This window comes from Bacillus sp. FSL M8-0350 (assembly GCF_038593345.1).
GTDB classification, from domain to species: domain Bacteria; phylum Bacillota; class Bacilli; order Bacillales; family Bacillaceae; genus Bacillus; species Bacillus safensis.
Map to the genome: position 1 here is coordinate 2,758,966 of NZ_CP151985.1, position 115,343 is coordinate 2,874,308.

Consider the following 115,343-nt stretch of genomic DNA (forward strand, 5'->3'; position numbering starts at 1 on the left):
GTTGTTGAGCGTAAGATACAAGACGCTTAGTGATTTCTCCACCAACTGATCCGTTAGCGCGAGATGTAGTTTCTGCACCAAGGTTTACACCAAATTCAGAAGCGATTTCGTACTTCATTTGGTCGATAGCTTGTGCAGCGCCTGGTACTAGTAATTGGTTAGAACTGCTTTGTCTGTTTTGTTGAGCCATGTGTTCTCACCTCCTTGTGAATATAGAATGTGTAGAAACACATGACTTCATGCGATTGATTTTATGGTAATTATTATGAAATTATCGTTTTAGAATAAATCAGCGAATTCGTCTGCTGCTTTCTTTTCATTTGTCACAATAATTGTTTCAATTTGCTCTACTGCCTCGTCCAGCATCGGCTCGAAATCAGCAAAGCTTTCGTAGCGTTCTACCTTCTCAAGCTTTGGTTTTGTTTTAGGGGACGGCGGCGTAAAGATCGTACAGCAATCCTCGAAAGGCTGAATGCTTGTATCGTATGTGCCAATTCTTCTCGCTTCATCAATAATGTCATTTTTATCGACAGCAATGAGCGGGCGGATAATTGGTGTATTGGTCACATGGTTAATGGCATACATGCTTTCAAGTGTCTGACTTGCCACTTGACCAAGGCTTTCTCCGGTAATAATCGCAAGGGCATCGCACTTTTCTCTTATTTTGTCAGCTATTTTCAGCATCATTCTTCTTGTTGATGTCATCGTATAGTTTTCAGGTACTTGTTTGTGAATCAGCTCTTGAATTTTTGTAAAAGGTACGATGTGAAGCTTCACTTCGCCTCCATATGCTGCCAAGCATTCTGCAAGATCAATGACCTTTTGTTTGGCACGTTCACTTGTATACGGCGGACTAAAGAAATGCACAGCTTCAATTTCAATTCCGCGTTTCATTGCTTGATAGCCGGCAACCGGGCTGTCAAAGCCGCCGGAAAGCATGAGCATCGCTCTTCCGCTAGAACCGACCGGCAGGCCGCCTGCACCTTTAACATCTTTAAATGTAATGTACGTTGCGTTCTCTCTGATTTCTATGCGTAAATGCACATCCGGCTGTTTCACATTGACCGTTAAGTTTTCCGTATTCCTTAGAACATGTCCGCCAATTTCACGGTTCATTTCATTTGAATCAAGTTCAAATTGTTTATAAGAGCGTTTCGTTGAGACTTTAAATGTATTTCCTTGTTCATACACTTCCTGTACCGCTGTTAGTGCCGCTTCTTTAATCGCATCTAGATTCGTCTCACATTTAACCGCAAGACTAAAGCTCTGAATGCCAAATACACTTTTGAGCTGTTCTGAAATTGGTTCAGGGTCTTCTCCGTTCAGCATAATCGTGATGCGGTCTCTATCAGATGCAACCTTTAATGCTTCAAAATCCTTTAGGACGAATCGAATGTGCTGTCTTAGTTTTTCAATAAATTTCTTTCTATTCTTCCCTTTTGTTGAGATCTCACCAAAACGGACTAAAATATGATCATATTTCATGCTGTTATCTCATTCCTTTTAATTTTTTCACACTTTGTGCGATCGATGTGATGATTTGCGGCGTTAGCTCTGGTCCTTGTCCATACGTCAAGCTGATTCTCATACTGCTTTTGGCTACTTCCTCTGGTTTTCCCATTGCCAGCAGGACACGGCTTGGCTCTTTTTTCTTTGCTGAGCAGGCAGAGGTTGTAGAAACATATATGCCTTCTTTTTCAAGCATATGGAGGAGGACCTCAATTTGAATACCCGGCACTGAAAAATTCACAATGTGCGGCGCACTTTGCGCCCTCGGTGTATTCATCACAATACCTTCTACCTCTCCAAGCTGTTTTTGCAGCTGCGTTTTTAAGTTCAGCATCTCATTATGATACTTGTCAAGCTGTTCAAATGATTGTTTCATGGCTTTTGCTAAGCTGACAGCTCCAGCAGGGTTTTCAGTACCTGAACGAAGTCCTAATTCCTGCTCTCCCCCAGTAATGAAAGGGGCGAGAGTGACATCTTTCTTTAAAAAGAGTGCTCCAGTGCCTTTTAAACCATGAATTTTATGGCCTGACATCGTCAAAAGGTCTACATCCAGCTGTTTATTGAGTGCTACCTTGCACATTCCCTGCACCCCGTCGACATGAAAAAGTGCGTTTTCGGCATGCTCACGAATGATGCCAGCAGCCTCTTCAATCGGCTGGATGGCACCGGTTTCGTTATTGACGTGCATCATGCTGACAAGCACTGTATCAGGGCGAAGCACTTCTTTTAAATGAGTCATATCTGCATGGCCATGCTCATTTACTTGAATATAGGAGATGTCAAAGCCAAATAACGCCTTCAGCTGTTCAAACGATTCAATAACAGAAGGATGCTCAATTGCTGTGGTCACAATATGCTTGCCCCGGTTCATTTTGGCAAGTGCTGCCCCTTTAATGGCAATGTTATTCGCTTCTGTTGCACCAGAAGTAAAAATAATCTCATATTGTTTCAAGCCCGTGTAGTGAAGCATTTGTTTTCTCGTTTCATTTAACAGCCGGCTTGCATCAATTCCGAGCTGATGAAGCGAAGATGGATTTCCAAAATAACGTTCACTCACTTGCTGATATACTTGTAAAACCTCAGGGTACGGTTTTGTGGTTGCACTATTATCAAGATACATCATGGCGAAACTCCTTATCCTCTTGCGTTTAACTAATATGATCCGAATTCCCTTTTATTTCAATATAAAGCGGTATATTGACAACCTCATCAATTCACTATATCATGCATAGTGCCATTGTCATATTTTTTCCTAAATTGACAGAATATTTAAACATGGCGGAAAAATAAAATAATAGGGGGATAACCTTATGAATAATAAGTTAAGTCAAACAGACACATTAGCCATCGGCTTAATGTTGTTTGCACTCTTTTTCGGCGCAGGCAATATGATATTCCCTCCTGTACTTGGACAGTACGCAGGTGAAAACGTATGGCTTGCGATCGGTGGATTTTTACTGACAGGAGTTGGACTTCCGCTCTTAGGTGTCATCGCCGTTGCCCTGACAGGAACTGGTGCAAAAGGGCTTGCTGACAAAGCTCATCCTACATTCGGTACCATTTTCACCGTCATTTTATATTTATCCATTGGGCCTTTCTTTGCGATCCCTCGTACTGGAACGGTTTCTTATGAAATTGGGCTGGCGCCGTTTCTGTCTGAAGCGCAGTCTGAATCATGGATTCCATTATTCTTGTTTTCGATTGCTTTTTTCGGCATTACCTATGCTCTTGCTTTAAATCCATCGAAGCTTGTTGACCGAATCGGTAAAATTTTAACACCAATTTTACTCGCTGTCATTGCTTTAATTGTGATCAAAGCGATCGCGACACCAATGGGTGGAATTGGCAGTCCGCATCCAACCTATGAAGGAAGCCCGCTGTTTACCGGCTTTTTAGAAGGCTACAAAACGATGGATGCTCTTGCTTCAATCGTTTTCGGAATTGTCGTTGTCACGGCTGTGAAAGAGCGTGGTATGACAGAACGAAAATCGATTGCCGCAGCCTGTATTAAAGCAGGGCTTGTCGCAGCTGCTGGACTAGCTCTTGTGTACATATCACTCGCTTATGTCGGAGCGTCAAGTCCTGAGGCAACAGGTATGGTCGGGGCAAATGAAGGCGGAAAACTCCTTTCGCTTGCGGCGAACTTTTTATTTGGTTCTGCTGGTAATATTGTGCTAGGGGCTGCGATTTTATTTGCATGTTTGACCACAAGTATTGGACTTGTTTCATCCTGTGGGGAATATTTTTCTTCGCTATTTCCACGCTTTTCTTATCGCACAGTAGTTTTAGTTGTATCTTTATTCAGTACAGTTGTAGCAAACCTTGGACTAGCGCAAATTATTTCGCTCTCTGTTCCAGTTCTTGTTGCGATTTATCCGTTAGCCATCGTGATCATTCTCTTATCTTTTCTCGATCGCTGGATCAACGGAAGACGAATCATTTATATCGCTTCACTCATTTTTACAGGTATCTTTGCCGTAATCGACGGCTTAGTGGCAGCGAAGATTCCTCTTGGCGGATTAAATAAAATTTTAGAAGCTACTGTTCCTTTATACAAACTTGGGATAGGCTGGGCTATCCCTGCCGTACTTGGAGCCATTATCGGTCTTCTTATTTCTTTATTTACGAGTCCACCTAAACAGCCTGCTTAATCAAGCATCAAAACTAAAAACATCCCTTTCCATAAGAGAAAGGGATGTTTTTTTATGTTCTTCATATACTAAAATAGAAAAATTCATGACTTTTGTATGAAAACACATGTTGACATCAGGCGTACATCCTTTATAATTAGTGAATGTTAATGAAGAACCGTTTTAGCAGCTAATTAACAGAATATTTCAACATAATATTGGAGGCTTTATATTCAATGAAGGCAACATTGTCGACGAAAGATACGATTATTATAGGTTTTATGTTATTTGCTTTATTCTTCGGCGCCGGAAATATGATTTATCCACCAGAGCTTGGGCAATATGCCGGAACAAATGTATGGAAAGCAATGGGCGGATTTTTATTAACAGGTGTCGGTTTACCTCTACTCGGGATTATTGCAATTGCTTTAACAGGGCGTGATGCAAAAGGACTTGCAGATAAGGCTCACCCAGTGTTTGGAACAGCATTCACCGTCATTTTATATTTATCCATTGGACCGCTTTTCGCTATTCCGCGTACAGGAACAGTTTCGTATGAGATTGGGGCATTACCATTTTTATCAAGTGTACCAGCTTGGCTGTCCCTTCTTTTATTTACACTCGCCTTTTTCGGTATTACTTATTACCTTGCTTTAAATCCAACGAAAATCGTGGATCGTGTAGGGAAAATATTAACACCGATTAAATTTACGATCATTTTTATTATCATTGTTAAAGCCATTTTGACACCGATGGGCGTCATTGGTACACCAGATGTATCTTATAGCAACGGATCGTTTTTCAAAGGATTTTTAGAGGGCTATAAAACGATGGATGCTCTTGCTTCTATTGTATTTGGAATTGTTGTCATCAACGCGATTAAAGGGCGCGGTGTGACAAGTAAAAAGGCACTGGCTTCTGCTTGTATCAAAGCGGGTTTGATTGCAGCTGCTGGATTAACCTTCGTTTACCTGTCACTTGCGTATCTAGGCGCTTCTAGTACACATGCCATTGGATTCGTTGGAGATGGGAGCAAAATCTTGGCTCAGTCTTCTCAGTTCCTTTTCGGAAGTCTAGGAAATATTGTGTTAGGTGCTGCCATCACAGTCGCTTGTTTAACAACAAGTATCGGTCTTGTCACATCATGCGGAGAGTATTTCTCAAAGTTACTTCCTAAACTTTCTTATAAAATGGTCGTGACACTTGTTACATTATTTAGTTTCATCATTTCTAACTTTGGACTTGCTCATATTGTTGCTTTCTCTGTTCCAGTCTTAACAGCGATTTATCCGCTGGCGATTGTGATCATCGTTCTATCACTTGCTGATAAATGGCTTGGACATAGAAGACCTGTGTATGTCCTCTCGTTAATTTTAACAGGGTGCGTCAGCTTATTTGACGGCTTAGCAGCAGCAAAGCTTCCAATCGGTCCAGTAAAAGACATTTTCCAAACAGTGCTGCCTTTTTATGACCTTGGCATTGGCTGGCTTGTCCCTGCGATACTTGGGGTCGCCATTGGGTTCGTGATCTCACTTTTCACTTCTTCTGCTTCAGAAGAACGCCAGAAACAGGCATCATAATACAAAAAAAGCTGAAGTCCTATCAATGGACTTCAGCTTTTTTATTGATGCTGATATTCTTTTTCGTGCTGAGCTAATAGCTTCTGAACGGCTCCAGGTGATGCTTTTTCAACAGCTGCTGCTGCTACATCAAATGAACCATTATAATCGTACGCATAAAATCTTCGCTCTGCCTCTTTTAGTTGTTCTGAAAGAATATGATTTTGGCTTCTAAAACGATTGCCATATTGAATGATTCGTTCAATTTGATCCACTTTAGTGAGCATTTCTTCCGTCTCATTCACAACATGTCTCACTGTGTCGGAGGCTTCTTTTAATTGCCCATTCACAGCTGGCATGTTGAGCGGCAGGTTCTCCAGCTGCTCGTGCACTTGCTGAATCATCTCCTGCGCTTTTTCAGCCTGCTCTTTCATATCAGCAGGTATACCTGGAATATTGCTTTTTTGCAGCTGACGCACTGTATCTGTCAGCATCGTTTTGAGCTCAGCCAGTGTTTCTCTCGCTTGCAGCTCTTCTTTTCTTAATGATTGAAGATGATCCTTAAATGTATCATGCAATGCTTTTGCATCATCGATAAAGGTCTCAAGCTGATTGATTTCATTCATTAATAATGAATATGCGACATGGTCACGATCAAGCTTCTCGCGAATTTGTTTCATGAGCTTTTCAATTTCTTCTAAGCGTTTTTCGAACGCCTTCTGTTGATCAAGCTCTCCGGCTGTCAGCTTGTAGCTTTCTTTTACAAGAGCTGTTTCTGCCTTTGTTTGGGTGTGATCCTGCTCGAGCTTTTCAAATGCTTCCGTCAGCTCAGGCATTTTACTTTTGATTTCCTGACCTGCTTCTACTTCCGCTTCCAGCTGATCATACAGCGTCTGAATGGCATCATCAATCATTTGCAAAATGCTTGATGCTTCTTCCAGATTGAGTTCATCAATCAGTAGTTTTTCCGCACGGGTCAGCTGTTTGTTTAAGTTCTCAAGCTCTTTAGTGATCTGGATGTGCTCGAGCTTGTAGCCTTTGTCTGTCATTTCTTTATATCCGTCTTTCAGCTTCGTCAGCTGGCCTGGTACGGTTTGTTTGCAGTCTGCAATGAGCTTCGGTACATCATTGATATACAGCTGAAGCTGATCGAGTCTGCGGTCTTGCTCAAGCAAAATCTTTCTTGCTTTCATATAGTTGCCGTTTTCTGTCTCTTCTTCGTACTGCTTGATCCCTTCCCAAGCTTCATCTAAGTCCTGCTCCATTTTGTCATAAAGGGTGCCGTATAAATGGCTGTACGCAAGCAGATTTTTTCGAACTGTTTGATATTGTTCTTTGACCTTTTCAATGTCCTTGCGATTTTGCTCCTCGCTTGTGACAAGGTCTGCAATCTCTTTTAAAATGTCTTCAATGTTCGAATCAGCAGCACTCAGCAAGTCCTCAATGTGCGTAAGAACCTGCTTGGCTTTGGAGAATCGATATTTATCAGAATACTCTTCTGCATCATATAATAGCTCCTCTACCTTTGGAAGATGGGCTGTGACGATATCGTCCCACTCTGCACGCCATCTTTCAAAAAATTGCTCTGTTTCTCCGGTCATTTTTAAATGTTTGATCTTTGAAATTTCTTCTACAATTGATCTGTTTAAAATTTCAATTTTCCATGCTTCCAATCGGTCAATCTCTTTATATATATTTTTTCGCAGAAAATAACCGACTGAAAACAAAGCAAGCAAAATGACAATTAAACCGATGATTAACTCCATAATGAGCCCCCTTGTTGTGATCTAAGTGATGTCAGGGTAAAAGTGTCCCGAGTAGACCTGAGAACCCTTTCGTGTCCGCTTTGCATTTGTTTTTTTATAAGCAGGATCGTATGTTTTCCAATACCATCCATTCACGGTTTTATGTATGTTTTTTCAAGAAAGTATTTGTGCGCTTTCTATCATTTGATCACACGTATCAATGTGACCTGCTTTTATGTATGCGGAAGCTGTCGTTTTCATTGTTATTATGATACCATGTAACCAGCATTTTTGGTCATGATTTTTCATTATTTTCGCTGATAAACATCACGTTTTTCAAAATATCGACAAGAGGTGACGACATGCTGAAACAAGATGCACATCTACATACACCGTTTTGCCCGCACGGTTCGCTTGATTCTTTTCATTCTTATATTGAAAAAGCCATTAAAAAGGGATTTGATTCCATAACCTTTACCGAGCATGCCCCGCTGCCTCCATCGTTTCAAGATCCAACACCTGAGCAGGATAGTGCCATGAAGCTCCAAGACCTTGAAGCGTATATAACGAAACTGGCTCAGCTGAAACAAGAATACAAAGGACAATTAATAGTAAAAACTGGGCTTGAGGTTGACTTTATCAAAGAGTATGAAGAGGAAACAAGAACCTTTTTAGACTGCTACGGTCCGGAACTAGACGACGCCATTTTATCTGTTCACTTTCTTCCTGCTGGCGATGATTATATTTGCCTTGATTTTGACGAGCATGCCTTCCAGCAGCTAATAAGCATCTATGGCAGCATCGAACAGGTCTATCAAAGCTACTATGACCAAATTCATTCTTCTATTCTATCATCTTTAGGCCAATATAAGCCAAAGAGAATCGGTCATATCACCCTTGTCCAGAAATTCAAACAGCTTTTTCCATATGAAATGTCACCTGAACTTTGTCAAAAGGTCACCCTTTGCCTTGAAGAAACGGCAAAAAAAGGCATGTCCTTAGATTTTAATACATCAGGTCTTCGTAAAACATATGCCAGAAGTATCTATTTAGATCAATGGATGATAGACCTTGCAAAAAAGAAAAAAATTCCGCTCATATTCGGCTCTGATGCCCATCAAGCGGAAGATCTCGGATATGCGTATGATCAATTCGAGGACATCATGAGGTTCAGATGAGAATCTAGTGCCGGCTCTTTTGGTTCTAACAGATAATGAAGCGAGCGGCTCAGCTCCTTAAAGTACATTTGATAGAAATACGGCTCACTTGGGTTCAAATAAAGCACCTCTGTTAAATATTGCGGCTGTAAATATGGCATCATGAGAAGTGATTTAAGCTGAATCATAAAGGATGCGAGTGAAAGCTGCTCACAAATAACATGGGTGCTTTTTCCTTTTTCAATGATGAGCTGAAACAAATACTTTTCTTTTGTTAAATATGTCGACATGATTTCTCTGATGAGTGTCGAATCAATCGTCACCTCCCGATAAACGAAACGGGTTAATTGACGGTGCTTGTGCTGATAAGATAAAATATCAAAAACCACATGTAGTAAGCATTCTTTTGCATGACGGGTTTCCATGTGATGGAGATGTGATTCAATCATGTGAATGTAACCTTCATAAAAATCGGATACGAGCTGCTCAAGCAGCCCTCCTTTTCCTTGAAAGTAATAAGAAATGTGGGCAACGTTGACGTTTGCTTCCTTCGCAATCTCACGGACAGAGGTTCCAGAAAATCCTTTTTGGTTAAAAAGTCTGATGGCAGCATCCATAATACGGTCTTTTGTTTGCACGGTTGTTGATGTTTTCATCCGCTCACCCCTCTTCATGTGTACATACTTCAAGATGAAGGCGGAAGTTCCTTTTACAATTGCTCGACAAATCCCACATGCGAGACGCAAGTTATGTATTTTTAAGATAGAAAGTAGGAGATTTTCATGTTTCATGTCGAAAAACAGTCTGGCGATCCTTCAAAAGACTATCATTTGCTTGTCAAACAGGTAGAAGCCATTACAGATGGTGAACCTGATCTGATTGCCAACTTGGCAAATGCAGCTGCGCTGCTCTATCACTCACTTCCTGAAGTCAATTGGGCAGGGTTTTATTTAGCAAAGGGCGGCGAGCTTGTGCTTGGACCATTTAACGGACTGCCTGCATGTGTGCGCATCCCTTCTGGAAAAGGCGTTTGCGGTACAGCGTTTGCGACAGGTGAAGTGCAGCGTATCGCTGATGTCCATGCATTCCCTGGACATATTGCCTGTGACGCAGCATCGCAATCTGAAATAGTCATTCCGCTCAAGGTCAATGGACAGATCATTGGGGTGCTCGATATTGACAGCCCTGTGAAAGACCGCTTCAGTGAAGTAGATGAGTCCTACCTTATTCAATTTACAGAAATTCTCCAACAGGCGTTATCCGTCTCTACGGATGCGTAATCATGCAGAAAAAGCAGGCACATTGTCTGCTTTTTTATGTTTCTTTATATAATGGAGAACGTCACCTCTGTCTCTAAATAGGTTGACTTCTCCTACCCAGCGTCATATAATAGAGTTTGTGTGAAATATGGCAGCCTTTTTGTTCGGCTTTTTTGTATCATTTTGTTCCTTCTATATTATGAAGGTGTATCTTGTAACTCCCTGCTGCTGGAGCGAGGATGCATGAAAACATAATGACGAAAAAGAGGAAGAACAGACGGTTTTTATTTTTCACAAATAAAAACAATAAGGAGGAGTCACATTATGGCTCGCTATACAGGTCCAAGTTGGAAGATTTCCCGCCGTTTAGGCATTTCATTAAGCGGAACAGGTAAGGAACTTGAAAAACGCCCTTACGCTCCAGGCCCACATGGTCCAGGACAACGCAAAAAACTATCTGAATACGGTTTACAATTACAAGAGAAGCAAAAGCTTCGTCACATGTACGGTGTCAACGAACGTCAATTCCGTACACTATATGACAAAGCTGCTAAACTTCCTGGTAAACAAGGTGAAAACTTCATGATCCTTCTTGAAACTCGCCTTGACAACCTAGTATACCGTCTTGGCCTTGCTCGTACTCGCCGCCAAGCTCGTCAGCTAGTAAACCATGGTCACATCCTTGTTGATGGAAGCCGTGTAGACATCCCATCTTTCTCTGTGAAACCAGGTCAAACGATTGCTCTTCGTGAGAAATCTCAAAACCTTGCAGTAGTGAAAGAATCAGTTGAAGTAAACAACTTCGTTCCTGAATACCTTTCTTTCGATGCTGAAAAGCTTGAAGGAACTTTCACTCGTCTTCCAGAGCGTTCTGAATTAGCGCCTGAAATCAGCGAACAACTAATCGTTGAGTTCTACTCTCGTTAATTTCTTTACTTCTCTAAGAGAGAGCAAACAAACCCTAGATCCCTTGATTGTTCAAGGATTTCTAGGGTTTTTTGTATGTTCTCAATTATACATGAAATCATTTGAAGTCATCTTCCATTTTCAACACTTATTTTCCCCGGCTGCCTGCTCCATTCTTACTTCAATCAAACCTGTCTCTGTTTTTATATACAAATATAGGAAACATTTCATTGAAGTGCCTTTTTTCTATTGGTACAATCATGATAGATGACACATCAGTCGTATGGTCTTCTATAGTACTTAGATGGAGGAGTTCCATGTATAGTATCACGATTATTCTATTCTTACTTTTAACCTTATCAGTGATTGCCTATTCTCTTCTAAGAAAAAAACAGATTATCGATGAGCCGCCCAATAGATTTGCTGCAAGTCTGTTTATCTTTCTGCTCTTTTTTTCTATCTGCTTTGTGATCGCGGTTCCAAGTGTATTGCTATACATCACTGTTTTAGGCGTGAATTTTCTTTTTGGAGAAACCATCACGTATGATTCGTTTTTTTCTTTGATCTCTTTCTCTTTGTTCGTGAGTGTTATCGTCGTTTTTTGGTCACCTGTCCTTCTATTCATAGGAAAAGGACTGGCTTATCTCCTTAAACTTCCTATATGGCTCACTTATGCTTTGGAATGGGTGAGTTCTTGGATCGTTTTACATCTCTCTATCAAGTATGTCCTTTACTTAAACTTAATGAATGTATCGATAGAGGATTCCGGCGTATTGATTTTATCATTCTTTGTCAGTTTTTTATTTATTGAGATTGATCTCGTTTACTCACGTAAGAAACAACGAAAACAATCGCTGGACACATATACTTAGCATAAAAAAAGCTCCTAGATCTCTTCCTAGGAGCTTTCAAACGTTCATTCTGGACTTGTCCATTTTGCGATGAGCTGCTCTGTTGTCATGACAGTCGCAAATTCATCATGCAGGGTTGCAAGTGAGAGCCGGTGGATCGTTTCTGGGTCAAAATATGTACCATTTTGATCTATTAGTCCAAAGGCGGCTGTTGCATCTGAGATCAGATACGTATCAAAGCCAAGATTTCCGCTCATTCTTGTGGTCGTTGATACGCAGTGAGGGGTTGTTAATCCTGCGATCACGACCGTGTCAATCTGGTTTGATCTTAGATGTTCCTCTAAGTTAGTACCAATAAAGCTGCTGTTGACTTTCTTTTGTATCACCATTTCTTCCTCTAGCGGTTTAGCCATATCTTTGAAAAGGTGCCCTTCATTTGCTGGATGAAATACAGAGTCCGGATTGTCGGATGTATGCTGAACATGAATCACTTTCCAACCTTTCTCTCTCCAAAACGTTAATAGCCGGCTAATATTCTCCTCTGCCTCTAGGTTATTGCGTTCTCCCCATTTTTCATGCTCGAACGCTTTTTGTACATCGACAATGATCAAAGCCTTTTGATTCGTTTTCACAAACGCCCACCTCCGAATATTCACATTCACTACATGTAGTGTAAGGAATGGTGAACGTTTTGTACATGTTTTTATTCAGCTATGTACGATGGTCTGTTTGTGTATCATCGTTTTGCCACCCTTTTCAATATCTCTAGCTGCCATATGCCAGCTGACATCAAAAAAGACAGCATATGCCGCTGTCTTTTTTCGTTTTTTAATTCGTATTTTGTCCTCCGCCGTTCAGTCCTTCTTTAATATACCCTTTCACTTGGCTTGAGGTTAATAGACCGATATGACCAACGCCATGGATCAGGATGTTTCTTGCGCCAATTAAACGAGAGAGGCTGTTGACGACAATAAGATCTGCTGAGCTATAGACGGATGTGTAAAGAATTTTTTGATTTGGATCTGTGCCTGGTAATGCTCTGCTTGAAACGAGTCCGTTTGCTCCACCAATTGTGACAACGTTCTCAATTTTATCGCCGCCATCTAGATTCTTGATATAGTATAGCGTGTTCGCTCCACCCATACTATGAGCCACAATATCTACTTTTTTGGCACCCGTTTTGTCTAACACATCTTTGACGAATCTCGATAGACGCGGACCATTGTTGCGGTTATTTCCTGTTTTGTCTATGAAATCAATAGCATATAATTGGTTTCGATCCCAGCCTTGTGTGGCCAAATAACTTTTAATAGAAAAAAAGTTATAAGAGGCACCGCCAATGCCGTGCACCATCACAACCGGATTATGCTCAGCCGCCTTCGCCTCTTTCGGCTGGATAAACGCCATTGAACCAATCACCAATGCAAGCGCAATGAGAATTTGCAAACTCCTTTTCTTAACAAACATCACTTTCATTCCCCCTTATTCATCTTATACGACTCTATTTTATACAAGAAAAATATGTCAGAAAAGTGAACAAGGTAATGTTTATGAGATGATTTTACAAAAATATAAATAATCAAAAAGCACCTTGGACTTTTTTAAATTAAAACAAAAAGACTACGAGACCTTCTTTCTTTCATATATAATATCAATAGACTAAGAAGGTTCTACTAGATGCTATTCACTCAAACACCTGCACCACCCTACTACGCCGCGATTTTCACATCAAAACGAACAAATGTCGAGCAGAAAGAATACGCTGCTGCTGCTCAAAAAATGGAAGAATTAGCGAAAGATCTAGATGGGTTTCTTGGAATGGAAAGTGTACGAGATGAACATGGTGTTGGAATCACTGTCTCTTACTGGGATTCATTAGAATCCATCAAAGAATGGAAAGCACATACTGCACATGAGCGTGTTCAAAAAAAGGGGAAAAAAGATTGGTATGAATCCTATACAACCCGAATTTGTAAGGTAGAACATGCTTATACAAACAAAGATTCACTCCTTGAACAAGAAGCAGACGCATGAGCTGCTTCTACATAAAAAAGAAAAACACCTCAATGTATACGAACATTTGAGGTGCTTTTCCATGATGCTTACTGTTTCATACTTTATTTATACGTCACGAGGAAGTATTTCTTTTTCCCTCTTCTTAAAACGGTAAATTGGTTTTCAATTCGGTCGTCAGCGGAAAGAACATAATCTTTATCTGTTTGTCTCTCTCCGTTGATGGAGACAGCACCATTTGTAATATCTTCACGTGCTTGACGCTTTGATGGAGACAGCTTTGATTCCACAAGGATATCGACTAGTGTTAATTCTTCTGTGCTGCTTTTCTCCATTGATGGAACATCCTTAAAGCCTACTTTCACTTCTTCAGCTGTAAGAGATTTGATCTCACCTTTGAATAGCGCATTTGAGATGTTAACAGCCTGTTCTAGTGATTCACGGCCATGTACAAGTGTTGTCACTTCCTCTGCTAGACGGCGCTGCGCTTCACGCTTTTCAGGTGCTGTTTGTACTTTTTCTTCGTACGATGCGATCTCTTCTTTTGATAAGAACGTAAAGTATTTTAAATATTTCACGACATCACGGTCATCTGTGTTGATCCAGAATTGGTAGAACTCATATGGAGACGTTTTTTCTTTATCTAACCAGATGGCGCCGCCTTCTGTTTTACCAAACTTTGTGCCGTCTGCTTTTGTGACAAGCGGCATCGTCAGACCAAATGCTTTTGCCCCTTCTGCTTCAGACTTACGGATCAGCTCAAGTCCAGATGTGATATTTCCCCACTGGTCACTTCCGCCAATTTGCAGCTTACAATTTTCATTTCTGTAAAGGTTTAAGAAGTCTAAAGACTGCAGGATGACGTAGCTGAATTCTGTGTAAGAAATCCCTGTTTCGATACGTGAGCTCACGATATCTTTTGCCAGCATGAAGTTTACACCGAAGTTCTTTCCAATATCACGAAGGAACGTGATGACATTCATTTGGCTGATCCAGTCGTAGTTATTCACGATGACGGCTGGATTCTCGTCTGCTTCAAAATCAAGAAATTGAGACAGCTGTCCTTTGATTTTTTCTGACCACTGTTCGACGATTTCTGCTGGATTTAGTGAACGTTCCGCTTTTTTGAAGCTAGGGTCGCCGATTAGTCCAGTTGCGCCGCCAACAAGAGCAATCGGATGATGACCTGCTTCTTGGAATCTGCGTAATGTTAAAATTGGCAATAGATGACCAATGTGTAAGCTGTCAGCTGTCGGATCAAAGCCGGAGTATAGTTTGATTTTTTCTTCTGCTAATAATTTTGTTAAACCTTCTTCATCTGTTTGCTGCTGGATTAATCCTCTGAACGATAGCTCTTCCATCAATTGACTCATTTCCAAATCTCCTTTTTTTACAATTCAACAAAAAAACGCCCCTTCGAATGAACGAAGGGACGATATATATCGCGGTACCACCCTGCTTAAAAGACAAAAAATCTCGTCTTTTCACTTACACTGATAACGGACAGATCCGTTCTTTCACTAATCAGGGCATGCTCCTTTTCGTAAAAGCGGTTCGTGAGGGTAATTCGAATATCTCTTTGTACTGACTCGCACCAGCCGTCAGCTCTCTTCAACAGGGAAAGATCATTCTACTGAATCTCAGTCAAAACCTTTTCATATTCAACTAATGTCATTTTTAACACACTTTTGATATCAAGTCAACTGATGAAAAAATTTAATCTTCCATTGTCGAAAGGTCGCCAGCAGGTAAATTCAGCTCCCACGCCTTTAGCACACGTCTCATAATTTTTCCGCTTCTCGTTTTCGGCAGTTTGTCTTTAAACTCAATTTCTCGCGGTGCCGCATGTGCTGCGAGTCCTTTTTTCACAAATGTACGAATCTCTTCTTTCAGCTCATCTGTCGGCTCATATCCGCTTCTAAGCGCTATAAATGCTTTAATAATTTCACCGCGGACCGGATCTGGCTTTCCAATGACACCAGCCTCCGCAATAGCTGGATGTTCGACCAGTTTACTTTCCACCTCAAATGGACCGACCCGCTCTCCTGACGTCATGATGACATCATCGACACGTCCCTGGAACCAAAAGTATCCGTCTTCGTCCATATAAGCTGAATCTCCTGAAACATACCAATCTCCCGGCATAAAGTAAGATTCATATTTTTCAGGATTGTTCCAGATCGTATGCATCATAGAAGGCCAGCCTTTTTTAATCGCAAGGTTGCCCATCCGGTATGGCGGAAGTTCATTTCCTGCATTATCGACAATTGCCGCTTCTACGCCTGGAATCGGTTTTCCCATCGAGCCTGGCTTGATGTCCATGCATGGATAATTACAAATCAGCTGTGCACCCGTTTCTGTCATCCACCAAGTGTCGTGAATTCTCTTGCCAAAAACAGCATCTCCCCAGCGGATGACTTCTGGATTAAGCGGCTCTCCCACACTTAAGACATGGCGGAGCGAGCTGAGGTCATATTTTTGAATGAGATCATCCCCTGCCCCCATGAGCATTCTAAAGGCGGTCGGGGCACTGTACCAAACGGTTACACCGAGTGATTCAATGGTTTCATACCACGTATCAGGATTAAACCGGCCGCCTAAAATCACATTCGTCGCCCCATTTAACCACGGTGAAAAAATACCGTACACTGTGCCTGTAACCCAGCCTGGATCAGCTGTACACCAGTAAACGTCATCTTCTTTCAAGTCAAGCACCCATTTACCAGTCTGACCTTGCTGGACCATTGCACCATGGACATGAAGTACACCTTTTGGCGTACCAGTAGATCCTGATGTGTAATGAAGCAGGAAGCCGTCTTTTTCATCCATCCATTCAATCTCAAGCTCCTTTGCTGCCTCCTCAAACGCCTTTTCATAGTGAATTGTCCGCACGCCATCGACGTCTTCGTTTTCACCGCCGACAATGATGACAGATTCAAGCTTCGGAAGCTCTGCAAATGGAATTCGCTCAAGCAAATCTGGTGTTGTCACGATCACCTTTGCCTCACTATTTTCTAAACGGTCTTTGACGGCACCTTCCATAAATGCCTCAAATAATGGGCCAACGATCGCTCCAATTTTAACTGCACCAAGCAAAAGAAAATAGAGCTCAGGTGATCTTGGCATAAAGATAAACACGCGATCCCCTTTTTCTACATGTGCCTTTTCTCTGAATAGATTCCCCGCTTTGTTTGTGTTGATTTTCATATCCCTGAACGTATACTTTTCATCCCGCTGTGAATCTTTGTAGTGAAGCGCCACCTTGTTCTGACGAAACGAGTCCGCATGTCTGTCAATCGCTTCATAGGCTGCATTTATTTTTCCTGTTTCATACCAAGAGAAGTTTTTTCTAGCTTCCTCCCATGAAAAATCTTTGTATGCCTGCTCATAATCATTTAAATGATAATCCCCTTTTACTGATGGTAGCGTTTCCAATTTCATCAAACAGTCCCCCTTTGCATACGTTTACAATGACCATTATAGTATAGATGACTTTTTTTCTCAATTTTTAAAAAACTTCTGATGAAACCGTTTTAATTATTGCAAGTTTTGAGATAGAATAGAGACGACTCACTAGAATTAGGGGCGGTGGATACGTGGAGCATCCTAAAACTTATTATTCAAAAACCATTGAGCGAGAAACAGGTTCCATCCTGGTTGAAGGACCGGTACCTGCATCAGAGCTTGCGAACTATACGTTTCATGAAGGACTAACGGCATTTCGCACGCCTGAGGAACAGAAACAAGCACTTGTTGAAATAGCAGATCTTCCAGAAGGACGTATTATCATTGCAAGAGCGAATGATCTTGTCGTAGGCTATGTCACGTATTTGTATCCTGATCCACTTGAGCGTTGGTCAGAGGGCAAAATGGACAATTTAATTGAGCTTGGCGCGATTGAGGTCGCTCCTCCATTTAGAGGATGCTCACTTGGCAAGCATTTGCTTGATGTGAGCATGATGGATGAACAAATGGAGAATTACATCATCATTACAACTGAATATTACTGGCATTGGGATTTAAAGGGGACAAAGAAAAACGTTTGGGAGTACCGCAAAATGATGGAGAAAATGATGAACGCAGGCGGTCTTGTCTGGTTTGCAACAGACGAGCCAGAAATCAGCTCACATCCAGCCAATTGTTTAATGGCCAGAATTGGGAAACATGTGAGTCCTGATTCGATCGAGCGTTTCGATCGTCTTCGCTTCCATCAGCGCTTTATGTATTAACGTTCAATTCGTTTTTTTGGCAAAGGGGATTGGTAAACAATGATGATTGAACAAATTATGGAGCGTGATGTGATCACGCTGCGAAAAACCGATACGATTGAAGAAGCCATTCAAAAAATGAGTGCACACCACATCCGGCATATCCCGATCGTATCTGATCAAGGGTCTGTCATTGGGATGGTGACAGATCGGGATATTAAAAATGCCAGTCCAAGTATTTTTGAAACAGAGAAAAGGAAGCTTTTCATTCAGCGGCCAGTAGAAGAGATCATGGTATTAGAGACGATCACTGCTCACCCGCTTGATTTCGTTGAGGAGATATCAAGTGTCTTTTTTGAGCACGGAATTGGCTGTCTTCCAGTGGTGAGACGCGGCAAGCTTGTAGGCATTATCACAAAAACAGATCTGCTTCGTACGTTTGTAAGACTGACAGGTGCAGATCAGCCTGGGTCGCACTTAGAGGTTGAAGTGGAGCAGATGACAGAAAGCCTCGCAGATATTACAGCCATTTTAAAGGAGCAGCATATTCAAATGCTGAGTGTGCTCGTGTACCCGCATGCCAATGAGGCATCTAAAGTGCTCGTATTCCGCCTTCAAACCATTCATGCAGATCATGTGACGAAGCTGATTCGCGCAAAAGGCTATAAAGTGCTCTGGCCTATGGAGCAGACGATCAAATGAAGGAAGCGACCTTTGTTTTTTCACCATCTTTTCAAACGTACCAATTTAACCAAGATCATCCCTTCAATCAGCTTCGTGTCTACTTAACTTATGATCTACTTCAAAAAATGAAGGCGTTAACAGAGGATGAAATCGTTGCACCGCGTATGGCTACTCTGGAGGAATTAAAGCTCGTCCATACAGCAGATTATATCCAGGCTGTGCAGCGGGCAAGTGAAGGAAAGCTGTCTACGGCAGAGGGTGAACGATACGGTCTTGGCACTGAAGATACACCGATGTTCGCAGGCATGCATGAGGCGGCATCTCTCCTTGTTGGCGGAACATTAACAGCGGTTGACCAAGTGATGCTCGGTCATTCGCAGCATGCCCTCAATCTTGGCGGCGGGCTTCACCACGGATTCAAAGGGCGTGCATCTGGCTTTTGTATTTATAATGACAGCTCTGTGGCGATTCAATATATTCAAAAGACATATGGCGCTAGAATTTTATATATTGATACGGATGCTCATCATGGCGATGGTGTCCAGTTCAGCTTCTATGACGACCCAGAGGTATGTACGGTGTCCATTCATGAAACGGGACGCTACTTATTCCCTGGAACCGGACAAGTACAGGAAAGAGGCCACGATAAAGGCTATGGCTATGCTTATAATATTCCACTAGATGCATTTACGGAAGATGAATCGTTTCTCGAAGCATACCGAACAGCAGTGACTGAGATTGCTGCTTTTTTTAAACCAGATGTGATTTTGACGCAAAACGGGGCAGATGCACACTACTATGACCCGTTAACTCATTTATCTGCCACCATGAAAATATATGAAGAAATTCCTAGACTTGCTCATGAGCTTGCGCATCAATATTGTGACGGCAAGTGGATCGCTGTTGGCGGAGGGGGATATGATATTTGGCGCGTCGTTCCAAGAGCGTGGAGCCGCATTTGGCTTGAGATGAAAGGCATTACACCGCCAAATGAGCTCCCTCAGGACTGGATTCAGGCATGGAATAAGCAATCGCCTGTTACCCTTCCACCTACATGGAAAGATCCTGACGATATATATCCACCGATCCCAAGAAAAGCAGAAATCACAGAAAAAAATGCTCAAACAGTAGAAAAAGCACTCATGCCTGTTAGAAGAGAAAAGAAAAAGGCATAAGAAAAGCAGGCTTTCCCTCATGAGGTAAGCCTGCTTTTTTTGTTTTATTTTGTTGATTGTCTTTCTTCAATTCTGTGCGGAAGCTCAACAATTTGATCGTCCACTTGTTCTTTGTTCATCAGCTTTGTGAGCAATCTCATCGCAACAGCACCAATATCATATGTCGGCTGTACAACTGTTGTCAGCTGAGGACGCACCATGAGAGAAAGTCTTGTGTTATCAAAGCCAATCACTTCTAAGTCTTCAGGAATAGATACCCCTCTGTCTTGTGCTCCATGAATGACACCTAGAGCCATTTCATCTGTAGCTGCGATAACAGCTGTCGGCTTGTCAGACTGCTCAAGCAGATGAGCAAGTGATTCAATTCCAGAATCATACGAGTAATCGCCTTCAGCGACGAGCGTATCGTCAAACGCTATGCCCGCTTCTTCAAGTGCTCGCTTATAACCTGCAAGCTTTCTCACGGAATTAATTGGTTCTGACATTGGACCAGAAACAAACGCAATTCGTTTATGTCCTTTTTCAACTAACAGCTGAACTGAGTCATAAATGGCCTGCTCATAGTTGATGTTGACGGATGGTGTTTGAGCCTGTTCTTCAACAGATGCTGCAAGCACAATCGGTACAGGAGAGCGCTTAAATTCTTCCACATGCACATCTGTGATGTTTCCGCCCATAAAGACAATTCCGTCTACTTGTTTGCCCAGCATCGTATTTAACAAATGAAGCTCTTTATCCGTATTTTGATCTGAGTTGCTTAAAATGATGTTGTATTTATACATCGTGGCGATATCTTCAATACCGCGTGCTAATTCTGAATAGAAGATACTAGAAATATCAGGGATGATGACCCCAACTGTCGTTGTTTTTTTACTTGCAAGGCCTCGTGCCACTGCATTTGGACGATAGCCAAGGCGATCAATCGCTTCAAGCACCTTTTTTCTTGTTGTTGGTTTTACGTTTGGATTACCATTTACTACGCGTGATACCGTTGCCATACTTACATTTGCTTCTCTTGCTACATCATATATTGTAACATTATTCACATAAATCACTCCTTCAAATACACTTCATATCTATAGCATTCACCAATTAGATAGAGACATGTCAGATACGAGGAAAATAATATCCTATTTGTCATTAAAACGATGAAAAGAGACACATAATTTTTCAATCTACATCAAAATGACATTCTTTTATGAAATTATACACGTTTTTTTGTCATATGAAAACGTTCCCTTTCTTTTTATAACTAAATTAAACAAACTTTAATCAGCTTGTTACCTGTAATTTGAATCATATTTCATAAAAAAGCATCGAGAACGCCAGCTATGACAATGATCTTAGCAGATTCTATCGAATTTTAAAAATGAAAACATTGTGAACAAGCACTTTTTGGGCTTGCAATGTGCTTTCTTCCTTTCATTCCCAAACCTCATGGTATTTTTTCCATAAAAAAACCGCCGGGCAGTCATCCGGCGGCTATTTCTATCTATGATTACGCGTGAATGTTGACAAGTGGTCTTAACGCATCTAACCATTTTTCGAATTGTGGAATGTCCATTTGCTGCGCTGAATCAGATAGAGCAACAGATGGATCTGGATGTACTTCTGCCATGACACCGTCTGCTCCAATCGCAAGAGCTGCTTTTGCTGTTGGAAGGAGAAGATCTCTACGTCCAGTTGAATGCGTCACATCAACGAAGACTGGTAAATGTGTCTCTTGTTTCAAGATTGGCACTGCCGAGATATCTAGTGTATTTCTTGTCGCTGTTTCGTATGTGCGGATACCGCGCTCGCAAAGGATGATTTGATCATTTCCTTGGGCGATGATGTATTCAGCTGCATTGATGAATTCTGAGATGGTCGCTGCAAGACCGCGTTTTAAAAGAACTGGTTTATTCACGGAACCGGCTTCTTTTAATAGCTCGAAGTTTTGCATGTTACGTGCCCCAATTTGGATGACATCGATATGCTCAATCGCTTCTTCAATATGAGCAGGATTGACAATTTCACTAATGACAGCAAGACCGTATTCATCCGCTACACGCTTTAGAATCTTTAGACCATCTACACCAAGTCCTTGGAAATCATATGGACTTGTGCGAGGTTTAAATGCGCCACCGCGAAGTAGTTTTAATCCCTGCTGTTTCGCTGCTGCCGCTACTTCTGCGACTTGCTCGTAGCTTTCAACGGCACATGGTCCAACGATGAAACGCTGCTTTCCATCACCGATCGCTTCCCCATTGATATTCACGATTGTGTTTTCTGGTTTTTTCTTACGAGAAACAAGAAGTGCTTTGCTGTGGTCATCTTCTTGAAGCTCTAGACCTGCTTTGAAAATCTCTTTGAAAATATGTTGAATCGTTGAATTTTCAAATGGCCCATCATTTTCTTCAAGAATTTGGTTCAGCATTGTGCGCTCTCTGACAGGATCATAACGGTTGACACCTTGCGCTTCTTTCGCTTTTCCAATTTCTTTGACAATGTTTCCTCTGTCATTGATCAGTTTTAAGATTTGAAGATTTAGTTCATCTGCTTGCTGCCTCAATTTTTCTAATTCATTGTTGCTCATTTTTGTCATCCTTTCCTCTGCCTGCTCTCGCTTTTTATTTTTTCATTCTTGCATGATAGGGTTTATTATAAACAAAGATTTCGGAATTGTCACGAAAATTTTCTTTATTACCCAAACGCTTTTAAGTGGTAAAGTATTGTATGTAAGATTATAGCATACTTTTTGTTCAAGTAAACCTTTTTTATAAAAAAAACGTCAGCCGCTGCTGACGTTTCTTTCTTTTACAGATTATGTTCAAGCGCTTCTTTTGTAATGCTTGAGTGAGAAGCATGCCATTTTACTTTTCCACCGCTAAAGATGAGTGCCTGCGGACTTTCATGCTTTACTCCAGACTTTTCCGTCACATAGGATGAAAGCTCTCTCGTGTTTTGAATTTGTAAGAAATACGCAGGTACGTCTTCATGTGCAGACGCAAATGCTTCAAACTCTTGAAAAGCCGCTTGGCTGATTGGACATGTCAAACTGTGCTTAAAAAAGACAAAGGTCCCATCTTGATTCGTTAGTTGATCAAACTGTTCTTCTGTTTCAATGAGTTGTTTTGACATGATGTTCTCCTTCTTCACTTCTTAGCAGTGAGCGTTAGCCTTTAGTCGATTGTTCTACTTTTTCTTTGACATCCTTGATGCCGTCTTCAATTTCTGATTTCGCTTCTTGTGCTCGTACTTTTGCTTCATCTGCTACATCAGATGCTTCGCTTGCCAAATCCGCTGCCGCATCTTCTGCTTCACTTTTCACTTTATTAGCTTTTCCAGCTGCTCGCTCTTTTATGTCTTTCACTTTGTCTAAAATCTGGTTTGACTGCTCTGCTACAAGCTGAGACAATTCAGACGTTTTATCTTTCGCAATCGTCACATATTCAGTGCCTCTTTCTTTTGCATCTGTTGTGAGCCGGTCTGTTTTTTCTTTTAACGCATTCGCTTGGGTGTTCAAATCATCGCGAAGCTCTTTCCCTGACTTCGGTGCTAAAAATAATGCTGTTGTTGCACCAACAATTCCACCAATAAGTGTTCCGATCAAAAAGTCTTTGCTATTGATTCCGTCTTTGCTCATGATTATTCCTCCTATGCGAATATGGTTTATTTTTGATATTTACGCTGTTTCCATTTTTTATAAATTTCAAGTGCTGCGTTACTCCAGCTTACCACATCCGTCACTTTTTCTTGATTTCTTTCAACGGATGAAGAAACCGCACCAGCTGCCTGCTTTATGCTTGTATTAAATTGGTTGATCGAGCCGCCAATTCCCTGCACCGCATCCACAACTGTGTTAAGTTTTGCTGATTTGTCTTGAATATCTTCAGCAAGCTGATTCGTCTTATGTAGCAACTGTGCTGTCTCTGTGGTGATGCCTTGCATCTGACCTTCAAGACCTTCTAAAGTTGATGCAACATTCTTTAATGTCAGCTGTAAGGATTTTAATGTTTTGGACAAATAGATGACAAGAATGAGGAAAGCAATTGCGATCAGTGCAACGCTTAGATATAGAATAATAATCATCTGATACCTCCTTTGCTGCGGGCATATTCAATTCATTACCCTCTCGTTGTATCATTCAAACATCGCCTAGAATGACCGATTGAATAATAATTCTACACTTATTCGCTAATTCCTGTCCACAGCGAACGAAAAAAAGCGCCGCATGTTGACACATTTAGCCCTTTTGTCACATTTTATTCAAAATAAAAAAAGTGCCGTGTGAAACGGCACTTTTTTAAAGCATTTATACAGCGACTTTTTCATAAGCACGCAAATACTTCTGAATGTCTCCTGCTCCCATAAAGATCAGAATTGCATCTTCGTGCGTTTTCAGCACAGATGTATCTTCTTCCTCAATTAATTGGGCCTGCGGGATTTTTTCTCGTAAATCTTCAATGCTCAGCTTCCCAATGTTTTCACGGGCTGAACCGAAAATATCACAAAGGTAGACATAGTCGGCTTTCTTTAGACTGTCAGCAAATTCACTTAAGAATTGCTGTGTACGTGTGAACGTATGCGGCTGGAAGACAGCCACAATATCACGGTCCGGATATTTTTGGCGAGCTGCTTCAATCGTGACTTCAATTTCAGTTGGATGATGTGCATAATCGTCAATTAAGACCTGCTCACCGACTACTTTTTCATTAAAGCGTCGTTTCACACCGCCAAATGTCGTTAATGCGCCTTTGATAAGTTCTACATCAATGGACTCATAGTGACATAATGCAATGACAGCTAACGAGTTGAGGACATTATGATTTCCGTAGGCAGGAATGTAGAAGGTATCATAAAACGTATTGCGTACAAATACATCAAATGTGGTACCTTCCGTATTTTTCACAACATTGCGTGCTTGGAAATCATTTTCTTCGTTGAAACCGTAGTACACAACAGGTACCTTCGCTTGAATCTTTGGCAGATGCTCATCATCACCGCAGGCAATAATGGCTTTTTTCACTTGAAGCGCCATGTTTTGAAATGCATCAAACACGTCATCAATATCCGAGAAATAATCAGGGTGATCAAAATCAATATTGGTCATGATCGCATAGTCTGGATGATAGCTGAGGAAGTGTCTGCGGTATTCGCATGCTTCAAATACAAAATACTCGCTGTTTTCTTTCCCCATTCCAGATCCATCACCGATTAAGTACGAAGTAGGTTTGGCTGCCTGCATGACGTGAGCAAGCAGTCCTGTTGTCGATGTTTTTCCATGAGCACCAGTAATCGCAACGTTTGTGAATGAATCCATGTATTCTCCAAGGAATTTATGGTAGCGAATGACAGGAATCCCTTCAGAAAGGGCACGTTCAATCTCAGGGTGTGTATCAGGGAATGCATTTCCTGCGATGACCGTCATCCCTGGCTGAATATTATCTGGGTCAAATGGTAGAATTTTAATATTTCGTTCTTCTAATGCTTTTTGTGTAAAGATATGTTTTTCGATATCCGATCCTTGGACAGTATACCCAGTATCATGAAGAATTTGGGCCAGTGGACTCATACCTGTCCCTTTTATTCCAACAAAATGATAAACAGTCATAATTGTACCTCCAACAAACGTCTATCTGACTTACAGTATATGACGCTCATTTCAATTTGCAACTTGTGATTTTTGCCTCTAGCTGATCACAGATCGCAGCTCCAAATAAAGATTTTTTCCGATCTTCCTATTCTAATCAATATTAACTATGATTAGTATCCGACAACTTTCCCATTTCTAACACCTGTTTCCGCTTATTTTACATAAAAAAGCGTTCTGGCAGACATGCGAAAAGCGTCCAATTACAAAATTGCACCTATGTGCTATCATACCATGTTTACGAGAAAAATGAAGTGGTTTGTTTAGATCAACTGTTCTAAGTCACTCAATGTCATGAGTACTTCTCTTGGCTTACTGCCTTTCGCACCAGAAATCATGCCCTCGCGTTCCATCATGTCAATCAACCTGGCTGCACGATTGTAGCCAATTCTAAATCTTCGCTGCAAACTTGATGTACTAGCGCTATTCTGCTCGATGGCAAAACGGCAGGCATCCATAAACAATTCATCTTCGTCTGTAATCGCAGAGCCTTGCAGCATGAGTTCCTCCTGTTCAAAAAGGAACACGGGCTTACGCTGCTTTCTCACATGTGCCACCACTTGATCAATCTCACGGTCTGATACAAAGTTCCCTTGCAGCCTTGTCGGCTTGCCGGAGCCATTTTCTAAGAAGAGCATGTCTCCTTTTCCGAGAAGCTTTTCTGCACCTGCCATGTCAATGATCGTTCTTGAATCCACCTGACTTGAAACAGAAAACGCAATTCTTGTTGGGATATTGGCTTTAATGAGACCTGTAATAACATCAACAGAAGGTCTTTGTGTCGCAATCAATAAGTGAATGCCGCATGCTCTTGCTTTCTGTGCAATTCGGCAGATGCTTTCTTCGACTTCATTTGGTGCGACCATCATTAAATCAGCCAGCTCATCAATCACCACGACGAGATAAGGCAGTTTTTCACCCATTTGTTTTTCTTTCACAAGCTCATTGAATCGTTTAATTTCTCTCACGCCAGAGTGTGCAAATAGTTCATAGCGTCTTTCCATTTCATCCACTACCCATTTCAGAGCAGCTGTTGCTGTCTTAGCATCGGTAATGACGGGACTCACAAGATGCGGAATGTGATTATACGGCGCTAATTCAACCATTTTAGGGTCAATTAAGAGCATTTTCACTTCATCTGGTGATGCTTTAAACATTAAGCTCACTAAAATCGTATTAATGCAGACGCTTTTTCCTGAACCAGTGGCTCCGGCAATTAAGCCATGGGGCATTTTTTGCAGATCAACCACGACAGGCTGGCCTGAAATATCTAATCCGAGTGCCGCTGTTAAAGGAGATGGATTGTCTCTAAACGCACTGCTTCTGATCATTTCTCTTAAGAACACCATTTTACTGTGCAGGTTTGGCACTTCGATCCCGATTGTGTTCTTTCCTGGAATCGGGGCTTCAATTCGAATATCCTTTGCGGACAAACTAAGTTTAATATCATCTGACAGGTTCGTGATTTTGTTCACTTTGACACCTGGTTCTGGATGTACTTCAAACCTTGTCACAGAAGGGCCCTGTGTGACATGAACCACACTTGCTCTTACATTGAAATTTTTAAGTGTCGCATTAAGCAGCTCTGCCCGCTCTTTCACCCATGTCCCGTCCTCTTCTTTTTGAGCTGGCGGTACATCTAATAGGGCGAGACTTGGAAAAACATACCCTTGTGTATCGGCTGCTTTCTTTTGCCCTTGCACGCGCTGGTCGCTTTTTAACATCATGACATTAAACGGAACCGTAGAGGTTTGCCCGCTTGTGCGTTGTGGCTGCGGAGATGTCTGTTTTGGTTCTTCTTTCTTGACTTCCTGCGTTTGTTCTTGCTGCTCTGTCTGCTCTATAACCGTTTCTGCCGGTTCAGATGCAGTTTGTTCCTCTCTTACTTGTTCTACTGGCATCGCTTGATCTTCTTCAATTTCAGCTTCTTGAACCAGCTGTACTTCCTGCAGGTCATGTTGGACTGGCTCAGCTTCTTCAAATGCTGCCGCTGGCGCTTCTTCTTGTTTGTTTTCTATTGGATCAGCTTCTACTTCTTCCACCGGTTCTGCTGAAATGTTTTCTGTTAACGCCGCTTCTTCTGCTGGAATGTCTACTTCCATTTCAATCGCTGGCTGCGAAGGTTCCGGTGTTTCGAAGGTCAACATCTCTATTTCCTCAGTATGCTCTTCAAACTGATGGACAGGCTCGTCCTTTATTTCTTCTTCATCACTGGAAACAGTCTGTTTCGGCTCAGACTCTACCGGCTGCTTCTGATAGACTTCGGCTTGCTGCTTATGTAAATCAGCTTCATGATGATCTTCTGGCTCGATGAAAGGCTCGTCAGTTAAACGTTCCATCGTCGATTGAACATGATCTTGATAAGCGAGTTCCTCTTGCAATGTATGCGGGGTTACTGCTGGATCCTTATCTGCTCTCTCTTTTGCTGACGCTGAAACCATTTCCTCGATACGTTTTTCTTTCTGTATTGACGGGATGTTCATTTGCTGTCTGACATTCCGTTCACGCTCTGCCTCTTCTGATAACAGTGTGACACGCTGCGCCGTTTCTTCTGCTGCTTTCCTTTGAACTGAAGCTGTTTCTTCTTTTGCATCTGCCCGTTTTGGACGCATATCCTGATGATAGCCATAGATCGGTGATGGAATTTGCTCTGGCTTGAATGGCTTTTTATTCATATCAGGCTGAAGCGTTTGTTTAGGCTGATAGGTTGTCTGTCTGGTCTTTGACTGGCTTGGTTTGGCGCGTCTTCTCTCCGGCTTCACTCCATCGCGCTGAGGTTCATCTGGAACGAGCGGAAAGCGAAAGTTCCCTTTTGGATATTCATAATACACTTTCGTATCTTCGATTTTTTTATATTCTTTATGCGGTTCAAAAGCTGGCTGCTTTGGTGCAGCTAGATCTTCTTCAGGTCTTGCAGCTTTTTCTTCTTTCTTTTCTTCTCCTAAAAATACACTAAAAAATTTATCTAACCAACTCATCATTTATCACTCACTTTAACTCCCCTTACGTTTTCTTGGGCGATTTTTAGTATACCATTGCTTTTTCATGCAGAAAAGCGAGAAAAGTGCCGCTTTTTGCTGTTCATGCTGTCTGTAGATGAAAAAAAGTCACTAAGTACGTACTTAGTGACTTTTGGTATAACACATTCTTCGCTCCTATGTGCCCGTTTATGGGAGGTTACGCTTTAAAGGGTTCGCCAGCTTGATGGCTTCCATCTAAAACAAGAATCCCTTTTTCAGCAGGTGCGTCTGGAAGATCTAACTCTTTCGCTGAACAGATCATGCCGCTTGATGGAACGCCTCTAAGCTCAGCATCTTTGATGACCATACCGCTTGGCATCACTGCACCGACTTTCGCCACCACGACATATTGGCCTTGGTCAACGTTTGGTGCACCGCACACGATTTGTAAGGTTTCATCGCCCACATCAACTTGGCAAATGTTTAATTTATCTGCGTTCGGATGCTTTTCTTTTTCCTTCACATAGCCGACAACAAATTTTGGTGATAGATCCACAGTCAACGTTTCACTGACACCGTTGCGGTTTAAAATTTCATTGATATCTTGAACAATGGTTTCAGAAAGCGGGACAGATCCGTTTTCTTCAATTTTCATGTAAGTCGATGCATTGAAGATATTAAAGCCTGTTGTTTCTTTTGTTTCTTGATTGAAGATTCGTACTACATCTCCAAACGTTTCATGACCTACTTCTTCTCTCGTCACATCTTTCAATGAAATAAGGAGTGTGTCGCCTACACCTTCTGCATTATAAAAAACGTTCATTCTTCAAAATTCCCTTCTACTGCTGTTTTGGTCTGCTTTTTGCAAGTATAAAGATCGGTTCAAGCTTCCCCTCATCATATAAAAATGATAATGCGGTAATCGGAACCGTACCGCTGGCGAAGAAGCTCATCGACATCTGTCCTAAAATATCATAGCCTGAATCATTGCGAACATCAGCAATGATGAATACATCTTGATGGGGAACAGAAATCGCCATTTGTCCTTCTATTTTTTGCGCGTATTCTTGCAATAACGATTCATTTAAAAGTCTGCTGGCGTCATATCCGTCATTTGCACGGAAGAAATAAAACCGGTTGCCTGCCACTTCATCCATTTTCACTACAGTTTCTAGCGAACGGACGTTGAAGCTGGCGGTTTCTCTGATTCGCTCTTTTGTCCAGTTTTCCTTTTGAAGCATCTTTTCATCAATTAATCGGTAGGTGCTTCCAAGATCAAGTGCATAGTAGATTCTCGTTTCTGCTGTATGCTCATCAAACACGAGGGGAATTCCATCACTTGATGCCTCAGGAAAGGAAGTGGAACGAATGACTGGATAGATCTGCTTTTCTTTTCCTGAAATGTGCTGCGCTTCGCCTTTCATCGCACTCAGCGCTTCTTCCACATAATAAACGATCTCATCGATGGTTTCATCAGGCTTTACTTCCCACTTTGCAATAATTGGCGGGAGCTCTAGTGTGATGCCTTTGCCTGTTTGTTTATCTTCAATACGAAGCGTATCTTTTTCCCGGTCAAACTGGTGTGACCAGCTGTCGTTCGTCAGACGGCTTTTGAGTTCATTCGCAAGCTGTCTTGATGTCATTTTTGCCATCGTTTTAGACTCTCCTTTCGTTATTTAGAAAGAGAATCTGTTAAAAATGCTTCAATCTCTTCCTTTGTCTTACGATCTTTGCTGACAAAGCGGTTAATCTCTTGTCCGTTTTTAAAGACTAAAAAGCTTGGAATGCCGTAAATTTCCCACTCTGCACAAGTGTCAATGAACTTGTCTCTATCAACATAGAAGTACTCAAATTCTGGGTAGTTTGCTTCAAGCTCTGGCAAGAATGGCTCAATAAATGTGCAGTCCGGGCACCAGTCAGCTGAAAATAGCAATACCGTTAAGTCTTCTTGAATCACTTTTTGTAATTCTTCGTTTGATTCAATTTTTTTCATGTTTCATTCCTCCAGTTTGTATGGTTAAATCTCCGAATTGTATATAGCCTTTCTTTCTCATCCATTCTGATACTACCAAACTAATCACTGCCGGGCCAACGATATGCAAGAGAGCTATCGCCAAAAATACAGATGGATGAAACCCCATGACGGTCAGGGTCATGAGCTGTCCAACAAGGCCGCTCGTTCCCATTCCCGCTCCTGCCGCATTATTGACCATCCCAAAGCCAATAATACCAATTGGCGCGAGAATGAGACCAGCAATCGTCGGCGGAATCAGGATGAGGGGATTTTTCACAATGTTCGAAAGCTGCAATTTTGACGTTCCAATGCCGACAGCCGCAAGACCGCCAAAGCGATTTTCTCTAAAGCCTGCAGCAGCAAAGCCGACCATTTGAGCACAGCAGCCAATCGTTGCAGCACCAGCAGCTGTTCCGCTTAAGTCAAGCATAAGCGCAAGTGCAGCACTTGAGATCGGAGAACTGAGGGCAAGTCCAACAATGGTCGCTACCAGCATGCCCATGATCAGCGGGCTTTGGTCTGTCCCCCACATGATGAGCCTGCCGAGCCCTGTCATCATGGCTTCAATCCCAGGTCCGATGAAAGCAGCGGTGAAAAAGCCAGTGATAATGGTGACAAGCGGCGTTAAAATAATATCAATTCTTGTCTCACCACTGACTAGCTTGCCGAGTTCCACACCAATTAATGCTGCGGCAAAGCTTCCAGCAGGCCCCCCAAGCTCTGCTCCAGCGGCACCTGAGACAACACTTGCAAAAATGATTAATGGAGAAGCATTTAAGCGATAAGCAACTGCTACGCCAATTGCCGGTCCCATCAGACCCATAGCAAGCGTACCCATTTTCACAATGAGAGAAAGTGATAACAGACCGCCTGCTGTTTTTAAAATCAGACCTACCACTAATGTAGCAAATAGACCTAAAGCCATATAAGAAAGTGCATCAATGAAATACACCTTTGGCGAAAGGGAGATCCCCTTTCTTTTCAAATAAGTCATCAACGTCGTCTTCCTGCTTTCTCATAGGAAAGACGAAGAGGCCTGTCCTTCCCATTATATGTAGTATTCTTACGATGAAAAATAGTCTCTACCATGAATATCATAATCATATTTTTTTTGCTTTATCAAGCACTTCTTGTGTAACATGAAAAGAAACAGGACAAACCTTTACTAAGTTTGTACAAAAGGAGGAGATCGTTATGCAATTAACTGTCTATTTAGCTGGAGAAATTCATAGCCAATGGCGTGATGAAATCAAGGAGAAAAGCCAATCTTTGAAGCTGCCAGTGACATTTGTCGGTCCAATGGAGAATCATGACCGCTCAGATAATATCGGTGAGGATATTTTAGGTGAGCAGCCGAATGCCATTTTCAAAGATGATGCAGCTTCTGATTTGAACAATTTTCGTACTGAAATTTTATTAAACAAAGCAGATGTCGTCATTGCACGCTTTGGTGAGAAATATAAACAGTGGAACACAGCCATGGATGCATCTGCTGCGATTGCAAAAGGGAAACCTCTTATTTTAATTCGTCCAAAAGATCTGCACCATCCGTTAAAAGAACTCTCAAACAAAGCAAATATCACTGTGGAAACCGTAAACCAAGCGATCAAGGCGTTATCTTATGTGTTTGAACAGCAATAAGAAAAAAGGCTGCTCTCATTGAAGAAGCAGCCTTTTTCTATTCTATTTATACTTGTTGGTAAATAGAATCCACTGTACTTTGATCACAATTTTTGACAAGGCGGACAATTAACTCTTTTGCCGCTGCGTAATCGTCCACATGCAAAACAGAATGACTTGTATGAATGTAGCGTGCACAAACTCCAATCACAGCAGAAGGCACACCTTGGTTTGAAATATGAACACGTCCGGCGTCCGTACCACCCGGTGATACGAAATATTGATATGGAATGTTGTTTGTCTCAGCAGTATCAAGCACAAAGTCTCTCATTCCGCGGTGCGTAATCATTGTCCGATCAAAAATACGCAGAAGTGCACCTTTTCCAAGCTGGCCGAACTGTGTTTTGTCACCTGTCACATCGTTTGCAGGACTCGCATCTAAAGCGAAGAAAAGATCTGGCTGAATCATATTCGCAGCTACCTCAGCTCCTCTAAGTCCAACTTCCTCTTGAACAGTTGCTCCTGAGTACAGCTGACATGAAAGTGATTCGTCTTTTAATTCTTTTAATAATTCAATTGCAAGGCCGCAGCCATAGCGGTTATCCCAAGCCTTCGCTAAAATCTTTTTTGGATTCGCCATTGGGGTAAAAACCGTTGCAGGAACGATTTGCTGTCCTGGACGAACGCCAAGCTCTTTTGCCTCTTCTTCACTGTCTGCACCAATATCAATAAGCATATCTGACGGCTTCACAGGTTTGCTTTTTTGTTCTGGCGTGAGAAGGTGAGGAGGAGTACTAGAGACGACACCAGGAATTGGCCCGTGATCGGTATGGACGTCCACACGCTGCGCCAGCATGACTTGACTCCACCAGCCGCCAAGTGTTTGAAAACGAATCATCCCGTTTTTCGTAATCGATGAGACCATGAATCCGACTTCATCCATATGACCCGCTACCATAATTTTCGGTGCGTTTTCCGGTCCCTTGCGTACGCCAAACACTCCGCCAAGACGGTCTTGAATGAGTTCATCAGAATATTTCTCAAGTTCCTTTTTCATAAAAGCACGCACATGGTGCTCATTTCCTGGAGTTCCCTGTAATTCTGTTAAATTTCGGAAAAGCGACAATGTTTCTTCGTTCATTCTACAGTTTACCTCGTTTCTATGTAATGACCATATATATTCCTATAAAAATAACACTCACTTTATACTATAAGAATTCTTTCGGTTTTCCAAGTATCTCTCCAGAAATTTTGAATATGCTTTCAAGTATTCGGATTCCTTAACATCGTTGGACAAGTTTTGTATAATGGAAAAAACAGCAATACGGAGGTGCAGCACGTTGAAGTTAAAACATGTTCTGATTGGTGCGAGTATTGGCGTAGCCGCTGCAATTGTTGCAAAGAAAGTATTTTTCCCTACGTATATCTCATCTGAAAAAGCATTAAAAATTGTGAAATCTGCTTTTAAACAGCGCGGCCCGATTGATGGCTCTTGGATTTATACTGTACCAGAGCCGTATACCGTAAATGGCGAAACGATTGATGTATACAAATCTGGCATTACCCGCTCTGCATTTGGTGAGCTTGAACAGTATGAAGTGATGATTGATGCCAAAACTGGCATGATCGTGGATGTCATTGATTCTGTTGCTTGATCAAGAAAGCTTCGCAAAGACATGTCCTTGCGAAGCTTTTTTTATATGGCTTTGATTTTTTTGTAAACAGGATGCCACATAGCGTCCTGCACAGCCTGAATGAGATCATCAGGCGTTTCTTCTGCAATTCCTTCATCAATTGCTGCCTGCGCCACACGGACGGCTACTGTCGCTGAAACGGTTCGAAGCTGATCGACACTTGGCAGCATCGCTGCACCCGGCTTCCCAACATTGACCATGCTTGCAATGGCTTCAGCACTCGCAACAAACATACTGTCTGTCATGAGGCGTGCTTTTGACACAATTGTGCCTAGACCAAGGCCTGGGAAGACAAGGGCATTATTCGCTTGTCCAATTTCATATGTGACACCGCCATATTCGACAGGATCAAATGGACTTCCCGTTGTCACAAGGGCACGTCCTTCAGTCCACTCGATCAGATCTTGCGGCTTTGCTTCTGAAAGAGGTGTCGGATTCGACATCGGTAAAATCGCAGGACGCTCCACGTGTGACGCCATTTCTTTTACAATTTCCTCTGTAAATGCTCCTCCGACCGTCGAAGTGCCAATTAAGATTGTTGGTTTCGCCTGCTTGACGACCTCTAATAGATCAATCGAATGCTTTGGACCATTACGGGCATAATTCTTTACTTCGTCAGAGCGCCTTGCATACGGCTTTTGAAATGGCTGAATGTCAGGTGAATCATCTGTGAGCAGCCCCGTTTTATCAATACACCAGAAATGATCATAGGACTCCTCTTCTTTGACTCCATCTCTGACAATGGCATCACGGATTTGCTCGGCTATGCCAATACCTGCCGTACCCGCTCCAAAAATGACAATACGGTGATCTTTCAGCGGAACCTTCGAAGCTTTTGCACATGCCAGAACTGCAGCAAGTGAAACGGCGCCAGTCCCTTGAATGTCATCGTTAAATGTACAAATACGGTCCTTATATTTTTCCAATATCGCACGGGCATTCTTTGTCCCAAAGTCTTCCCAGTGAAGGAGTGCATTTGGGAAAGTAGCGCGGGCAAGCTCGACATATTGATCAATGAACTGATCATAGCGCTCTCCTCGAACGCGGGAGTGCTGGTTTCCAACATAAAGCGGATCATTCAAGAGACTTTCCTGGTTCGTTCCGGCATCAAGCACTACTGCCAGCACGCGGCTGGGATCAATGCCTGCTGCAGCTGTATAAACAGCAAGTTTTCCAACTGAAATGGCAATCCCGCCTACACCCCAGTCTCCAATACCTAAAATGCCTTCTGCATCCGTTGCAACGATTAAGTCGATTGATTCATCGACACCATAAGAGGCAAAAATCTCTTCCATGCCTTCCAGATCATCAATCGATAAATACAGCCCTCTCGGCTTCCGATACTCATGGCTATAACGCTGAATAGCCGTTCCTACAGTCGGCGTGTAGACAATCGGAAGCATTTCCGCCAAGTGCTCATTTAGCAGTTTGTAAAAAAGCACTTCATTTCTGTCATGAAGCGCTGTTAAATACACATTTTTCCCCAGTTCATCAGGCTGTGCCTTGAACTGTTCATATGCACGCTTTGCCTGATCCTCTAAGGTTAAGACCTTAGGCGGAAGAAATCCCTTTAACCCGAGCTCCTCCCGCTCTTCCTTTGTAAATGCAACCCCTTTGTTTAAATAAGGGACTGACATGACTTCCATCCCTCTTAATGGTGTTTCGATCACATCACCATGTACACGATAAAATTGGTTCACCTGCACTCTTCCTTTCACAAGTTCATTTTGTCGTTATTTTGTGTGAAAGGCGAATAAAACATACAGATGATCTTTTATCTTCCTGTTTCTCTTTTGATGTCGTGTGTGATCTGCCCATCTTCGTCCCATTTTACAGCACGATAAATGGCATCATGATAAAACAAGTACCAAGCATTTTTTTCTTCAGCATATGCCTGCCACTTTTGCTTGGCTGGAATCGAAGTCATTGGGTAATCATCATATGCCAGAACCCAGAGTGGATTTTTATGAGCGTGTGTTGGCATGATATCAGCTAAATGAATCGCTGTTTCGCCCTCACTTGTGAGCGTTAAAATACTATGACCATTGCTATGGCCGCCTGTATGATGCAGCTCGATTCCTTCTGTCACTTCGATGCTTTCTTCAAATGTGACGACTTGATCTGCCACAGGCTCCCAGTTTTCTTTCCAATATGTATTTCTTGAGCGAATGTTTGGCGCTCTCATTTCATCCCATTCGATTTTCGATGTGATGATTTTTGCCTGCTGAAAAACAGACACAAGCTTATCGCCTTCACGTTTTGTTAATCCGCTGGCATGATCAAAGTGCAGATGTGTCATCAATACGTAATCAATATCTGATGGGCGCAGGCCAAGCGCCGCTAGAGATTCTTCCAATTTGGTTTCCTCTGTCACGCCGTAATTGCGTTTTTGTTTATCCGTCAGCTTCCCTGATCCGATGCCGGAATCCACTAACAGATGAAGACCCTTCCACCGAATGAGAATTGGATCACATCGTAATTCAATTTGATTGCGGTCATTTACCGGGTATTTTTTTGACCATAATGGCTTTGGCACGACACCAAACATCGCTCCGCCGTCCATGTGCGTATCTCCCCCGTTTAACCAAAACAGTTCCATTTCACCTATTTTCATTGTCTCCATTGCTGTCATCCCTCCTTTTTCTATCGTAGCAAATACAGCCAAAAATCGCATGCACCAATCTTTTCATAAAAAAAGCTGACTGCCATTTTTCTATTGCAGCCAGCTTGATATCACTTGTTATTCTGGGAATTTGACTTCTGATCGATAGATCGGTTGTCCCATAGATGAGAATTTCTCTTCATATTCAGTCATCACGTTTCCTTCTAAGCCGTCCTCATGTAAATCTAGGCTGACATACGTTAAAAGAAGACCATATGCAGAAAAACTTTTTAAGGAATATTCAAATAACCCGCGGTTATCTGTTTTGAAATGTAACTCACCGCCTGGACGGAGTATATGTTCATATCGCTCTAAAAAGGTTTTAAACGTCAATCTGCGCTTTTCGTGTCTTGCTTTTGGCCACGGATCAGAGAAATTCAAATACACCCGGTCAATCTCATTTTCCGCAAACACATCTGTCAGCGTCTCAGCATTGATGTTCAAAAGCTTTACATTTTCAACATCTGTCTCTTTGATTTTATCTACTGCCGTCACAATAACACTTTTAAATAATTCAATGCCAATATAGTTGATATCAGGATGAAGCTTGCCCATTCCAGCAATAAAGCTCCCTTTTCCTGTCCCAACTTCGATATGGATTGGATGATCATTTCCAAACAGCTCATGCCATTTCCCTTTATATTGCTCGGGACTTGCTAAAGCAATATGAGCATTCTCAGCTAAGTAATCATCCGCCCATGGTTTATGTCGCATTCTCAATTTGATACACCTCTATTTTCTTTACATTTTATCAAGATACCATGAAACATAAAGACCCGCAAGACAGCATCTTCTATGTCCATATAAAAAGACCAGCCCTTCGCTTGAGCTGGTCTGCCGCATGTATAAATTGGGCGCTGAATGCACAGTTTAACCTCATAAATGACACGCAGGAAAGGAGCATTTGTATGGGTTTAAACCGTCAACATCAGCTTCAATTAATCAAAGATATTTTAACCGATCACCAGCTAGATTGCTGCGGGACTGTTGCAGAATATGAACAGGTGGGACGCGTGATTCAATTAATGCTGGCAAAAGAAGATCTGGATGCCGACATTCGTCAGCTGTTAACAGATATTTATGATTACAGCCAAAAGGGCACCTCTGTCAGTTCAATTGATGCACATATTGAGGAGCATCAATCACATCTGTCTGAGTGGGTCGAGAACATTCCACTGTCTTAATGGATGTTTAACCGTTTTAAGAGTGCATTTAGCTCCGCTTGCACTTCTTTTTGCGCCTTTTCATTCCCTTTTCGTTTATGCCAAACGACAAACGATACGGTTTCAGCGAGCACGTACCACGCCATGCGCTTTCGCAAATTGTCCGTCAGCGGGGCGCCGTACATAGAGAGCCAGCTTTCCCAGTTCTCTTCCTCAACATAATGGTATAAAAGCGGTCCAAGATCAATCGCTGGGTCTGCAATCATCGCCCCATCCCAATCGATCAAATAGAGCTGGTTTTCATCTGTCAGCAGCCAATTATTATGATTGAGATCGCAATGACAGACGACCTTGTCCTCAAAATGGACAGCCTCCACATGCTTCTCTAAATACTGGATGGCACGCGAAATGTCTTGTGAATCAATTTGCTCGTTTAATATGGACTGTTTCAGATGCATCAGAATGGATTCTGGGTCTAGAGAGTGCTTCTCTAATCGTTTCAGCATATCGAGCAATTCTTTTGATGTATGAATTTTTCTTAGCTGCTCTGCTACAGGACGATCATTCATGTCCTTTGGCTTCAGCTCTCTGCCGCTCAGCCAGTGCTGTGCAGTAATCACATCTCCATTTTCCATCCGTTTTGTCCAGACAAGCTTCGGCACAATGCCTTCAGCTGACAAAACCGCAAGAAACGGTGACGTATTGCGTTTTAAAAATAGCTTTTGGTCATTGTGTGTTGCGAAGTACGCATCTCCCGTAGCGCCTCCAGCCGGAGAGATGTGCCATTCGCTACCTAATATTTGTCCCAACCAGTTCATATCAATTTTCAACCCATCATTTCTTAAAATATTTTAAATCTTGCTTTTTTAGTCGACAAAATTCAGCCGATTGAGGATCAATTGGCTGTTTCTTTTTTTATTTATATGATCATAAAAACAAAAAGGACAGCTATTGAGAATGAGATGCTAAACAATAGCCGTCCTATAGATTTTATCGTTACCTTCTTATACTCGTCAAGCAAAACTAAAAAATCAGGACAAGAACCTTACGAAAAAGAAGGCTTTTTTCATGGTTCTTTGACTAAGGATATACCGCAAGTTATTTAAGCACGTAATTTTAAGGATCGTTCACTTGCCTTTACAAAGACAGGCGTTGCGCCGATCACTTCTCCATCTGCGTGAAATAAGATTTTTTCATCTGCTTCTAAAAACGCTTCCTCATGCTGAAACAGGGTAACCCCCTTCATCCCAAGATGCTTTCGGAACACCATCGCGCTTAGAAACAAAAGGACTTTGAATGGATTCAAATCTGTGACAACCAACGTTTGAAAACCTGGCTGCCTCGCACTCACTTCCGGTGCCGCTTCCAGCCCTCCCCCGTAATACGGGTGATTGCAGACGATCACAAACCACACTTGGCGAAAGACTTTCTTCTCATTTTCAATAAATAACGCAAGATCAAACGGCTTAAACGACCATAAAGAATGGAGAAATGACAGAGGGTAGATGATAAAGCCAAGCCCCAGCCGTTTCAGCCACTTTTTCCCTCTAAAATGCACCGTTTTCCTCAGTACATGTGCGTCAAACCCCGCACCGATATGATTGAGAAAGAGAACAGATTGCGGACTTTCGGCATGATCTTGAAAGGAGCCGAGAGAAAATGTTTTGGTGAGCATTCTCTTTTGCTTTCTCACTTCTTTTAGGACATCATGACGATGGATACCGAGACCCTTCGCAGCATCATTCCAATGACCAGCAGGGACAAAACTAAGCTGCACATGATCGATTTCCTTTAAGCCATTCAGTACTTCATGAATGGTGCCGTCACCGCCAATAACAATCAAGCGCTTCAGCCTGTCATCCTGCATGGCACTGATTTGTCTTGCCAAAACTTCTGCATGGCCTTCATGCTGGGTGAGAAATGATCGATAAGAGACCTCCACCTTTTGTAATTCTTTCTCTATGCTCCTCCATGTGCGGAGTCCTTTTCCATGTCCTGCTTCTGGATTAACGATAAAGTACCATTCATTCATATATTAGCTCCACTCAGGTCTCATTTTTCGTGACCTTCCATCATGCCTTTAATCGAGCCATTCCTGTCTTCTTTTGCTGTCTGATTCACCATAAGCAAGCAATGCCTTTGTCGCCTTAAATTGCTGATGCTTTGTCGGCGCCGTATTTTTCCGCTGCTTTTCAAACCACTCTTCTGCCTTCTTCTTATCGATAACCTCCATCCCATATGGAACTTCAGGTAAATCAATATAAGAGGTTCGGCTGATAAGGATTTTTTTCACAGGAAGGTCTACACCACTTTGCTGTAAGATCTTTGACACGACGGTGCCAGAGCGCAAAAGGCTTGCACAAGGATTCAAGACGGACTGAACAGCTTTCCCAGTCGCCCGTTTTTCCCAAAAACGTTCCTTCGTTCCGATATAGACGCTGTCTGGCTCGGCCTCTAAGAAAGATAAACAGATCACTTCGATCGGCGTGATGAGTATCGGACATAATTCCATCTCAGCTTTTTGAATGAGCAGCACCGGCTTGTACATCACAAAATAAGAATCCGGAAGCTGCCTTGCAAGCATCCGCAGCTTTTCATCATACCGAATATGATGGGAAACGGTTGAAATATGTGAAATCGTCGAACTCGCCCATTTTAATTGCACTTCAAAGAGATGGTCCTTAAAAAAGTGAATCAGCTTCGTTTCATCGGTAGGAACGTTTCTGAAAACCCCTTGCTCTATATCTGTCGGCTCGTTAAAAAGACTCAGGTCCCGTTCCTTTTTCATATCGGCTTCTTTTTGCTTTCTCTTTAAGGAGAATTTCTTTCTCTTTTCTTCCTCTTGTTCTGGAGCTTGTTGAGGAATTTGATCAAACGGTTGCTGCGCCTCCTCTTTTGAAGCCTTTTTTAACTCGTCCCATCTTTGTTTTTTCAACCGATTGAATTGATTGATATAGTGATGCGGGTCTTGTTCATATCGTGATATATAATCTTGAATTTTGATAATTTGCGCCATCTGCTGCTCACTCCAACTTCTAGAATCATTTATGTAGTGTAAATTGTTTGATTGCGTGATAACGAGGGGTTTCCTTCGGACGTATTTCAAATAAAGTGATACGAGAAACCTCCATCACATATGGCTCTTTGCGTAAAGGAGCTTGCTTTTCATAAGGGTCATCCGCATTCCATTTGCGCGCAATCGTCATATGCGGATGAAACGGTCTCTTTTCAACAGGGTGTCCTGCTGACAAAACGGCTTCCTTTACCTTTTCTCTTAAATGCATGAGCGGCTCACTTTCATGAGGCTTTGCAAAAAAGACTCTTGGGCGTTCTTTCGCACCAAACTGCCCTACCTCATTCAGCTCTAGTGGAAATGCAGACGCTTCATTTGAAAGGATGTCAAGCAGCTGGATGATCTTTTTTAAACGCTCTTCTGGAATGGCTCCTAAAAAGATAAGGGTCACATGATAATCATGTGGTGCTGTCCATTTTTGAAAGAACAGTCCGCTCCTTTGATCAATGTCTTGTTTGATTTGATGCGCAAGTTGTTCAGGGATGTGAATCCCTATAAAATAATGACGGCTTTCTGACACAATATCACCTGTCCTTTTTTAACAAACTTTACGAATCCCCATTGATGATAGTATAACTAAAGAAATGCGTAATGAGAAGAAAGGGTGTCATCTGATGAAAGTAGCACAAAATATAGCTGAGCTGATTGGCGATACACCGCTTGTCAAATTACAGCGGCTCCAGCCAGAAAATGCGGCGGCTGTTTACTTAAAGCTGGAATCATTTAATCCGAGCGGAAGTGTAAAAGACCGCGCGGCTTACAATATGATCGTCGAGGCAGAAAAACAAGGGAAACTCACAAAAGGAGCAACCATTATTGAGCCTACGAGCGGGAATACAGGGATTGGTTTAGCCATGAATGCCGCCGCAAGAGGCTACAAAGCCATTCTTGTCATGCCTGATACGATGACAAAGGAAAGAATCAATATTCTGAAGGCATACGGGGCGCAGGTCGTCTTAACCCCAGGAGAAGAAAAAATGCCAGGCTGCATCCGAAAAGCTGAGGAACTGGCTGCTCAAATTCCTCACAGCTTTATTCCCATGCAGTTTGACAATAGAGCGAACCCAGATGCACATAGAGGCACAACAGCAGTCGAAATTATGGAAGCTGTGAAACAACTTGGACAGCCTCTTGGAGCCTTTGTCGCAACAGCTGGAACTGGCGGTACTATTACAGGAACTGGAGAGGAATTAAAAAAGGCATTCCCTCATTTAACCATCCGTGTGGCAGAGCCGAAGGAATCTCCTGTCTTATCTGGCGGGAAACCTGGGAAGCATAAACTCGTTGGCACAAGCCCAGGATTTATCCCCCATATTTTAAACGAGCACGTCTATGATGACATCGTTCAGGTAAGTGACGAAGATGCGTACCACATCACACGGCAGCTCGCTCAGCTTGAAGGAATTTTAGTAGGCCCATCCTCTGGGGCGGCTTGCTATGCAGCGATTGAAACAGCCAAGCAATTGCCGGCAGATCAAATTGTGATCTGTATGACAGCAGATACGGGCGAACGATACTTATCCAGTGATGTTTTTCAAAATTAAAAAAGGAACAGGGCGATGAATCCCTGTTCCTTTTTCTTCATTTCACGGTTAAGATGCTTTGACAGATTTCACTTCAGCCTGTTCCCCTCTGATAAGTAAAGCCTGTTCATCAGTAAGCGGACATAAATCAAGCGTCTGCTGATGCTTCTCTGTGATTTGCTGCGCAGCCTCGCCTAAATAGGTATTGTGCATATGCGGTACTGGATAGCGGCTTATTTCATTGAAAGCTTGATATGATGAAAGCTCCGGTGCCTTCTTTTGATCATCCATCAGAGAGATATATTCAATGCTTGGCGCCATGAGAATACTCCCAGCAGACTCTCCGATGTACAGCTTGCCGTTGTTGATTTCTTCTTTCAACACGTCATCGAGACGATGCTTTCTTAATTCCTGCAATAAATAAAACGTGTTGCCTCCTGACACGTAGATCACATCATTTTGTTTGATCATCTGCGAGATCTCTTCAGCGGACTGTTCATCTATCTGCACAGTCTCAAGCTGCATCCCTAATTGCTGAAAGGCTTCCTTCGCTGCCTCTACATAGTGCGTGACTTCTTCTACAGCACTTGCCGTTGGAAAGAAAGTCACGTGCTTTCCTTTTAATGATTCCCCCGCAAAGTCAGATAAGAGAGAATAGCTGTCTTTGAATGAAGAGCATAAGAACATTTTTTTCACTATGAATCCCCTCTTCTCTTTTCCATTTCTATTTTGCTAATTCATACATAGCTTGTGCGTAAAGAGCAGCTGCTCTCAGTAAGTCATCAATTTCAATATATTCATCCTTTTGATGGGCGCAGTCTGGCCTGCCAGGAAATAAAGGTCCAAAGGCAACGCCTGCTTCTAAAGATCTTGCATACGTTCCTCCCCCAATGGCAATAAGGGTTGCAGGATCTCCCATTTGTTCCTCATATACCCGCTGCAAGGTTTTCACAAGCGGATGATCTTTTGAGACGTGATGCGGAGGGCTGTCTTCGAATTTTAGCAGGGCTGCCCCTTTGATGCTTTCAATTCCTTTTTTGACGTCCTTGCCGTCTGCTGTTACTGGATAGCGGACATTTAACCCTAGCTTTGCTTCCTCATTCTGTTTAAAGCGGATTGTCCCAACATTCAACGTCAAATCTCCACTAATCTCATCTTTGCAAGCAATTCCCAGCTTTTGTCCTCTAGTATCTTGATCAAATAAAGCGTTGATTTGGGAAGTAAAGGCAAGTCCCTGCTCATCTAATTCGTGTCCGCATAAGAAATTCGCCATATGAATGCCCGCATTTGTCCCATGCGCCGGCTCCATGGCATGAACGGATACCCCTTTTAATGTAAAATGCAGTCCATCCGCCGTGTTCTTTACCTCACCAGATAATTGGTGATCAGCAAGATAGGCTTCGAAGGCTGTTTTTAATGATTCAGCATCGTGTTCCTGTGCAGCAGTCACAGTAGCAGCTGCCTCATCTGGTACCATATTGAGCCTCATACCCGATGTAAATTGCTTCAGCGTATAGCGCGGATGATTCGCTGTTTGTTGATATGTAAATGACACAACCGCATCAATGATCCCTTTTTCCGCATGAATAATCGGAAAATCGGCATCTGGTGCAAATCCAATTTGCGGCATTGGCTCATGCTTGAAATAATGATCCACACAGCGCCAATCACTTTCTTCATCTGTTCCAATGATCATGCGGATTTTTTTCGACAGCTGCAGACCAGAATCTTTTAAGATCTTCAGCGCATAAAATGCCGCCATGGTTGGGCCTTTGTCATCAATAGCCCCGCGTGCAAAGATTTTATTTTCTCTGATGTCAGCTGAAAATGGCGGGGTTGTCCAGCCGTCACCAGCAGGCACCACGTCCACATGGCAAAGCACACCTACAATGTCATCGCCTTCCCCATATTCAATATGACCCGCATAGCCGTCGACATTCTTGACTGTGAAGCCTTCATCTTCCCCTTTTTTCAGCATATACTGCAGGGCATCATCGACTTTTTCACCAAATGGCTTTCCTTCTTTGCCGCCTTCTTCATCAAGGACACTTTCAATTTGTAAAAAAGATTGTGTGTCCTTGATCAAATCGTCTTTTTTTCGTATTACTTCAGCTTCCCAATTCATTTTTCCATTCCTCCTTGAAAAAAGGTTGCAATCCACCCTTAAAACGAATATTATATTAATTGTTTTGTAATAATGTTCGTAAATGGAGGATTTTATGTTTCAGTTAAAAGAAAATCAAACCAACATAAAGAAAGAAATAATCGCTGGTATGACGACATTCTTTACTATGGTCTATATTGTTGCCGTCAACCCGGGAATTCTTTCAAAAGCAGGTATTCCTTTTGACCAAGTCTTTACTGCAACAATCATCGCTGCTGTTGTCGGTACGCTCTGGATGGCACTATTTGCAAACTATCCGATTGCCATTGCACCAGGCATGGGGCTGAATGTCTATTTCACCTTTACCGTTGTCGGCGGTGGCGGCATCAGCTATCAAACAGCGTTTAGTGCGGTATTTGTTGCTGGTATACTCTTTATTATTTTATCGTTAACATCCCTTAGAAAACAACTGATTCAAGCCATTCCAGATAATTTAAAGTACGGCATTACAGCAGGAATTGGGCTTTTTATTGCATTCATCGGCCTCCGTCAGTCTGGGATCATCGCTGCTGATCCAGAAAACCTTGTGAAGCTTGGCAATTTAAGCTCGCCTGTTGTCATTTTAACGCTTGTCGGCTTAATGATTTCGGTTATTTTAATGGTTCTGCAAATAAATGGTGCACTGTTTATCGGTATGTTAGCGACCACATTGATTGCGCTCGCAACAGGCCAGCTTCATTTCCCTAAAATGCTGATGGACATTCCTGCACTGCCTGAAGGCATGCTGATTACAAATCCAATCTCTGCCTTTGGTGACGTGTTCTCTCATCATTTGTATGCTGTCGTCTTCTCCTTCTTACTGGTGACGATTTTTGATACAACAGGCACGATGATCGGCGTTGCAGAACAAGCCGGATTAATGAAAAATGGCCAGCTGCCAAAAGTGCGCAGAGCCCTGCTCGCTGACTCGGCTGCAACGACGGTTGGTTCTATGTTTGGTACAAGCCCAACCACTGCTTATATTGAATCATCATCAGGAGTTGCTGCTGGCGGAAGAACTGGGCTGACGTCTCTAACGGTCGCTGCATTGTTTATTGTGGCATTATTTTTTGGCCCGCTCGTTCAAGCGATTTCTTCTTTACCATCCATCACATCACCTGTTTTAATCATTGTTGGCTGTTTGATGATGAACTCAGTGTCACGCATTCGCTGGAACGAACTAGACGAAGCATTCCCTGCTTTTCTTGTCATTCTTTCGATGCCGCTGACTTCTAGTATCTCTACCGGGATTTCACTTGGATTTATTTCATATCCGCTTGTGAAATTGGCGAAAGGGAAATGGAGAGAAGTACATGTGCTTGTTCTCATCTTTGCGGTCTTATTTTTCATTCAGCTCTTTTTCTTAGAAGGATAACAGAAACAAAAAAGGCACATCCTCACATGGAATGTGTCTTTTTGCTTTTCACTGAATTTTTTATTTTGTAAATTTTCTGTGTTTATTTTTCGGACATTTGAAAATGTCAGCTCCAATCGCATCCCTTATCATTATTGGGTTGTAACCGGATTCAAATCATGATATATACCATATTTCATTTCATGAAGACAAGTTTAAAAACACGTAAAGTTGACTTTTTGGTGGAACTAGATGCATAATAACGTGTATAATAGAATAAAACATTAACAAACACGAACATTTACCATTGTTGCATGTCCTTATTTCGCAGTTTTAGTGTAGTAAGTTGTGGTTAGTCAAGTCCATCCGATCTTATTGATAGGGAGTGGTTTTTTGAAACCTTCAACAAACCGTATGATGACTCGAATCAAATCAGTCTATATGTTCATTCAAGAGAAAGGTCTTGTGACGACACAAGAGCTGGTTGATGAATTCGGGATCACACCTAGAACCATTCAAAGAGACTTAAACGTGCTTGCCTATAACGATCTTGTTCATAGTCCAAGCAGAGGCAAATGGGAAACAACGAGAAAAAAAGTAAAAATATCATCTTAAGCGTATAATGAATTGTCCATATAACAAAAAGAACCGGCGATATGCCGGTTCTTTTCTTTTACAAATTGTTGACGAAGGGCTAAAATGATTTTTATTTTAGCCCTTTGTCTTCTTTACAGCGTGATAGAAAACCTTTGAAGTCTAGGAAGAACGAGCACTGGCGCGGAGCGAATTTAACATTCGTGAGCACCAGCGCGCAGGACTGACAAAGAATGCGAGGGTTTGTCTACACGCTGAAGAACCGGCGATATGCCGGTTCTTTTCTTTTGTTCTTACGTTATTCACGATTCATTAAGCTGTCTAATTCTTCATCCGTCAATTCACGGTACTCTCCAGGTGCTAGATCTTCATCTAAAGAGACAGCCCCCATCGAGAGCCTTTTTAAAAAGATCACTTCATTTCCCACCGCTTGCGCCATCAGCTTCACTTGATGGTACTTCCCTTCAGTAATCGTTAAACGGATGCGTGTATCTTCGTCTTCATTCGCATCTACTTCCACCTTCGCCGGCTTCGTGTGATAATCATCTAAGATGACAACGCCCTCTTCAAGACGCTTAATGTCTTGATCTCCTAAAGGATATTTCAAATGAACCTCATACGTTTTTGGCACATGCTTTTTTGGAGAAAGTAATTGATGAGCAAGCTGTCCATCATTTGTGAGGAGAAGGAGACCGACCGTATCCTTATCCAGTCTCCCCACAGGGAATGGCTCCCTTGCGAGATCCTCCGGCTCAAGTAAATCGACAACCGTTTCATCCCGCAGATCTTCAGTTGCTGAGATCACCCCGTCTGGCTTGTTCATCATTAAGTAAATGAATTCTTTATATTCTACACGCTCTCCGTGTACGAGCACTTCATCATTTGATGGATCAACATGATCTTTCACCTGCTTTGCCACTTCTCCATTCACTGTGACCGCCCGGGCCTTGACAAGCTTTTTCACATCTTTTCTTGAACCAAAGCCGCTGTTAGCAAGTAATTTATCAAGCCTCATGAATATCTACCTCTTCTTAACTCTTTTTTCTTAAAAATTTCGGCATACGGCTGCCAAGTACACGCTCTAGTAATCCCACCTTATAAGACAAGAACATATACACACCGCCGCCAGTGATCATGGAAATCAAAATGACGATACCCGCTTGTACAATTCCGCCTTCATAAGAAATCACTTGGCTCACAAGTTGACTTGTCAAATATGCCACGACAGCCATGATCGCCGTTAAAATACCAATGAGAATAAAACGTTTGAAAATTCTGCGGAACGAATAGCCGGCATGGCGTTTAATCATGATAAACATATACAAGATGGACGCACTGTAGCCTAATGCTGTTGCAAGTACAGAACCATTTCCTTGCAGCCAGCTGATCAGCGGGATGTTCAGAACCGTTTTAATAATGATCCCTAACAAAAGACTGACGATGGCAAATTTTTGTTTGTTAATCCCTTGCAGAATCGCTGCATTAATGGTGAATAAAGAAAACAATAATGCAACAGGTGCATACCAGAACAAAATGGAGATCCCAATCTCAGGATGAACAGACGGATAGAAAAACCAATAAACCGGTCCAGCCAATGCTGAGATACCAAATGATGCAGGAAGCACGAAAAATAAAATGACTTGCATCGTCTGATCAATTTGTCTATTGAGCAGCTTGTAATTACGTGCTGTAAATGATTCCGTTATCGTCGGAATCAAGGTTAAGCCAAACGCTGTTGCAAGTGACACAGGAATCATCACGAGCTTCGGTAAATATAACGTCACAATGGACAATACCGCTGTACTAATATCCTGATGTCCTGATGCAATCATGGCTCTGTTAATTGTGTTTGTATCGATATAAGAATAAATTGGAATCGCAAGTCCAACAAATACATACGGCGCTGCATAGCTAAACAGCTCTGTAAACATTTGCTTATAAGATAATTCAGAGTGAGCGCCTGTATTCGGCTGCATAGCTAAGAGCCGGTCTTTCCGTTTCAGCCAATATAAATAAAGCGTGAATAAACCGCCAAATGCACCGATCAGTGCGGCAAATGTTGCATATCCGACAGCAATGACAAGCCCGCCGTCAAGCACCTTTAAAATAATAAACGTCGCCGTTAATAGGAAGATGATTCTGACAAGCTGTTCAATCACTTGGGAAACAGCTGTCGGTCCCATCATGGAGTGTCCTTGGAAGAACCCGCGTACAAGACTCATGATCGGTACAACCAAAAGACCTAAGCTGACCATTCGAATCACATATACTACTTGATCGACAGTCAAACCGCCTGTTTCATTTGATCCGCCAAGCTGAATTTTGGCAAAAATCGGTGCGGACAAATATAAAATAGAAAAGGCGATAATCCCGGTGACAAGCATGACCGACATACCCGCCCTGAACATTTTTCTTGTTGTCTCATAATCGCCGATCGCATTATATTTGGAAACAAATTTTGATACCGCTGTTGGAAAACCAAGCGTAGCAATACTTAAAAAGATCGTATATTGATTGTATCCATATTGGAATAGCGCTCCACCAGTAGCTCCAACCATTGCGCTAAATGGAATTAAATAAATCATACCAAGAATACGAGAGAGATACGTCCCTATCGTTAAAACCAACGTACCACGAAGCAGTTTATTAGACATGCGCTTAACCACCATTTTTCTAATGAATATTCAACTTAACTATTTTACCACATCAATTCAATACACAGGTAACAAATCCAATACGGAAGTCACAAAACCAATCAATTCATATTTCAGCCTTCCCTAATCTTCGATATAATAGAAAAATGACTGAAAGTAGAAAGAGGAATGTAACATGAAACATTATGATGTCATTGTCATTGGCGGCGGACCTTCTGGGCTGATGGCCGCGATTGCATCAGCAGAGCACGGTGCGACTGTTCTGTTAATTGACAAAGGAAACAAACTTGGCAGAAAGCTGGCCATTTCTGGCGGCGGACGCTGTAACGTCACCAATCGCCTTCCAGTAGAAGAAATCATCAAGCATATACCCGGAAACGGCCGTTTTCTATATAGTGCATTTTCTGAGTTCAACAACGAGGATATTATTTCGTTTTTTGAAAACCTTGGCATTGAACTAAAAGAAGAAGACCATGGACGTATGTTCCCTGTCTCAAACAAAGCACAATCTGTTGTGGATGCCCTTCTAGACAGGCTCCGCGCCCTCAATGTCACCATTCGAACGAACGAAAAGATTAAAACGGTTCTGTATCAAGACGGACAAGCAGCTGGAATTGTTACAAATAATGATGAAAAAATTTCAAGTAAGGCTGTCGTCATTGCTGTCGGCGGAAAAAGTGTGCCGCATACCGGCTCTACTGGCGACGGCTATGCATGGGCAGAAGCAGCGGGTCATACCATTACAGAGCTCTTCCCAACAGAGGTACCGGTCACATCCGATGAACGATTTATTAAAGAAAAAGTGCTTCAAGGTCTTTCTTTAAGAAGTGTGGCTGTCAGTGTTTTAAATAAAAAAGGGAAACCCGTCGTCACACACGTCATGGATATGATCTTTACTCACTTTGGTTTATCAGGTCCAGCTGTTCTTAGATGCAGTGGATTTGTTGTGAAGGAATTGAAAAAACAGCCGAGTGTACGTCTTCAAATTGACTTATATCCGAAGCTGAATGACGAGGAGCTGTTCCAAAAGCTTCATCGCGACCTAAAAGATGAACCGAAGAAAGCCATTAAAAATGTCCTCAAGTCTTGGATGCAAGAACGCTATTTATTGTTTCTGTTAGAACGGAACGGGATTGATCCACAAGACACATTCTCTGGTCTAGCCAAGGATAAACTGCGTGCATTTGCCCATGATTGCAAACATTTTATTGTGCATGCAAATGGTACGCTATCCTTGGACAAAGCGTTTGTGACAGGAGGCGGCGTTTCTGTGAAGGAAATTGAACCGAAGAAAATGGCGTCTAAAAAAATGCCCGGTCTTTATTTCTGCGGAGAAATTTTAGACATCCATGGCTACACAGGCGGCTACAATATCACATCAGCACTTGTGACAGGCAGGCTTGCCGGCATGAATGCTGCACTAGAAGCAAAGGAGAGAGATCAATGATCAGACGTGCATTACCGATTGTTCTTGCGGTCGTTATCAGTTTGACAGCTGCTGTTTTCTTGAAGCTGTCCATTACCCCGTTAAAAGTCGCCATTGTTTTGGCGTTTACCATTTTCGCAGTATGTTTAAAAGAATATGTCTACCGTCTTCGTAAACGAATTGAGGAAAAATCGTCTTCCCATATCGATAGTTGATAAATGAAAGCAAAACATGTTACGGTAAAGTAGAGGTCGAGTGAGAAGCTCGCCTCTTTTTGTTTGAAATAAGTTGAGTTAGGGGATATTAAGCGAAGTCCTCTGCTTAAACGTGTAGAACAACAGGAGAGTGAGATGGTGTGAAAAACGTATCAAGTGTATTTTGGATTGTGATTGCGATCACATTTGTTGCCGTGATGTGGGGAGCGTTTTCTCCAGACACATTGCAAAATGTCACAGATCAAATTCAAACATACATTACAAATGACTTTGGCTGGTATTACTTGTTAGTGGTATCACTGCTTGTCGGCTTTTGTCTATTCTTTATCTTTAGCCCAATCGGTAAGATTACGCTAGGAAAACCCGGGGAAGAGCCTGAATTTGGTTTATTTTCTTGGTTTGCTATGCTATTTAGTGCCGGTATGGGAATTGGTCTTGTTTTTTACGGAGCAGCTGAACCGATCAGCCACTATGCTATTCAGTCACCAACAGGGGAGACTGAAACAGCTCAGGCCTTCCGCGATTCCCTTCGCTATACATTTTTCCACTGGGGGCTTCATGCATGGGCTATTTATGCCATTGTTGCACTTTGCATTGCTTACTTTAAATTTAGAAAAGATGCACCTGGCTTAATCAGTGCAACGCTGCAGCCCGTTTTAGGAAATAAAATTCACGGATGGATCGGTAAAACCATCGATTGTATTGCGGTATTTGCAACTGTGGTTGGTGTTGCAACAAGCCTAGGATTAGGCGCGGCACAAATAAATGGTGGATTGAATTACCTTTTTCATATTCCAATTGCCTTTAGCACACAATTGATCATTATTATCATTGTGACAGTGCTTTTCCTTGCATCTGCTTTAAGCGGGATTGGAAAAGGCATTAAATACTTAAGTAATATCAATATGGTATTAGCAGCTGTTCTGATGTTTTTCTTACTTTTGGTAGGTCCAACTGTTTTTATCTTAAATTCTTTTACTGATTCGATTGGACAATACTTATCCAATATCGTTCAAATGAGCTTTCGTCTATCTCCCAATGATCCTGAAAAGAGAGAATGGATTAATGGATGGACGATCTTTTATTGGGCATGGTGGATTTCTTGGGCTCCATTTGTCGGGATCTTTATCGCTAGAGTGTCACGCGGGCGGACAATTCGCGAATTTTTAGTGGGTGTCTTAGTCGCTCCTTCCATCCTAGTATTCCTATGGTTCTCGATTTTCGGTGTATCTGCAATGGACTTACAGCAAAAGAATATTGTCGATGTTGCAGGTCTTTCAACTGAAACGATGCTCTTCGGTGTACTGAATGAATATCCGCTGGCGATGATTACATCGATACTGGCACTCATTTTAATCGCCGTATTCTTTATTACATCGGCTGATTCAGCTACATTTGTGCTTGGAATGCAGACAACCTACGGATCATTGAACCCTTCTGGCAGTGTCAAAGTCAGTTGGGGCATTATCCAATCGGCTGTTGCTGCTGTACTTTTATTTTCAGGGGGACTTGAAGCCCTGCAAAATACAGCCAAGCTCGCAGCCTTACCGTTCTCCGTTGTCATTATATTGATGATTGTCTCGCTGTATAAATCACTAAATGATGAACGAAGAATCATCAAACAAACCAATCAAGTCAATAAACCAAGAAGTCCAAGAGTAAAAAAAGCATAATCGCAAGCGAGAAAAAGCCGTTCCTTATCCGAACGGCTTTTTTCTATATATACAATTTAAGATAGTCGCGAGCTTGAGGATTCCTTTAAAATAGTGATGAATCATCACTTTCTACATAATGGAGGTTTATATGACGTTACCTACGTTCAAGTACAACCCAGATCCAGTTTCGTTAAACGTGATCAAAAAAGAGCATACGACATGTCCTATTTGTGAGAAAGAAAGAGACGCCAGCTAACCAAAGAAAAAGGACCCTTCAAGCAGGTCCTTTTTTGAAGCCGTCTATTTTTTATATAAAATGAGTGCAGAAAAACAGTAGAGCTGTTCCCCTCCCTGCTCACAGATCACCGCTACATTGTACTTGATGTCAATGATTTGGTCGTCATCCATTCCTTTTAAAAAATGATTGATTTCACTCTGCAAATCTTTCTCATGCTCTTCATCAAATACAGCTACCTTTAGCACCTATGCCACTCTCCCTTCTCTCGCTACTCTATCTTTATGCAAATAGAAAGAGGCATATGAACAAAAAAACCTTTCATCGTTAAGATGAAAGGCCTTCTATTTACAGCTTCGGTTTTGTTTCTCCTGTCCAAGCAAGCATCCCGCCAACGACATTTGTCGCTTGGTAGCCTTGATCTTCTAGGTAATAGCAGACATTTTCACTACGTTTACCAGAACGGCAGAGAATATAATATTCCTGCGTTTGATCGAATGCATCCAGCTTCTCAGGGATATCGCCCATTCGAATGTGGATGGCTTCCGGGATCATACCCTCTGCTACCTCTTCATCCTCACGTACATCGATAAGCTGAATGGCGTCTTCCTGCTCCAGCTTTTGTTTTAATTCTTCTATTGAAATTTCTTTCACTGACACGACTCTCATCTCTCCTTTTCATTACGGTGACACCATTATAGCAAATGATTCACTTCACTGCGTATTCACCCGCTTTGATTGAAGGAAAGACGGCAGCCGCTTTACTTCGGCTGTCTCGTACTCAATTTCAAACTCTACCTTTTTAAAAACTTGATAGGCCAGCCACATATGACCATAGGCGATTATGCTCACACTAAAAAACGGCACGATTCCCGGTAAATAAGCAAACAGAACAAACAGCACAGCCGAGAAAACAAGCATAGAGAGTGTATATTGCAAGTATGAGATACCGAGCAGAAGAGAGAATTTCAGATAGAGACGTTTTTTCCAATCGTAATGCGCAAGTAGCGGAAAAATATAAAATAAGCTCACAATAAACAGAAAGCCGAAAATATATATAGCAAAGCGAAGCACATGTAAGAGCCAGCTCGCCGGATAGATATAAGCAAGGTCGACATAAATAATCGTTCCAATGATGAACAGCACCACTCCAATGATGTTAGAGCGTATAAACTCCTCCCTGAATACCTTCCAAAAAGTGCGGAATACATTGACCTGCTCATGCCCTTGAATCCACTTTCTCATCACGGAAAATAACGCAGTGGTCGCAGGCATCAAGCCAAATACGCCAAGCCCCAGGATGGTGAACAAAAGCCATAACAAATTCGTATAGGCGAGCCTCATCACCCACTCACACATCCTCAGCATTCTGCTCATTGAACCATCATGATCCATCTCTTTCCCCTCCTCTCTTTCTCTTTACACCGTCTCTTTATGAAACAATTCATCGATTTCAATTGGGCGCTTTTCTGCGACAGAGCGCCACATGCCTTCCCCAAGAGCAATCGAATAAGCACCAGCCTCTGCTCCTGCTAAGATGTCATAGTGAATCAAGGGATCTTTTCCTATAAATAAATCAGCCAAAAGCAGAGGATCTCCTCCGCCATGTCCGCCTGGCTGCTTGACGACTTCAATCGTCTCCTTTGATCCAAACATCGGGTAATAAGAAATTGTTTGTTCTGGGAATTGAAAAGGAATTCTTGATGGCACATGAAACTCATTTGTTTCAATACGCCCCTTCGTCCCATTAATGGCAAGACGATAGCCTTCATATGGGGCAGAGAATTGAATCGAATAGCTGAGCAAAGCCCCTTGGTCATAAGCGACTGACGCCACATATGTATCCTCAATATCAATTTCCTCATCAAAAATGCAGGCATCCGGACGATAATTTGAGTACTGCTGCGTTTGCTCCTGACCGGATTCAATATGATCGTCCTCCACCTTCGAACGCTCAACCCGCGGATTCCACCTTGCTTCATAGTGACATATATCTTTCACATGACATGTTCCGCAAAATCTATTTTCCTCCCCCTGCAAGGGATTCCAAGGGCTTTCGCTGCCGTAATAGTTCAGCGCCCCGTAGGCAAATACTTGCTTCGGTTTTTGATCAATCCACCAGTTGACCAAATCAAAATGATGCGTCGACTTATGAATGGACAGCCCGCCAGAAAATTGACGTGTGCGGTTCCACCTTTTGAAATAACTAGCACCATGATACGTATCAATGAGCCAGCTCAGTTCAACAGATGTGACCCTCCCAATTTTCCCGTCTAAAATAAGTTCTTTTACTTTTCGATGGAAAGGATTGTAGCGATAATTAAAGGTGACCGTGACCTTCCCTTTACTTTCCGCCTCTTTTTCCACCACTTTTTTGGCGTCTTTTGCTGTTGTCACCATCGGCTTTTCAGTGATGACATCTAGATCATGGTCAAGTGCCTGCATGATATATGTGACATGTGTGTCATCCCTGCCTGCCACAATGACGATATCTGGCTTTGTTTCCTTGACCATCTGATCAAATGCATCTTCATGAAAAAACGAAACGCCCCGGAGTGATGGAAAACGCTCCTGACAAAGTGTATACCGCTGATGATCTATATCTAGGAGTCCTGTAATCCGATAATGCTTATTGAAATCCTCTGTGAGCGGTTTAATAAACATATTAAACGCACGATGGCTCAGCCCGCAAATCACGACCCGTTTCACATTCCCCACCCCATTTTCTATTGGTTTTCACGAAGCTGTTTCATAAGAGACAGCGCCTCTTCCGTCTTATCAGCATACACGGGAATGAAAGCGACCATATCCCGGTGTAATTGAAAGGTATAGCCGTTGAGTTTTTTCTTTCCTTTATTGATTTGAACCGCATAATCGACCGTTTTCCCTGTCTTTTTGTCCTCGACCGTATATGGTCCTGCTGCTTGACCGCCTATTTCCATCTCTTCAAGCAGCTGAAAGCTTTCAGGATCATCATATGTTCTAAACATTTCTTCTGGAACAAGCATCACGTCCCCCTCTTTTGAGGTAATTTCAACAAGAAGCTTTTCAGGAATCGCCGGAAAGATGTGGACGCTATACGTCTCTTGTTCCGGCTGAAAAGCCTTCTCCACTAATTGATCCTTCATCCCCTTTGACATATCAGAAAAAATCAGGACATCGATCCCGTTTGTTTTCCCCTGACAAGCAGATAAACAAATGGCAGCGATGAAACTGATGAGCCATACGGCGGCTCTTTTTTGCCTCCTCATGCCTTTTGAAAAACAGACAGCTTTTCTAGCTCAGTTAACGCCATAATAAAAGCGCCTGCCCCGTGCAAGTCATTAGTGCTCCGCTCTCTTCCAACGTAGTAATCATAAAATCCCGCAGATGTTCCAATACAAATATCATTGATAGTAAAATCACCATTTTCTTTCTCAGCCGTCTTATGCTGAATCAAGCCTTGATATGCTCTGACCACATGATCAACATAACGGAGGCTCACATACCCTTCATTCATGGCCTTTGCCATGGCATACATGAATAAACACGATCCCGAGCTTTCAAGCCAATTGTCACTGTGATTTCCTTTATCAATGATTTGATGCCAGAGACCTGTCTTTTGATCCTGGTACTTTGCCACACTTTCCAGCATGTCTGTCAGCGTTTCCTTCCACACCTTCCGCCTTTCATGATGCTCGGGCAAGTCCTCGATCATATCTGCTAATGCAAGGACATACCAGCCAAACGATCTTGCCCAAAACTCTGGGGAACAGCCGGTCTTTTGATCAGCCCATAGCATCGTTTTTCGTTCATCCCACGCGTGATAATACAGACCTGTTTGTTCATCTTTCGTATGCTTTCTCATGAGATGCTCTTGATGGATGACCATATCCACTAGTGACTCTTCACCTTTAAGCTGAGCATACTTTAAGGCAAAAGGACCGCCCATGTAGAGACCATCGAGCCACATTTGATAAGCATAATTGTCTTTATGCCAAAATCCGCCCTCAGACGTGCGGTTTAGCGTACGATATAGTCCGCGCAGCTTCTCCGCCGCCAGCACATACCGCTTCTCTCTCGTTCGTTCGTAAAGAGGGAATAAAATGAGTCCTGCTTGAATGGCATCAAGCTCATCCCTGCGAAATAACAGATTACCGTACTCATCAATGAGGGAGTCCGCATAGTTTTTCACATAATCGAAATACGCCTCGTTCCCTGTTGCCTCATATAACTTCATGACGCCGCAAAGGAAAACGCCTTGATGATAATGCCATCTTCCAGCTGGCGGCAGCTCAATTGGTGTATACGCTTTCATAATGGTTTGTGCTAATTTCTCTGCATGCTCAAGCGGTGATCCCTTTTCAATCGATAAAGTCATTCTTCCTCATCTCCCTTTTTAATAAATACCTTCTTCCCCGAATTTCTTCGCTAAACGGTTTGCCAGCATGACCAAAATAAGTCCAACAGCTGCTTTAAATAAACCAACAGCGGTACTATAGCTGAATTGCCCTTGCTTAAGACCTGCTGTATAAACGTACGTATCAAAAATCTCTGCTACTTCCCGGTTCGTTGCGTTCAGTAATAGATAGACATGCTCAAAGCCAAGCTCAAGCGTATCACCGATTTTTAAAATAAGCAGAACCACAATGACACTTTTAATGGCAGGAAGTGTGATGTGCCACATTTGTCTCAGTCTTCCGGCCCCATCCATTTTTGCTGCTTCATATAGCTGCGGATCTACCGCGGTAATCGCCGCAAGGTAAATGATTGTTGACCATCCTGCTTCCCGCCAGATGACCTGTAAAATGTACATCGGTCTAAACCATTCCTGACTAAGAAGGAAGTTAATCTTTTCTCCACCAAAGAAAGCAATCAATTCATTCATTAACCCGCCATCTACTGTTAACAAAACAAAAGATAAGGACACGACAATCACCCATGACATGAAGTGAGGAATATAAATCATCGTCTGTACAAATTTCTTAAACAATGCCAATCTCACTTCGTTTAAAAGAAGCGCTAATAAGATCGGAATTGGAAAGAAAATCACGACATTCATGGCAAATAAAATCAGTGTATTTTTTAATAAGATGAAAAATGTTGGTTCTGTAAACAATCGAATAAAGTGTTTGAAGCCAACCCACTCACTGCCAAGAATGCCGAGAAACGGCTGGTAATCTTGAAAGGCAATGATGAGCCCCCACATTGGCACATATTTAAAAACAATAAAATAAATGAGCCCCGGCAAAATCATTAAATACAAAAACTTTTGACTTAGCAATTGATTAAGTAAGCGCTTTCTTTTTTCACTTTTCAAAGCTGCCGCAGGCACACCCTTGGCAGTGACATCCTCTGTTTTCATTGATAAAGCCTCCCCTCATGCTAATGCATGTGTTAACTGTATCTTAAGGATGAAAAATCCGTCTACAATCATATCAACAGATCATATTTTCATAGGTGATGCTGATCAAAACGTTACATAAAACATAAGAAAATGATCCTAATCTCAGAAAATGATTATTGACAAACCTACCAGATTTTTGGATTAATAAATTAAGGGGAAAAGATTGTTTTGTTTGAAATGGGGGGTTTTATGAAAAGAAGGCAGTACAAATTTTATTACAAGCTAGTGACGTTTTTTTTCATACTTAGTACGATTCCTGTTATCATTGTCGGCATTTTTTCTTATCAGCATTCGCAAAAAACAGCACTTGAAAATATCTCAAATGAAAAGCTCGACAGCGTTAAACAAACGCAATCCAATATTGAGCATATTTTAAAAACTGTTGATCATTCTCTCACTCACTATGTCAGTTCGCCGCCTCTCCTTCAAACACTGGCAGAACCTTTAAATCCAGACCAATTTCAGCTTTATAATCAAGTACAGCAGGAACTGAACTACCTGCAAACCTTTGACACCGATCTTTCCAATATTACACTCGTCAGTAAAATGGAAGACTGGTACATGAACAATTCGGGGCTTTATCATGTCACAAGCGAAGACCAAGAAAAAGCGCTGACCTCTTACCTCAATATACCAAGTCACTCCAGCTGGGCACTTGAAGAGAATAATCCACTTGTTGCGACAAAAGAAGGAAAAGCATCCTTTTGTAAGTACAATGTGAATTTAATCAAACAACTGCCTATGAACAGCGTTCAAAAAAAGGGAATCGCTGTCGCCAGCATTCCAAGCTGCGTAATTGCTGATAACATGCCTGACTTCTCTCAATCAGATAGTATGTTTGTGATCGATACCAACGGAAAAGTGCTGCTACATAACCGCAAAGAACAAATTGGTGAGTCGCTGAAACATCAGGATTTCGTCAAACATGTGCTCTCACTTGAAAAACGATCAGGGCAATTTGATATGAAGATCGACGAACTCAACTATCAAATCACATTTCAAAAATCAGATTATAATGAATGGACGTACCTATCCTTCGTTTCTATTCCAGAGCTTAAACAGCAAACGAAATCAATTGGGTGGATTACCTTTATTATCTGCACCATTTTGTTAGCGCTTTCATTACTATTTTCATGGTTTGGTTCCAGACACTTTTATAAACCAATCCGCTTATTATACGAGTCATTTGCACGTAATGAATCATTTTTGCAAAAACAGCCTTTTCAAAATGAATTTGAGTTGATTGAATCGAGTATTAAACAAATGAAGGATCAAAACAATGATTTAGAGGAACGGATTGAGCAGCAAGTGACACACTTACAGCAATACTTTATGGTACGGCTGCTGCTTGGAAAGCTGACAGATGAAGAAGTTAACAACCGGTTCCAAAGCTTAGGCTTTCCTCAGGGCTGGTCTCATTTGTCTATGCTTGTGACCCAAATCGATACGTTAAAAGGAACACCTTATGAAAAAAAAGATGCTGACTTGCTTTTATTTGCGATCAATGGACTGATCGAGCAGATTATTCCGCAAGAGGAGCACCTTCAGCCAACCGTTGTCAATCAGCATCAAACGACGATTATCCTCAACCACTCAAAGTCAGATGAAGAGTTTACTGAATATTTAAATCAATTAGCAGAAAGCATTCAGCAGCGTATTGAAGAAGAGCTCGGTTTATCGATCAGCATTGGGATCAGCCGCCAGTTTAAGGAACTCACGATGGCAAAACATGCTTACATTGAAGGAAAAGAAGCCTTAAAATACAGACTCAAAGCAGAGAAAAAGTCCATTATCTTATATGAGCATATCCAGCAAGGAAAGACGTTCAAAACCCATTTTCCAAAGCAGCTGCAGCATGATTTATTTGATGCGATGAAAGCTGGCGATCAAGGCAAAGCAGATCACTATTTACATGTGCTCCTGCAATCCATTTTTTCTAAAAATGCAGGACCGCACGAATACCATATCGCCCTCGCTCGTTTCTTAAACAATTTAATTGAGCTGATGCATTTGCTGGGCATTGAATTATTTGAGGTTGAAGATAACAAAATGCTCTATGATACGATTTTTGAATTTAAAACCTTTGAAGATACGGAAGCATGGCTGAAACATGAAATTATTCGGCCAATTATTGACCAGCTTGCTGCACGTGAAGACTCACAATACAAAAACATCTCAGAAAAAATCATTCATATCATTCATCAAGAATTCGACTCAGATCTCACATTGGATGAAATCGCCACACGTCTCCATTACAATCCAAATTATTTAAGCAGTATTTTCAGAAAGGAAATGGATATCTCCTTTAGTGAATATCTCTCTTCCTACAGACACCATGTCGCTAAAAACTGGCTTGTAGAAACCGATATGTCCGTCAAAGAAATTTCGGAAAAACTGAAATATAAAAACCCGCAAAATTTCATCCGATCCTTTAAAAAGCTGGAAGGTACAACTCCTGGGAAATACCGCGACCAGAAAAAAGGCATGTAAGACAAAGAGTCCCGCTCTCACAAGAAAGCGGGACTCTTTTATTTAAACTGTTCATTTAAGATGCTGTCTTCCAGCACGGAAAGCGGCTCTCCATACACACGTTCAATATGAGCTGCCCCCCAATCGCATAGCGCATTGAGAATTCTTTCGAGCGACTGTCCGTATTCACTTAATTCATATTCCACTTTAGGCGGCACCTGTTCATAGACGATCCGGTTAATGACCCCATCACTTTCAAGCTCTCTCAGCTGCTGCGTGAGCATTTTTTGTGTGATGTTTGGCATGAGCCGCTTCAATTCGCTCGTCCGTTTTTTCCCGTGTGTCAAATGACATAAAATCACACACTTCCACTTCCCGCCTATGACCTCAAGCGTTGCTTCCACAGAGATATTATATTTTTTCTTTTCCATCGAATGTTCACTCCTCTTTGTACGAACAGGCACTTTTTAGTACCTATATTACAAAAAAGTACGTACTTTTTTTTTCGTCATCTATGTTAGATAATAACTCTTGCCGGTCGGCTTCGTCTATCAAAATGTCATCACAGAAGGATGTGAACTTACTTATGAAGAAAAAGCAAAACCATTTTGCTCTTCTCGCACTAGCGATTAGTGCTTTTGCTATAGGAACAACTGAGTTCATTAGTGTCGGTCTTTTGCCAATGATCTCAGAGGACTTTGGAGTGAGCGTCAGTCAGGCAGGCTGGACTGTCTCTTTATATGCACTTGGTGTGACATTTGGCGCGCCTATATTGACTTCCCTTACTTCCACGATGAAAAGAAAGACATTGCTTTTGCTCATTATGCTCGTCTTTTTGATTGGTAATACACTTGCCACCATTGCCCCGACTTTTTCAGTGCTGTTAATCGGCCGGGTGATTTCAGCCTTGTCCCATGGAATCTTCATGTCTATCGGCTCTACGATTGCTGCAAGCCTTGTCGTGAAAGAAAAACGGGCAAGCGCGATTGCCTTTATGTTCACTGGTTTAACAGTAGCGACTGTGACAGGTGTGCCATTCGGGACATTTCTTGGTCACGAGCTCGGCTGGCGGACATCATTTGGTGTGATTGTGATCATTGGTCTGATCGCACTGATAACCAACTATTTTCTTGTGCCGTCTCAATTAAAGCAGGGGGTGAAAACATCTTTTAAAGATCAAGCTGTTCTATTAAAAACAAAAAGAATTTTGCTTTTATTCGTCATTACAGCCACAGGGTATGGAGGAACCTTTGTCGTCTTCACGTATTTATCTCCTCTCTTGCAGCATGTGACAGGTCTTGCGCCTGGGGCTGTGGCCTTGATCCTGCTTTTATACGGAATCACGATCGCAGCCGGAAATGTCATTGGCGGAAAAGCTGCTAATGAACAGCCAATGAAAGCACTGATCTATATGTTTATCATCCAAAGCATTATCTTGTTTATCCTTAGCTTCACTGCTGGATTCACAGTGTTAGGCATTGGAACCGTCATGCTGATGGGACTGTTTGCTTTCATGAATGTACCTGGGCTGCAAGTAGCCGTCGTTGATTTTGCAGAAAGATACACACCCGGAGCGGTCGACGTCGCATCTGCTATGAATATCGCTGCCTTTAATGCCGGTATTGCCATTGGCTCATTTTTAGGAGGCATCGTGACAGATACACTTGGTCTTGTGCATACAGGCTGGGTCGGCGGCATCATGGTCCTCATCGCAGCCATTCTTACGATGATCAGTTATCAAATGGAACAAAAAGAACAAACACAAACCATTTAAAGGAGTTTTTATGATGGAACATTTACAAAGTACAAAAACATTAAACAATGGGGTCCTCATGCCAGGCTTTGGCCTTGGTGTATTCAAGGTGGAAGATGGAGCAGAATTAGTTGATGCTGTCAAAACAGCCATTCAATTAGGCTATCGCAGTATTGATACTGCGGCTATTTATGGAAATGAAGAAGGTGTTGGACGAGGCATACAGCTTGGTTTAGCAGAAACAGGACTGCGCCGCGAGGATATCTTTGTCACATCAAAAGTGTGGAATGCCGATTTAGGATATGAATCTACCCTAAATGCATACGAAGAAAGCTTAAAAAAGCTTCAGCTTGACTACCTTGATCTGTATTTAATCCATTGGCCGGTTGAAGGAAAATACAAAGAAGCTTGGCGTGCACTGGAAACCTTGTATCGTGAAGGAAAGGTCAGATCCATCGGAGTGAGCAACTTCCAGCCGCATCACCTGGACGAACTATTAAAAGATGCAGACATCAAACCAGCGATCAACCAAGTAGAATTTCATCCAAAACTAACGCAGGAAACACTCTCTACGTATTTGAACTCTCATGGCATTCAAATGGAAGCTTGGTCACCGCTGATGCAGGGTGAACTGCTGCATCACCCGCTGATCACAGAGCTCGCAGACACATATGGTAAAACACCTGCTCAAATTATTTTGCGCTGGGATGTACAAAAAGGTGTCATCACCATCCCAAAATCAACGAAAGCACATCGTTTAAAGGAAAACGCTGATATATTTGATTTTGTCTTATCTGATGAAGATATGAAACGTCTTTCTGACTTAAATGAAAACAAACGTATCGGTCCAGATCCAGATAACTTCGACTTTTAATGAAAACACCCCCGCTTTTTTGCTTTGCGGGGGTGTTCCTATTGGTCATTTTGATTTTTTAAAGGAAGCTTCATATTCTTCTATGATTTTATTCCCACCATTGGATTTCCACTTCTCTACATCCTTCTGAAATTGATCTTCACTGATGTCTCCAAGAATGAACTTATACGTCGCATCATCGATGATTTTCTTCAATTCGTTTCCACGCTCTGATGCTGTTTCTGAATACAGGCTTTCAGCAGGATTGGCAACGATGATGTTTTGATTGTCTTCTTCTAGCTCTTCATATTTAGAACGAACTGCATCCCCTTTATTTTTCAAGTAACGTTTATCAATTCCTACAAGACTGACAAGCGGCTGTACATCTGTCTGCCAGCTTTTCACTTGGCTTTCTTCCCTGACAAATGTATTTCCTTCTTCTTTCTTATAATGCTGGCCATCTATACCGTACGTCATGAGACCATATACATCTTCTTCGGCAATGCGGTCAAAGAAGGCCAAAATCCGCTTTAATTCTGCCTCTGATTTCACGCTTGTTTTAGGGAATGCGAAGATGCCATTATGCCCCCCTGATGCCCACACACGTTCTTTGCCATCTGGGCCCTTGATTCGGTTGATAATATCTACTTTCATGTTTTTATCTGTCGCATCATCTCTCAGGTTCACGGCATCTACCATATTTCCAACATAGATGCCTGCTTTTCCTTGTGAGAATAATTCCTGCTGCTGTGTTTTGCTTGTCACTGGGAAGTCTTTGTTAATATAGCCATTGTCGCGCAGCTTTTTCATGTATTTCATTGTATTCATGTACTCATCTGTCATAAAGTCTGGCGTGAATTTCCCGTTTTCTTCTTTCCAGTCTGTGGGCATTCCTTCATATGAACCAAGTGTTTTAAATGCGCCATAAATTAAATCGTTCCGATCCGTAAAGCCAATTGTATCCGCTTTTCCATTTTGATTCGGGTCTTTTTCAGTAAAGGCTTTGGCTACTTCATATAGATCATCCAATGTTTTTGGTGTATCCAAATTTAAATTTTCAAGCCAATCCTTTCGAATGACAATCCCTTGTCTTGAAAGTGGTCTTTCTCTATAGATGCCATAAAGCTTCCCGTCTATAGAGGCGTTTTTATTAATCAATTCGTTCATCTTACTTAAATTTGGATAATCCTTTAAATACGGACCGACTTCCCAAAACATGCCTGATCTGAACGCATTAATCGCAGACGAATTTTTAATGTCTTGAATCGTCACAATTTGCGGCAAATTCCCTGCTGCAAGTGCGGAATTTAACCGATCTTCCTTCACAGCATCAGGCACCCATGTAATATCAAGCTCTGTATTTGTGAGCTTCTCAATCTCTTTTAAAACGGAATCCTTCGGCGGCTGCTGATGATATAAAATCGCCATCCATGTCAGCTTTACCTTTTTGTCTAAATCAACCTTCTCATCTGATGAGTTTGCCCCTTTACTTGAACACGCTGACAGAATACCGCTTGCTGCAAATAACAGGACAAACGCAAGCAGCCATAATTTCTTTCTCCCCATAAAATCCCTCCGTTGTTCCATCTTTTTAACCCTTTACAGAACCTAGTAATGCCCCTTTGTTGAAATGCTTTTGAATAAATGGATAAACAAGCAGAACCGGAATGGTTGCCACAACGATCACAGCCATTTTAATCGTCTGGTCTGGCGGTGGTGTGGATGAGCCCATATCCGACATATCTCCCTGCATTCCGCTTGAGACAATGACAATCTGTCTCAGAAGCACCTGAATCGGCCACTTCACTGAATCATTTAAATACAGAATGGCAGTCATGTACGTATTCCAATACGTCACGGCATAAAAAAGTGAAATGGTTGCAATGGCTGGCAAAGAAAGTGGGAGCACAATTTTAAAGAAAATCCCTAAATCGTTACAGCCGTCCATCTTCGCTGATTCCTCAAGACTTGCCGGTATGTTTTGAAAGAAATTTTTCAAAATGATTAAATTGAACGCATTGATTGCAACCGGTAGAATAAGTGACCAATACGTATCAAGCAGACCAAGTGTTTTCACCACAATAAACGTCGGAATCATCCCTCCGCTAAACAGCATCGTGAAAACAACGAGAAACATCAGTGTTCTCCGGCCTTTTAGCTCCTGGCGAGACAGACCGTATGCCATAAGCGAGGACAAAAACATGCTGACAGCTGTTCCAACGAGCGTCACAAGAATGGACACAATGAGGCTGCGATACACAATATCTGTAGAAAAAATATATCGATATGCCTCTAGAGAAAACGTCGTCGGGAACAAGATAAACTTCTTCGTGATGACCTCTTCTACTGTTGCAAAAGAGGCGGCAATGACATGGATGAACGGAAGCACACATATTAATGCGAACATGAGTAGAAAAGAGTAATTAAATAAATTGAACAATCGGCCTTTAATAGAACGATCTATGTTCATCACGCCCTTTCTTTGAAAGCGTTATCATTTCATCTGAAAGTAAGCTGCAGCCTGTGACGATATCGTGATTAAAATGTAACAAACGGGGGAAGAAAGCGTCTATAATCATTTTGACAGACCAACTGGATAGATCATATCAGCCGTGCTTTTATGCTCATGAAACAAAAGAATAAGATCATTAGCTCATGACATGATTATGCCCTATGCTTGATCATTGTCTCCGAGGATCTCCGTCGTATTGACATCTGGTTCATAGCCTAACTCCTGCTTCGTTTTCTCAGTAGACCAGGGCTTTTCTTCATTCTCTGATACAGCATAATAGGTCCCAAAGGAGATATTCGTTTCAATCGCTGCCTTTATCATACCTGCAAGATCTTCATGTGACAGCAGTGTTCTTTTTGTTCTTTGTTTTTTGTGTAATGCCGTCATCTCATCTGTTACAACTGTTCCAATTCTTAAATTGATGACAGACATTCCCGATTGATCGTGGAACAAACGTCCCAGCTGTTCGGAAGCAAACTTTAATATGCCATAGACATTTTTAGTCGCAGGCACATCGTCAGTTGTAATCTGCCGCCCAAGTAAGGAGCGTCCATCCTCTTCATAACGATCCGTCACATGGTTGCTGCTTGCAAAAATGACTTTTCGTATGCCAAGCCTCGCGGCTGAACGAAACATATAATAGGTACTCCTCCAAAAAATATCAGTCATTTTTGCAAATTCTTCATGATCCATCACATCATGCGTCATGTCCATGTTTAGAAGATGCAAGATGACATCTGTATCCCGCGGAATTGCCTCATATACATTCTGTTCATTCGCTGCATCGGCTAAAATGACTCCTTCTACACAGCTCGTTAGATCAATAATCGTGACGCTGTACTCATCAGAGAGCGCTTTTGTTAAAAGACGTCCAATCACACCGCATCCGCCAATGATGGTGATTCTTTTCATCTGTCTCCTCCTTTCTTTTGACGTAGTATGTCCAAGCGTTTCTTGATTACAGCCACTTTTTCAAAAATCGTGTCGCCTCGTGACGCATAGCGGCTGTTTCAAAATGACCTGCATGAAGACGGGTAAGCTGATATCGTTCTTTCAATGAAGCAGCTTCATAGGTTTGACTCAATACCTTTTGAATCCTTTCAATGCCTTCAGCAGGCGTGAGCTGATCAAGTTTTCCAACTAAGCTTAAATGCGGTCTTGGAAAAATCATTTCTTGAATGTCCGCTGCTGTAAAATGCTTCGCCAAGCTCGGTACATAGTAATAAAAGCCATGTCTGTCCAAATTGTTCGTTTCAATTAATGTATGATGGTCCACCTGTGCACAAAGGTCAATACACACACTGACCCTCTCATCAAGTGCAGCCGTCCACCAGGAAAGAAGACCGCCCATTGACATCCCAAAGACAGCTAACCTGTCCGCCAGCACATCAGATCGAGACAGCAAATAATCAATCGCACACATACTTTCATACAGCATCATGCCCCACATCACTTTTCCTGTTAAAAGCATTTCCTTAAAAATTTCACTTTCTGTTCTACCTCTTCTCTCACCAAACCCTGCATGATCAATGGCCAGTACACTATATCCTTTAGACGTAAACTCTTTTGCATATGAAGGCGTTTGCAAATAATGAGCACCTTTTAACAGCTCGTCCTTCCCATTCACGTAATTCCCGCCATGTGAATGCTGGAACAGTACAACGGGTCTTTTTTTCACCGTATCCTTCGGTTTCACGAAATAAGCAGGGACTTCCTCTTCACCATTCATGGAGAGAATGAGAGTTTCCACTACATATGATTCACGTTCTTCCATTTTTAACGTATAATCCTCCACGCGATGACGTTCTGGCATTTCTCCTAACAGACTGAGCAGTTGTTCACGTTTGCTTTCCTTTTCCATTGACGTCACTCCTCATTTTCTTGATCACCTGTTAAAATACGAGACCGATGCGGGAATCACCTTGTTTTCGACAAAATTATGTCCCGGGAAATAAAGAACACCCACCGGTTCATACCGATGGGTGTCATCATTAGTTCGCAACAATATTGACAAGCTTCCCAGGAACTGCAATCACTTTACGAATGGTTTTCCCTTCAAGCTGTTCTTTTACACGTGCATCATTTTTCGCGAGCTCTTCTAACTGCTCCCTTGTTGCATCAGCAGGAACGGTTAATTTTGCTTTTACTTTACCGTTAAGCTGTACGACAATTTCTACTTCATCGTCGACAAGTTTTGACTCATCATATTGAGGCCATGCTTCATAAGAAATAGACCCTTCATGACCAAGTTTATTCCAAAGCTCTTCTGCTAAATGCGGTGCAATTGGAGAAAGAAGCTTTACAAAGCCTTCTGCATATTCTTTCGGCAGTGTATCAGCTTTATAGGCATCGTTGATAAACACCATTAATTGTGAAATTCCTGTATTGAAACGCAAGCCTTCATAATGATCCGTTACCTTCATGACTGTTTCATGATAGCTGCGTTCTAATGCGCCGCCAGACCGCTCTGTCACTTTATCACTGAGTGAGCCATCTTCATTTGTAAAGAGACGCCATACACGATCAAGGAAACGACGAGCGCCATCAAGTCCTGTTTCAGACCAAGCAATTGACGCATCTAAAGGTCCCATGAACATTTCATAAAGTCGTAATGTATCCGCACCATGAGATTCTACGATATCATCCGGGTTGACCACATTTCCTTTTGATTTACTCATTTTTTCATTGTTTTCCCCAAGAATCATACCTTGATTGAACAATTTCATGAAAGGTTCTTTTGTTGGAACAACACCGATATCATACAAGAACTTATGCCAGAAGCGTGCATATAGAAGATGCAGTACAGCGTGTTCTGCTCCGCCGATATACACATCAACTGGAAGCCATTTCTTCAGCTTCTCAGGAGAGGCAAGCTCTTCTGTGTTATGAGGATCAATATAACGTAAGAAATACCAGCAGCTGCCTGCCCATTGCGGCATTGTATTCGTTTCGCGGCGGCCTTTTTTACCTGTAACAGGATCTACAACCTCAACCCAGTCTTTAATATTGGCTAATGGTGATTCACCTGTACCACTTGGCTTAATCTCTGTCGTCTTAGGCAAGATCAGTGGAAGCTCTTCTTCTGAAACAGCTGAAGATGTTCCGTCCTCCCAATGAATGATTGGAATCGGCTCACCCCAGTAGCGCTGACGGCTGAACAGCCAGTCTCTTAAACGATATGTGACTTTCTTTTCACCTTTTTGATGTTCTTCAAGCCATGCAATCGCTTTTTCAATCGCTTCTTCTTTTCCTAAGCCATTTAGGAAATCAGAGTTAATGTGCTTTCCATCACCTGTGTAGGCTTCTTTTTCAATGTCTCCGCCTTCTACAACTTCTTTAATTGGAAGATCAAAGGTTTTGGCGAATTCATAGTCACGTTCATCATGGGCAGGAACCGCCATAATGGCTCCAGTTCCATAAGTCGCCAGCACGTAATCGGCAATCCAGATCGGCATCTTTTCACCATTTAAAGGATTGATGGCATACGCTCCTGTGAAAATACCTGTCTTCGTTTTAGCAAGATCTGTCCGCTCTAAGTCACTCTTTGATTGAATCTCTTTGATATACGCTTTGACAGCTTCTTTTTGAGCATCAGATGTAATTTTTTCAACAAGTGCATGCTCTGGTGCAAGCACTGCATATGTTGCGCCAAATAGTGTATCAGGACGCGTTGTGAAAACCGTAAACTGTTCGTCATGTCCTTCTACTTCAAAATGAACGTGCGCTCCTTCAGAGCGTCCGATCCAGTTACGCTGCATATCTTTGATGCTTTCAGGCCAATCAATGTCCTCTAAATCTTCTAACAGCCTGTCCGCATATGCTGTAATCTTTAGCATCCACTGCTTCATAGGACGTCTTTCAACAGGATGGCCTCCGCGTTCACTTTTTCCATCAATGACTTCTTCATTTGCAAGCACTGTGCCAAGCGCTGGGCACCAGTTCACTGGTACTTCATCGATATAGGCCAATCCTTTTTCGTACAATTTTAAGAAAATCCATTGTGTCCATTTGTAGTAATTCGGATCTGTCGTGTTGATTTCTCGATCCCAATCATACGAGAACCCTAGTGATTGAATTTGGCGGCGGAAGTTATTGATGTTCTCTTCTGTAAAGGCTGCCGGGTCATTTCCTGTATCAAGTGCATACTGTTCTGCCGGGAGCCCAAATGCGTCCCACCCCATTGGATGAAGAACATCATATCCCTGCATACGTTTCATGCGTGATAGAATATCCGTTGCTGTATAGCCCTCAGGGTGCCCGACATGAAGCCCTGCTCCTGATGGATATGGAAACATATCAAGTGCATAAAACTTCGGTTTATCTTCCGAGTCAGATGTGGCGAATGTTTTATGTGTCAGCCAATAATCCTGCCACTTCTTTTCAATTTCCCGATGCTGAAAACTCAATGTGAAAACCTCCTTTAATATGTACGGCTTTATCTGCTTAGATGACCACTGCAAGAATTCAGATTTTTCTAAAATCAACAAAAAACCCTCATCCCTGGAAAGGGACGAGAGATTTTTTGGTTCCCGCGGTACCACCCTTGTTAGCGTAACATGCTGTTCGTACGCTCACTTAATATCTTTAACGCAGACATGCGACAGAAGCTTTAACGCAACTGCAACTCTGAGGCGAGTTCAGAAGCAGATTTGATTGACTTTCACCAGCCGTCAATTCTCTAAAGACAAATACTGCTTTCCTACTACTCCTCTTCACTGTTCTTATCGTAACCGTCATCTAAGTAGTATTTTATAGAATTATGATCATAAGTGCAAGCAGGTTTGTATACAATGGGAATGTACCCTAGACTAGGGTAAAGTAGAGGATATTATTCGTGTGGAGATCGGTTATGACGGTTGGAGCCTGCATCCTGTGAACGTTCTTCTCTCACAAAATCGAAGCTTCGCAGAACTGCTTCTCCTCCGTAACCTGAAATAATGGATAAGATGATCAAGTGCAGACTAGATTCGGGATTTGAGGATAAGACAAGCAGTGTAGCGGCAATCATCCCAACGAGCCAATCTTCAATAAACCCTAAGTAAATAAACTTTTTTGTCATTCTGGGCTTCTCTAGCCTGCCTTTTTTCTTTACGTGACCGAGAATGCCCATGACCCCTCCAATGGCGCAAGCAATAATGACTTGTTGCAGCATTTTCATCACCTTCCTAAAGCCCTTAGAATAGTAAAGCGACTTCAGGCTGTCCAGCCCCCTGTAATGCCATTCTGCTGTTCCGTCATAATCCATGTAAAAGGTCTATTCTCTCTAACGAAGAAAAAAAGCTTGTTTCTTCCATTATATGTGAATGACCTAAAAACAATCTTGATGCATTGGAATCATTTTCACCTAATCCATATTAACTATTTTTGTCATTTTATGAATGATGAGTAATTGATTCCTTCTTTTTCTAATGAAAAGTCTCCTTACTTACTCTATTCTAATGGAGGACAAACTATGATGACAAATTTAACAAAGCGTTTGCAATCGTTGAAACAGAACATATGTTATGTTACGTTTAAAAGGATTCATTTGGTTGAAAAGACAACCATTTGATATGTCTTATAGCAGCAAAGGAGGGTAATATGGTCAGCTCGAACATTTTCGGCTTGCAAAAACAGCTTGAACTCATCAAAAAAGCGCTGGATCATGCGCGGATCGGTGTTGTCATTACAGACCCTTCCTTAGAGGATAACCCTATCGTTTATGTGAATCACGGCTTTACACAAATGACTGGATACAAACCAGATGAGATTCTTGGTCGTAATTGTCGATTCCTTCAAGGAAAAGACACGGATCAAAAGCAGCTAGCTTTAATTCGTCATGGAATTCAAAACAAAACACCTATTACCACACAGCTAAAAAATTATAAAAAAGACGGCACTTTTTTTTGGAATGAACTCAATATAGATCCTCTATACATTGAACAAGATGACAAAACATTTTTCATTGGTTTTCAAAAGGATATTACGAAACAGAAAGAATATGAACAGCTCCTAGAAGATTCCTTACAGGAAGTCACCTCTCTTTCGACGCCAATCGTCCCAATCAAAAATGGTGTATCTGCTCTTCCGCTTATCGGAAAATTATCTGAAGAACGCTTTGATGCCATTGTCGCTAAGTTAACCTGTATATTAGATGATTCAAAGGATGATTATTTAATTGTCGACCTTTCTGGTTTAATCGAGGTCGATGATTCCGTCGCAGCACGTATTTTCAAACTGCATCATCTTCTCAATCTAACTGGAACCGAACTGATCATCACTGGGATTAAGCCGCAGCTTGCGCTGAAAATGAAAGACCTCGATACAGATTTCCAGAATACGATCACTTATTTGACAGTAAAAGAAGCCATAAAAGGATTACCATTAGCTGAAAACCCTGTGTAAACAGGGTTTTTCAGATTGTTGACAAAGGGCTAAAATGATCTTTATTTTAGCCCTTTGTCTTCTATTCAGCGTGATAGAAAACCTTTGCAGTCTAGGAAGGGCGAGCACCGGAGCGGAGCGAATTCGACATTCGTGAGCACCGGAGCGCAGACCTGACAACCAATGCGAGGGTTTGTCTACACGCTGGAAAACCCTGTGTAAACAGGTTTTTTTTAATTGAACCGCTCCCCAAAATGGAAAAATGAGGTATGATAGGTGTAAATAGCAATTTAGGGGGGCTGTTAGATATGTTGTTACTCATATTAGGTCTTTTATGTGTTTGTTTTGCCATCGGATATGCTGTCAATTTCTTCTTACTCAAACGCAAGAACGAGCTGATTTTTTCAAAGAAACTTTTTTATCCATTTTTGATCATTGGTCTCTTCTTTTCCATTATGTCATTACCGCTTACTGCTGGAAATGCGCCAAAGGCACAAGCCGATCCATCTTCCGAACAGCTGTTAAAGGATCAAAAGGAACTCTCATCTGACATTTCGCGCTTAAAAGCTGATAAAGAGTCGCTTACCTCCTCTTTAGAAGATGCAGAGAAGGAAAAAGAAAAGCTGGAAAAGAAGCTAGAAACCATCACCTCAGAAAAAGAAACGGTCAAACAGCAAGAGAAGACCATTCAATCGCTTGAAGAGAAAATAGACAAGCTCACCTCCAGTAATGAAACACTCAAACAAGAAATCAAGAATAGCAGCAGCGATACGAAGTCTTCCACCGTCCAGCGCTCCGCACCTAAAGATGAAGGAAAAAGCACAGGCGGTCATGAATCACAAAAGGAAACAAAAAAAGAATCGGCTGCCTGTAACATTAAAGGGAGTGTCAATGGTATTTACCACACACCAAGCAGCAGATACTACTCTAGAACAAAGAATGTAACCAAAATGTTCTGCTCAGTAGAAGAAGCAGAGCGTGCCGGATACAGGGCACCTAAGCAATAGCAATGTTTAATTAAGATAAAAAAGAACCTCCTGAGCGCCCAATCGGGTTTACAGGAGGTTCTTTTTTAGATTTCTCTTCTTAAAGCTGCTAATACATTCGTTTTTGTTGCCTTACGTGCCGGGTTAAGCCCTGAAATGATCGCTACCCCTGCGCTGATCACAGTCGCTGTAATGACAAGGCTGAGTGGAATATAGGAAAAAGTAATCGAGAATTGATCGCTTGATCCTCCCTCAGACATGGACGACAAAATGGCTGGGATGATTAAATTAACGGCGAAACTAATCAAATATGAGATGATAATACCGATGATTGATCCGATGACTCCAATATAAGCACTTTCCATTAGGAACATCCGCTTGATAATGGATGGATTTGCGCCAATGGCTTTCATAATCCCAATCTCTTGTGTTCGCTCTGTTACCGCCATGGTCATCGTATTGAAAATACCGATGGCAGAAATAATGACTGCAATACATCCGACAAAAATGAGTCCAATTTTGAAGACCGTAAAGAACATATCCATTCCTTCAAGCTGGTTCGTCACAGAGATGACTTGATAGCCCTCATCTGTCAGTTTATTCGTGAGCGTACCGACATTGTCGAATTTATCTGCATAAACAGAAGTCATTTTCTCGACATTTCCTGCTTCAGGAGACAGGTCGAGTATTTGACCAAATTCTTTTTCATAAGCATTCGGAATCAGAATTTTATGATCCTCCTGCCACTCCAAATTCGGCTTTTTCAAAACACCTACTACACGGAAATCAAATGTTTTTTCTTTAACGACTTCCCCTTCTTCATTTAGTTTTGGCACTTTGATTTGAATCACTTTATTTAAAATATCCTTCGTGTAGCCTTTTGGCTCCTTCGGTGTTTCTTCCCCATTTGACGTCTGGTTTAATTCTTTTTCATAGGCTTCGCGTTCTTTTTTTGTCCACAGTTGCTGCGCCATATGATACCCAACCACAATTTCGTTCGCTGATGTGGGGACTTTTCCTCGGTCTAGCTCAAGTCCTGCTTCTTTTTCTTCTTTCATATCAGTCAAAGCAGCCTGCGTTTCACTTGAACGGTTATCGAGCTCGACGTTAACCGATGGATTGATCGCCGTTCTTGAGACGACAGATTTCACATGATCATATTTCTTTAAATCATCAATCTTAACGTCTCCTTTTTCTTTTCCTAACACTTTAATTTCTGTGATGATTTGCTGTTTCATAATTTCATCTTGAGCTGATTTTTGCAAACCAAAACCAACAGACGCTAGAACGATTAAGAAAGAGCATGCCATTGTCGTCGCAAGAATGGTCATAAACACACGCAATCTATTTTTCTTCATATTTCTTCTAATGAATTTGACCTGATCTCTAAATTTCAATGGATTGTTCCCCTTTCTTTAATACACCGTCGTGAAGCTGGAACGTTGTGTCTGCGATTGAAGCGACTTCATCGTCATGTGTAATGATGACAAATGTAATTCCTTTTTCGCGATTGAGCTGCTGGATAAAGGCTAAAATTTCTCCTTCAGTTTCTGAATCCAGACTACCTGTTGGTTCATCCGCTAAAATAATAGATGGATTTAAAATCAAGGCTCTTGCAATACTCACACGCTGCTGCTGTCCGCCTGACAGCTCATTTGGGTAATGTCCTGCATGATGTTCGAGTCCTACTCGCTTCAGCATTTCTTTTACTTTCGCCTTTCGTTCAGACGGCTTCACCCCTTTTAAAGTAAGCGGAAGTTCAACATTCTCATACGTTGTTAAGCTCCCGATCAACTGAAAGCTTTGAAAGATAAAGCCAAAGTGATCTAAGCGAAAGTCTGCCCATTCTTTTTCATTAAAGCCGGTCACATCGGTGCCATCAATGACAATTTTTCCGCTCGTTGGCGTAATATAGCCTGATATTAAGTTCAATAAAGTCGATTTCCCCGAACCACTTCGTCCAACAATACAAGCAATATCGCCTCTTTTGATGGACAGGTCAATCCCTTTCAGCACAGGAATTTCATTTTCCCTGCCCTTTTTACCAATTTTAAATACATGATCTAATGCTTGAATCTGAATCATCTCTACTCCCCTGCTCTCTGTTTATCTTTTTCTATAGATTAAGAAATAACTCGTTAAGGCGCCTACGACTCCACCGATGAGCATGCCAACGATATAACCAAATATGGAATTATCTGAAGAAAAACCAAACCATCCAAACCCTAGAACACCGAAGACGATGACCATAATCTGAATAGGTCTATCCATACTTGAGTAAAGGAAGAAGCGGCCATTTCTTTCAATTGGATGTTTTATAAAGCTAATTAAGCCAATTAGATAAAACAGAACCACCATGACAATAGGTATAATGATTTTTTCGCCTGAGAACCAAAGAGGATAATCAGATCGGAAAGGTTCATCTATAATATAGTTGATTGGAGATATAGGCGATATCAAATAAGCGAAGCTCTTATCTAACCAACTCCCACTTGTCTTGATGATAAAATCTACATGAACAAGCGGTAATCCGATCACTAAAAAGGGTAAAATAGCTGTGCTGAACCCAACGATTGCTTGCGCAATGGAACTTCCGGTTAAAGTACCCGCTGCAAAAAATAAACTATAAAACATCAAGGAGGACACAAGCGAAATGATATAAACGCTATGAAAGCCAGGTGTCTCTAGTGGGTCAAGTCCTAAAATAAGTAAATAAGTAAGAACATAAGAAACGGCATGAGCGACTGCAATGATTCCAGCACCTAAGAAAAACTTTGTGTGATAGATTGTACTCCTGCTAAATGGTAAGGATAAGGTAAAATCCATCTGCCCTTTATTTCTCTCAAATCCAAGCTGCATGACAGCAAAGAAAATTCCCATTAGCCATGAAAGGGAGAGGAAAGGATCCGTCTTAAAGATATAAGAAAAACGTGGTGCATCCGTAATACATTCTGTATCGTTTAGGCACGTTTGAAAAGACGAATATTCCATTAAGAATGCAAAGGGCGTCGCAAGCGCAGCAACAATCATCACTAAAATGAATGTCAGCTCAGATTGCTTCCACTCCTTATATAATAATTGCCGCTTTACCATCTGCGTTTCCCTCCAAACTTCGCAATGAACACTTCTTCTAAATTCACAGGCAGTTCATGCCATACTTTTGGCTTCAGTGACTTCAAGTACTCTTTAGCTTCTTCATCGGTTTTTAGAACAAGCGCTGTATAGAAAACGCCCGCTTGATCCAAAATCGCAACGCCATTTTTTCGAATACTTAAGTTCATATCTTCTTCAAAGGCCATTTGGATTTTGACATAGTCATTCTTTAATTCATCTAAATCCATGACACTTGTGAGCTGATTTCCTTCTAAAAATCCAATTCGATTACACATGCGCTCAATATCCTCTAAGCGGTGAGATGTAATTAAAATCGTTGTTTGTCGTTCTGCCACCTCGTCAATCATCAGCTGAAGAACGTCATTTCTTGTGACGGCATCAATACCATCAGTCGGCTCATCTAATAAAATGACCGCTGGTTTGATGGCAAAGCTTAAAATTAATGACAGCTGTTTCTTTAACCCTGTTGACAACTCACGATACTTCACTTTTTCCGGAATTTCATAGCGGTTCACAAGCTCATTGGCATAGGTCACATCAAACTTTGGATATATATGCTTTAACAGCTGGACAAGCTGTCCGTAATTGTATCTGTCAAAGTAAGGATTCACGACCGGCATGAATACAATATTTTGCTTTACTAAAGGGTGGTCTTTCACCAGCACATCTTTAAAATAAATCTCTCCTTCATCCGGAAGAAGAATTTGCTGAATCAATCTGAGAAGTGTTGTTTTCCCCGAGCCATTACGGCCAAGCAGACCGAAGATCTCACCTTCGCCTATTTTGAAGGAAACGTCGCTGAGTACTTCGCGTCCATTTAATTTCTTTGATACATTTCTAACCTCAATCAACTTGTTTTCCTCCTTTTAGACTTGAGCCGATCTCTTCCAGCCATTCCTTGAGCTGATGAATATCAATACCAGCATGATGAGCTTCTATGATGAGTTGTCTTAACTGTTCTTTCATCTGGAGCACCTTCCCTTCATTCAGCTTTAACTGAGCACCTTCTGTTACATACGTACCGCGGCCCCGCAGAGTTTCAATAATCCCTTCCCGCTCTAGCTCTTTATACGCTTTACTGACGGTGTTTGGGTTGGCAATGATAATGGTGGCGAGCTCTCTGACAGAGGGCAGTTTGTCACCTGGCTTCATCACGCCTTTTAAACATAAAATTTTGAGCTGCTCAATGATTTGTTCATATATTGGCGCAGCGCTTCTTGGATCTATTTGAATCATGATGACTCCCTCTTTCCTCATTCATGCTTTTGCAGTCCTATCGCTTGTTCATGTCCTTGCATTAAAGGAACTGAATTGGGTATCAAATCTTTTTGAACTTCAAAACCAATGAAAACAAGAACGAAAAAAAATGTACATGCTAACGCAACAGCCAGCACCATCCACTTCAAATTAATTGGGTTTTTTTCTTTTTTCATGGTTGAACACCTTTCTTCACTTTAAGTGTCTGTAGTGTATTAGTTGATGTAGTACACTTAATACAATATAGACACCCAGCATAAAAGTCAATAACTTATTAAGAAAATAAAAAACAGACCCTTAAAAGAAGGATCTGTTCATCATTCATTATCGTAAGAAATCCCTAAAATCATTTGATTTTGTAAGCTCTGAATTTGAACACGTGCCCTGTCTAATCGTTCTCTTTGCTGGTCATTGGCGACATCTTTTAATTTTTCTAATTCGTTGACCGTATTCTCAAGCATGAGCTGTGCTTTAGAAAACTCTTCCTCATTATAATGTTCCTGACGTGAACTCAAATCAAATTGTTCACTTGCAAACTCAAGGGTTTCCGTACTTTTTTGAATAAATTCATCAATCGACTGCCTTGTTGCCATCTTACATTCCCTCCATTTCATCATCGCTCCCGCCTATTTTGCCCATGTAAAGCTTTTTCACTAAAGAAAATGTTGGACAGATTCAATTGTCCTCCTTCGTGATTTTTGTTAAACTTTAAGGATGCCTATTATTATGCAAGGAGGTTACTGACTTGGATCAGCATAACCCTTTTTTATATTCAAACAGCGAAAAACGTTATCACACGTGGAACTACCATTTGCGTGAACACTTTGGTCATAAAGTATTTAAAGTAGCCTTAGACGGCGGCTTTGACTGCCCAAACCGTGATGGTACTGTAGCCCACGGCGGCTGTACATTTTGCAGTGCCGCTGGATCTGGTGATTTTGCAGGAAACCGGGCTGATGATCTCATCACTCAATTTAACGAAATCAAAGACCGGATGCATACAAAATGGAAAGACGGAAAATACATGGCGTATTTCCAGGCGTATACAAACACACACGCGCCGCTTCCTGTCCTAAAAGAAAAATATGAAACCGTCATGAATCTGGATGGTGTCGTAGGTCTATCCATTGCAACAAGACCTGACTGTCTGCCGGATGACGTAGTGGAGTATTTAGCCGAATTAAACGAACGCACTTACCTATGGGTAGAGCTTGGTCTTCAAACGGTACACGAACGGACAGCTATGCTCATTAACCGTGCTCATGATTATGAATGCTACGTTGAAGGTGTAGAAAAACTGAGAAAACACGGAATTCGTGTCTGCTCACATATCATCAATGGATTGCCTCTTGAAAACCGAGACATGATGATGGAAACAGCAAAAGCTGTTGCGGATTTAGATGTGCAGGGAATTAAAATTCATTTGCTTCACCTTTTAAAAGGGACTCCAATGGTCAAGCAATATGAAAAAGGAAAGCTTGAGTTTTTAAGCCAGGAGGAATATGTTCAGCTTGTTTGTGATCAGCTGGAGATTCTGCCGCCAGAAATGATTATTCACCGTATTACAGGGGACGGCCCAATTGAATTAATGGTTGGTCCAATGTGGAGTGTTAACAAGTGGGAAGTGCTCAATGCCATTAATGCTGAGCTCGAAAGACGTAACAGCTACCAAGGGAAACGTTTCGTCAGATTGGAAGAAGCAGCTAAATGATTTTGAAACGCATGCTTCCTTTTAGTAAAGAGCTGTTAGAACGCGCTTGTCAAAAAGGCGACATCGTCATAGATGCAACAATGGGCAACGGCCATGATACACTCTATTTAGCGGACCTTGTAGGAACTGAAGGTCAAGTGTTTGCATTCGACGTGCAAGAGGAAGCCTTGCAGCAGACAAGCAAAAGGCTTGGCGGTCAATATCCTTACGTTCACCTCATCCATGATGGACATGAAAAACTGGCGGATCATCTTCCGAAGGATGTTTATGGACATATATCTAGTGCAGTGTTTAACCTTGGGTATCTGCCTGGAGGCGATAAAGCCGTCACCACTCAGGCTCATACAACCATTGAAGCCATCAAGCAGCTCCTCGAATGGCTCAAACCCGGAGGACTGATCGTCCTTGTGATCTACCATGGACATCCCGAAGGTAAAAGAGAAAAAGAAGTGCTTCTCGACTATTGCAGATCACTCCCTCATGAAGAGGTACAAGTTTTATCATATCAATACATGAATATTCAAAACGACCCGCCTTTTGTGGTCGCCATTGAAAAAAAGCTAAAATGATGTGCATTTTAGCTTTTTTCTTCTTTTCAGCGTGATAGAAAACCTTTGCAGTCTAGGAACGGGCGAGCACCGGAACGGAGCGAATTCGACATTCGTGAGTACCGGCGCGCAGACCTGACACCGAATGCGAGGGTTTGTCTACACGCTGAAGCTCAAATCCTAATGGATTTGAGCTTTTTTATGATGATTTCATCCAAGGCATTTTCTGATAGGTCCGATAGGCTCTTCCGTTAATATAGAAAAAGAACGATGTTTTCCCGCTTGATTTGATCAGTCTTTTTGCCAGCTTGTTCATCTCTTTTTGGGCTGTCACTTTTTCATCGGACAAATAGACCGCCAGTAATCCTCTGTTAATCAATTTGTGAAAGTTTTCATGCGGAATGCCTTTCAGCTGCTCATCCGCTTTTTCGATAAAATGCTGAAGTCTATCCATCATCTCATGATGAGAATCATAGTATGAGCAAAAGTTCAGATCTCCCCCAAGCCTGTCCTCTTCTTGGTCTATTAAATAATCGAGTAAAATGTGCAGACCTTGAATATAAGGGAAATAGCTTTCGTAAATTTGCTTCGCCTGCTTTTCTGTAAAATCAGGCTGCAGCGCATACGCCACAAGACAGAATATCCCTAACGTTGATCCCGCACAAGCTGAAAACTCATACCATTCCATCTTCGGCAAATCTTTTTCATACTGGCGGAACCATGACTCTAGCCGTGGTACACGCTCATGGGGAACAACGTGCTTATGTACTTGCAGGTCACTATAGTAATCACACAGCGTGTGTAAATATGGCTGAATGATCGGATAATGCCGAACACGCGTAAGCACATCTTGACATGTGCGGACAAGCGCATGTAAATATCCATGATCCTCTTGATCATCACGGAATTGATAGTATGGCTTGAGCTCAGCATGAATATCAAGCGCATCTCTCATCGCTTGATGCAGCATATGGAAATCCTTTGGATCAAGCGACGTGCTGCGGTCACAAAGGTTATCTAAGTAATCACTAATGGTTTGATACGCCACAATGAATTCAATACACGTTTCTTTCTCTTCACCTGCCAGAAGAGATAAAATGCCTCCGCCTTCACAGTGAAACGTTTTACTCGATATGCTCGCTAGTGCCTGCGTTCTCAGTTCTTCATTTTCAATCATTTCGGCATGAGCCCGCCACTTTTTCAGCTCCTGATGAACAAGCGGAAAAATATCTTTATACACCTTTGTCATCAGTGCAAAAGGACGCTCTGGTACTGACAAATCACTCCACCCCCAAAACTTAAAGCTCACAATCAAATATATTGATCTGTAAAGGCTCTTGCCGCCTTAAACACATCTTCTCTTTCTGGTTCATTAAAAATTTCGTGATACAGTTCTTCCCATTCACGGTATGATTTATTAGTTGATTCTATGCCATTGAACCATTTTATCACCCTCGTTTTATCCACGATCTTATCATCGCCCGCCTGCATTAAAAGGAGCGGGATCGATTTAAAGACATTCGTCGGCTGCATCGCCGCATCGATATTTTTGATCAGCTCTCGATACCAGCGAACCGACACCTTTGTCACGTAAAGAGAATCATTTGAGTCTGCCTCAATGACCGCCTGATTTCGTGTGGCTAGTTCAATCGACAGCCCTGACTCCACTTTAAAAGACGGTGCGAGCACATTTAGACCTTTTGACGCAAAATCCATCAGCTTCTTCGGTTTAAATTGCAGACCTAAACAAGGTGATGATAAAATAAGGCCATTCAACTTCGTATGGGTATACTGCTTCATCCACTCAATTGAAATGAGTCCACCCATACTGTGTCCAAGTAAAAAAGTAGGAAGCCTGAATGATTTCGCATGCTCGATCCATTCATCGACTGTATCAATGTATTCTTGAAAAGAACGAATGTGGCCTCGCGCACGTGTCGATGTGCCTTGCCCAGGCAAATCACCCATGACGACGTGATAGCCTGCATTCCGCCACATTTCAATCAGCCATTTATATCGGCCGTGATATTCACTCGCACCATGTACAATGACAATTGTACCAACTGGTCTTTCAGCATGCCAAGTCCACAAAGTAAACACCTCACAAATGTTGTATTAAGAAAGGAAGTCGAAAAAGTGATTTATCCATATCATCAGTTTACACCTGAGATTCATGAATCGGTCTTTGTCGCAGATAACGCCACCATTACCGGTGATGTCACAATTGGAGAATATTCGAGCGTGTGGTTCCAAACCGTCATCAGAGGCGATGTTGCACCTGTGAGAATTGGAAAGAACGTCAACATTCAAGATTTATCGTGCCTGCATCAAAGTCCTGGAAAAACACTTCTTATTGAAGATGGTGCTACCATTGGACACCAAGTCACATTACATAGCTCAATCATTCGAAAAAATGCCCTCATTGGCATGGGGTCTATCATTCTCGATGGTGCGGAGATTGGCGAAGGCGCCTTTATCGGTGCAGGAAGTCTTGTCCCTCAAGGAAAGGTCATCCCAAAAGGATCACTCGCTTTTGGCCGTCCAGCCAAAGTCGTTCGGCTGTTAACAGATGAAGATATCCAAGACATGGACCGAATCCGCAGAGAATATGTAGAAAAAGGACAATACTATCGTTCCCTTTTATCTCGTTAACATCATACGTGTATCTTCACTTTATCATGTTTTTTTCAGGATATTAAGCAATAACTATGAACCGCTTGTTATTTTACCCTTTTCCGCCACTTTCTATCATGACAAAAAAGGTTTTCAGCACAAAGCTGAAAACCTTTTTTCATTAACTGAAGATGACTTCTTTCGGTTGATGATTCAATTGCTCTGGATCAATACTGCGCTCCACATAAATGCTGTGCCAAATCATAAAAATCAGGACGGTCCAAATCTTACGGCTATGATCTGCTTTACCAGCACAATGTTCATTTAATAAATCAAGCACATACGCTTTGTTAATATATTCGTCAGTTTGACTGTTTTTAATGATGTCTTTCGCCCAAGCGTTCATCTCATTTTTCAGCCAATGACGAATTGGAACAGGGAAGCCAAGCTTCTTGCGGTTTAACACATGGTCAGGCACAATGCCTTCTGCTGCTTTACGCAATAAATATTTCGTTGTGCCATCTTTTGTTTTCAGCTCTTCTGGAATTTTAGAAGCCGCTTCAAATACGACCTTATCAAGGAAAGGAACGCGAAGCTCAAGAGAATTCGCCATTGTCATCTTATCTGCTTTCAGTAAGATGTCCCCGCGCATCCACGTATGAATATCAACATATTGCATTTTGTTAATATCACTGTAGCCTGCACTTTCCTCGAAGTATGTCTTCGTCACATCACGATACGTAATGTTCGGATCATACTGCTTTAAGAGGTTTTTCTTTACTGGCTCTTCAAAGATTTTCGCATTACCGATATAACGTTCCTCTAATGGTGTACAGCCGCGGACGATAAAGCTTTTTCCTTTCATTCCTTCTGGCATTAAGCGCGCCAGACGAAGAAGAAGCTTTTTCAGCATAGATGGAACAGATTCAAATGGTTTAAGAGAAAGCGGCTCACGGTAAATATTATATCCACCGAACAGCTCGTCTGCTCCCTCACCAGAAAGAACGACCGTCACTTGTTTCTTCGCTTCCTTTGCCACGAAATACAATGGAATCGCCGCCGGATCAGCTAAAGGATCATCTAAATGCCAAACAATTTTCGGAAGCTCGTTCATATATTCCTCAGGAGAAATTACCGCACTGAAGTTTTGTAAGCCCAGCTTATCAGCCGTTTCCTTCGCTACATCAACTTCACTAAAGCCATCCTGCTGGAAACCAACAGAAAACGTCTTCAGCTCAGGATGAAATTCCTTTGCAACAGATACGATGAAAGAAGAATCGATACCACCTGATAGGAATGAACCAACAGGAACATCACTTCTCATATGAACTTTCACAGAATCATAGATTGCATCGCGTACTTCTTCAATCAGCTTCTGTTCTTGTGTTTGCACAGGCTTGAATTGAACCTTCCAGTAAGTCTTAAATTCAATCTCCTGTCCTGGGCGTAAAGTAAACTGATGACCTGGCTCTACTTTGTGCACCTTTTGATCAAGTGTATTTGGCTCAGGTACGAACTGGAATGACATGTATTGCTGCAAAGCAGTCTCATCAAATAAAATGTTCTCGTTCACTGCCATCAAGCTTTTGCGTTCAGACGCAAAGTACACTTGCTCATCCATTTGTGTAAAATAAAGCGGTTTGATGCCGAAAGGATCTCTTGCGCCATATAACAATTGCGCTTCTTTATCCCAAATTAAAAATGCAAACATGCCGCGAAGCTTAGAAGCCGCTTCTTCTTTATAATGACGGTATGTAGCAAGAAGTACTTCCGTATCAGAATCTGTGCTGAACGTATAGCCTTTTTTCACAAGCTCTTCCTTCAGCTCCACATAGTTATAAATTTCTCCGTTGAAAATAATCCAATACTTTTCATCTTCATAAGAAAGCGGCTGCTTTCCGTGCTCAACATCTATAATACTTAAACGTCTAAATCCAAATCCTACATGCTCATCATGAAAGTAACCCTCATCATCCGGACCACGATGAACGATGAGACGATTCATTTGTTTAATTAGCTCTTCCTGTTCAGTAGTTTCGGACAATGGACGGTGATTAAATACACCAACAAACCCACACATATTATTGCCTCCACGTTATGTTATTTCTTAAAAGTAGACCTATAATTAGACAGTATTTTGTCCGATTTTGTTTCACATTTTTTCGCTTTTTGAAGATTTTTTTTTAATCAAAAGGAAAACCGCTTAAAATAAGCGGTTTTTTATGTTGTTATTGTCCCAATGCTTCTTTGCGAAGTGTATCGGCTTTATCCGTTTTTTCCCACGGAAGATCTAAGTCGTGACGGCCGAAATGTCCGTATGCAGCTGTTTGTTTGTAGATCGGACGGCGCAGGTCAAGCATTTTAATAATGCCAGCTGGACGAAGATCAAAGTTTGCACGAACCACTTCAATTAATTTTTCTTCTGAAGCTTTTCCTGTCCCGAATGTATCAATTGAAATCGATACAGGCTGTGCAACCCCAATTGCATAAGCAAGCTGTACTTCACAAGAATCTGCAAGGCCGGCAGCTACGATGTTTTTCGCTACGTAACGAGCAGCGTATGCCGCAGAACGGTCAACCTTCGTTGCATCCTTACCTGAGAAAGCACCGCCGCCATGACGAGCGTATCCGCCATACGTATCAACGATGATTTTACGTCCAGTTAAACCAGCATCCCCTTGAGGTCCTCCGATCACGAAACGGCCAGTTGGGTTAATAAAGTATTTTGTCTGTTCATCAATCAGTTCACTTGGAACGACAGGACTGATGACATGCTCTTTTAAGTCACTTTGAATTTGTTCAAGCGTCACTTCTGGTGCATGCTGCGTAGAAATAACCACTGTGTCAATACGAACTGGTTTGTTTTGCTCATCATATTCAACTGTGACTTGTGTTTTTCCGTCTGGACGAAGGTATGCAAGTGTTTCATCCTTACGTACTTCTGTTAAACGGCGAGATAATTTATGCGCTAGTGAAATCGGCAGCGGCATGAGCTCTTCGGTTTCGTTATTGGCAAAACCAAACATCAATCCTTGGTCACCTGCACCAATCGCATCAATTTCTTCTTCCGTCATTGTTCCTTCACGTGCTTCAAGCGCTTTGTCTACACCTTGCGCAATATCAGCAGACTGTTCATCAATTGATGTAAGTACAGCACATGTTTCCGCATCAAAACCATATTTCGCACGTGTGTAGCCAATTTCCTTAATTGTGTCACGCACCGTCTTTGGAATATCGACATAAGTAGACGTTGTAATTTCACCGCTTACTAATACGAGACCGGTTGTAACAGAAGTTTCACAGGCAACACGTGCATTTGGATCTTTCTTTAAAATTTCATCCAAAATGCTGTCTGAAATTTGATCACAGATTTTATCCGGATGTCCTTCTGTCACTGATTCTGAAGTAAATAAACGACGATTTTGACTCATAATGGCTATTTCCTCCTGTACAAGACCACATCATCCCAAGATGAGGCCTCCAATATGATACGGAACTCGTTCCCTCTTATATTTGAAAACGTTTATATTAGAGATGTTATTGGCAATTTGTTCATATGATATCCCAAAAATAAAAAAACCATTTCCTTCATTGCGAGGAAAGGGTCTGAGATCGCATGCCTTTCACTCTTATCGCTCAAGGTGTTCTTGTACCTTGCATCAGGTTAGCACCTTGGTTTCTCAGCATTTTCATGCCTTTTAAATAAGAAACCGGTTGCTGGGCTTCATCGGGCCTGTCCCTCCACCAACTCGGGATAAGAGTATCCGTTCAATAAGATATCTTATCTTAAACCCTTGCGTCATGTCAATGCTTCATAAGAATTATCTCCCTCTTTTTTCTCCTCACCATTAGCATCACCAAAAAGCATATTTTCATAGCAGAAATGAAAAAACACACACAAAAATTTTTAAATAGTATAGACTATTATTATTAATGTGTTATACTAATCGAAACAAACAAATTCAACGGTAAAGGAAGGGTTTTTTTATGAACTCAGTGGATTTAAAAGAAGATTTGCAGTCATTGCTCTCATTAGAAAATACGCACCAAAATTTATCTGTTCCGAAACTTGTTGAAAAGATTTTGGCACGTAATGAAGGCGTTTTAACATCAACTGGAGCTGTCCGCGCCACAACTGGAGCCTACACAGGACGTTCGCCTAAAGATAAATTTATCGTCAAAGAAGAAAGCTCTGAACATAAAATCGATTGGGGTCAAGTAAACCAGCCAATCTCCAAAGAAGCATTTGACCGTTTATATACAAAGGTTGTGTCATACTTAAAAGAACGTGATGAACTATTCGTCTTTGAAGGGTTTGCAGGCGCTGACGAAAGATATCGTATGCCGATTACAGTTGTAAACGAATTCGCATGGCACAATCTTTTTGCCAAGCAGCTATTTATCAGACCTGACGGGTCAACACCTTCTTCAAACGAAAAACCTTTCACCATCTTATCTGCACCGCACTTTAAAGCAGATCCTGCAACAGATGGCACAAACTCTGAAACGTTTATCATCGTTTCTTTTGAAAAACGCACGATTCTTATCGGTGGAACAGAATATGCAGGAGAAATGAAAAAGTCCATTTTCTCTGTGATGAACTACCTGCTTCCTGAGCAAGATATTTTATCCATGCACTGCTCAGCAAACGTAGGTCAAGAAGGCGATGTAGCCTTATTCTTCGGGCTTTCAGGTACGGGGAAAACGACGCTTTCTGCAAGCGCAAGCCGCAAGCTGATCGGAGACGATGAACACGGCTGGTCTGGCACAGGGGTCTTCAATATCGAGGGCGGATGCTATGCGAAATGTGTGAACTTAAGTGAAGAAAAAGAACCGCAGATCTACAAAGCGATCAGCTTCGGATCAGTTCTTGAGAACGTTGTGCTTGATGAAGAAACACGTGAAGCGGATTATGATGATACTTTCTTTACTGAAAATACACGCGCTGCTTACCCAATCGAAATGATTGATAACATCGTGAAACCAAGTATCGCAGGACATCCCTCTGCCATTGTCTTTTTAACAGCGGATGCGTTTGGCGTCTTACCTCCAATCAGCCGTTTAACAAAAGAGCAGGCAATGTACCATTTCTTGAGCGGGTACACAAGTAAATTAGCTGGAACTGAGCGCGGTGTCACATCACCAGAGACGACATTCTCTACTTGCTTCGGTTCACCATTCCTTCCGCTTCCAGCTCACGTCTATGCTGAAATGCTTGGCAAAAAGATTGATGAGCACGGTGCAAAAGTATTCCTTGTGAATACAGGCTGGACTGGCGGAGGCTACGGTACAGGCAAACGAATGAATCTCGCTCATACAAGAGCAATGGTGCAGGCAGCAATCGAAGGTGACCTTGACAATGCCGAGATGATTACTGATGACATCTTTGGCTTACACATCCCGCTTCATATTCCTGGTGTACCAGATGAAGTGCTTCAACCTGCTAAAACATGGGATGACCAAGAGGCTTATCAAGAAAAAGCACACTTCCTTGCCAATGAATTTAAAAAGAACTTCCAAAAATTCAGCCACGCGGCAAGTGACATTGAAGCCAAAGGCGGTCCACTCGTATAACCAAATGAAAAAAGCTGAGGAGAATTAAATCCCTCAGCTTTTTTAGTTAGTTGAATGCAAGGACACAAGACGGTACGTCACCTTCGTGACATTGTCTGTCAGCTCCAGCTTTTCAACATGTGCTGTCCCTGTTTTTTCTCCTTCTTTCGTTTTGCGCACCTCAAGTGGAATATTTAATGGATAAATGCGGTATCCATCCTTCATGAGTTCAAATACATTTTCTTCAATTCTTGTCTCTTTTCCCTTTGTGACAATCATTGTATTAAATTCAACAGGCATTCCCATAATGAAAATCCCCCTACTTTCTATATTTCGTTATACTGCTTATTTTACCACATTTCCGCTTTTTCGGCTGTGCATCCATGTGGTCAGCCTTCTCACAATTTCTCGATTATGCTGCGGCGGGAAATAGTGGTTGTATCCGTGGAAATACCATGTCTCCACGGATTTCCCGTGCTGGCGCAGCGCATCTTCTAACAAATACGCATGCTCAATCGATACATTTTGGTCCTCTTCTCCGTGGATGATAAGGACAGGTGCTTCAATTTTGTCCACATCATTTAAAGGGGTTCTGTTCTCATATGCCTCTGGCACCTTATGCGGCGGGCCGCCAATCACACGCTTCATCATCCGTCTCATATCCACACGCTCTTCATAAGTCAGTTTCATATCACTGACGCCTCCCCATGTGACAAAGGAAGCTGCCTCCTGTTTCATTTCAACAGCGGTCCAGATGCCCATAATACCGCCTCGCGAAAAACCAAAGATATGAATGCGGTCCTTCTTCACTTTTTTGTGCTGTTTTAACAGTTGAAAGGCAGCGAACGCATCTTTTCGATCTTCTCCGGCAAAATCTTCGTTCCCTTCGCCTCCTTGGTTTCCCCGGTAAAAGGGAGCAAAGACGACAAAGCCCTGCGCGGCAAATTGCACAATCCGGCCCGGTCTGACCATCCCCACATTTTTAATGCCGCCTCGTAAATACAAAAAGCCGTCGTAGAAACCTTCTCCGGCTGGTTCAGCGAGCAGCCCTTTCATCCGAAGTCCATCTGCTTCATAGGTCACTGTATATAAGTGAATATGCGGATGGGGCGACGGAAACCTTCTTTTTTCCACAATCACTCGATTTCTCTCCTTTTCATCTTTGATTACGTCCATTGCTTCAGCATCGCTTCTGCGACAAGCTGGCCTGATTTTGTCACCATCGGCGTGCCGCCGCCAGGATGACTTGTTCCCCCAACAAACCAAAGTCCTTCAATGTCCTTTGACTGATTATTGATGCGAAAAAATGCCTGTTTGAACGAGTTTGAAGACATACCATAAATGGCTCCACGATATGCCCCCGTTTTCTGCTGCAGATCGAGCGGGGTTTGAACCGCTTCATATTCGATAAGCTCATCCAAATCAAAAAGACCTTTTTCCATTAATTTGTTTTTTACATGCTGACGATATGTCTCCTTTAGCATGTCCCAATCTTGCTCTTTTGTCACATAAGGTGCATTGGCCAGTACAAACAGGTTGCTTCTTCCCGGTCCTCCGCTTAAAGCTGGTTCTGAATGACCTGAATAGCATATGTATAGCGCCGGGTCTTGAGGCAGCTGTTTTTTCTGAAAAATATCCTTGAATTCTTGCTCATAATCCTCAGGGAAAAACACATTGTGATGGGCCAGCTGTTCATAGACTTTAGGTACACCTAATAAGAGAACAAAGCCCGACAACGACGGTTCAATGCCAGACAGTTTTTGATTTAAATAACGAGGACGGTTTTTTTCATCTATGAGATGACGGTATACGGTCAGCGCATCTGCTCCTGCAATGACTTGATCTGCCTCATACATCTGCTGATCCGTTTCCACTCCTTTGACCTGCCGATCCTTCACATGAATCTTGTTCACTTGTTCATTGAGGTGAATCTGAACACCTAATTCTTTTGCCAGTGTCTCAAATGCCTCAACTAAACGATATGTACCGCCCTGTATTCCATAAATCCCTTTCTCCCCTTCTAAATACGCCATCATATTAAAAATAGCCGGCGCCTCGTAGGGAGAGGAGCCAATATAAGTAGCATACCGTCCAAACATCGCCAATGTATGGGGGTGACGGAAATATTGACGCAGCAGGCGCTGAACGGATGTGAACGGTTTGACAGCGAGAAGTGCTTTCATCAGCTTTAAATCCGCCTTATCCTTCCAGCTCAATAACAGACGATTTAAAAACTGCTCCTCTGCCTTTTGAAAAAGCGCCTTTGATTCCTGCAAAAATGCACGGTATTGCTTCGCATCTTCAGGACTGAATGCAGCAATTTGTGATTCCATTTGCTCCATATTCGGCGTAAACTCGACCGTATGTCCATCTGGAAAAAAATTTTTGGTAAGCGGAGAAATCGGATAAAAGGTCACATAATCCTCCATCCGTCTATGACAGGCTGTAAACACTTCTTCAAAATATGTCTTCATTGTAATGGTACTCGGTCCTAAATCAAAAGAGTAGCCTGCTCCGTGATGGCGCTGCAATTTCCCGCCTAAAGTCGCTTCTTTTTCTAAAATGGTGACCTGAACCCCGCGTGACTGTAGACGGATCGCGGCTGATAATCCGCCAAATCCGCCGCCGATGATGATCACTTTTTTCATTGGTACCTTCTTCCTTTCCATTCATACCCTTCTTTTTTCAGACCGATTTTCATAGAAGCAAAGCCAATGGCGATCAGACTTAAAATACTGAGCGGCAATAAAAAAGCCATCGCAGATGTCCGCCCGTTTTCAATATCAATTGCCGCTTTAATCGACACACCCAGCCCATAGCAAAGAATGGCTAAGCATATGCTCAAAACATCCAGCTGAAACAATGCGATCATGAAACAAATGACAGGAACCAAATAAAGGAGGGTGTATAAACAAAAGACAGTGCTTAACAGAGGAATGCTTCGATTCACACCCGGGAACAAATTTTTCCGGTAACCTTCCCAAACCTCTTGTCCACTTTCATACATTCTCATATACACAAATGGATGAATGCTTGCAAGTGTGAACGGAAAACCTTTTTCCTTCACCCGTTTAGCCAAAGCCATATCATCAACGAGTGAATCCTTGATCGCTTTATGCCCGCCAATGTCGTGATAACAATTCTTTTCAATGGCAATAAAACCGCCATGTGCTGCGGCAAAAGCGGGGTTCTTAGATTTTCTTATCCATTTCACTGGCAGATGACAGCCAATGGTAAACATCATCATAGGAACCACAAGATGCTCAAACAATGTGCCTGTTTTTTGTTCTGGAAAACCTGACAGCATGCCCGTTTTTTGCATACATAACTGCTTGTATACTGATTCAACTGCCCCTTTTTTTAACCGGACATCCGCATCTAAAAATAGCAGCCAGTCAGAAGCTGCTGCCTCTGCGAGCTGAGAGCAGGCATATGATTTACCAAGCCAGCCCCGCTGTAATGGCTGACCTGACTGGACACGGATCCACGGATATGTTTCTGCGAACCGCTCCACCATCGCTCTTGTCTGATCTGTCGAATGGTCATCAAGTACGATAAGCTCTTTCGGGTAAAGACGTTGATCAACGATCGACTGAAGACAGGCTTTTATCCTTTTTTCCTCATTTCTCGCTGGAATCAGAATCGATAACGAAATAGGTTCACCCGGCGAAAAGGATGCTGGCTTTAAAACAGGAAGCTGCCTCATATTCCATATGGTGAAAATAAACTGACAGAGCAAGAGTACACTGATCACGATTAAGAAGACCGCCATGTTTTCACCCACTTTTTAAAGGAATCAAACGCATCACTTGTTGATTGACTTGTCCTTGTCATCTGTCTAAATTCTTGATTGGTTGAAAAATCAGGGTCAGCGATGACCTGTGCTTGATGTGCGTTTAACTGCGTTTCAAGGAGATCCCTAAGCAGATGCGTCACGTCCTTGCTTCGAAGTTCTCCGCCAGATACAAAGGTATCTTCACCAAACACAGCAGATACTGTCGGCTTTTGAAATTGATTAAATGTATAATGCAAGGTCACAGGCTTCACCACGACTTGCTCAAATTGTCTCACTAAAAAAGAAGCCCCGCCCTCCAATTCAAGCGGCCGCACATCCTGATGCATGATTTTCCCCTGTGGAAAAAGCCATACAGCCCTGCCAGCCTGCATGTTCTCTTTTGCCATCATTAATGCTTGCTTCACACTTTTCAGATTCTCTTTATGAACCGGAAACGCTCCAAGCTTTCGGAAAAAGGCATATTGCTTCAGCTGTTTCTCCTCCATCATCATATAGTGATCGAGCCCAGATGCTTTTTCTGTTAAAAGAAAGATGATCAGTCCATCCCACCAGGAGCTATGATTAGCGAGATAAAGAACAGGCAGCTTCTCGTTTGGGTCCACAGCGCCTTTCATCATCACGCAGCGGAAATGTTTATGAAGTAAATACCGCTCAAGATAAAGAGAAAATATACGTCTAAACGATCGGCTTTTGTCGCTTTCTTTCAAATTGAACCCTTCCTTCACACAAAATAACAATGATTAGCGCTAAATAAAAAATGACATCGAGCCCGCCCTTTAATGCCAGCACACCAAAAAAGAACACCATTGCCTGATAAATACGGCTCGTCCAGCTGAGGGCCTTTTGACCAACCTGAACAAGCGGGAAGAGAAAGGAAAGTCCTGCTCCAATCATACCCCAGCTCACAAAATTCTCAAAAGGAATACCATAAAAACCACCGCCGTCATACCACACCCAAAATTTCCGTTCAGCCGCTACTGGGTCTAATATGAGGTCAAGCAAGACAATCCATATCCCCGTTTCGACAGCTCGTTTCCATTTTGACTGCTGATTGGATAAAAAAAGGCTGTTTAAAAACACACCAACCCATGCAAAAGCAATGGTTAAAGGCACCCCTGCCACTAGAAAACCTAACGTCGGATAATAGTCATAGGCCCCGAAAGGAAAACCGGTTGTGATCCCTATCCATTCAACCGTAAATGTCAGCACCCCGACAATAGCTGCCCTTTTGATCACAAACCCCCATGAACCATAAATATTTCGCCCAATTTCTATCACACAGCAGGCATACAGCCCAAGGAAAATGCCATTTGCAAACTGAAGCCATGCTGGCACTTCAAAAGAGACCATTAATATGAGTCCTACTAAATACCATCCAAGAAATACCCAACTCACTCTATACACGAAACCGCCCCTTTGTTTCTGCCAAATTCAAGAAAGTATTCATGCTTCTAGTATAGAAAAAAAGACACGTTCTATAAATAAACAATGCGCTTCTTATTTTCATCTAGGCACTCACCAAAAATCCCTTTTGACATACTTTAATTAGTGATCTAGAACAAAGGAGGCGAATTACTCTTGAATCGTTCCATCAAAGTCAGACTGGCATTCATCGTCGTTGTCCTGCTCTTTATTCCATTTGTCGCCTGTAAAAAAGAACAAGAGCAGACCGTACAAGTAGCCGAGGTGACCCATTCGGTTTTTTATGCTCCGCTATATGTTGCCTTATCTGAGGATTTCTTCAAAGAAGAAGGGCTAGAGGTTGAATTAAAAACGACTTGGGGCGGTGATAAAACGATGACAGCTCTCTTATCCGGCGGTGCAGATATCGCCCTGACCGGATCTGAATCCTCTATCTATGTAGAGGCTCAAGACACAAAAGACTCTGTCATCAACTTTGCACAGCTGACACAAACAGACGGTACATTTCTTGTTTCAAGGGAGAAAGTGAGCGAATTCTCTTGGGATCAATTAAAAGGAAAAGACTTTCTTGGACAGCGGAAAGGCGGCATGCCGCAAATGGTCGGTGAATATGTCCTGAAAAAGGAAGGCATTGATGTAAAAAAGGATCTCCGCATGATTCAAAATATTGATTTTGCCAACATTTCAGGTGCTTTCTCCTCTGGAACTGGCGATTTTGTGCAGTTATTCGAACCGACAGCATCCTTAATTGAAAAAGAAGGCAAAGGGTACATTACCGCCTCCTTTGGAGAGGCTTCCGGAAAGGTGCCGTATACCACCTTCATGGCAAAGAAGAGTTACTTAGAGGAAAACAAAGAAACAGCTGAAGCCTTCACTCGCGCCATTTACAAAGCGCAGAAATGGGTAGAAGCCAAGCAGCCGGAGGAGATTGCCAAAACCATTCAATCTCATTTTCCTGACACAGAACTTGATGTTTTATCAACTGCCATTAAACGCTACAAACAGCAGGACTCCTACGCAACAGATCCCCTTCTGAATGAAGAGGAATGGAACAAATTGCAGGAAATCATGAAGGAGAGCGATGAATTGCCGAAATTTATCCCGTACAAACAACTTGTCAATTCATCCATTGCAAAGAAGGTCACAGAACACAAATAGAATAGGAGGTAGCACATGTCTTTCCTTCAAATTGACCATGTGACCCACACGTACTTCTCTTTAAAAGAAAAAACAACGGCCATACAGCACATCAATATGGAGATAGACCAAGGAGAATTCATCTCATTTATTGGTCCCAGCGGCTGCGGAAAAACCACCCTGCTGTCTATCATTGCAGGAATAACGCCGCCCTCTGAAGGCCGAATTTTAATCGAAGGAAAAGAACCGAATCAAAAAGAGCATCAAATCGGCTACATGCTCCAGCAAGATTATTTGTTTCCTTGGAAAACCATCAAGGAAAATATCATTCTCGGGTTAAAAATTACCAAACAAGATTCACATGAAGCCACCTCCGCTGCTCTTGGCTTACTGCCTAAGCTTGGCCTTCATGATGTAGAGGAAAAATACCCGAAGGAGCTGTCAGGCGGTATGAGGCAGCGTGCGGCTCTCGCCCGAACGCTTGCAGTGAATCCCGGTCTGCTTTTACTAGATGAACCCTTTTCAGCTCTAGACTATCAAACCAAACTCACTTTAGAGGATCTCGTCTTTCATACACTCAAAAACTATCAAAAAACAGCGGTCCTTGTGACACATGACATTGGCGAAGCCATTGCGATGAGTGACCGCATTTTCTTATTCTCTAAGCATCCTGGCTCAATCAAGAGAATTTTTACCGTTCCAGATGAACTGAGGACTCTTTCTCCTTTCGATGCAAGACAGACCCAGAGTTTCCAAGAGCTCTTTCAAACGATTTGGAAGGAGCTGAAAACAGTTGAAACACAGTGACCTTTTGCATGAAGCCTATCGCAAAAAATACCGAATGGAAAAACGCATGACCCGAATCTATCAGTTCATTATTTTCGCCAGCTTCTTTTCGCTTTGGGAGCTTGCCAGTCATTTTCGTCTTATCGATCCACTGATATTTAGTTCACCATCAGCAGTCTGCCAATTGTTTGTACAAAAAATATCCGATGGATCTTTAATGAATCATATGAGTATTACATTATTTGAAACGGTGCTCGGATTTCTACTCGGTACCTTTTGCGGCATTTTGCTCGCTGCCGCCTTATGGTGGTCCACCCGCCTGGCAAACGTTCTTGATCCTTATTTAGTCATTTTAAATGCCATGCCAAAAGTTGCCCTCGCCCCGATTTTAATTGTTGCCCTTGGGCCTGGCATGATCAGCATCGTTGCCATGGGCGCAATCATTAGTGTAATCATTACGACGATCGTCATATATACAGCCTTTCAAGAGGTCGATGAGAATTATTTAAAGGTGATGAAAACCTTTGGTGCGAAAAAAAGCGTCGTCTTTCGCGAGGTCATTTTGCCAGCTAGTATTCCAACGATGATTTCTGCCATCAAGGTCAATGTCGGCCTTTCTTGGGTTGGGGTTATTGTAGGGGAATTTCTTGTTTCCTCAAAAGGGCTCGGCTACATGATCATTTACGGCTTTCAAGTCTTCAACTTTACACTCGTGTTCTTAAGTCTTTTCATTATTGCCGTGTTTGCGACCATCATGTACCAGCTTGTGGAATGGCTCGAACGCCGTTTTCTTCAAAAATAAAAAAGCACAGGGATTGGGGACTGACCCCATAAGATGAGACAAATAAAAAACACCTTCAAGTTTGAAAACGGATCGTTGTAATCCGAAATAAAACATGGAGGTGTTTTTTCTATGGGGACAAGAGTGAGTTATCCGGTTGAAGTCAAACAGAAGGCTGTAGAAATGAGATTGGCAGGCGTATCAATGAAAGAGATCTTGCGGGAATTGAATATCAAAAATAAAACGCAGGTTCAGACATGGGTGAGGTGGCATAAGGCTGGGGATACACACCGGTTCGAACAGCCTGTTGGAAAACAATATACCTATGGAAAGGGTCCCGAGTACTCTTCCGAATTAGAGAGACTGCAGGCAGAAAATCGCTATCTGAGTCAACAGAATGAAGTTTTAAAAAAGTACAACGAATTGGAAAGGAAGTTGATAAGGAAACGTCAATCAAACTAGTAGAAGAATTGTGCAAAACAATGACAGTACAGGACATTTGTGTCCATTTAGGCGTCTCACGCGCTTCGTACTATAGATGGAAAAAAGATCTGACTCAGAATCATTCTAAAAAACAACTAGAGGAACAAATCGGCACGTTGTGCCGAGAGCACAAGTATCGATATGGATATCGAAAAATCACAGCCTTACTAAAAGTGAGAATGCTTATTAACCATAAAACTGTTCAACGTATCATGCAGAAAAACCAGTGGCAGTGCCGGGTTAAAATGAAAAAGCGTAAGAAAAATGGGCAGCCCTATGCTGTGGCTGGTAATATACTGGATCGGAACTTTCAGTCTGATCGCCCTCTTGAAAAACTAGTAACGGACATCACGTATTTGCCTTATGGACAGAAACAATTGTACCTTTCCAGTATATTGGATTTATATAATGGAGAAGTGATTGCGTTTACGATTGGTGATAAGCAGGACACAGACTTTATTTTAAACACACTTGATCAGCTCCCAGCACTGCCTGAAAACTGTGTGTTACATAGCGACCAAGGTTCTGTGTATACATCTTACGAGTATCAGAAAGCTGTTCATATAAAAGGCATTACCATGAGCATGTCCCGTAAAGGGACGCCCGCTGATAATGCCTCCATCGAATCGTTTCATTCCTCGCTAAAGTCTGAAACATTCTATCTTAACAGTATTGATCGAACTACGACCACCATCGTAGAACGCACTGTCAAAGAATACATTTATTATTATAACAACATTCGTATTCAAACAAAACTATACAACCAATCACCGATCAACTATCGGCAATTGGCTGTATAAAGGTGTTTTGATCCCTGTCTCAAAAACGGGGGTCAGTCCCATTGTCACCCTGCGCTTTTTTTAACGAATCAAACCGTTCTTTTCTAAATAAGCAAGACTTTGTCTTAACACATCATCTTTCATAATAAAACTGAAATTCTTATTTTTGGCGATGGATCTTGGCAAGTCTGCGAAAAGAACGGGTCCTTTCGTTTCAAAATACGTATCTTGCTTCACTAGCTTTTCAATATCAGCGAAATAAATATTCTTGACAATGACCTTTTCTCTGCCCAGCACCTGATATTGACCAATATACGTTAATTCACGAACAACAGCACCCGTCTCTTCTTGAATCTCCCGTATAGCGGCTTGGTCTGCTTCTTCATCCGGCTCAACTTTCCCTCCTGGAAACTCATAGCCCCGATCCTCATGTTCAGTGAGCAGCCATTTCCCTTGGTAGCGGCAGATGGCCCAAACATGCTTAGGATGACTTGAAAAAGGCTTCTCCTCAAAAGAGAGCTTGACCGTATTATGATAATAGTCTTTAAATACATGCATGTGAAATCCCTCATATCCTGTCCTTGCTTCTTGTAAAACATCATACCACAGATCACATTTATCTGAAGAATTTTTATCAAAAGTGAAACAAACGAGTGGTTCCAACTCGTCTGTATCTAAAATGAGGTATTGTTGCTAAAACCTTTTTATCATCTCCAACTTCACCCAATTTTAATCATGAAACCTTTTATCCCTATATAACGTAAATGAATCAGTGTTTGTCCTATGACAACGAGGAGGAAATCAGCATGAGTATAAAAAATGGGTCAAAACAAAACGCACCCCATGAGGTGATCAAGAAACACCTCGTGAAAGGGCAAAAGTTAGACTTAACAAAAGACAATCCAGCGGTCGACCAAATTCATATCGGGCTTGGCTGGGACCTGGCGGGTCAGCCAATTGATTTAGATACGCAAGTCTTTCTTTTAAATGAAGAGGACAAGCTGTTGTCTCCTAAGCATCTGATCTATTATCACCAGCAGCAAAGCTTAGATGGAGCTGTTCGTCATCTTGGTGATCATCAATTTGGCGGAGGGTATCGAGACAATGAAATGATTATTATGCAATTAAGCAGAGTCTCACCTGATATTCATAAAATTGTCGTCACAGCCACGATACATGATGCACACGAACGCCAGCATCATTTTGGACAAGTCACCAATGCCTACGTGCGACTTACGGATCAAATCTCGCAGCAAGAGATTTGTACCTATCAGTTAACAGAGGATTATTCGTATTGTACATCCATTATATGCGCTGAACTCACGAGAGATCAGGCGGAATGGAAAATCACGGCGACCGGGCAAGGGACTACTCTAGATTTAAATGATTTATGCCGCATCTACGGATTTACATCTTGACGCAGGAAAGGAGCCGGCACCTATGGGATTTCATTTCAACACGATAGAAGAGCTTACCTTACAAGCAGAAGGCAGCGGAATCTTTTTTGCCAAAAAAGGCGCCATGATTGCTGATCAAGGAAGTTTCCAATACCGCAAGCGATTACTTGGAACGAATAAAGGAAATATGGTCAGCCAAGTATTTAACCATATCAGCAGGAAATTCACAGGTGAAAACCTTGAGATGATGGAAGTGAGTGGACAAGGTACTTGCTACTTGGCGGATGCAAGCGAGCATGTAACAGTGATTAATCTTGAGCCAAGCGGTCCTTGGCAGCATGTAAGTGTAGAAAGTGAAGATTTACTTGCCTTTACTGAGGAATGCCATTACGGCGTCACACCAGTAGGCGTTGGTATTTTATCACAGAAAGGACTGTTTACATCAAAACTCTCTTATCAAGGGCACGGAGCGCAAGTCGCCATTAAAACGAATGGAAATCCGCTCATTTTAAAAGCCCCCTGCCGTGTAGATCCTGACGCAATTGTTGCTTGGACAGGCAAAGCACCGAAGGTCAAACTAGATGTGAACTGGAAAACTTTCATTGGACAAACATCTGGCGAATCCTACTTATTTGAGTTCCAGGAACAAGATCAAATCGTCATTATCCAGCCATCTGAGCGCACATCTGGCTTACGGGTGGGGTTAGATGATAATCGCTACAAACCTCAAAGCCAGAGCTCCTCTCATGAATTCACCAATTCACAGCAAGAAAATAGAGGCGGCGGGATCAGCGATTTGATCGGAGGCATTTTACAACCGCGAAAATAAAGCATGTAGAGAATCTCTACATGCTTTTTCAATTCATCAAACCATTTGTCTCAATAAAGCTCCTTGTCTCTTCATTGCCGAGCTCATAAATCATTGTGTAAATCTCTTTTCTTTTTCTATCCATTTCATCATTTGGACTATCATAATGATATTCAAGAAACGGAACATGCGCCCGAAAGAAGCCTTTCCAATCTGTCATATACTGTTCATCGAAATAGTCTCTCAGCTGCAAAATTTGATCATCATCTGCTTCTATTTGAAATTGCCAAGCCGCTGCATCTCTATGCTGCGATATCGATCCATCTTGTACGGATACATAGTACGTGTGTCTCGCCATCTGAATCATCCTTTTTCCTTTAGTATGACCAGATATGAGGAAATTACGGCTTTTTGCGCAATTTATTTTTCAACATGTCCAATACATCAATAAACAACTGTGGAATGGGAACTCCAAGGGCTCTGGCTGTCGAGACGATTTGGTAAGATTCATAAATAATATAAAAGATGATCGCTAAATCCTTAATCGTCCCATTTGTCTTCAGCATGACATCGAAGAAATGCGCCATCGATATTAAGGAGACTGTCACGATCTTTCGAACAAGCCGCGTAAAAAACCGCTTCATTGTGAGCTGCCCAGTCAAAGATTCTCTTAGGCTTGAACAAATTAATTCAATAGCCATCAACGTCACTAAAATCATCAGTAAATATCCTGCTCCACCAAACAGAAAGCCCATCGCCGACAAACTCACTGTAACCAACGAAAAGATGCCTAAATCCTTGCTCACTTGGCATCAACATCCTTTCAAAGTGGAACTCCTTACCTCAATAGTATATGCCGAATTCTCGCAATAGCTTGGACGACAAAAAATAAAGGCGCTGTTATGTCCTCAGGGAGACGAATGAAACCAAAAAAAGCCGCCCCATGAGGCGGCTTCTCTTTTTAGACTCTGACATCAATAAATGAAGCATCTGAATCCTTTGGCTGAACAGCTTGAGGCTGCTGCTGCACTTGATCCAGCATCACCATAGCTTGTGCTGTATTCGTAGCAAGCTGTGAATTCAACAAACTAATATTGAGTGTCTTTTGAATGCTCGCTACTTGCTGACTCATCATTCCTGCAATAGAAGACATCTACTTCCCTCCCTTCTCTTTTCTCTTCGGCTGAAAGCCCTATGATTTCAATGGGCTGTCTGTCCCGATTCCAATAAAAAAGAATGTCGGTCTATTTATGACCGACATTCTTTTCACATACGTGTATTATCCTAAATATGCTTTAAGCATCCAGTTGTGTTTTTCAATGGATTGATGAATCGCAAGCAGCATATCACCTGTAGTTTCATCGCCAACCTCTGCAGCCAGCTCCATTCCTTGCTTTAATTCCTCAGCGATATTGGAGAAATCATCATATAGATTTTTCACCATTTGCTCCGCTGATTCTTTGCCCTCTGCTTCTTGAATGCTGGAAATTTCTAAGCACTCTTTCATTGTCGCAACAGGCTGTCCATTTAAAGCAAGCATACGCTCAGCCAAATCATCAATATATGTAGCTGTTTCTGTATATAGTTCCTCAAATTTCTCATGGAGTGTAAAGAAATCTTTCCCCTTTACATACCAATGATAGTTATGTAATTTCACGTAAAGCACAGTCCAATCAGCTACTTGTTTATTGACGACGTTTAATAATTGTTCAGACATATTTATTCCTCCTTATGTAATTGCGTTTAGTATGAGAATACCCTTTTCTTATTATACTGAAACCTGCCGTCAATTTCTTCTATTTTGACTGCATGAAATATATGTTAATATGGAAATAAGGAGGGAGTTAGATGCTGTTACTTGGGATTATCAGCTTTATCATTATCTCAATCGTTGTCTTTTTATCATTGTGGACGACATCGAAGGCTTATGAATATAAGCATAAAGTCGATTCACCACAGGATGCAGAACCAAATCAACGTCCTAATCCAAAATAAATCCGCTTTTAATGATGTGAGGTTTCTTCTTCTTCAGTAGATGAACTCTCTTTTTTCACCTCACCTACGTGGATGTTCGTTTTTGGCATATTATGCTGCTGTTTAGCTGTCACATGGACTTGTATGATATAAAGGCCATCTTTTTTGAAGGCTGTGTGCAATTCGTATACACCCTTGTTTTCTTTCTTTGGCTGAATCATCTTGCTGTTATCCTTGTCGCCATCTTTCCACACTTCAAATTGAACATCATCTGCATCATCAACAGGCCTATCACCGTATGTGACAGCTGCTTTTACTATAACGCTTTCATTTTTCTCCACTTGCTCAGGTCCTGTGAGCTTTACTTCTAATAACTCAGGCACTTCCCCTTTGCCGCTATTTGCTGCAGAGTTTCCACATGCACTTAATAACGTGAGCATCAGAATCATTCCCAACATTTTTCGCATCCTGCGTTTCCCCCTTCTTTTACTGACATGTCCATTTTAACAAATATCCCCTATTTTGACATCTCTGTTTAAATTCAAATAAAAAACCGGACATCTAAATGTCCGGTTCATCCTTCTATTAACCAAATACTTTTAAAAGCTCTTCTTGATCCTGAGAAAGCCAGAAACGCATTAAACGTTTTGCCCCTTCAAGATCATGAAGCTTCGCTTGTCCGCATTGCTCTTCGTTTGCAGCAGGAATTTCTGTTACTTCAACCGCATCCTTGAATGTTGCATCAAGAAGTTCAACGATCTCTTTTGGAGTTGGTGCACCACTGACAACTAAATAGTAGCCTGTCTGGCAGCCCATTGGAGAAATATCGATGATATCAAAATGATCATATTTCTCTGAGTGTGTTCTAATATTAAACGCAAGCAAATGCTCTAATGTATGAATCGTATCAGGTTTCATCGCCTGCTTGTTGGGCTGACAAAAACGAATATCGAATTTATTTACTTCCCCATCTGATCCCACTTTATGAACGCCGCAATGACGAACATATGGCGCTTTTACAGCATTATGATCAAGTTCAAAGCTTTCGACTGAAGGCATAATCACCACTCCTATAATTGCAATTTCCTATATTATAACATATTTCTCCGACCAGTTTAGTTTATAAAACTTTCCTTCCTTGTCCTTTTTTCTTATACTGTGGAAGACAGACAAGGAGGAACCTCTATGAAACAAATTTTTATCGGCATGATACGCTTTTATCAAAAATGTATTTCCCCTCTTACACCGCCAAGCTGCCGGTTTTATCCAACATGCTCAAACTATGGACTAGAGGCGATCAAAACGCATGGCGCGGTCAAGGGCGGCTGGCTCACCATAAAACGGATTTTGAAATGTCATCCGCTTCATCCTGGCGGCATCGATCCTGTTCCGCCTAAAAAGGAAAAATAACTTACTTTTCTTCATATCCGTTGACAACTAAGTCAAGCTTCCCTGTTCCAGGGTCAATGACAAGCCCGTGTACAGGTACATCTGATGGAAGAAGCGGGTGATTTTTCACTACGGACACACTGTCCTTCACGCTCTCTTCGACTGAACTAAAGCTTTTGAGCCACTGTTTAAAATCAATTCCTGAGTATTCCAGTACTTCAATACGTTTTTCTGGAATACCGCGCTCAACGGCTTTATTTAAAAGTGTCTGGCTGTCTATTTTACTCATCCCGCAATCATGATGCCCAATGACATATACCTCGTCAGCATTTAATTCGTAAACAGCAACTAAAATGCTTCGCATAATACTTCCAAATGGATGAGAAACAAGCGCCCCAGCACTTTTAACAATCTTAATATCACCATTTTTCATGTTCATGGCACGCGGAAGCAGTTCAACAAGTCTTGTATCCATACACGATAGAATGACAGCTTTTTTCTGTGGAAACTTTGTTGTTGTAAATTCTTCGTATTTCTTTTCTTCAATAAATTGTTGATTATATTCGATGATTTCATCTAAAAGTTTCATACGTTTGTCCATTCCTTTATCTTTTTTTAAAAATAAATATAGCACAATGTAAGAAATTTCGTCACGTTTTGCAGCTTATTTTTTTAGAGGAAACATCTGCTGACGAAAATTTTTTATTTTCCTCTTTTCAAATCGTAATAATTACGATACAATAACTCAGGACATTAAATCGTAATCATTTCTATCTATTAGATTGAGAGGAGACATTTTCTACATGAAAAAAATCTTTTTTATTTTAACAGCTGCTTTATTCGCGATCGGTCTTGCCGCTTGCTCAAGCAGTGCGGGCACGAATGCTTCAAAAGGTAAGGCAGACGGGAAACTAATGATTTACACCACGATCTTCCCAATCCAAGATTTTACTGAAAAAATTGGCGGCTCTCACGTTCATGCTCAAAGCGTGTATCCTGCAAATGCAGATGCACACAGCTTTGAACCAAGTTCAAAAACAATGGTTGAAATGGCTGAAGGTGATGCCTTTATCTACAGCGGCACAGGGGCTGAAGCATTCGCAGACAAAACTGCTGCCACTTTAAAAGACCAAGGTGTGAAAACAGTCAAAGCAGCCGAAGGCATCAAATTGTTATCGACAAATGAAGAACATGCACATGAAGAAGGCGAAGATCATGACCATGAAGGTGAAGACCATGATCATGACGGGCACGATCACGGAGATAAAGACCCTCATGCATGGTTAGACCCGGTTTATGCGCAGCAAATGGCGAAAAACATTAAAGACACACTCGTCTCATTAGATCCAGATCATAAAGATGAATACACAAAAAACTATGAACATCTAAAAGAAGATTTGCAATCATTAGATCAAGAATTCAAAACAACGTTATCTAAAGCGAAACATAAAGAAATCCTTGTTTCTCACGCAGCTTATGGTTATTGGGAAAAGCGCTATGGCATTGAGCAAATCAGTGTTTTAGGATTATCCGCTTCTGAAGAGCCATCACAAAAACAGCTCGAAAACATTGTACAAAAAGCGGAAAAGCATCACATTCAATACGTTATTTTTGAAAACAACGTCAGCAGCAAAGTATCAGATACAATCCGCAGTGAAATTGGGGCAAAAAGCTTGACCCTTAAAAATCTAGAATCCATTACTGAAGATGATGCCAAAAACGGCGAAAGCTACGTCAGCTTAATGAAACAAAACTTAAAGACCTTAAACACCGCTTTAAATGATTAATGCTTTGAACCCCGGCTGATCACCCGGGGTTTTTTACTGTCAAAAAAAAGCACACCGTTATCAGGCGTGCTTTTTTGATTACATTTGATATTTTTTCTTAAACTGCTCGGCTCTTCCACCTTTTTCTCCGAATTTTTGGCGCCCTGTATAAAAAGGATGCGTATCAGAGCTTGTTTCTACTTTAATGACAGGATACGTTTTCCCATCTTCCCACTCTACTGTCTCGTTTGATGTCTTTGTTGATCTACTCAAGAAGCGGTAACCGCTGTTTACGTCCATAAATACAACTTCATGTGAGGTTGGATGAATATCTCTTTTCAATGTCAAAACTCCTTTCGTTAATAAAACGTAATGGTTACGTTTTATATTTATATTCTACTCCCTCTTTTACAACTTGTCAAAAAACAAGCTTTCTTAGTCAGGAAGAATAATCTAAAAATGGTGGAGAATAATAAGCATCATGAAAAAGAGAAGCGATAAGAAAGGCGGAGAAAAAATTGACTGATCTCGTTTTAGCTAGAAGCCTGTTCGGCACAACCATGGGCTTTCATATTATTTATGCCTCGCTTGGCGTTGGCATCCCGCTAATGATTTTGTTAGCTGAACTCATCTTTCAAAAAACGAAGGACCCTCATTATGCCATCATGGCCAAGCGGTGGACAAAAGCACAGGCTGTTCTGTTAGGGGTCGCCATTCCAACAGGTACAATTGCTGGTACGCAGCTTGCCCTTTTATGGCCAGGTTTTATGGAGGTCATCGGAAAGGTCATGTCACTGCCATTCCAGATTGAAATTTATGCGTTCTTTATAGAAGCATTATTTATGTCTATTTATGTGTACGCAGCGGATCGCCTATCAAATGCAATGCGCATCATTACCGTTATTTTTATCGTCATTGGTGCAGCTGCATCAGCGATTCTAATTACAAACGTACATGCTTTTGAAGGGACACCTGCTGGCTTTCAGATGGTGAATGGAGAAATCACAAATATCGAGCCTTGGAAGGCCTTTTTCAATCCAAGCTTTGCTGTAACTGCTACACATGTTGTGCTGTCTGCTTTTACAACAGGTGCTTTTGTGATTGCTTCAGTTGCAGCTTTTAAAATGCTCAAAACGAGAAAAAATGAGAAGCTCTATACATTTCATCGAAAAGCCCTTTTTCTTGGACTCATTGTAGGAGGACTTTTCTCCTTTCTAACAGCCTTAAATGGCCACGAATCCGCTCAGCTTCTGTATGAATATCAGCCTGAAAAGCTGGCTGGAGCTGAAGGTTTATTTGAAACGCAATCACATGCGCCTCTTGCAATAGGTGGTTTTACGGATGCTGATTCGCAGGAAATTAAAGGTGCGATCGAAATTCCTTGGGCGCTCAGTTTTCTGGCAGGAAATAGCTTTGATACAGTGGTCAAAGGCTTAAATGATTTTCCTCGTGACGAGTGGCCGCCTTTATTTATACACACATTATTTAACGGCATGGTCATTATTGGATCGGTGCTCATTCTATTTGCGGTATTAGCCCTGCTTTACCGTAAAATTTTAAAACGGGACAAATTTCCGAAGTGGCTTCTTTTTCTTTACTTATTCGGCGGGCCTCTTAGTCTTTTGGCTATTGAATTTGGCTGGATCTTTGCTTGTACAGGCCGCCAGCCATGGGTCATTTATCGAATGCTCAAAACCTCCGAGGTTGTCACATCATCTGGCTCGATCGGAACACTTTTTATCCTTTTTGCCATTGTCTATCTCATCTTAGGCATAGCAACCGTTATTGTGCTGACGTACTACTTTAGAAAAAATACGATTGAAGAAGACCTACGGTTAACAGAATCTTAAAAAAGGAGCGATCTTGATGCAAATGGATGTTACAACTGATGCGCTCATTGCAATCACCATCTTATGGGGATTCGTTTTTATCTATGCAGTGATGGCATCAATGGATTTCGGAGCAGGATTTTGGTCGATGATTTATATGAATAGAGAACAAACAAAAGCCGCTAATATCGCAAATAAGTACCTTTCTCCAACATGGGAAGTGACAAACGTCTTTATTGTCGCCATCGTTGTCGCATTGTTCAGCCTGTTTCCAGGTGCGACCTTTGTACTTGGCACCGTTTTATTAATACCCGGCAGCATCATATTATTACTTCTTGCACTGCGAAGCGGGTTTCTCGTGTTTTCTCATTCACTGCCTAAGAAATACCGAAAAGCAGTGACGTATATTTCAGGGATCAGCGGCTTTATCATTCCGTCCATCCTGATCATGGTTCTCCCAATCACCCATGGTGGATTTATCTTTCAGGAGAACAACGTCTACTCATTAGATCTTGGACTGGTCTTTACAAGTGCAAATGTTTATTCTTTTGTCGGCTTTGCCATCTTCAGCACCCTTTTTCTTTCGTCCTTGCTTTTAGCTGATTTCTCTAATGTAGCTAATGAAGATGAAGCTTACAGCATTTATAGAAGAGGGGCGCTCATTACAGGTCCACTTTCACTCATGATGGCCTTTTTTATCATGCTGACATTACGAAGCGAGGCCAATTGGCTGTTCACAAAAATGATGCAGAACATTCCTATTCTTCTTGTATCTCTCTTAATGTTTCTGCTCGCAGGACTGGCTCTATTTTTACCAAACAGCCGATTTAAGCATCGGAAAGGGAGACCACGCCTTGCCGTCATTGCGATTACCATTCAATATTTCTTAGCAAGCTATGTGTATGGGCGTGCCCATTTGCCTTACATGGCTTATCCAGATATTACAATCATGTCTGGATTTACAGACCCTGTCACATTTAGGGCATTATTTATCACCTATATTGTAGGGTTTATCATCTTGTTTCCCGGATTTTATTTCTTCTGGAAATTATTTATGAAGGATAAGCGCTATATTCGTCAGGAAGATTAACATGAATGGACGAGCCCCATTTCGGTTACATTATAGATGAAAGACATACTCAAAAGGAGGTCATCTGTATGAGTCAAAAAATCCTTTGTGAAGTCAATAACTGTTCCTATTGGAATGCTGGAAACCGCTGTGGTGCAGATGCAATCTATGTCGTCAGCCACACAGGAAATACGGCTGAGAAAAGTGAAGAAACGGATTGTAAAACGTTTAAACCACAAGACCTTTAAGTCTCATTAAAGGAGGCGCTTCAATTTGAAACACGATCGGCTGCTTCAAACGTTTTTTGACGAAATTCATGACGCGGATGAAGCCGCATTCCACCAAGCCGCTCACTCCTTTTTAAATCTTTGGGATTATGAATATGGACATGCATCAAACATGCCAAGTGAAATTCATCAGTATATCGGACAGCTTGCTTATGACAGCGAGCTGGTTGAAGAGTAAGAAAGAGCGGATCACCGCTCTTTCTTTTTTGTTCAGACAGGAAGGAAAAACTTTCTCTCACTATATCTAGATTCTATTTGGGATGCAAAAGGTGATTCCTTCGTTTTTATCTCACAAAATCATGTTTTGTAAACACGTCGATTTTATCTGAAAACGAACGGAGCGCTTGGTAATCAACCTCCACGCCCATTCCTGGGGAGCGAGGCACCTCAATAAACCCATTTTCAACCTTAATTTCAGGAAAAATGATATCCTGCTCCCAAAATTTTGACGAAGCTGAAATATCACCGGGAATCGTAAATTGAGGAAGCGAAGCAAGTGCTACGTTCTGCGCTCGGGAAATACCTGTTTCAATCATCCCTCCGCACCATAACGGAATTTGATGCTCCTTACTGAACGTATGAATTTTAAGAGCCTCTGTCAATCCGCCAACTCGTGAAGGCTTCACATTAATAATTTGACAGCTGCCCAGCTCTACAGCTTTTCTAGCATCATCTAAAGAACAAATACTTTCATCTAAACAAATCGGCGTTTTTAAATGCTTTTGCAAATGGCGGTGGTCCACAATATCATCTGCTGCTAAAGGCTGTTCAATCATTAATAAACGAATATCGTCCAGCTGCTTAAGCTTGCTGATATCTTTTAATTCATATGCAGAGTTTGCATCTGCCATTAATGGCAGATCAGGAAAAGACTCTCTGATCTTTTGAAGAAGTCCAATATCTTGTCCTGGTTTAATTTTCACCTTCACCCGCTGATATCCTTGGTCAACAAATTGCTGAATTTGCTCAAGCATATCGTCAATAGGGCCTAACCCCGCCACAACGCCAGATGGTATTTTATCTTTTGTACCGCCTAATACATCGCGTAAAGACTTATTCTCACGCTTCGCATAAATATCCCAAACAGCCGCTTCAATGCCTGCTTTCGCCATCCTATTGCCTTTAAAATGATACAGACTGTCAGGGATTTCTGAAGGATGTGTAAAGGTGCGCGTCAGCACGTTCGGGATAAAGAAAGCTCTCAGCATATGATAGCAAGTCTCAATTGTTTCTTCTGTATACCACGGAGAAGAAAAAGCAGAGACTTCTCCCCATCCAGTCAATCCTGTCTGATCTTTGACTTCAACAATAATAAACTCACGCTCTGAAATGGTTCCAAGACTTGTTGTAAATGGCTGTTTAAGCTTCATCGTGACATGATATAAAATTACTCGTTCAATTTGAATCATTTGAAAACCCCTTTGATCTGAGTCTGTGCCTTTGCAATTTATTCGACGCATTTCTTGGCAGCTCGTCCACAAAGTGAAAAGCGGCGGGCCATTTATATTTGGCTAAATGCGACTCACATAAAGCATAGAGCTCATTCTCCGGTATCTTATCATCTGTTACAAGGAAAGCAGCAGGTACCTCTCCCCATCTATCATCATACATACCCGTTACTCCGGCTTCCTTGACATGCGGATGTGTTAGCAGAACCGCTTCAATTTCCGCAGGATAAATATTTTCTCCGCCAGAAATAATTAAATCTGAACGGCGGTCAAGCACAAATAAGAACCCTTCCTCATCCACATAGCCAATATCACCCGTTTTCAGCCAGCCCTCATCAAAGGCAGCCGCGGTCGCTTCTTCACGGTAAAGGTAACCTTTCATCACATTTGCACCTTTCACCATAATTTCGCCATGCTCAAAAGGACGGCAAATGCGATCTCCATCTTGAATTTTCAGCTCACACCCAAAAAGAGGTTTTCCCGCTGACCCAATCTTCTCTACACTAAATTCGGGCGCAAGGGTCACAATTTGTGAACAGGTTTCCGTCATCCCGTACGATTGAAAGACAGGAAAGCCCTTCTCTTTGCTTTCTTGAAGCATCGCATAAGGCGCAGGTCCTCCCCCTAATAAAAGACAGCGCAAAGAAGACGGACATTCTGCCAATCTGCTTAACAAACGAGATAACATCGTCTGCACAACAGAAATCATCGTTACACGATGCCGTTCAATAGAATCCTTTACTTCATCGACGTCAAACTTCTGATGAAGCACGACTGTCATTCCATATATCACAGACTTAAATAAAGCAGATAAGCCGCTAATATGAAAAAGAGGCAGGGCAATGAGCCAGCGGTCATCCTCTCTGAGACCCAGATTCAGTGCAGAGGAAACAGCACTATGAAAATGATTACCAAACGTTTGCTCTACCCCTTTTGGACGTCCTGTTGTCCCAGATGTATACATGATGGTCGCTGTTTCATTCAAATCAAATTCACTCTCGATCTTGTTGACATGGCCTTGCCCTGGTTCAGGTAAAGTTTCCATTGTATAAACGGGTAAATCACCCTCATGATCGCTTGCATAACTAGATTCTGTTAATAACGCCGCGGCTTTTGCATCTTCTAGCTGATAGCGCCTTTCAGCTTTTGTCAGCTTATTATTCAATAGCACAATTTTTAACCCTAATAAAAAACAGGCATGTACAAGCATCACCATTTGAGGATGATTGTTCATCAAAAGCGCAACCGTTTCCCCTTTTTTCAATGATGCCTGAGCAAGTCTATTTGAAAGCTCTTCCGCTTCTTGAGCTAATTCGTGAAATGTCCACTCTTTCTCTTGATAAATGAGTGCGACTCGATCTGGCGTTAAATAGGCACGGTGCAGCAGCCAATTAGGTTGCTTCATCATGACACCTCCTTTTTGTAAAAGAAAACAGCTTAGTCTGATGCACTAAGCTGTTGTTCATTGATATCATTGAATCAAGGGAAACGCGGGAACTGGCCGAAGTCCGGCTTGCGTTTTTCCTTAAAGGAATCGCGTCCTTCTTTTGCTTCATCTGTTGTGTAATAAAGAAGTGTCGCATCTCCTGCAAATTGCTGAATTCCAGCTAATCCATCCGTATCTGCGTTAAATGCAGCCTTCAAGAATCGTAAAGCAGTCGGGCTCTTCTCTAGCATCTCCTCACACCACTTCACCGTTTCCTCTTCAAGCTGATCTAATGGGACAACTGTGTTAACAAGTCCCATATCAAGTGCTTCTTGTGCATTGTATTGACGGCATAAGTACCAGATTTCTCTTGCTTTCTTATGACCAACAATACGTGCAAGGTAGCCTGAACCATAACCAGCATCAAAGCTGCCTACTTTTGGACCTGTTTGTCCAAAAATTGCATTATCTGCTGCAATTGTCAGGTCACACACAACGTGAAGAACGTGGCCTCCGCCAATCGCGTAACCTGCTACCATTGCGATAACTGGTTTTGGAATGACACGAATCAAACGCTGCAAGTCTAATACATTTAGACGTGGAATTTGATCGTCTCCTACATAACCGCCATGGCCGCGAACTTTTTGGTCTCCACCAGAACAGAATGCTTTTCCGCCAGCACCTGCAAGTACGATCACACCAACTTCTGAATTATCACGAGCCCGTGAAAATGCATCAATTAATTCACTAACAGTCTTCGGGGTAAACGCGTTATGTACGTGCGGACGATTAATCGTAATCTTTGCGATCCCATTGTACGTTTCATATAAAATTTCGTCATACTGACGCTCAGTTTGCCATTCAATAGCCATCAATATTTCCTCCTCTAATCTTGCGCTAAAATAAACTCACTTACTATTTTACCAAAAAAATGTGGTTGTTCCACATGAACTGTATGCCCAGCATGCTCAGCCACTATAAATTGACTTCCTTTCAGCTCCTGCTGCATACGTTTGCCGATATGGCAGAACTTTTCATCAAGCGTTCCACAAATGAACAAAGCAGGGAAATGAATATGCTTTAACGCCTTCCAAACAGACGGCTGTGAACCTGTTCCAATTCCTTCTAAGCTGCGAGCCAGTCCAAGAGGATTGGCTTTTAGTCTTCCCTCTCTCAGCTCAGTCTGCCTTTCCGCTGATAAAGTTTTCTGCGACGCAAACAAAGGGATGCTTTCCCAAAAATCCACAAACTTCACTAAGCCTTCATGTCTAATCTTTTGAGCAAGCTGATGATCATGCTTTAGTCTTGACATCCGCTCTTTAAAAGTGCGAAGCCCAGGAGATGTACTCTCAAGAATCAATTTATTGACACGATCTGGATAACGAGCGGCAAATGATAAAGCAATACGTCCTCCCATAGAATATCCGAGAATATTCACTTTGTGAAGCTTTAATTGGTTTAAAATCTCTACAAGATCTGCCAGCTGCTGAGACATGGCATATCTTCTCACACTTTCTGGCGAGTCCGTACGTCCATGTCCAAGCAAGCTGACCTGAATCAGTCTTGTATTCTCCAAATAAGCATTCAAGAACGTCCAAGACGCTGCACTTCCAGTGAAGCCGTGTAAGCATAATGTGGCATTTGCTGCCGAAGGGTTCTGGTCCACCACTTCGTACGCTACCCCATCACGCATTCTTATGATGAGCGAAGGCATTCTTTTTTCACTTCTTCCAATATGTCATCCATCATTTGACGGTGCTTGTCTACACGGGAATGACGATCTGTTTCAATTTCAATTAAATGAAGCCAAGGTTCATCGATATGCGCCATGTACACATCATGTAACTCTTGTTTCGTTGCCGGTTTCGAATAGGTTCCCCCATATAACTTCGATGCATACTCAAAATTCAGTCCTGTCGGCGTACCAAAGAGCTTTTCATAATAAGGTTTATCAGACGCCTGCGGAAGGAAAGAAAAGATACCTCCCCCATCATTGTTTATCAAAACAACTGTCAGCGGAATGTCCATCAGCTTAGCTGCAAGCAGACCGTTCATATCATGGTAAAATGATAAATCTCCAATGACTAAAGTGACTGGCTGCTTCAATGCTGCATACGTGCCAAGTGCTGTGGACACAACGCCGTCAATGCCATTTGCTCCGCGATTCGCCAGCATTCGAAAAGGCTTGGACTGAGTTTCAAAAAATGTATCTACATCACGAATCGGCATACTATTTCCGATAAAAAGGACACTCTCCTTTGGCAAGAGGTGCTGAAGCTGACGGTACACATTCCCTTCAAAGGACAAATCCTCATCTGAATAGCGGGCTGCATGCGTTCTGAATGAAGAATTAGCATTCTGCCAGCAGTTTAAGAAACTTGTCTCTTTACGCTGTACTGCTTGATTTAATGCTGCTTCTACAAAAGCAGAGACAGTACTTTCAATGACGTATGAAGCACTTAACCCTGGATCACGAAAACCTCCGGCAGCATCTACAACAATCTGCTGCACTTCCGCATGTTTTTCCAGCCACTTGAATAAGGGCTTAGACACAGGCATCGGGCCAAAACGAATGATCATATCCGGTAATAGATGCTGCTGCAATGCTTCATCTTTCAATAAAGAATCATAAGCGTCGATAATTAGCTCTTTATTCTCATGCCCGTTGCGCAAAAGAGAAAGCGGGTCAGCTAAAATAGGTAAATGCAGAGCTTTCGAAAGGCGTAAAACTGCCTCTTTTTCTTCCTGTGTATGAAGTTCACCAGCCACAATTAGTCCCTTTTTTGATTGATTCATGACGGTTACGATTTCAGACATCACTCGATCATTTGGGAAAGCATGACCTGATGCTAATACCTTTTTCGTGTCTGATTCTTCTCGCGCGAAAGGGTCAATAGACAGATCAGGAAGCAATGGTTCTCTCAGAGGTACATTGATCTGAACAGGCCCCTTTGGCTCCTGCATCGACATGTGATTTGCTCTCGCAGCTGCTGTCTGAATATAACGCAGCATCGTTTGACTTTCCTCTGGCAATGCTAAGTCTGTGAACCATTTAACAAACTTACCGAATAAGAATTGCTGATCAATCGCTTGAGGTGCTCCCACTTCCCTCAATTCGTGCGGCCGATCAGCAGTTAACACAATAAGAGGTACACGAGAATAATGCGCCTCTACAATGGCAGGATAAAAGTTAGCAGCTGCTGTACCTGATGTACAAATGAGCAGCACTGGGGATTGACTTGCTTTTGCAAGACCAAGCGCATAAAAAGCAGCAGACCGTTCGTCCACTAAAACATGGACATGGATGTCTTGATGAGCAAGGGCCAGCATCGCAAGCGGAGTTGAACGAGAACCAGGACAGACAACTGCCTCTTTCACACCACCTTGGACGAATTCATCCATCAATCTGCCTATATATGTTGTCATGATGTGATTATTCAATAGGATGACCTCCAAGAGCAGACAGCATTGGTCTTAACTTCACTTGTGTTTCCTCATACTCCTGCTTTGCAAGGGAATCCTCTACAATTCCGCAGCCAGCGAACAAACGAACACGATCTTCCTCAATAAGACCTGACCGAATGGCTACAGCAAACTCTCCATTATCCTGAGAATCAATCCAGCCTACCGGCGCTGCATACCAGCCGCGCTTAAGCGGTTCGATTTCACGAATCACTTCAACCGCCTTTTCCTTAGGATATCCGCCTAATGCCGGCGTCGGATGAAGCTGCTCAATTAATGAAAAGAGGGAACAGCTGCTTTTGATTTCTCCTACAATCGGTGTAAACAAATGCTGAATGTTTTTTGTTTTATAAAGACTTGGTTGATTTGGTTTATGCACATGAAGGCAATTCGCTTTAAATGCTTGCTCAATCATATTGACGACAATTTGATGTTCAATCAAATTCTTCTCATCATGCAGCAGTTCCTCGCCTAATGCGTGATCCTCCGCTTCATCTTTTCCGCGAACAATGGAACCTGCTAAACAGGATGAAAAGACCTCTCCTCCGCTTTTTTTCACTAAGCGTTCCGGCGTGGCTCCGACAAATGCTTGTCTTCCCTGTTCAACCGCAAATACATAACTCGTTGTTTGGTGCTTTAATAATTCTGCTAATAGTGGAGCAAGTTCAATTTGATTTTTATAGTGAAGCAAGACTTCTCTTGCTAAAACAACCTTTTCATATTCGTTTGCACGAATGTGGTCTGTCGCTGCTTGGATCGCCTTCATCCACTCGTTCACATCCAGCTCTTCCATATGAACAAGTTCAGCTTGTCCACCAGTCCGTACTGGCAATGCCTCGAAACGGGAGGCTTTTTGTTCTAATTCTTGAATAAGCTGATGAACATTCCCGTCCACCTGCTTCCACTCATTGATCGTAAGAAAACTGCCTTCTTTTGAGACAGTCAGCATGATCGACGGCACAAAAAAATGAGCCTCGCCAAATGCTTCCCAATGACGCGCCTTCTCTTCGTGCGGATCAAACGAGAATCCTCCAAATAAAAGCGGACCAACAGCCGCTTGCTTTAACTCCTTCTCATCATGAAAATGGAACATGTGCTGCTTTAGCTGTTCCCATTCTTGATGGACTATATCGAATCGTTCCTTGCCTTGCTCAGATGATTTAATGACGGCCGCTCTGCCAAGTCCAGAAAATATCATTTGGCTTTCTGGATCAGACCAAAAAAACCGCTCGCCTAAAAAATCCGCTTCTCCGCTTTGGAAAAAGGCAAGAGGATCCAGATCGTCAACTCTTCTGGAGTAGCTTATCAAAACAGCATGGTTGACGTTATTCGCTTCTTCTAATGTCGCGAGCGCTTCCTGCCGGAAAGTACTTTGCACTGTTGTCACCATGATACATTCCTCCAAAATCCATGAAATAACATAAAAAATAAAACCATAACAAAAAAATACATGAACATTCGAATATGTCGAATGACCTGCTTTTCTATTATAAACCTTAACAGATGAACTTAGTAAAGAAAACAGCTTTTAAAACCTCGAATCCTTATTATATCACGCTTTCAAGATTTTTTCGCTCCTGCTTATTGAAACGAGAGCATCAAAGATAAAATGGCAGGACCTGTTCTAAAATCAAGCTTTTCTTCGATATGGCAACGATTAGCAAACATCTTTTTCCCGATTCATCGCATCAATATATTGACACCTTTTTGAACTTTGCTAAACTGGAATTTGGACGTGTACGTATTTTTTTATTTAAAGGAGTATATTTTATGCAGCATCAATCGATATCAGATCAGCTTTCACCAATAAAGCCTGATAAAAACTGGCGAATTTGGTGGAATTTACTACGACCGCATACACTAACAGCGGCAT

General features: G+C 41.9%; 121 protein-coding genes, 1 riboswitch and 2 other annotated features (2 of these 124 only partly in view). Of the genes, 43 read left to right on the forward strand and 78 right to left on the reverse strand.

The features are described from left to right. The 3 genes from NSS80_RS14420 to NSS80_RS14430 all read right to left on the reverse strand — a co-directional run. On the reverse strand, positions 1 to 190 hold the 5' portion of the coding sequence (locus NSS80_RS14420) for an alpha/beta-type small acid-soluble spore protein (RefSeq protein ID WP_024424829.1). 23 nt of this gene lie to the left of the window's left edge; the window shows 190 of its 213 coding nt (coding positions 1-190); it begins with the start codon at positions 188 to 190; its stop codon lies beyond the left edge, outside the window. An 89-nt stretch (positions 191 to 279) separates the two neighbouring features. Next, entirely contained in the window at positions 280 to 1,485 is a 1,206-nt protein-coding gene (thiI, locus tag NSS80_RS14425; protein WP_041114990.1) for a tRNA uracil 4-sulfurtransferase ThiI, read from the reverse strand. Positions 1,486 to 1,489: 4 nt separating this feature from the next. Next, the gene (locus tag NSS80_RS14430) at positions 1,490 to 2,632 is read right to left on the reverse strand and encodes a cysteine desulfurase family protein (RefSeq protein ID WP_041114988.1); all 1,143 of its coding nucleotides are present in this window, start codon (positions 2,630 to 2,632) and stop codon (positions 1,490 to 1,492) included. 187 nt (positions 2,633 to 2,819) lie between these two features. Between NSS80_RS14430 and brnQ (NSS80_RS14435) the strand changes: the two genes are divergently transcribed. After that, positions 2,820 to 4,160 carry a branched-chain amino acid transport system II carrier protein gene (brnQ, locus tag NSS80_RS14435; RefSeq protein WP_041114986.1) on the forward strand — a complete coding sequence of 447 codons (1,341 nt, stop codon included), beginning with the start codon at positions 2,820 to 2,822 and terminating at the stop codon, positions 4,158 to 4,160. Between the two features lie 215 nt (positions 4,161 to 4,375). After that, on the forward strand, positions 4,376 to 5,719 hold the full coding sequence (gene brnQ, locus NSS80_RS14440; protein ID WP_041114984.1) for a branched-chain amino acid transport system II carrier protein: 1,344 nt from the start codon (positions 4,376 to 4,378) through the stop codon (positions 5,717 to 5,719). A 41-nt stretch (positions 5,720 to 5,760) separates the two neighbouring features. On the opposite strand, the gene ezrA is transcribed toward brnQ (NSS80_RS14440), so the two are convergent. Continuing rightward, positions 5,761 to 7,464, reverse strand: coding sequence for a septation ring formation regulator EzrA (gene ezrA, locus NSS80_RS14445; RefSeq protein WP_041114983.1), 1,704 nt, complete (start codon positions 7,462 to 7,464; stop codon positions 5,761 to 5,763). 341 nt (positions 7,465 to 7,805) lie between these two features. Between ezrA and hisJ the strand changes: the two genes are divergently transcribed. Next, complete coding sequence (gene hisJ, locus NSS80_RS14450; protein ID WP_034279551.1) at positions 7,806 to 8,621, forward strand: histidinol-phosphatase HisJ; 816 nt, start codon at positions 7,806 to 7,808, stop codon at positions 8,619 to 8,621. On the opposite strand, the gene refZ is transcribed toward hisJ, so the two are convergent. Beyond that, positions 8,591 to 9,256, reverse strand: coding sequence for a forespore capture DNA-binding protein RefZ (gene refZ / locus NSS80_RS14455; protein WP_024426169.1), 666 nt, complete (start codon positions 9,254 to 9,256; stop codon positions 8,591 to 8,593). The genes hisJ and refZ overlap by 31 nt on opposite strands. A gap of 126 nt (positions 9,257 to 9,382) precedes the next feature. On the opposite strand from refZ, the gene NSS80_RS14460 reads away from it, so the two are divergent. From NSS80_RS14460 to NSS80_RS14470, 3 genes are all read left to right on the forward strand, one after another. Beyond that, positions 9,383 to 9,880 (forward strand): GAF domain-containing protein, encoded by a 498-nt coding sequence (locus NSS80_RS14460; RefSeq protein WP_041114981.1) that lies wholly within the window; start codon positions 9,383 to 9,385, stop codon positions 9,878 to 9,880. Positions 9,881 to 10,183: 303 nt separating this feature from the next. Continuing rightward, positions 10,184 to 10,786, forward strand: coding sequence for a 30S ribosomal protein S4 (gene rpsD, locus NSS80_RS14465; protein WP_024424838.1), 603 nt, complete (start codon positions 10,184 to 10,186; stop codon positions 10,784 to 10,786). A gap of 296 nt (positions 10,787 to 11,082) precedes the next feature. After that, entirely contained in the window at positions 11,083 to 11,637 is a 555-nt protein-coding gene (locus NSS80_RS14470; RefSeq protein WP_251231948.1) for a hypothetical protein, read from the forward strand. Between the two features lie 44 nt (positions 11,638 to 11,681). On the opposite strand, the gene NSS80_RS14475 is transcribed toward NSS80_RS14470, so the two are convergent. Together NSS80_RS14475 and NSS80_RS14480 are read right to left on the reverse strand one after the other, a co-directional pair. Further along, positions 11,682 to 12,248 carry a cysteine hydrolase family protein gene (locus tag NSS80_RS14475; protein WP_317221885.1) on the reverse strand — a complete coding sequence of 189 codons (567 nt, stop codon included), beginning with the start codon at positions 12,246 to 12,248 and terminating at the stop codon, positions 11,682 to 11,684. Positions 12,249 to 12,444: 196 nt separating this feature from the next. Continuing rightward, complete coding sequence (locus NSS80_RS14480) at positions 12,445 to 13,086, reverse strand: triacylglycerol lipase (protein ID WP_117603436.1); 642 nt, start codon at positions 13,084 to 13,086, stop codon at positions 12,445 to 12,447. 207 nt (positions 13,087 to 13,293) lie between these two features. Here NSS80_RS14480 and NSS80_RS14485 point away from each other — a divergent pair, with 207 nt between their 5' ends. Next, positions 13,294 to 13,650, forward strand: coding sequence for an antibiotic biosynthesis monooxygenase (locus NSS80_RS14485; RefSeq protein ID WP_317221884.1), 357 nt, complete (start codon positions 13,294 to 13,296; stop codon positions 13,648 to 13,650). 83 nt (positions 13,651 to 13,733) lie between these two features. Here NSS80_RS14485 and tyrS read toward each other — a convergent pair whose 3' ends face one another. Next, positions 13,734 to 15,002 (reverse strand): tyrosine--tRNA ligase, encoded by a 1,269-nt coding sequence (gene tyrS, locus NSS80_RS14490; RefSeq protein ID WP_317221883.1) that lies wholly within the window; start codon positions 15,000 to 15,002, stop codon positions 13,734 to 13,736. A gap of 52 nt (positions 15,003 to 15,054) precedes the next feature. After that, positions 15,055 to 15,286 (reverse strand) — a binding site (T-box leader). Positions 15,287 to 15,345: 59 nt separating this feature from the next. Next, on the reverse strand, positions 15,346 to 17,070 hold the full coding sequence (gene acsA / locus NSS80_RS14495) for an acetate--CoA ligase (protein WP_025092287.1): 1,725 nt from the start codon (positions 17,068 to 17,070) through the stop codon (positions 15,346 to 15,348). A gap of 155 nt (positions 17,071 to 17,225) precedes the next feature. On the opposite strand from acsA, the gene NSS80_RS14500 reads away from it, so the two are divergent. Genes NSS80_RS14500 through NSS80_RS14510 form a run of 3 tightly spaced genes read left to right on the forward strand, consistent with a single transcriptional unit; the run spans position 17,226 to position 19,696 of the window. Beyond that, positions 17,226 to 17,858, forward strand: coding sequence for a GNAT family N-acetyltransferase (locus NSS80_RS14500; protein WP_041114972.1), 633 nt, complete (start codon positions 17,226 to 17,228; stop codon positions 17,856 to 17,858). A 39-nt stretch (positions 17,859 to 17,897) separates the two neighbouring features. Next, positions 17,898 to 18,539 carry a CBS and ACT domain-containing protein gene (locus NSS80_RS14505; protein ID WP_034279532.1) on the forward strand — a complete coding sequence of 214 codons (642 nt, stop codon included), beginning with the start codon at positions 17,898 to 17,900 and terminating at the stop codon, positions 18,537 to 18,539. Beyond that, a complete protein-coding gene (locus NSS80_RS14510) occupies positions 18,536 to 19,696 on the forward strand; it encodes an acetoin utilization protein AcuC (RefSeq protein ID WP_041114970.1) in 1,161 nt (386 codons plus the stop codon). Before NSS80_RS14505 ends, NSS80_RS14510 begins: the two co-directional genes overlap by 4 nt. A gap of 44 nt (positions 19,697 to 19,740) precedes the next feature. Here NSS80_RS14510 and ccpA read toward each other — a convergent pair whose 3' ends face one another. From ccpA to NSS80_RS14565, 11 genes are all read right to left on the reverse strand, one after another. Further along, entirely contained in the window at positions 19,741 to 20,742 is a 1,002-nt protein-coding gene (ccpA, locus tag NSS80_RS14515) for a catabolite control protein A (protein ID WP_041114968.1), read from the reverse strand. A 452-nt stretch (positions 20,743 to 21,194) separates the two neighbouring features. Beyond that, positions 21,195 to 22,271: a bifunctional 3-deoxy-7-phosphoheptulonate synthase/chorismate mutase gene (locus tag NSS80_RS14520; RefSeq protein ID WP_024426176.1), complete on the reverse strand. Its 1,077-nt coding sequence runs from the start codon at positions 22,269 to 22,271 to the stop codon at positions 21,195 to 21,197. 221 nt (positions 22,272 to 22,492) lie between these two features. Further along, positions 22,493 to 22,816, reverse strand: a complete 324-nt coding sequence (gene ytxJ, locus NSS80_RS14525) for a bacillithiol system redox-active protein YtxJ (RefSeq protein ID WP_024426177.1) — start codon at positions 22,814 to 22,816, stop codon at positions 22,493 to 22,495. Between the two features lie 34 nt (positions 22,817 to 22,850). Beyond that, positions 22,851 to 23,321 carry a YtxH domain-containing protein gene (locus tag NSS80_RS14530; RefSeq protein ID WP_024426178.1) on the reverse strand — a complete coding sequence of 157 codons (471 nt, stop codon included), beginning with the start codon at positions 23,319 to 23,321 and terminating at the stop codon, positions 22,851 to 22,853. 26 nt (positions 23,322 to 23,347) lie between these two features. After that, a complete protein-coding gene (locus NSS80_RS14535) occupies positions 23,348 to 23,767 on the reverse strand; it encodes a DUF948 domain-containing protein (RefSeq protein WP_317221882.1) in 420 nt (139 codons plus the stop codon). 223 nt (positions 23,768 to 23,990) lie between these two features. After that, the gene (gene murC / locus NSS80_RS14540) at positions 23,991 to 25,289 is read right to left on the reverse strand and encodes a UDP-N-acetylmuramate--L-alanine ligase (RefSeq protein WP_025092288.1); all 1,299 of its coding nucleotides are present in this window, start codon (positions 25,287 to 25,289) and stop codon (positions 23,991 to 23,993) included. Positions 25,290 to 25,591: 302 nt separating this feature from the next. Next, a complete protein-coding gene (locus tag NSS80_RS14545) occupies positions 25,592 to 28,309 on the reverse strand; it encodes a DNA translocase FtsK (RefSeq protein ID WP_317221881.1) in 2,718 nt (905 codons plus the stop codon). Between the two features lie 196 nt (positions 28,310 to 28,505). Beyond that, positions 28,506 to 29,111 carry a YtpR family tRNA-binding protein gene (ytpR, locus tag NSS80_RS14550; protein ID WP_024424858.1) on the reverse strand — a complete coding sequence of 202 codons (606 nt, stop codon included), beginning with the start codon at positions 29,109 to 29,111 and terminating at the stop codon, positions 28,506 to 28,508. A gap of 16 nt (positions 29,112 to 29,127) precedes the next feature. After that, positions 29,128 to 29,940: a DUF1444 domain-containing protein gene (locus tag NSS80_RS14555; RefSeq protein ID WP_025092290.1), complete on the reverse strand. Its 813-nt coding sequence runs from the start codon at positions 29,938 to 29,940 to the stop codon at positions 29,128 to 29,130. Positions 29,941 to 29,960: 20 nt separating this feature from the next. Continuing rightward, positions 29,961 to 30,281, reverse strand: a complete 321-nt coding sequence (locus tag NSS80_RS14560) for a thioredoxin family protein (RefSeq protein ID WP_024424860.1) — start codon at positions 30,279 to 30,281, stop codon at positions 29,961 to 29,963. Next, the gene (locus tag NSS80_RS14565) at positions 30,268 to 31,296 is read right to left on the reverse strand and encodes a PTS sugar transporter subunit IIC (protein ID WP_024426181.1); all 1,029 of its coding nucleotides are present in this window, start codon (positions 31,294 to 31,296) and stop codon (positions 30,268 to 30,270) included. The genes NSS80_RS14560 and NSS80_RS14565 overlap by 14 nt, the downstream gene beginning before the upstream one ends. A 200-nt stretch (positions 31,297 to 31,496) precedes the next feature. Here NSS80_RS14565 and NSS80_RS14570 point away from each other — a divergent pair, with 200 nt between their 5' ends. Then, positions 31,497 to 31,943 carry a YtoQ family protein gene (locus NSS80_RS14570; protein WP_025092291.1) on the forward strand — a complete coding sequence of 149 codons (447 nt, stop codon included), beginning with the start codon at positions 31,497 to 31,499 and terminating at the stop codon, positions 31,941 to 31,943. A gap of 46 nt (positions 31,944 to 31,989) precedes the next feature. Here the strand turns inward: NSS80_RS14570 and NSS80_RS14575 are convergent, their stop codons facing one another. Further along, complete coding sequence (locus NSS80_RS14575; protein ID WP_034279511.1) at positions 31,990 to 33,063, reverse strand: M42 family metallopeptidase; 1,074 nt, start codon at positions 33,061 to 33,063, stop codon at positions 31,990 to 31,992. A 199-nt stretch (positions 33,064 to 33,262) separates the two neighbouring features. Between NSS80_RS14575 and NSS80_RS14580 the strand changes: the two genes are divergently transcribed. Continuing rightward, complete coding sequence (locus NSS80_RS14580) at positions 33,263 to 33,577, forward strand: PepSY domain-containing protein (RefSeq protein WP_003217759.1); 315 nt, start codon at positions 33,263 to 33,265, stop codon at positions 33,575 to 33,577. Positions 33,578 to 33,618: 41 nt separating this feature from the next. On the opposite strand, the gene NSS80_RS14585 is transcribed toward NSS80_RS14580, so the two are convergent. The 3 genes from NSS80_RS14585 to trmB form a co-directional block, all read right to left on the reverse strand. Further along, positions 33,619 to 35,316, reverse strand: a complete 1,698-nt coding sequence (locus NSS80_RS14585; RefSeq protein WP_034279508.1) for an NAD-dependent malic enzyme — start codon at positions 35,314 to 35,316, stop codon at positions 33,619 to 33,621. Positions 35,317 to 35,390: 74 nt separating this feature from the next. Next, on the reverse strand, positions 35,391 to 36,239 hold the full coding sequence (locus tag NSS80_RS14590; protein ID WP_034279506.1) for an MBL fold metallo-hydrolase: 849 nt from the start codon (positions 36,237 to 36,239) through the stop codon (positions 35,391 to 35,393). Between the two features lie 117 nt (positions 36,240 to 36,356). Beyond that, positions 36,357 to 36,998: a tRNA (guanosine(46)-N7)-methyltransferase TrmB gene (trmB, locus tag NSS80_RS14595; RefSeq protein WP_024424866.1), complete on the reverse strand. Its 642-nt coding sequence runs from the start codon at positions 36,996 to 36,998 to the stop codon at positions 36,357 to 36,359. A 188-nt stretch (positions 36,999 to 37,186) separates the two neighbouring features. Between trmB and NSS80_RS14600 the strand changes: the two genes are divergently transcribed. Further along, on the forward strand, positions 37,187 to 37,462 hold the full coding sequence (locus NSS80_RS14600; protein WP_024424867.1) for a YtzH-like family protein: 276 nt from the start codon (positions 37,187 to 37,189) through the stop codon (positions 37,460 to 37,462). On the opposite strand, the gene NSS80_RS14605 is transcribed toward NSS80_RS14600, so the two are convergent. The 4 genes from NSS80_RS14605 to thpR all read right to left on the reverse strand — a co-directional run bounded on the left by NSS80_RS14605 (position 37,459) and on the right by thpR (position 41,034). Then, positions 37,459 to 38,259, reverse strand: coding sequence for a phosphotransferase family protein (locus NSS80_RS14605; RefSeq protein WP_024424868.1), 801 nt, complete (start codon positions 38,257 to 38,259; stop codon positions 37,459 to 37,461). The genes NSS80_RS14600 and NSS80_RS14605 overlap by 4 nt on opposite strands. Before the next feature lie 284 nt (positions 38,260 to 38,543). Continuing rightward, on the reverse strand, positions 38,544 to 39,473 hold the full coding sequence (locus NSS80_RS14610; RefSeq protein WP_034279500.1) for a YegS/Rv2252/BmrU family lipid kinase: 930 nt from the start codon (positions 39,471 to 39,473) through the stop codon (positions 38,544 to 38,546). A gap of 48 nt (positions 39,474 to 39,521) precedes the next feature. Further along, entirely contained in the window at positions 39,522 to 40,457 is a 936-nt protein-coding gene (locus NSS80_RS14615) for a hypothetical protein (protein WP_041114966.1), read from the reverse strand. A 25-nt stretch (positions 40,458 to 40,482) separates the two neighbouring features. Continuing rightward, complete coding sequence (thpR, locus tag NSS80_RS14620; protein ID WP_034279495.1) at positions 40,483 to 41,034, reverse strand: RNA 2',3'-cyclic phosphodiesterase; 552 nt, start codon at positions 41,032 to 41,034, stop codon at positions 40,483 to 40,485. A 91-nt stretch (positions 41,035 to 41,125) separates the two neighbouring features. Here thpR and cysK point away from each other — a divergent pair, with 91 nt between their 5' ends. Then, the gene (gene cysK, locus NSS80_RS14625) at positions 41,126 to 42,058 is read left to right on the forward strand and encodes a cysteine synthase A (RefSeq protein WP_198527482.1); all 933 of its coding nucleotides are present in this window, start codon (positions 41,126 to 41,128) and stop codon (positions 42,056 to 42,058) included. Between the two features lie 48 nt (positions 42,059 to 42,106). Here cysK and NSS80_RS14630 read toward each other — a convergent pair whose 3' ends face one another. Together NSS80_RS14630 and pepV are read right to left on the reverse strand one after the other, a co-directional pair. Continuing rightward, entirely contained in the window at positions 42,107 to 42,733 is a 627-nt protein-coding gene (locus tag NSS80_RS14630; RefSeq protein WP_041114962.1) for a Type 1 glutamine amidotransferase-like domain-containing protein, read from the reverse strand. Between the two features lie 28 nt (positions 42,734 to 42,761). Next, positions 42,762 to 44,162, reverse strand: coding sequence for a dipeptidase PepV (gene pepV / locus NSS80_RS14635; protein WP_041114959.1), 1,401 nt, complete (start codon positions 44,160 to 44,162; stop codon positions 42,762 to 42,764). Between the two features lie 94 nt (positions 44,163 to 44,256). Here pepV and NSS80_RS14640 point away from each other — a divergent pair, with 94 nt between their 5' ends. Next, positions 44,257 to 45,555, forward strand: a complete 1,299-nt coding sequence (locus tag NSS80_RS14640; protein WP_041114957.1) for an NCS2 family permease — start codon at positions 44,257 to 44,259, stop codon at positions 45,553 to 45,555. Positions 45,556 to 45,927: 372 nt separating this feature from the next. Continuing rightward, a complete protein-coding gene (locus NSS80_RS14645) occupies positions 45,928 to 46,149 on the forward strand; it encodes a DeoR family transcriptional regulator (protein ID WP_008356419.1) in 222 nt (73 codons plus the stop codon). 277 nt (positions 46,150 to 46,426) lie between these two features. Here the strand turns inward: NSS80_RS14645 and NSS80_RS14650 are convergent, their stop codons facing one another. Together NSS80_RS14650 and NSS80_RS14655 are read right to left on the reverse strand one after the other, a co-directional pair. Beyond that, the gene (locus NSS80_RS14650; protein WP_041114954.1) at positions 46,427 to 47,143 is read right to left on the reverse strand and encodes a pseudouridine synthase; all 717 of its coding nucleotides are present in this window, start codon (positions 47,141 to 47,143) and stop codon (positions 46,427 to 46,429) included. Between the two features lie 16 nt (positions 47,144 to 47,159). Beyond that, entirely contained in the window at positions 47,160 to 48,782 is a 1,623-nt protein-coding gene (locus NSS80_RS14655) for a polysaccharide biosynthesis protein (protein ID WP_041114952.1), read from the reverse strand. A gap of 175 nt (positions 48,783 to 48,957) precedes the next feature. On the opposite strand from NSS80_RS14655, the gene NSS80_RS14660 reads away from it, so the two are divergent. The 4 genes from NSS80_RS14660 to NSS80_RS14675 all read left to right on the forward strand — a co-directional run bounded on the left by NSS80_RS14660 (position 48,958) and on the right by NSS80_RS14675 (position 52,334). Then, the gene (locus NSS80_RS14660; protein ID WP_041114950.1) at positions 48,958 to 50,229 is read left to right on the forward strand and encodes an NAD(P)/FAD-dependent oxidoreductase; all 1,272 of its coding nucleotides are present in this window, start codon (positions 48,958 to 48,960) and stop codon (positions 50,227 to 50,229) included. Then, positions 50,226 to 50,423: a hypothetical protein gene (locus NSS80_RS14665; RefSeq protein ID WP_024424878.1), complete on the forward strand. Its 198-nt coding sequence runs from the start codon at positions 50,226 to 50,228 to the stop codon at positions 50,421 to 50,423. The genes NSS80_RS14660 and NSS80_RS14665 overlap by 4 nt, the downstream gene beginning before the upstream one ends. A 140-nt stretch (positions 50,424 to 50,563) precedes the next feature. Next, complete coding sequence (locus NSS80_RS14670) at positions 50,564 to 52,096, forward strand: BCCT family transporter (protein WP_034279475.1); 1,533 nt, start codon at positions 50,564 to 50,566, stop codon at positions 52,094 to 52,096. 130 nt (positions 52,097 to 52,226) lie between these two features. Next, entirely contained in the window at positions 52,227 to 52,334 is a 108-nt protein-coding gene (locus NSS80_RS14675; protein WP_241770645.1) for a CbrC family protein, read from the forward strand. 44 nt (positions 52,335 to 52,378) lie between these two features. Here NSS80_RS14675 and NSS80_RS14680 read toward each other — a convergent pair whose 3' ends face one another. The 7 genes from NSS80_RS14680 to NSS80_RS14710 all read right to left on the reverse strand — a co-directional run bounded on the left by NSS80_RS14680 (position 52,379) and on the right by NSS80_RS14710 (position 57,657). Then, positions 52,379 to 52,561, reverse strand: coding sequence for a sporulation protein Cse60 (locus tag NSS80_RS14680; RefSeq protein WP_024424881.1), 183 nt, complete (start codon positions 52,559 to 52,561; stop codon positions 52,379 to 52,381). Between the two features lie 100 nt (positions 52,562 to 52,661). Continuing rightward, complete coding sequence (locus NSS80_RS14685) at positions 52,662 to 52,973, reverse strand: rhodanese-like domain-containing protein (RefSeq protein WP_041114947.1); 312 nt, start codon at positions 52,971 to 52,973, stop codon at positions 52,662 to 52,664. Positions 52,974 to 53,027: 54 nt separating this feature from the next. Beyond that, positions 53,028 to 53,708, reverse strand: a complete 681-nt coding sequence (locus NSS80_RS14690) for a YesL family protein (RefSeq protein WP_317221879.1) — start codon at positions 53,706 to 53,708, stop codon at positions 53,028 to 53,030. 24 nt (positions 53,709 to 53,732) lie between these two features. Next, entirely contained in the window at positions 53,733 to 55,022 is a 1,290-nt protein-coding gene (locus NSS80_RS14695) for a Gfo/Idh/MocA family oxidoreductase (RefSeq protein ID WP_317221878.1), read from the reverse strand. A 17-nt stretch (positions 55,023 to 55,039) separates the two neighbouring features. After that, complete coding sequence (locus tag NSS80_RS14700) at positions 55,040 to 55,564, reverse strand: hypothetical protein (protein ID WP_041114939.1); 525 nt, start codon at positions 55,562 to 55,564, stop codon at positions 55,040 to 55,042. Further along, positions 55,561 to 56,673, reverse strand: a complete 1,113-nt coding sequence (locus tag NSS80_RS14705; protein WP_041114938.1) for a glycoside hydrolase family 105 protein — start codon at positions 56,671 to 56,673, stop codon at positions 55,561 to 55,563. The genes NSS80_RS14700 and NSS80_RS14705 overlap by 4 nt, the downstream gene beginning before the upstream one ends. 18 nt (positions 56,674 to 56,691) lie before the next feature. Beyond that, entirely contained in the window at positions 56,692 to 57,657 is a 966-nt protein-coding gene (locus NSS80_RS14710) for a sugar ABC transporter permease (protein ID WP_024424886.1), read from the reverse strand. A 231-nt stretch (positions 57,658 to 57,888) separates the two neighbouring features. On the opposite strand from NSS80_RS14710, the gene NSS80_RS14715 reads away from it, so the two are divergent. Beyond that, positions 57,889 to 60,189 (forward strand): helix-turn-helix domain-containing protein, encoded by a 2,301-nt coding sequence (locus NSS80_RS14715; protein WP_034280716.1) that lies wholly within the window; start codon positions 57,889 to 57,891, stop codon positions 60,187 to 60,189. Between the two features lie 38 nt (positions 60,190 to 60,227). Here the strand turns inward: NSS80_RS14715 and NSS80_RS14720 are convergent, their stop codons facing one another. Next, a complete protein-coding gene (locus NSS80_RS14720) occupies positions 60,228 to 60,599 on the reverse strand; it encodes a winged helix-turn-helix transcriptional regulator (protein ID WP_003217763.1) in 372 nt (123 codons plus the stop codon). A 155-nt stretch (positions 60,600 to 60,754) separates the two neighbouring features. On the opposite strand from NSS80_RS14720, the gene NSS80_RS14725 reads away from it, so the two are divergent. Together NSS80_RS14725 and NSS80_RS14730 are read left to right on the forward strand one after the other, a co-directional pair. Then, entirely contained in the window at positions 60,755 to 61,942 is a 1,188-nt protein-coding gene (locus NSS80_RS14725; RefSeq protein ID WP_335370751.1) for an MFS transporter, read from the forward strand. 10 nt (positions 61,943 to 61,952) lie between these two features. After that, positions 61,953 to 62,795 (forward strand): aldo/keto reductase, encoded by an 843-nt coding sequence (locus tag NSS80_RS14730; RefSeq protein ID WP_041114934.1) that lies wholly within the window; start codon positions 61,953 to 61,955, stop codon positions 62,793 to 62,795. 45 nt (positions 62,796 to 62,840) lie between these two features. Here the strand turns inward: NSS80_RS14730 and NSS80_RS14735 are convergent, their stop codons facing one another. The 6 genes from NSS80_RS14735 to NSS80_RS14760 all read right to left on the reverse strand — a co-directional run bounded on the left by NSS80_RS14735 (position 62,841) and on the right by NSS80_RS14760 (position 70,444). Further along, entirely contained in the window at positions 62,841 to 64,340 is a 1,500-nt protein-coding gene (locus tag NSS80_RS14735) for an extracellular solute-binding protein (RefSeq protein ID WP_041114932.1), read from the reverse strand. Between the two features lie 25 nt (positions 64,341 to 64,365). Then, on the reverse strand, positions 64,366 to 65,226 hold the full coding sequence (locus NSS80_RS14740) for a carbohydrate ABC transporter permease (protein ID WP_087976618.1): 861 nt from the start codon (positions 65,224 to 65,226) through the stop codon (positions 64,366 to 64,368). A 219-nt stretch (positions 65,227 to 65,445) separates the two neighbouring features. Continuing rightward, positions 65,446 to 66,198, reverse strand: a complete 753-nt coding sequence (locus tag NSS80_RS14745) for an NAD(P)-dependent oxidoreductase (RefSeq protein ID WP_041114930.1) — start codon at positions 66,196 to 66,198, stop codon at positions 65,446 to 65,448. A gap of 46 nt (positions 66,199 to 66,244) precedes the next feature. Then, a complete protein-coding gene (locus tag NSS80_RS14750; protein ID WP_041114928.1) occupies positions 66,245 to 67,147 on the reverse strand; it encodes a dienelactone hydrolase family protein in 903 nt (300 codons plus the stop codon). Positions 67,148 to 67,277: 130 nt separating this feature from the next. Continuing rightward, positions 67,278 to 69,692, reverse strand: coding sequence for a leucine--tRNA ligase (gene leuS / locus NSS80_RS14755; RefSeq protein ID WP_041114927.1), 2,415 nt, complete (start codon positions 69,690 to 69,692; stop codon positions 67,278 to 67,280). Between the two features lie 97 nt (positions 69,693 to 69,789). After that, positions 69,790 to 70,011: a binding site (T-box leader), on the reverse strand. Between the two features lie 103 nt (positions 70,012 to 70,114). Then, positions 70,115 to 70,444, reverse strand: a complete 330-nt coding sequence (locus NSS80_RS14760) for a DUF4257 domain-containing protein (RefSeq protein WP_008343006.1) — start codon at positions 70,442 to 70,444, stop codon at positions 70,115 to 70,117. Positions 70,445 to 70,866: 422 nt separating this feature from the next. On the opposite strand from NSS80_RS14760, the gene NSS80_RS14765 reads away from it, so the two are divergent. Further along, positions 70,867 to 71,670 (forward strand): STAS domain-containing protein, encoded by an 804-nt coding sequence (locus tag NSS80_RS14765; protein ID WP_024426208.1) that lies wholly within the window; start codon positions 70,867 to 70,869, stop codon positions 71,668 to 71,670. 287 nt (positions 71,671 to 71,957) lie between these two features. Continuing rightward, positions 71,958 to 72,656, forward strand: a complete 699-nt coding sequence (locus NSS80_RS14770) for a hypothetical protein (protein ID WP_041114925.1) — start codon at positions 71,958 to 71,960, stop codon at positions 72,654 to 72,656. A 65-nt stretch (positions 72,657 to 72,721) separates the two neighbouring features. Here the strand turns inward: NSS80_RS14770 and NSS80_RS14775 are convergent, their stop codons facing one another. The 7 genes from NSS80_RS14775 to NSS80_RS14805 form a co-directional block, all read right to left on the reverse strand. Continuing rightward, the gene (locus NSS80_RS14775) at positions 72,722 to 74,032 is read right to left on the reverse strand and encodes an ABC transporter permease (protein WP_024424896.1); all 1,311 of its coding nucleotides are present in this window, start codon (positions 74,030 to 74,032) and stop codon (positions 72,722 to 72,724) included. Beyond that, positions 74,022 to 74,720 (reverse strand): ABC transporter ATP-binding protein, encoded by a 699-nt coding sequence (locus tag NSS80_RS14780; RefSeq protein WP_024424897.1) that lies wholly within the window; start codon positions 74,718 to 74,720, stop codon positions 74,022 to 74,024. Before NSS80_RS14780 ends, NSS80_RS14775 begins: the two co-directional genes overlap by 11 nt. A 21-nt stretch (positions 74,721 to 74,741) precedes the next feature. Next, complete coding sequence (locus NSS80_RS14785) at positions 74,742 to 75,728, reverse strand: ABC transporter permease subunit (RefSeq protein WP_041114923.1); 987 nt, start codon at positions 75,726 to 75,728, stop codon at positions 74,742 to 74,744. Beyond that, a complete protein-coding gene (locus NSS80_RS14790) occupies positions 75,722 to 76,600 on the reverse strand; it encodes an ABC transporter ATP-binding protein (protein ID WP_024426211.1) in 879 nt (292 codons plus the stop codon). Before NSS80_RS14790 ends, NSS80_RS14785 begins: the two co-directional genes overlap by 7 nt. Then, positions 76,593 to 76,985, reverse strand: a complete 393-nt coding sequence (locus NSS80_RS14795) for a GntR family transcriptional regulator (protein ID WP_024426212.1) — start codon at positions 76,983 to 76,985, stop codon at positions 76,593 to 76,595. The genes NSS80_RS14790 and NSS80_RS14795 overlap by 8 nt, the downstream gene beginning before the upstream one ends. Before the next feature lie 17 nt (positions 76,986 to 77,002). Continuing rightward, positions 77,003 to 77,182 carry a hypothetical protein gene (locus tag NSS80_RS14800; protein ID WP_024426213.1) on the reverse strand — a complete coding sequence of 60 codons (180 nt, stop codon included), beginning with the start codon at positions 77,180 to 77,182 and terminating at the stop codon, positions 77,003 to 77,005. A 141-nt stretch (positions 77,183 to 77,323) separates the two neighbouring features. Continuing rightward, positions 77,324 to 77,599 carry a YtzC family protein gene (locus NSS80_RS14805; protein WP_024426214.1) on the reverse strand — a complete coding sequence of 92 codons (276 nt, stop codon included), beginning with the start codon at positions 77,597 to 77,599 and terminating at the stop codon, positions 77,324 to 77,326. Between the two features lie 152 nt (positions 77,600 to 77,751). Here NSS80_RS14805 and NSS80_RS14810 point away from each other — a divergent pair, with 152 nt between their 5' ends. Next, positions 77,752 to 78,717, forward strand: coding sequence for a TIGR01212 family radical SAM protein (locus NSS80_RS14810; protein ID WP_017358356.1), 966 nt, complete (start codon positions 77,752 to 77,754; stop codon positions 78,715 to 78,717). After that, entirely contained in the window at positions 78,714 to 79,286 is a 573-nt protein-coding gene (locus tag NSS80_RS14815; RefSeq protein ID WP_317221876.1) for a class I SAM-dependent methyltransferase, read from the forward strand. Before NSS80_RS14810 ends, NSS80_RS14815 begins: the two co-directional genes overlap by 4 nt. A 178-nt stretch (positions 79,287 to 79,464) precedes the next feature. On the opposite strand, the gene NSS80_RS14820 is transcribed toward NSS80_RS14815, so the two are convergent. Next, on the reverse strand, positions 79,465 to 80,544 hold the full coding sequence (locus tag NSS80_RS14820) for a tetraprenyl-beta-curcumene synthase family protein (RefSeq protein ID WP_024424905.1): 1,080 nt from the start codon (positions 80,542 to 80,544) through the stop codon (positions 79,465 to 79,467). 32 nt (positions 80,545 to 80,576) lie between these two features. Beyond that, on the reverse strand, positions 80,577 to 81,356 hold the full coding sequence (locus NSS80_RS14825; protein ID WP_024424906.1) for an alpha/beta hydrolase: 780 nt from the start codon (positions 81,354 to 81,356) through the stop codon (positions 80,577 to 80,579). A gap of 45 nt (positions 81,357 to 81,401) precedes the next feature. Between NSS80_RS14825 and NSS80_RS14830 the strand changes: the two genes are divergently transcribed. After that, a complete protein-coding gene (locus NSS80_RS14830; protein WP_024426216.1) occupies positions 81,402 to 81,917 on the forward strand; it encodes a gamma carbonic anhydrase family protein in 516 nt (171 codons plus the stop codon). A gap of 142 nt (positions 81,918 to 82,059) precedes the next feature. On the opposite strand, the gene asnB is transcribed toward NSS80_RS14830, so the two are convergent. Continuing rightward, positions 82,060 to 83,958: an asparagine synthase (glutamine-hydrolyzing) gene (asnB, locus tag NSS80_RS14835; protein ID WP_034279427.1), complete on the reverse strand. Its 1,899-nt coding sequence runs from the start codon at positions 83,956 to 83,958 to the stop codon at positions 82,060 to 82,062. A gap of 148 nt (positions 83,959 to 84,106) precedes the next feature. After that, positions 84,107 to 85,309: a methionine adenosyltransferase gene (gene metK / locus NSS80_RS14840; protein ID WP_034279424.1), complete on the reverse strand. Its 1,203-nt coding sequence runs from the start codon at positions 85,307 to 85,309 to the stop codon at positions 84,107 to 84,109. Between the two features lie 195 nt (positions 85,310 to 85,504). Further along, positions 85,505 to 85,639, reverse strand: a riboswitch (SAM riboswitch). Positions 85,640 to 85,865: 226 nt separating this feature from the next. Here metK and pckA point away from each other — a divergent pair. Beyond that, the gene (gene pckA / locus NSS80_RS14845) at positions 85,866 to 87,452 is read left to right on the forward strand and encodes a phosphoenolpyruvate carboxykinase (ATP) (protein WP_024424910.1); all 1,587 of its coding nucleotides are present in this window, start codon (positions 85,866 to 85,868) and stop codon (positions 87,450 to 87,452) included. Between the two features lie 42 nt (positions 87,453 to 87,494). Here the strand turns inward: pckA and NSS80_RS14850 are convergent, their stop codons facing one another. Genes NSS80_RS14850 through NSS80_RS14875 form a run of 6 tightly spaced genes read right to left on the reverse strand, consistent with a single transcriptional unit; the run spans position 87,495 to position 92,631 of the window. Further along, positions 87,495 to 87,737, reverse strand: a complete 243-nt coding sequence (locus NSS80_RS14850) for a DUF2584 domain-containing protein (protein ID WP_041114920.1) — start codon at positions 87,735 to 87,737, stop codon at positions 87,495 to 87,497. A gap of 39 nt (positions 87,738 to 87,776) precedes the next feature. Next, the gene (locus tag NSS80_RS14855) at positions 87,777 to 88,571 is read right to left on the reverse strand and encodes a prolyl oligopeptidase family serine peptidase (protein WP_041107366.1); all 795 of its coding nucleotides are present in this window, start codon (positions 88,569 to 88,571) and stop codon (positions 87,777 to 87,779) included. 26 nt (positions 88,572 to 88,597) lie between these two features. Continuing rightward, complete coding sequence (crtI, locus tag NSS80_RS14860) at positions 88,598 to 90,079, reverse strand: phytoene desaturase family protein (protein WP_041114918.1); 1,482 nt, start codon at positions 90,077 to 90,079, stop codon at positions 88,598 to 88,600. Further along, on the reverse strand, positions 90,076 to 91,203 hold the full coding sequence (locus NSS80_RS14865; RefSeq protein WP_041114917.1) for a glycosyltransferase: 1,128 nt from the start codon (positions 91,201 to 91,203) through the stop codon (positions 90,076 to 90,078). The genes crtI and NSS80_RS14865 overlap by 4 nt, the downstream gene beginning before the upstream one ends. After that, entirely contained in the window at positions 91,188 to 91,934 is a 747-nt protein-coding gene (locus tag NSS80_RS14870) for a lysophospholipid acyltransferase family protein (protein ID WP_041114915.1), read from the reverse strand. The genes NSS80_RS14865 and NSS80_RS14870 overlap by 16 nt, the downstream gene beginning before the upstream one ends. After that, entirely contained in the window at positions 91,903 to 92,631 is a 729-nt protein-coding gene (locus tag NSS80_RS14875) for a carotenoid biosynthesis protein (RefSeq protein WP_041114913.1), read from the reverse strand. The genes NSS80_RS14870 and NSS80_RS14875 overlap by 32 nt, the downstream gene beginning before the upstream one ends. A 174-nt stretch (positions 92,632 to 92,805) precedes the next feature. On the opposite strand from NSS80_RS14875, the gene NSS80_RS14880 reads away from it, so the two are divergent. The 4 genes from NSS80_RS14880 (at position 92,806) to NSS80_RS14895 (ending at position 96,636) form a co-directional block, all read left to right on the forward strand. Then, complete coding sequence (locus tag NSS80_RS14880) at positions 92,806 to 93,807, forward strand: ABC transporter substrate-binding protein (protein ID WP_024426224.1); 1,002 nt, start codon at positions 92,806 to 92,808, stop codon at positions 93,805 to 93,807. A gap of 15 nt (positions 93,808 to 93,822) precedes the next feature. Continuing rightward, positions 93,823 to 94,593 (forward strand): ABC transporter ATP-binding protein, encoded by a 771-nt coding sequence (locus tag NSS80_RS14885; RefSeq protein WP_024426225.1) that lies wholly within the window; start codon positions 93,823 to 93,825, stop codon positions 94,591 to 94,593. Continuing rightward, positions 94,580 to 95,374, forward strand: a complete 795-nt coding sequence (locus tag NSS80_RS14890) for an ABC transporter permease (protein WP_024424919.1) — start codon at positions 94,580 to 94,582, stop codon at positions 95,372 to 95,374. The genes NSS80_RS14885 and NSS80_RS14890 overlap by 14 nt, the downstream gene beginning before the upstream one ends. 111 nt (positions 95,375 to 95,485) lie before the next feature. Continuing rightward, a protein-coding gene (locus NSS80_RS14895) for an IS3 family transposase (RefSeq protein WP_342498336.1) occupies positions 95,486 to 96,636 on the forward strand; the annotation gives its coding sequence in 2 pieces (ribosomal slippage) (positions 95,486 to 95,759 and positions 95,759 to 96,636; 1,152 coding nt in all). Between the two features lie 60 nt (positions 96,637 to 96,696). On the opposite strand, the gene ytkD is transcribed toward NSS80_RS14895, so the two are convergent. After that, entirely contained in the window at positions 96,697 to 97,173 is a 477-nt protein-coding gene (gene ytkD / locus NSS80_RS14900) for an RNA deprotection pyrophosphohydrolase (protein WP_025093666.1), read from the reverse strand. 248 nt (positions 97,174 to 97,421) lie between these two features. Here ytkD and NSS80_RS14905 point away from each other — a divergent pair, with 248 nt between their 5' ends. Together NSS80_RS14905 and NSS80_RS14910 are read left to right on the forward strand one after the other, a co-directional pair. Further along, positions 97,422 to 98,033: a TerD family protein gene (locus tag NSS80_RS14905; RefSeq protein ID WP_025093665.1), complete on the forward strand. Its 612-nt coding sequence runs from the start codon at positions 97,422 to 97,424 to the stop codon at positions 98,031 to 98,033. A 22-nt stretch (positions 98,034 to 98,055) separates the two neighbouring features. Continuing rightward, complete coding sequence (locus NSS80_RS14910; protein ID WP_024424922.1) at positions 98,056 to 98,841, forward strand: AIM24 family protein; 786 nt, start codon at positions 98,056 to 98,058, stop codon at positions 98,839 to 98,841. Between the two features lie 28 nt (positions 98,842 to 98,869). Here NSS80_RS14910 and NSS80_RS14915 read toward each other — a convergent pair whose 3' ends face one another. The 4 genes from NSS80_RS14915 to NSS80_RS14930 all read right to left on the reverse strand — a co-directional run bounded on the left by NSS80_RS14915 (position 98,870) and on the right by NSS80_RS14930 (position 100,537). After that, positions 98,870 to 99,178, reverse strand: a complete 309-nt coding sequence (locus NSS80_RS14915) for a hypothetical protein (RefSeq protein ID WP_024425787.1) — start codon at positions 99,176 to 99,178, stop codon at positions 98,870 to 98,872. A 43-nt stretch (positions 99,179 to 99,221) separates the two neighbouring features. Continuing rightward, the gene (locus tag NSS80_RS14920; protein ID WP_034279395.1) at positions 99,222 to 99,626 is read right to left on the reverse strand and encodes a phage holin family protein; all 405 of its coding nucleotides are present in this window, start codon (positions 99,624 to 99,626) and stop codon (positions 99,222 to 99,224) included. Between the two features lie 155 nt (positions 99,627 to 99,781). Continuing rightward, positions 99,782 to 99,973: a hypothetical protein gene (locus NSS80_RS14925; protein WP_024424925.1), complete on the reverse strand. Its 192-nt coding sequence runs from the start codon at positions 99,971 to 99,973 to the stop codon at positions 99,782 to 99,784. 126 nt (positions 99,974 to 100,099) lie between these two features. After that, a complete protein-coding gene (locus NSS80_RS14930) occupies positions 100,100 to 100,537 on the reverse strand; it encodes a Dps family protein (protein ID WP_024424926.1) in 438 nt (145 codons plus the stop codon). 131 nt (positions 100,538 to 100,668) lie between these two features. On the opposite strand from NSS80_RS14930, the gene ytzI reads away from it, so the two are divergent. Further along, positions 100,669 to 100,815, forward strand: coding sequence for a YtzI protein (ytzI, locus tag NSS80_RS14935; protein ID WP_003217544.1), 147 nt, complete (start codon positions 100,669 to 100,671; stop codon positions 100,813 to 100,815). Positions 100,816 to 100,823: 8 nt separating this feature from the next. On the opposite strand, the gene NSS80_RS14940 is transcribed toward ytzI, so the two are convergent. Together NSS80_RS14940 and NSS80_RS14945 are read right to left on the reverse strand one after the other, a co-directional pair. After that, the gene (locus NSS80_RS14940) at positions 100,824 to 101,261 is read right to left on the reverse strand and encodes a FixH family protein (protein WP_041116883.1); all 438 of its coding nucleotides are present in this window, start codon (positions 101,259 to 101,261) and stop codon (positions 100,824 to 100,826) included. A 118-nt stretch (positions 101,262 to 101,379) separates the two neighbouring features. Next, positions 101,380 to 101,853, reverse strand: coding sequence for an S-ribosylhomocysteine lyase (locus NSS80_RS14945; protein WP_003217624.1), 474 nt, complete (start codon positions 101,851 to 101,853; stop codon positions 101,380 to 101,382). A 126-nt stretch (positions 101,854 to 101,979) separates the two neighbouring features. Here NSS80_RS14945 and yidD point away from each other — a divergent pair, with 126 nt between their 5' ends. Next, entirely contained in the window at positions 101,980 to 102,204 is a 225-nt protein-coding gene (yidD, locus tag NSS80_RS14950; RefSeq protein ID WP_024424928.1) for a membrane protein insertion efficiency factor YidD, read from the forward strand. A gap of 1 nt (position 102,205) precedes the next feature. On the opposite strand, the gene NSS80_RS14955 is transcribed toward yidD, so the two are convergent. Beyond that, on the reverse strand, positions 102,206 to 102,772 hold the full coding sequence (locus tag NSS80_RS14955; RefSeq protein WP_024424929.1) for a carbonic anhydrase: 567 nt from the start codon (positions 102,770 to 102,772) through the stop codon (positions 102,206 to 102,208). Positions 102,773 to 102,986: 214 nt separating this feature from the next. On the opposite strand from NSS80_RS14955, the gene NSS80_RS14960 reads away from it, so the two are divergent. Further along, a complete protein-coding gene (locus tag NSS80_RS14960; protein WP_041116881.1) occupies positions 102,987 to 103,970 on the forward strand; it encodes a zinc ABC transporter substrate-binding protein in 984 nt (327 codons plus the stop codon). A 78-nt stretch (positions 103,971 to 104,048) separates the two neighbouring features. On the opposite strand, the gene NSS80_RS14965 is transcribed toward NSS80_RS14960, so the two are convergent. Then, a complete protein-coding gene (locus NSS80_RS14965) occupies positions 104,049 to 104,291 on the reverse strand; it encodes a type B 50S ribosomal protein L31 (RefSeq protein ID WP_024424931.1) in 243 nt (80 codons plus the stop codon). Between the two features lie 176 nt (positions 104,292 to 104,467). Between NSS80_RS14965 and NSS80_RS14970 the strand changes: the two genes are divergently transcribed. From NSS80_RS14970 to NSS80_RS14985, 4 genes are all read left to right on the forward strand, one after another. Continuing rightward, positions 104,468 to 105,799: a cytochrome ubiquinol oxidase subunit I gene (locus tag NSS80_RS14970; protein WP_041116879.1), complete on the forward strand. Its 1,332-nt coding sequence runs from the start codon at positions 104,468 to 104,470 to the stop codon at positions 105,797 to 105,799. Between the two features lie 22 nt (positions 105,800 to 105,821). Then, a complete protein-coding gene (locus NSS80_RS14975) occupies positions 105,822 to 106,868 on the forward strand; it encodes a cytochrome d ubiquinol oxidase subunit II (RefSeq protein ID WP_169510868.1) in 1,047 nt (348 codons plus the stop codon). 68 nt (positions 106,869 to 106,936) lie between these two features. After that, positions 106,937 to 107,095, forward strand: coding sequence for a DUF1540 domain-containing protein (locus tag NSS80_RS14980; protein ID WP_008360682.1), 159 nt, complete (start codon positions 106,937 to 106,939; stop codon positions 107,093 to 107,095). 25 nt (positions 107,096 to 107,120) lie between these two features. Continuing rightward, the gene (locus NSS80_RS14985) at positions 107,121 to 107,312 is read left to right on the forward strand and encodes a hypothetical protein (RefSeq protein ID WP_024424934.1); all 192 of its coding nucleotides are present in this window, start codon (positions 107,121 to 107,123) and stop codon (positions 107,310 to 107,312) included. Between the two features lie 106 nt (positions 107,313 to 107,418). Here the strand turns inward: NSS80_RS14985 and menC are convergent, their stop codons facing one another. The 6 genes from menC to NSS80_RS15015 form a co-directional block, all read right to left on the reverse strand. Continuing rightward, positions 107,419 to 108,543 carry an o-succinylbenzoate synthase gene (menC, locus tag NSS80_RS14990; RefSeq protein WP_024425781.1) on the reverse strand — a complete coding sequence of 375 codons (1,125 nt, stop codon included), beginning with the start codon at positions 108,541 to 108,543 and terminating at the stop codon, positions 107,419 to 107,421. After that, a complete protein-coding gene (locus tag NSS80_RS14995) occupies positions 108,530 to 109,990 on the reverse strand; it encodes an o-succinylbenzoate--CoA ligase (RefSeq protein WP_135032646.1) in 1,461 nt (486 codons plus the stop codon). The genes menC and NSS80_RS14995 overlap by 14 nt, the downstream gene beginning before the upstream one ends. Before the next feature lie 71 nt (positions 109,991 to 110,061). Then, complete coding sequence (menB, locus tag NSS80_RS15000) at positions 110,062 to 110,880, reverse strand: 1,4-dihydroxy-2-naphthoyl-CoA synthase (protein WP_024424937.1); 819 nt, start codon at positions 110,878 to 110,880, stop codon at positions 110,062 to 110,064. 14 nt (positions 110,881 to 110,894) lie between these two features. Next, the gene (gene menH, locus NSS80_RS15005) at positions 110,895 to 111,722 is read right to left on the reverse strand and encodes a 2-succinyl-6-hydroxy-2,4-cyclohexadiene-1-carboxylate synthase (protein WP_268478557.1); all 828 of its coding nucleotides are present in this window, start codon (positions 111,720 to 111,722) and stop codon (positions 110,895 to 110,897) included. After that, positions 111,704 to 113,449 (reverse strand): 2-succinyl-5-enolpyruvyl-6-hydroxy-3-cyclohexene-1-carboxylic-acid synthase, encoded by a 1,746-nt coding sequence (menD, locus tag NSS80_RS15010; protein ID WP_317221875.1) that lies wholly within the window; start codon positions 113,447 to 113,449, stop codon positions 111,704 to 111,706. The genes menH and menD overlap by 19 nt, the downstream gene beginning before the upstream one ends. Continuing rightward, the gene (locus tag NSS80_RS15015) at positions 113,442 to 114,860 is read right to left on the reverse strand and encodes an isochorismate synthase MenF (protein WP_024425777.1); all 1,419 of its coding nucleotides are present in this window, start codon (positions 114,858 to 114,860) and stop codon (positions 113,442 to 113,444) included. The genes menD and NSS80_RS15015 overlap by 8 nt, the downstream gene beginning before the upstream one ends. Before the next feature lie 380 nt (positions 114,861 to 115,240). Here NSS80_RS15015 and NSS80_RS15020 point away from each other — a divergent pair, with 380 nt between their 5' ends. After that, positions 115,241 to 115,343 carry the 5' end (the start) of a 1,4-dihydroxy-2-naphthoate polyprenyltransferase gene (locus tag NSS80_RS15020; protein WP_025093657.1) on the forward strand. The gene runs 836 nt beyond the window's last position, so only the first 103 of its 939 coding nucleotides appear in the window; it begins with the start codon at positions 115,241 to 115,243; its stop codon lies beyond the right edge, outside the window.

Coding starts and splice junctions, on each gene's coding strand:
- NSS80_RS14560 (WP_024424860.1), bottom strand. CDS start 30,281: ATGAAAAAAATTGAATCAAACGAAGAATTACAAAAAGTGATTCAAGAA.
- NSS80_RS14655 (WP_041114952.1), bottom strand. CDS start 48,782: ATGTCTAATAAACTGCTTCGTGGTACGTTGGTTTTAACGATAGGGACG.
- NSS80_RS14705 (WP_041114938.1), bottom strand. CDS start 56,673: ATGACTTTATCGATTGAAAAGGGATCACCGCTTGAGCATGCAGAGAAA.
- NSS80_RS14780 (WP_024424897.1), bottom strand. CDS start 74,720: ATGATTCAGATTCAAGCATTAGATCATGTATTTAAAATTGGTAAAAAG.
- NSS80_RS14665 (WP_024424878.1), top strand. CDS start 50,226: ATGATCAGACGTGCATTACCGATTGTTCTTGCGGTCGTTATCAGTTTG.
- NSS80_RS14905 (WP_025093665.1), top strand. CDS start 97,422: ATGAGTATAAAAAATGGGTCAAAACAAAACGCACCCCATGAGGTGATC.
- ytxJ (WP_024426177.1), bottom strand. CDS start 22,816: ATGTCAAAACAACTCATTGAAACAGAAGAACAGTTTGATCAACTAACG.
- thiI (WP_041114990.1), bottom strand. CDS start 1,485: ATGAAATATGATCATATTTTAGTCCGTTTTGGTGAGATCTCAACAAAA.
- NSS80_RS14720 (WP_003217763.1), bottom strand. CDS start 60,599: ATGGAAAAGAAAAAATATAATATCTCTGTGGAAGCAACGCTTGAGGTC.
- NSS80_RS14700 (WP_041114939.1), bottom strand. CDS start 55,564: ATGAGGAGGCAAAAAAGAGCCGCCGTATGGCTCATCAGTTTCATCGCT.
- NSS80_RS14575 (WP_034279511.1), bottom strand. CDS start 33,063: ATGAACGAAGAAACATTGTCGCTTTTCCGAAATTTAACAGAATTACAG.
- NSS80_RS14715 (WP_034280716.1), top strand. CDS start 57,889: ATGAAAAGAAGGCAGTACAAATTTTATTACAAGCTAGTGACGTTTTTT.
- NSS80_RS14735 (WP_041114932.1), bottom strand. CDS start 64,340: ATGGGGAGAAAGAAATTATGGCTGCTTGCGTTTGTCCTGTTATTTGCA.
- NSS80_RS14535 (WP_317221882.1), bottom strand. CDS start 23,767: ATGATTATTATTCTATATCTAAGCGTTGCACTGATCGCAATTGCTTTC.
- NSS80_RS14945 (WP_003217624.1), bottom strand. CDS start 101,853: ATGCCTTCAGTCGAAAGCTTTGAACTTGATCATAATGCTGTAAAAGCG.
- NSS80_RS14725 (WP_335370751.1), top strand. CDS start 60,755: ATGAAGAAAAAGCAAAACCATTTTGCTCTTCTCGCACTAGCGATTAGT.
- NSS80_RS14505 (WP_034279532.1), top strand. CDS start 17,898: ATGATGATTGAACAAATTATGGAGCGTGATGTGATCACGCTGCGAAAA.
- NSS80_RS14960 (WP_041116881.1), top strand. CDS start 102,987: ATGAAAAAAATCTTTTTTATTTTAACAGCTGCTTTATTCGCGATCGGT.
- NSS80_RS14730 (WP_041114934.1), top strand. CDS start 61,953: ATGATGGAACATTTACAAAGTACAAAAACATTAAACAATGGGGTCCTC.
- NSS80_RS14815 (WP_317221876.1), top strand. CDS start 78,714: ATGATTTTGAAACGCATGCTTCCTTTTAGTAAAGAGCTGTTAGAACGC.
- NSS80_RS14980 (WP_008360682.1), top strand. CDS start 106,937: ATGAGTCAAAAAATCCTTTGTGAAGTCAATAACTGTTCCTATTGGAAT.
- menB (WP_024424937.1), bottom strand. CDS start 110,880: ATGGCTATTGAATGGCAAACTGAGCGTCAGTATGACGAAATTTTATAT.
- menH (WP_268478557.1), bottom strand. CDS start 111,722: ATGCCTTCGCTCATCATAAGAATGCGTGATGGGGTAGCGTACGAAGTG.
- NSS80_RS14485 (WP_317221884.1), top strand. CDS start 13,294: ATGCTATTCACTCAAACACCTGCACCACCCTACTACGCCGCGATTTTC.
- NSS80_RS14590 (WP_034279506.1), bottom strand. CDS start 36,239: ATGGAGACAATGAAAATAGGTGAAATGGAACTGTTTTGGTTAAACGGG.
- NSS80_RS14470 (WP_251231948.1), top strand. CDS start 11,083: ATGTATAGTATCACGATTATTCTATTCTTACTTTTAACCTTATCAGTG.
- NSS80_RS14800 (WP_024426213.1), bottom strand. CDS start 77,182: ATGAAAAAAGAAAAAAACCCAATTAATTTGAAGTGGATGGTGCTGGCT.
- NSS80_RS14520 (WP_024426176.1), bottom strand. CDS start 22,271: ATGAGCAACAATGAATTAGAAAAATTGAGGCAGCAAGCAGATGAACTA.
- brnQ (WP_041114986.1), top strand. CDS start 2,820: ATGAATAATAAGTTAAGTCAAACAGACACATTAGCCATCGGCTTAATG.
- NSS80_RS14750 (WP_041114928.1), bottom strand. CDS start 67,147: ATGGAAAAGGAAAGCAAACGTGAACAACTGCTCAGTCTGTTAGGAGAA.
- NSS80_RS14640 (WP_041114957.1), top strand. CDS start 44,257: ATGTTTCAGTTAAAAGAAAATCAAACCAACATAAAGAAAGAAATAATC.
- ytkD (WP_025093666.1), bottom strand. CDS start 97,173: ATGCATGTATTTAAAGACTATTATCATAATACGGTCAAGCTCTCTTTT.
- NSS80_RS14605 (WP_024424868.1), bottom strand. CDS start 38,259: ATGAACTGGTTGGGACAAATATTAGGTAGCGAATGGCACATCTCTCCG.
- NSS80_RS14940 (WP_041116883.1), bottom strand. CDS start 101,261: ATGCGAAAAATGTTGGGAATGATTCTGATGCTCACGTTATTAAGTGCA.
- murC (WP_025092288.1), bottom strand. CDS start 25,289: ATGACTGTTTATCATTTTGTTGGAATAAAAGGGACAGGTATGAGTCCA.
- NSS80_RS14690 (WP_317221879.1), bottom strand. CDS start 53,708: ATGGATCATGATGGTTCAATGAGCAGAATGCTGAGGATGTGTGAGTGG.
- NSS80_RS14460 (WP_041114981.1), top strand. CDS start 9,383: ATGTTTCATGTCGAAAAACAGTCTGGCGATCCTTCAAAAGACTATCAT.
- NSS80_RS14760 (WP_008343006.1), bottom strand. CDS start 70,444: ATGAAAATGCTGCAACAAGTCATTATTGCTTGCGCCATTGGAGGGGTC.
- NSS80_RS14650 (WP_041114954.1), bottom strand. CDS start 47,143: ATGAGGCTTGATAAATTACTTGCTAACAGCGGCTTTGGTTCAAGAAAA.
- NSS80_RS14765 (WP_024426208.1), top strand. CDS start 70,867: ATGGTCAGCTCGAACATTTTCGGCTTGCAAAAACAGCTTGAACTCATC.
- NSS80_RS14925 (WP_024424925.1), bottom strand. CDS start 99,973: ATGTCTTCTATTGCAGGAATGATGAGTCAGCAAGTAGCGAGCATTCAA.
- NSS80_RS14805 (WP_024426214.1), bottom strand. CDS start 77,599: ATGGCAACAAGGCAGTCGATTGATGAATTTATTCAAAAAAGTACGGAA.
- ytpR (WP_024424858.1), bottom strand. CDS start 29,111: ATGAACGTTTTTTATAATGCAGAAGGTGTAGGCGACACACTCCTTATT.
- NSS80_RS14785 (WP_041114923.1), bottom strand. CDS start 75,728: ATGGTAAAGCGGCAATTATTATATAAGGAGTGGAAGCAATCTGAGCTG.
- NSS80_RS14510 (WP_041114970.1), top strand. CDS start 18,536: ATGAAGGAAGCGACCTTTGTTTTTTCACCATCTTTTCAAACGTACCAA.
- metK (WP_034279424.1), bottom strand. CDS start 85,309: ATGAGTCAAAATCGTCGTTTATTTACTTCAGAATCAGTGACAGAAGGA.
- yidD (WP_024424928.1), top strand. CDS start 101,980: ATGAAACAAATTTTTATCGGCATGATACGCTTTTATCAAAAATGTATT.
- NSS80_RS14745 (WP_041114930.1), bottom strand. CDS start 66,198: ATGAAAAGAATCACCATCATTGGCGGATGCGGTGTGATTGGACGTCTT.
- NSS80_RS14555 (WP_025092290.1), bottom strand. CDS start 29,940: ATGGCAAAAATGACATCAAGACAGCTTGCGAATGAACTCAAAAGCCGT.
- NSS80_RS14770 (WP_041114925.1), top strand. CDS start 71,958: ATGTTGTTACTCATATTAGGTCTTTTATGTGTTTGTTTTGCCATCGGA.
- hisJ (WP_034279551.1), top strand. CDS start 7,806: ATGCTGAAACAAGATGCACATCTACATACACCGTTTTGCCCGCACGGT.
- NSS80_RS14710 (WP_024424886.1), bottom strand. CDS start 57,657: ATGAAAACAGAGGATGTCACTGCCAAGGGTGTGCCTGCGGCAGCTTTG.
- NSS80_RS14600 (WP_024424867.1), top strand. CDS start 37,187: ATGGGTTTAAACCGTCAACATCAGCTTCAATTAATCAAAGATATTTTA.
- NSS80_RS14955 (WP_024424929.1), bottom strand. CDS start 102,772: ATGAAACTTTTAGATGAAATCATCGAATATAATCAACAATTTATTGAA.
- NSS80_RS15015 (WP_024425777.1), bottom strand. CDS start 114,860: ATGGTGACAACAGTGCAAAGTACTTTCCGGCAGGAAGCGCTCGCGACA.
- pepV (WP_041114959.1), bottom strand. CDS start 44,162: ATGAATTGGGAAGCTGAAGTAATACGAAAAAAAGACGATTTGATCAAG.
- ytzI (WP_003217544.1), top strand. CDS start 100,669: ATGCTGTTACTTGGGATTATCAGCTTTATCATTATCTCAATCGTTGTC.
- tyrS (WP_317221883.1), bottom strand. CDS start 15,002: ATGAGTCAATTGATGGAAGAGCTATCGTTCAGAGGATTAATCCAGCAG.
- pckA (WP_024424910.1), top strand. CDS start 85,866: ATGAACTCAGTGGATTTAAAAGAAGATTTGCAGTCATTGCTCTCATTA.
- NSS80_RS14850 (WP_041114920.1), bottom strand. CDS start 87,737: ATGGGAATGCCTGTTGAATTTAATACAATGATTGTCACAAAGGGAAAA.
- crtI (WP_041114918.1), bottom strand. CDS start 90,079: ATGAAAAAAGTGATCATCATCGGCGGCGGATTTGGCGGATTATCAGCC.
- NSS80_RS14885 (WP_024426225.1), top strand. CDS start 93,823: ATGTCTTTCCTTCAAATTGACCATGTGACCCACACGTACTTCTCTTTA.
- NSS80_RS14995 (WP_135032646.1), bottom strand. CDS start 109,990: ATGATGAAGCAACCTAATTGGCTGCTGCACCGTGCCTATTTAACGCCA.
- NSS80_RS14545 (WP_317221881.1), bottom strand. CDS start 28,309: ATGATGAGTTGGTTAGATAAATTTTTTAGTGTATTTTTAGGAGAAGAA.
- asnB (WP_034279427.1), bottom strand. CDS start 83,958: ATGTGTGGGTTTGTTGGTGTATTTAATCACCGTCCATTGTCCGAAACT.
- acsA (WP_025092287.1), bottom strand. CDS start 17,070: ATGAAATTGGAAACGCTACCATCAGTAAAAGGGGATTATCATTTAAAT.
- NSS80_RS14615 (WP_041114966.1), bottom strand. CDS start 40,457: ATGGCGCAAATTATCAAAATTCAAGATTATATATCACGATATGAACAA.
- NSS80_RS14675 (WP_241770645.1), top strand. CDS start 52,227: ATGACGTTACCTACGTTCAAGTACAACCCAGATCCAGTTTCGTTAAAC.
- NSS80_RS14610 (WP_034279500.1), bottom strand. CDS start 39,473: ATGAATGAATGGTACTTTATCGTTAATCCAGAAGCAGGACATGGAAAA.
- NSS80_RS14565 (WP_024426181.1), bottom strand. CDS start 31,296: ATGACTTATTTGAAAAGAAAGGGGATCTCCCTTTCGCCAAAGGTGTAT.
- menC (WP_024425781.1), bottom strand. CDS start 108,543: ATGATTCAAATTGAACGAGTAATTTTATATCATGTCACGATGAAGCTT.
- NSS80_RS14865 (WP_041114917.1), bottom strand. CDS start 91,203: ATGGCGGTCTTCTTAATCGTGATCAGTGTACTCTTGCTCTGTCAGTTT.
- NSS80_RS14570 (WP_025092291.1), top strand. CDS start 31,497: ATGCAATTAACTGTCTATTTAGCTGGAGAAATTCATAGCCAATGGCGT.
- NSS80_RS14910 (WP_024424922.1), top strand. CDS start 98,056: ATGGGATTTCATTTCAACACGATAGAAGAGCTTACCTTACAAGCAGAA.
- NSS80_RS14795 (WP_024426212.1), bottom strand. CDS start 76,985: ATGATTCAAATAGATCCAAGAAGCGCTGCGCCAATATATGAACAAATC.
- NSS80_RS14975 (WP_169510868.1), top strand. CDS start 105,822: ATGGATGTTACAACTGATGCGCTCATTGCAATCACCATCTTATGGGGA.
- refZ (WP_024426169.1), bottom strand. CDS start 9,256: ATGAAAACATCAACAACCGTGCAAACAAAAGACCGTATTATGGATGCT.
- rpsD (WP_024424838.1), top strand. CDS start 10,184: ATGGCTCGCTATACAGGTCCAAGTTGGAAGATTTCCCGCCGTTTAGGC.
- NSS80_RS14430 (WP_041114988.1), bottom strand. CDS start 2,632: ATGATGTATCTTGATAATAGTGCAACCACAAAACCGTACCCTGAGGTT.
- NSS80_RS14915 (WP_024425787.1), bottom strand. CDS start 99,178: ATGGCGAGACACACGTACTATGTATCCGTACAAGATGGATCGATATCG.
- NSS80_RS14660 (WP_041114950.1), top strand. CDS start 48,958: ATGAAACATTATGATGTCATTGTCATTGGCGGCGGACCTTCTGGGCTG.
- brnQ (WP_041114984.1), top strand. CDS start 4,376: ATGAAGGCAACATTGTCGACGAAAGATACGATTATTATAGGTTTTATG.
- NSS80_RS14930 (WP_024424926.1), bottom strand. CDS start 100,537: ATGTCTGAACAATTATTAAACGTCGTCAATAAACAAGTAGCTGATTGG.
- ezrA (WP_041114983.1), bottom strand. CDS start 7,464: ATGGAGTTAATCATCGGTTTAATTGTCATTTTGCTTGCTTTGTTTTCA.
- NSS80_RS14530 (WP_024426178.1), bottom strand. CDS start 23,321: ATGAGCAAAGACGGAATCAATAGCAAAGACTTTTTGATCGGAACACTT.